The sequence below is a fragment of the Sporosarcina quadrami genome (assembly GCF_014836615.1).
Classification (GTDB): Bacteria; Bacillota; Bacilli; order Bacillales_A; family Planococcaceae; genus Sporosarcina; species Sporosarcina quadrami.
The window spans coordinates 57,672-173,014 of sequence record NZ_JACSQN010000001.1 but is presented as its reverse complement, the minus strand read 5'-3'; the positions used below and the strand labels follow the sequence as shown (position 1 = coordinate 173,014).

The 115,343-nt window shown below is 41.7% G+C and carries 113 protein-coding genes, 1 other RNA gene and 3 other annotated features (1 of these 117 only partly in view); of the genes, 8 read left to right on the top strand and 106 right to left on the bottom strand.

Features of this window, described 5'->3' with window-relative positions:
* The 11 genes from mtaB to gpr form a co-directional block, all read right to left on the bottom strand.
* Window positions 1-76, bottom strand: the start of a protein-coding gene (gene mtaB, locus H9649_RS00850) for a tRNA (N(6)-L-threonylcarbamoyladenosine(37)-C(2))-methylthiotransferase MtaB (RefSeq protein ID WP_191692756.1). It extends 1,265 nt beyond the left edge of the window; 76 of the gene's 1,341 nt are visible here — the first part of the coding sequence; the start codon lies at window positions 74-76; its stop codon lies beyond the left edge, outside the window.
* Window positions 77-92: 16 nt separating this feature from the next.
* Window positions 93-833 carry a 16S rRNA (uracil(1498)-N(3))-methyltransferase gene (locus H9649_RS00845; protein ID WP_191692755.1) on the bottom strand — a complete coding sequence of 247 codons (741 nt, stop codon included), beginning with the start codon at window positions 831-833 and terminating at the stop codon, window positions 93-95.
* 2 nt (window positions 834-835) lie between these two features.
* The gene (gene prmA, locus H9649_RS00840) at window positions 836-1,780 is read right to left on the bottom strand and encodes a 50S ribosomal protein L11 methyltransferase (protein ID WP_191692754.1); all 945 of its coding nucleotides are present in this window, start codon (window positions 1,778-1,780) and stop codon (window positions 836-838) included.
* A gap of 15 nt (window positions 1,781-1,795) precedes the next feature.
* Window positions 1,796-2,923: a molecular chaperone DnaJ gene (gene dnaJ / locus H9649_RS00835; RefSeq protein WP_191692753.1), complete on the bottom strand. Its 1,128-nt coding sequence runs from the start codon at window positions 2,921-2,923 to the stop codon at window positions 1,796-1,798.
* A gap of 280 nt (window positions 2,924-3,203) precedes the next feature.
* A complete protein-coding gene (dnaK, locus tag H9649_RS00830; protein ID WP_191692752.1) occupies window positions 3,204-5,042 on the bottom strand; it encodes a molecular chaperone DnaK in 1,839 nt (612 codons plus the stop codon).
* Between the two features lie 61 nt (window positions 5,043-5,103).
* The gene (gene grpE, locus H9649_RS00825; RefSeq protein ID WP_191692751.1) at window positions 5,104-5,721 is read right to left on the bottom strand and encodes a nucleotide exchange factor GrpE; all 618 of its coding nucleotides are present in this window, start codon (window positions 5,719-5,721) and stop codon (window positions 5,104-5,106) included.
* Entirely contained in the window at window positions 5,721-6,776 is a 1,056-nt protein-coding gene (hrcA, locus tag H9649_RS00820) for a heat-inducible transcriptional repressor HrcA (RefSeq protein ID WP_191692750.1), read from the bottom strand. Before hrcA ends, grpE begins: the two co-directional genes overlap by 1 nt.
* Window positions 6,777-6,871: 95 nt before the next feature.
* Entirely contained in the window at window positions 6,872-8,005 is a 1,134-nt protein-coding gene (gene hemW / locus H9649_RS00815) for a radical SAM family heme chaperone HemW (RefSeq protein ID WP_191692749.1), read from the bottom strand.
* Window positions 8,006-8,165: 160 nt separating this feature from the next.
* Window positions 8,166-9,989, bottom strand: a complete 1,824-nt coding sequence (lepA, locus tag H9649_RS00810) for a translation elongation factor 4 (protein ID WP_191692748.1) — start codon at window positions 9,987-9,989, stop codon at window positions 8,166-8,168.
* Between the two features lie 197 nt (window positions 9,990-10,186).
* Window positions 10,187-11,008 carry a stage II sporulation protein P gene (spoIIP, locus tag H9649_RS00805; protein WP_225229594.1) on the bottom strand — a complete coding sequence of 274 codons (822 nt, stop codon included), beginning with the start codon at window positions 11,006-11,008 and terminating at the stop codon, window positions 10,187-10,189.
* A 53-nt stretch (window positions 11,009-11,061) separates the two neighbouring features.
* Window positions 11,062-12,093, bottom strand: coding sequence for a GPR endopeptidase (gpr, locus tag H9649_RS00800; protein ID WP_191692746.1), 1,032 nt, complete (start codon window positions 12,091-12,093; stop codon window positions 11,062-11,064).
* Between the two features lie 166 nt (window positions 12,094-12,259).
* Here gpr and rpsT point away from each other — a divergent pair, with 166 nt between their 5' ends.
* Window positions 12,260-12,511: a 30S ribosomal protein S20 gene (rpsT, locus tag H9649_RS00795; RefSeq protein ID WP_191692745.1), complete on the top strand. Its 252-nt coding sequence runs from the start codon at window positions 12,260-12,262 to the stop codon at window positions 12,509-12,511.
* Window positions 12,512-12,611: 100 nt separating this feature from the next.
* Here the strand turns inward: rpsT and holA are convergent, their stop codons facing one another.
* Entirely contained in the window at window positions 12,612-13,625 is a 1,014-nt protein-coding gene (gene holA, locus H9649_RS00790) for a DNA polymerase III subunit delta (RefSeq protein ID WP_191692744.1), read from the bottom strand.
* 156 nt (window positions 13,626-13,781) lie between these two features.
* Here holA and H9649_RS00785 point away from each other — a divergent pair, with 156 nt between their 5' ends.
* Window positions 13,782-13,916: a YqzM family protein gene (locus tag H9649_RS00785; protein WP_191692743.1), complete on the top strand. Its 135-nt coding sequence runs from the start codon at window positions 13,782-13,784 to the stop codon at window positions 13,914-13,916.
* Window positions 13,917-13,948: 32 nt separating this feature from the next.
* Here the strand turns inward: H9649_RS00785 and H9649_RS00780 are convergent, their stop codons facing one another.
* The 11 genes from H9649_RS00780 to H9649_RS00730 all read right to left on the bottom strand — a co-directional run bounded on the left by H9649_RS00780 (window position 13,949) and on the right by H9649_RS00730 (window position 22,603).
* A complete protein-coding gene (locus tag H9649_RS00780) occupies window positions 13,949-16,135 on the bottom strand; it encodes a DNA internalization-related competence protein ComEC/Rec2 (protein WP_191692742.1) in 2,187 nt (728 codons plus the stop codon).
* A gap of 110 nt (window positions 16,136-16,245) precedes the next feature.
* Complete coding sequence (locus H9649_RS00775) at window positions 16,246-16,827, bottom strand: ComE operon protein 2 (RefSeq protein ID WP_191692741.1); 582 nt, start codon at window positions 16,825-16,827, stop codon at window positions 16,246-16,248.
* Between the two features lie 24 nt (window positions 16,828-16,851).
* Window positions 16,852-17,484 (bottom strand): helix-hairpin-helix domain-containing protein, encoded by a 633-nt coding sequence (locus tag H9649_RS00770; RefSeq protein WP_225229593.1) that lies wholly within the window; start codon window positions 17,482-17,484, stop codon window positions 16,852-16,854.
* Window positions 17,485-17,577: 93 nt separating this feature from the next.
* Entirely contained in the window at window positions 17,578-18,318 is a 741-nt protein-coding gene (locus H9649_RS00765) for a class I SAM-dependent DNA methyltransferase (protein ID WP_191692740.1), read from the bottom strand.
* On the bottom strand, window positions 18,315-18,659 hold the full coding sequence (gene rsfS, locus H9649_RS00760) for a ribosome silencing factor (protein ID WP_191692739.1): 345 nt from the start codon (window positions 18,657-18,659) through the stop codon (window positions 18,315-18,317). Before rsfS ends, H9649_RS00765 begins: the two co-directional genes overlap by 4 nt.
* Before the next feature lie 30 nt (window positions 18,660-18,689).
* Window positions 18,690-19,256 carry a bis(5'-nucleosyl)-tetraphosphatase (symmetrical) YqeK gene (yqeK, locus tag H9649_RS00755; RefSeq protein WP_191692738.1) on the bottom strand — a complete coding sequence of 189 codons (567 nt, stop codon included), beginning with the start codon at window positions 19,254-19,256 and terminating at the stop codon, window positions 18,690-18,692.
* Entirely contained in the window at window positions 19,231-19,815 is a 585-nt protein-coding gene (locus H9649_RS00750) for a nicotinate-nucleotide adenylyltransferase (RefSeq protein ID WP_191692737.1), read from the bottom strand. The genes yqeK and H9649_RS00750 overlap by 26 nt, the downstream gene beginning before the upstream one ends.
* Window positions 19,816-19,828: 13 nt before the next feature.
* On the bottom strand, window positions 19,829-20,116 hold the full coding sequence (yhbY, locus tag H9649_RS00745) for a ribosome assembly RNA-binding protein YhbY (RefSeq protein ID WP_191692736.1): 288 nt from the start codon (window positions 20,114-20,116) through the stop codon (window positions 19,829-19,831).
* On the bottom strand, window positions 20,117-20,947 hold the full coding sequence (gene aroE, locus H9649_RS00740; protein WP_191692735.1) for a shikimate dehydrogenase: 831 nt from the start codon (window positions 20,945-20,947) through the stop codon (window positions 20,117-20,119).
* 12 nt (window positions 20,948-20,959) lie between these two features.
* Entirely contained in the window at window positions 20,960-22,060 is a 1,101-nt protein-coding gene (yqeH, locus tag H9649_RS00735) for a ribosome biogenesis GTPase YqeH (RefSeq protein WP_191692734.1), read from the bottom strand.
* A 3-nt stretch (window positions 22,061-22,063) separates the two neighbouring features.
* Window positions 22,064-22,603 (bottom strand): YqeG family HAD IIIA-type phosphatase, encoded by a 540-nt coding sequence (locus H9649_RS00730; protein WP_191692733.1) that lies wholly within the window; start codon window positions 22,601-22,603, stop codon window positions 22,064-22,066.
* 133 nt (window positions 22,604-22,736) lie between these two features.
* On the opposite strand from H9649_RS00730, the gene sigK reads away from it, so the two are divergent.
* Window positions 22,737-23,438 carry an RNA polymerase sporulation sigma factor SigK gene (gene sigK, locus H9649_RS00725; protein ID WP_191692732.1) on the top strand — a complete coding sequence of 234 codons (702 nt, stop codon included), beginning with the start codon at window positions 22,737-22,739 and terminating at the stop codon, window positions 23,436-23,438.
* 255 nt (window positions 23,439-23,693) lie between these two features.
* On the opposite strand, the gene mtnN is transcribed toward sigK, so the two are convergent.
* The 15 genes from mtnN to cymR all read right to left on the bottom strand — a co-directional run bounded on the left by mtnN (window position 23,694) and on the right by cymR (window position 38,359).
* Entirely contained in the window at window positions 23,694-24,386 is a 693-nt protein-coding gene (gene mtnN, locus H9649_RS00720; RefSeq protein WP_191692731.1) for a 5'-methylthioadenosine/S-adenosylhomocysteine nucleosidase, read from the bottom strand.
* A 33-nt stretch (window positions 24,387-24,419) separates the two neighbouring features.
* Window positions 24,420-25,148, bottom strand: coding sequence for a YrrS family protein (locus tag H9649_RS00715; RefSeq protein WP_191692730.1), 729 nt, complete (start codon window positions 25,146-25,148; stop codon window positions 24,420-24,422).
* Between the two features lie 72 nt (window positions 25,149-25,220).
* Window positions 25,221-25,697: a transcription elongation factor GreA gene (greA, locus tag H9649_RS00710; protein ID WP_191692729.1), complete on the bottom strand. Its 477-nt coding sequence runs from the start codon at window positions 25,695-25,697 to the stop codon at window positions 25,221-25,223.
* Window positions 25,698-25,799: 102 nt separating this feature from the next.
* A complete protein-coding gene (gene udk, locus H9649_RS00705) occupies window positions 25,800-26,435 on the bottom strand; it encodes a uridine kinase (RefSeq protein WP_191692728.1) in 636 nt (211 codons plus the stop codon).
* 42 nt (window positions 26,436-26,477) lie between these two features.
* On the bottom strand, window positions 26,478-27,119 hold the full coding sequence (locus tag H9649_RS00700) for an O-methyltransferase (protein ID WP_191692727.1): 642 nt from the start codon (window positions 27,117-27,119) through the stop codon (window positions 26,478-26,480).
* Window positions 27,120-27,160: 41 nt separating this feature from the next.
* Complete coding sequence (gene mltG, locus H9649_RS00695; RefSeq protein WP_191692726.1) at window positions 27,161-28,282, bottom strand: endolytic transglycosylase MltG; 1,122 nt, start codon at window positions 28,280-28,282, stop codon at window positions 27,161-27,163.
* A gap of 132 nt (window positions 28,283-28,414) precedes the next feature.
* The gene (locus tag H9649_RS00690; protein WP_191692725.1) at window positions 28,415-28,717 is read right to left on the bottom strand and encodes a DUF1292 domain-containing protein; all 303 of its coding nucleotides are present in this window, start codon (window positions 28,715-28,717) and stop codon (window positions 28,415-28,417) included.
* Between the two features lie 11 nt (window positions 28,718-28,728).
* Window positions 28,729-29,148: a Holliday junction resolvase RuvX gene (gene ruvX / locus H9649_RS00685; protein WP_191692724.1), complete on the bottom strand. Its 420-nt coding sequence runs from the start codon at window positions 29,146-29,148 to the stop codon at window positions 28,729-28,731.
* A gap of 2 nt (window positions 29,149-29,150) precedes the next feature.
* Window positions 29,151-29,417, bottom strand: a complete 267-nt coding sequence (locus tag H9649_RS00680) for an IreB family regulatory phosphoprotein (RefSeq protein WP_191692723.1) — start codon at window positions 29,415-29,417, stop codon at window positions 29,151-29,153.
* A gap of 81 nt (window positions 29,418-29,498) precedes the next feature.
* On the bottom strand, window positions 29,499-32,132 hold the full coding sequence (alaS, locus tag H9649_RS00675) for an alanine--tRNA ligase (protein WP_191692722.1): 2,634 nt from the start codon (window positions 32,130-32,132) through the stop codon (window positions 29,499-29,501).
* Between the two features lie 326 nt (window positions 32,133-32,458).
* Complete coding sequence (gene recD2 / locus H9649_RS00670; protein ID WP_191692721.1) at window positions 32,459-34,924, bottom strand: SF1B family DNA helicase RecD2; 2,466 nt, start codon at window positions 34,922-34,924, stop codon at window positions 32,459-32,461.
* Window positions 34,925-34,952: 28 nt separating this feature from the next.
* Complete coding sequence (locus H9649_RS00665) at window positions 34,953-35,615, bottom strand: tetratricopeptide repeat protein (protein WP_191692720.1); 663 nt, start codon at window positions 35,613-35,615, stop codon at window positions 34,953-34,955.
* A gap of 12 nt (window positions 35,616-35,627) precedes the next feature.
* Window positions 35,628-36,752, bottom strand: coding sequence for a tRNA 2-thiouridine(34) synthase MnmA (mnmA, locus tag H9649_RS00660; RefSeq protein ID WP_191692719.1), 1,125 nt, complete (start codon window positions 36,750-36,752; stop codon window positions 35,628-35,630).
* A 21-nt stretch (window positions 36,753-36,773) separates the two neighbouring features.
* Window positions 36,774-37,916 (bottom strand): cysteine desulfurase family protein, encoded by a 1,143-nt coding sequence (locus H9649_RS00655; RefSeq protein WP_191692718.1) that lies wholly within the window; start codon window positions 37,914-37,916, stop codon window positions 36,774-36,776.
* 23 nt (window positions 37,917-37,939) lie between these two features.
* Window positions 37,940-38,359, bottom strand: coding sequence for a cysteine metabolism transcriptional regulator CymR (cymR, locus tag H9649_RS00650; RefSeq protein WP_191692717.1), 420 nt, complete (start codon window positions 38,357-38,359; stop codon window positions 37,940-37,942).
* A gap of 126 nt (window positions 38,360-38,485) precedes the next feature.
* On the opposite strand from cymR, the gene H9649_RS00645 reads away from it, so the two are divergent.
* Window positions 38,486-39,772: a replication-associated recombination protein A gene (locus tag H9649_RS00645; protein WP_191692716.1), complete on the top strand. Its 1,287-nt coding sequence runs from the start codon at window positions 38,486-38,488 to the stop codon at window positions 39,770-39,772.
* Between the two features lie 59 nt (window positions 39,773-39,831).
* Here H9649_RS00645 and H9649_RS00640 read toward each other — a convergent pair whose 3' ends face one another.
* From H9649_RS00640 to hisS, 5 genes are all read right to left on the bottom strand, one after another.
* The gene (locus H9649_RS00640) at window positions 39,832-40,737 is read right to left on the bottom strand and encodes a chemotaxis protein (protein ID WP_191692715.1); all 906 of its coding nucleotides are present in this window, start codon (window positions 40,735-40,737) and stop codon (window positions 39,832-39,834) included.
* A gap of 85 nt (window positions 40,738-40,822) precedes the next feature.
* Window positions 40,823-41,587: a tRNA threonylcarbamoyladenosine dehydratase gene (locus tag H9649_RS00635; protein ID WP_191692714.1), complete on the bottom strand. Its 765-nt coding sequence runs from the start codon at window positions 41,585-41,587 to the stop codon at window positions 40,823-40,825.
* A gap of 164 nt (window positions 41,588-41,751) precedes the next feature.
* A non-coding RNA gene (gene ssrS, locus H9649_RS00630) (6S RNA) lies at window positions 41,752-41,933 on the bottom strand.
* A 97-nt stretch (window positions 41,934-42,030) separates the two neighbouring features.
* Entirely contained in the window at window positions 42,031-43,788 is a 1,758-nt protein-coding gene (gene aspS / locus H9649_RS00625; RefSeq protein WP_191692964.1) for an aspartate--tRNA ligase, read from the bottom strand.
* A gap of 18 nt (window positions 43,789-43,806) precedes the next feature.
* Entirely contained in the window at window positions 43,807-45,078 is a 1,272-nt protein-coding gene (gene hisS / locus H9649_RS00620; RefSeq protein ID WP_191692713.1) for a histidine--tRNA ligase, read from the bottom strand.
* Window positions 45,079-45,148: 70 nt separating this feature from the next.
* Window positions 45,149-45,384 (bottom strand) — a binding site (T-box leader).
* Window positions 45,385-45,504: 120 nt separating this feature from the next.
* Here hisS and H9649_RS00615 point away from each other — a divergent pair.
* Complete coding sequence (locus tag H9649_RS00615) at window positions 45,505-47,040, top strand: SH3 domain-containing protein (protein ID WP_191692712.1); 1,536 nt, start codon at window positions 45,505-45,507, stop codon at window positions 47,038-47,040.
* A 43-nt stretch (window positions 47,041-47,083) separates the two neighbouring features.
* On the opposite strand, the gene dtd is transcribed toward H9649_RS00615, so the two are convergent.
* The 7 genes from dtd to H9649_RS00580 all read right to left on the bottom strand — a co-directional run bounded on the left by dtd (window position 47,084) and on the right by H9649_RS00580 (window position 56,073).
* The gene (gene dtd / locus H9649_RS00610; protein ID WP_191692711.1) at window positions 47,084-47,524 is read right to left on the bottom strand and encodes a D-aminoacyl-tRNA deacylase; all 441 of its coding nucleotides are present in this window, start codon (window positions 47,522-47,524) and stop codon (window positions 47,084-47,086) included.
* Window positions 47,525-47,541: 17 nt separating this feature from the next.
* Entirely contained in the window at window positions 47,542-49,734 is a 2,193-nt protein-coding gene (locus H9649_RS00605) for a RelA/SpoT family protein (protein ID WP_191692710.1), read from the bottom strand.
* Between the two features lie 126 nt (window positions 49,735-49,860).
* Window positions 49,861-50,373, bottom strand: a complete 513-nt coding sequence (locus H9649_RS00600; protein ID WP_191692709.1) for an adenine phosphoribosyltransferase — start codon at window positions 50,371-50,373, stop codon at window positions 49,861-49,863.
* Complete coding sequence (recJ, locus tag H9649_RS00595) at window positions 50,364-52,712, bottom strand: single-stranded-DNA-specific exonuclease RecJ (protein ID WP_191692708.1); 2,349 nt, start codon at window positions 52,710-52,712, stop codon at window positions 50,364-50,366. The genes H9649_RS00600 and recJ overlap by 10 nt, the downstream gene beginning before the upstream one ends.
* Before the next feature lie 128 nt (window positions 52,713-52,840).
* Complete coding sequence (locus H9649_RS00590; RefSeq protein WP_191692707.1) at window positions 52,841-53,164, bottom strand: LapA family protein; 324 nt, start codon at window positions 53,162-53,164, stop codon at window positions 52,841-52,843.
* An 81-nt stretch (window positions 53,165-53,245) separates the two neighbouring features.
* Window positions 53,246-55,522 (bottom strand): protein translocase subunit SecDF, encoded by a 2,277-nt coding sequence (secDF, locus tag H9649_RS00585; protein WP_191692706.1) that lies wholly within the window; start codon window positions 55,520-55,522, stop codon window positions 53,246-53,248.
* Between the two features lie 134 nt (window positions 55,523-55,656).
* Window positions 55,657-56,073 (bottom strand): post-transcriptional regulator, encoded by a 417-nt coding sequence (locus H9649_RS00580; protein ID WP_191692705.1) that lies wholly within the window; start codon window positions 56,071-56,073, stop codon window positions 55,657-55,659.
* Here H9649_RS00580 and H9649_RS00575 point away from each other — a divergent pair.
* Complete coding sequence (locus H9649_RS00575) at window positions 56,060-57,577, top strand: putative polysaccharide biosynthesis protein (protein WP_191692704.1); 1,518 nt, start codon at window positions 56,060-56,062, stop codon at window positions 57,575-57,577. The genes H9649_RS00580 and H9649_RS00575 overlap by 14 nt on opposite strands.
* Here H9649_RS00575 and H9649_RS00570 read toward each other — a convergent pair.
* From H9649_RS00570 to H9649_RS00375, 40 genes are all read right to left on the bottom strand, one after another.
* Window positions 57,571-58,212 carry a DUF421 domain-containing protein gene (locus H9649_RS00570; protein ID WP_191692703.1) on the bottom strand — a complete coding sequence of 214 codons (642 nt, stop codon included), beginning with the start codon at window positions 58,210-58,212 and terminating at the stop codon, window positions 57,571-57,573. The two genes, H9649_RS00575 and H9649_RS00570, sit on opposite strands and share 7 nt — an antisense overlap.
* Window positions 58,213-58,348: 136 nt before the next feature.
* Window positions 58,349-58,624, bottom strand: coding sequence for a preprotein translocase subunit YajC (gene yajC / locus H9649_RS00565; protein ID WP_225229592.1), 276 nt, complete (start codon window positions 58,622-58,624; stop codon window positions 58,349-58,351).
* 39 nt (window positions 58,625-58,663) lie between these two features.
* Window positions 58,664-59,803 (bottom strand): tRNA guanosine(34) transglycosylase Tgt, encoded by a 1,140-nt coding sequence (gene tgt, locus H9649_RS00560; RefSeq protein ID WP_191692702.1) that lies wholly within the window; start codon window positions 59,801-59,803, stop codon window positions 58,664-58,666.
* A 41-nt stretch (window positions 59,804-59,844) separates the two neighbouring features.
* Window positions 59,845-60,885, bottom strand: coding sequence for a tRNA preQ1(34) S-adenosylmethionine ribosyltransferase-isomerase QueA (gene queA, locus H9649_RS00555; protein WP_191692701.1), 1,041 nt, complete (start codon window positions 60,883-60,885; stop codon window positions 59,845-59,847).
* A 40-nt stretch (window positions 60,886-60,925) separates the two neighbouring features.
* Window positions 60,926-61,936, bottom strand: a complete 1,011-nt coding sequence (gene ruvB / locus H9649_RS00550; RefSeq protein WP_191692700.1) for a Holliday junction branch migration DNA helicase RuvB — start codon at window positions 61,934-61,936, stop codon at window positions 60,926-60,928.
* A 30-nt stretch (window positions 61,937-61,966) separates the two neighbouring features.
* Window positions 61,967-62,572, bottom strand: a complete 606-nt coding sequence (gene ruvA, locus H9649_RS00545) for a Holliday junction branch migration protein RuvA (protein ID WP_191692699.1) — start codon at window positions 62,570-62,572, stop codon at window positions 61,967-61,969.
* 131 nt (window positions 62,573-62,703) lie between these two features.
* Complete coding sequence (locus H9649_RS00540) at window positions 62,704-63,573, bottom strand: aminoglycoside phosphotransferase family protein (RefSeq protein WP_191692698.1); 870 nt, start codon at window positions 63,571-63,573, stop codon at window positions 62,704-62,706.
* Between the two features lie 7 nt (window positions 63,574-63,580).
* A complete protein-coding gene (locus H9649_RS00535) occupies window positions 63,581-64,666 on the bottom strand; it encodes a LysM peptidoglycan-binding domain-containing protein (RefSeq protein WP_191692697.1) in 1,086 nt (361 codons plus the stop codon).
* 154 nt (window positions 64,667-64,820) lie between these two features.
* Entirely contained in the window at window positions 64,821-65,702 is an 882-nt protein-coding gene (gene pheA / locus H9649_RS00530) for a prephenate dehydratase (protein WP_191692696.1), read from the bottom strand.
* Between the two features lie 15 nt (window positions 65,703-65,717).
* The gene (locus tag H9649_RS00525; RefSeq protein WP_191692695.1) at window positions 65,718-66,173 is read right to left on the bottom strand and encodes an ACT domain-containing protein; all 456 of its coding nucleotides are present in this window, start codon (window positions 66,171-66,173) and stop codon (window positions 65,718-65,720) included.
* 38 nt (window positions 66,174-66,211) lie between these two features.
* Entirely contained in the window at window positions 66,212-67,504 is a 1,293-nt protein-coding gene (gene obgE / locus H9649_RS00520; RefSeq protein WP_191692694.1) for a GTPase ObgE, read from the bottom strand.
* Between the two features lie 13 nt (window positions 67,505-67,517).
* A complete protein-coding gene (locus H9649_RS00515) occupies window positions 67,518-68,036 on the bottom strand; it encodes a Spo0B domain-containing protein (protein WP_191692693.1) in 519 nt (172 codons plus the stop codon).
* Between the two features lie 117 nt (window positions 68,037-68,153).
* Entirely contained in the window at window positions 68,154-68,444 is a 291-nt protein-coding gene (gene rpmA, locus H9649_RS00510) for a 50S ribosomal protein L27 (protein WP_191692692.1), read from the bottom strand.
* 12 nt (window positions 68,445-68,456) lie between these two features.
* Complete coding sequence (locus H9649_RS00505; protein WP_191692691.1) at window positions 68,457-68,783, bottom strand: ribosomal-processing cysteine protease Prp; 327 nt, start codon at window positions 68,781-68,783, stop codon at window positions 68,457-68,459.
* A gap of 6 nt (window positions 68,784-68,789) precedes the next feature.
* Window positions 68,790-69,098: a 50S ribosomal protein L21 gene (gene rplU / locus H9649_RS00500; RefSeq protein WP_191692690.1), complete on the bottom strand. Its 309-nt coding sequence runs from the start codon at window positions 69,096-69,098 to the stop codon at window positions 68,790-68,792.
* A 13-nt stretch (window positions 69,099-69,111) separates the two neighbouring features.
* Window positions 69,112-69,185 (bottom strand) — a sequence feature (ribosomal protein L21 leader region).
* A gap of 47 nt (window positions 69,186-69,232) precedes the next feature.
* Window positions 69,233-69,838 (bottom strand): metalloprotease, encoded by a 606-nt coding sequence (locus tag H9649_RS00495; RefSeq protein WP_191692689.1) that lies wholly within the window; start codon window positions 69,836-69,838, stop codon window positions 69,233-69,235.
* Window positions 69,835-70,386: a peptidoglycan DD-metalloendopeptidase family protein gene (locus H9649_RS18010; protein WP_191692688.1), complete on the bottom strand. Its 552-nt coding sequence runs from the start codon at window positions 70,384-70,386 to the stop codon at window positions 69,835-69,837. The genes H9649_RS00495 and H9649_RS18010 overlap by 4 nt, the downstream gene beginning before the upstream one ends.
* Before the next feature lie 128 nt (window positions 70,387-70,514).
* Window positions 70,515-71,312 (bottom strand): septum site-determining protein MinD, encoded by a 798-nt coding sequence (minD, locus tag H9649_RS00485; RefSeq protein ID WP_191692687.1) that lies wholly within the window; start codon window positions 71,310-71,312, stop codon window positions 70,515-70,517.
* Window position 71,313: 1 nt separating this feature from the next.
* On the bottom strand, window positions 71,314-71,985 hold the full coding sequence (gene minC / locus H9649_RS00480; protein ID WP_191692686.1) for a septum site-determining protein MinC: 672 nt from the start codon (window positions 71,983-71,985) through the stop codon (window positions 71,314-71,316).
* Between the two features lie 23 nt (window positions 71,986-72,008).
* Entirely contained in the window at window positions 72,009-72,527 is a 519-nt protein-coding gene (mreD, locus tag H9649_RS00475) for a rod shape-determining protein MreD (protein ID WP_191692685.1), read from the bottom strand.
* Window positions 72,524-73,417, bottom strand: a complete 894-nt coding sequence (gene mreC, locus H9649_RS00470) for a rod shape-determining protein MreC (RefSeq protein ID WP_191692684.1) — start codon at window positions 73,415-73,417, stop codon at window positions 72,524-72,526. The genes mreD and mreC overlap by 4 nt, the downstream gene beginning before the upstream one ends.
* Window positions 73,418-73,437: 20 nt before the next feature.
* Window positions 73,438-74,454, bottom strand: a complete 1,017-nt coding sequence (locus H9649_RS00465; protein ID WP_191692683.1) for a rod shape-determining protein — start codon at window positions 74,452-74,454, stop codon at window positions 73,438-73,440.
* A 239-nt stretch (window positions 74,455-74,693) separates the two neighbouring features.
* Window positions 74,694-75,395 (bottom strand): RadC family protein, encoded by a 702-nt coding sequence (radC, locus tag H9649_RS00460; protein ID WP_191692682.1) that lies wholly within the window; start codon window positions 75,393-75,395, stop codon window positions 74,694-74,696.
* Window positions 75,385-75,999: a Maf family protein gene (locus H9649_RS00455; RefSeq protein WP_225229591.1), complete on the bottom strand. Its 615-nt coding sequence runs from the start codon at window positions 75,997-75,999 to the stop codon at window positions 75,385-75,387. Before H9649_RS00455 ends, radC begins: the two co-directional genes overlap by 11 nt.
* Window positions 76,000-76,100: 101 nt before the next feature.
* Window positions 76,101-76,772, bottom strand: coding sequence for a hypothetical protein (locus tag H9649_RS00450; protein ID WP_191692680.1), 672 nt, complete (start codon window positions 76,770-76,772; stop codon window positions 76,101-76,103).
* Between the two features lie 89 nt (window positions 76,773-76,861).
* Window positions 76,862-77,617, bottom strand: coding sequence for a prepilin peptidase (locus H9649_RS00445; protein WP_191692679.1), 756 nt, complete (start codon window positions 77,615-77,617; stop codon window positions 76,862-76,864).
* On the bottom strand, window positions 77,617-78,297 hold the full coding sequence (locus H9649_RS00440; protein ID WP_191692678.1) for a pilus assembly protein PilO: 681 nt from the start codon (window positions 78,295-78,297) through the stop codon (window positions 77,617-77,619). Before H9649_RS00440 ends, H9649_RS00445 begins: the two co-directional genes overlap by 1 nt.
* Window positions 78,290-78,925 (bottom strand): PilN domain-containing protein, encoded by a 636-nt coding sequence (locus tag H9649_RS00435; protein ID WP_191692677.1) that lies wholly within the window; start codon window positions 78,923-78,925, stop codon window positions 78,290-78,292. Before H9649_RS00435 ends, H9649_RS00440 begins: the two co-directional genes overlap by 8 nt.
* 2 nt (window positions 78,926-78,927) lie before the next feature.
* The gene (gene pilM, locus H9649_RS00430; protein ID WP_191692676.1) at window positions 78,928-79,881 is read right to left on the bottom strand and encodes a type IV pilus biogenesis protein PilM; all 954 of its coding nucleotides are present in this window, start codon (window positions 79,879-79,881) and stop codon (window positions 78,928-78,930) included.
* Window positions 79,882-79,936: 55 nt separating this feature from the next.
* Complete coding sequence (locus H9649_RS00425; protein WP_191692675.1) at window positions 79,937-80,389, bottom strand: prepilin-type N-terminal cleavage/methylation domain-containing protein; 453 nt, start codon at window positions 80,387-80,389, stop codon at window positions 79,937-79,939.
* Window positions 80,390-80,509: 120 nt separating this feature from the next.
* A complete protein-coding gene (locus H9649_RS00420) occupies window positions 80,510-81,721 on the bottom strand; it encodes a type II secretion system F family protein (protein WP_191692674.1) in 1,212 nt (403 codons plus the stop codon).
* Between the two features lie 2 nt (window positions 81,722-81,723).
* Entirely contained in the window at window positions 81,724-82,761 is a 1,038-nt protein-coding gene (locus H9649_RS00415; RefSeq protein ID WP_191692673.1) for a type IV pilus twitching motility protein PilT, read from the bottom strand.
* 12 nt (window positions 82,762-82,773) lie between these two features.
* A complete protein-coding gene (locus H9649_RS00410; protein ID WP_191692672.1) occupies window positions 82,774-84,432 on the bottom strand; it encodes a GspE/PulE family protein in 1,659 nt (552 codons plus the stop codon).
* A gap of 18 nt (window positions 84,433-84,450) precedes the next feature.
* Entirely contained in the window at window positions 84,451-85,872 is a 1,422-nt protein-coding gene (locus tag H9649_RS00405) for a VanW family protein (protein ID WP_191692671.1), read from the bottom strand.
* A 25-nt stretch (window positions 85,873-85,897) separates the two neighbouring features.
* Complete coding sequence (locus H9649_RS00400) at window positions 85,898-87,130, bottom strand: hypothetical protein (protein ID WP_191692670.1); 1,233 nt, start codon at window positions 87,128-87,130, stop codon at window positions 85,898-85,900.
* A 20-nt stretch (window positions 87,131-87,150) separates the two neighbouring features.
* Window positions 87,151-87,615, bottom strand: coding sequence for a prepilin-type N-terminal cleavage/methylation domain-containing protein (locus tag H9649_RS00395; protein WP_191692669.1), 465 nt, complete (start codon window positions 87,613-87,615; stop codon window positions 87,151-87,153).
* 23 nt (window positions 87,616-87,638) lie between these two features.
* On the bottom strand, window positions 87,639-88,061 hold the full coding sequence (locus H9649_RS00390) for a type IV pilus modification PilV family protein (RefSeq protein WP_191692668.1): 423 nt from the start codon (window positions 88,059-88,061) through the stop codon (window positions 87,639-87,641).
* A gap of 174 nt (window positions 88,062-88,235) precedes the next feature.
* On the bottom strand, window positions 88,236-89,963 hold the full coding sequence (locus H9649_RS00385) for a GGDEF domain-containing protein (RefSeq protein ID WP_191692667.1): 1,728 nt from the start codon (window positions 89,961-89,963) through the stop codon (window positions 88,236-88,238).
* Window positions 89,964-89,979: 16 nt separating this feature from the next.
* Window positions 89,980-91,683 (bottom strand): sensor domain-containing diguanylate cyclase, encoded by a 1,704-nt coding sequence (locus H9649_RS00380; protein WP_191692666.1) that lies wholly within the window; start codon window positions 91,681-91,683, stop codon window positions 89,980-89,982.
* 84 nt (window positions 91,684-91,767) lie between these two features.
* Window positions 91,768-92,976: a bifunctional folylpolyglutamate synthase/dihydrofolate synthase gene (locus tag H9649_RS00375; RefSeq protein ID WP_191692665.1), complete on the bottom strand. Its 1,209-nt coding sequence runs from the start codon at window positions 92,974-92,976 to the stop codon at window positions 91,768-91,770.
* Between the two features lie 62 nt (window positions 92,977-93,038).
* On the opposite strand from H9649_RS00375, the gene H9649_RS00370 reads away from it, so the two are divergent.
* Window positions 93,039-93,905: an ATP-grasp domain-containing protein gene (locus H9649_RS00370; protein WP_191692664.1), complete on the top strand. Its 867-nt coding sequence runs from the start codon at window positions 93,039-93,041 to the stop codon at window positions 93,903-93,905.
* The gene (locus H9649_RS00365) at window positions 93,902-94,696 is read left to right on the top strand and encodes an ATP-grasp domain-containing protein (protein ID WP_191692663.1); all 795 of its coding nucleotides are present in this window, start codon (window positions 93,902-93,904) and stop codon (window positions 94,694-94,696) included. The genes H9649_RS00370 and H9649_RS00365 overlap by 4 nt, the downstream gene beginning before the upstream one ends.
* A gap of 219 nt (window positions 94,697-94,915) precedes the next feature.
* Here H9649_RS00365 and H9649_RS00360 read toward each other — a convergent pair whose 3' ends face one another.
* The 16 genes from H9649_RS00360 to H9649_RS00285 form a co-directional block, all read right to left on the bottom strand.
* On the bottom strand, window positions 94,916-97,561 hold the full coding sequence (locus tag H9649_RS00360; RefSeq protein ID WP_191692662.1) for a valine--tRNA ligase: 2,646 nt from the start codon (window positions 97,559-97,561) through the stop codon (window positions 94,916-94,918).
* Window positions 97,562-97,638: 77 nt separating this feature from the next.
* Window positions 97,639-97,861: a binding site (T-box leader), on the bottom strand.
* 217 nt (window positions 97,862-98,078) lie between these two features.
* A complete protein-coding gene (locus H9649_RS00355) occupies window positions 98,079-98,696 on the bottom strand; it encodes a hypothetical protein (RefSeq protein ID WP_191692661.1) in 618 nt (205 codons plus the stop codon).
* Between the two features lie 113 nt (window positions 98,697-98,809).
* Window positions 98,810-100,102 (bottom strand): glutamate-1-semialdehyde 2,1-aminomutase, encoded by a 1,293-nt coding sequence (gene hemL / locus H9649_RS00350; RefSeq protein ID WP_191692660.1) that lies wholly within the window; start codon window positions 100,100-100,102, stop codon window positions 98,810-98,812.
* Window positions 100,103-101,083, bottom strand: coding sequence for a porphobilinogen synthase (hemB, locus tag H9649_RS00345; RefSeq protein ID WP_191692659.1), 981 nt, complete (start codon window positions 101,081-101,083; stop codon window positions 100,103-100,105). It abuts the gene before it with no gap.
* Window positions 101,080-101,844, bottom strand: a complete 765-nt coding sequence (locus tag H9649_RS00340; protein WP_191692658.1) for a uroporphyrinogen-III synthase — start codon at window positions 101,842-101,844, stop codon at window positions 101,080-101,082. Before H9649_RS00340 ends, hemB begins: the two co-directional genes overlap by 4 nt.
* On the bottom strand, window positions 101,837-102,766 hold the full coding sequence (gene hemC, locus H9649_RS00335) for a hydroxymethylbilane synthase (RefSeq protein ID WP_191692657.1): 930 nt from the start codon (window positions 102,764-102,766) through the stop codon (window positions 101,837-101,839). The genes H9649_RS00340 and hemC overlap by 8 nt, the downstream gene beginning before the upstream one ends.
* Window positions 102,767-102,799: 33 nt before the next feature.
* Window positions 102,800-103,630: a cytochrome c biogenesis protein CcsA gene (gene ccsA / locus H9649_RS00330; RefSeq protein ID WP_191692656.1), complete on the bottom strand. Its 831-nt coding sequence runs from the start codon at window positions 103,628-103,630 to the stop codon at window positions 102,800-102,802.
* A gap of 74 nt (window positions 103,631-103,704) precedes the next feature.
* Window positions 103,705-105,045 carry a glutamyl-tRNA reductase gene (hemA, locus tag H9649_RS00325; protein WP_191692655.1) on the bottom strand — a complete coding sequence of 447 codons (1,341 nt, stop codon included), beginning with the start codon at window positions 105,043-105,045 and terminating at the stop codon, window positions 103,705-103,707.
* A 195-nt stretch (window positions 105,046-105,240) separates the two neighbouring features.
* Complete coding sequence (yihA, locus tag H9649_RS00320; protein ID WP_191692654.1) at window positions 105,241-105,822, bottom strand: ribosome biogenesis GTP-binding protein YihA/YsxC; 582 nt, start codon at window positions 105,820-105,822, stop codon at window positions 105,241-105,243.
* Window positions 105,819-108,143, bottom strand: a complete 2,325-nt coding sequence (gene lon / locus H9649_RS00315; protein ID WP_191692653.1) for an endopeptidase La — start codon at window positions 108,141-108,143, stop codon at window positions 105,819-105,821. The genes yihA and lon overlap by 4 nt, the downstream gene beginning before the upstream one ends.
* Window positions 108,144-108,271: 128 nt before the next feature.
* A complete protein-coding gene (gene clpX / locus H9649_RS00310) occupies window positions 108,272-109,534 on the bottom strand; it encodes an ATP-dependent protease ATP-binding subunit ClpX (RefSeq protein ID WP_191692652.1) in 1,263 nt (420 codons plus the stop codon).
* A 148-nt stretch (window positions 109,535-109,682) separates the two neighbouring features.
* On the bottom strand, window positions 109,683-110,969 hold the full coding sequence (gene tig / locus H9649_RS00305) for a trigger factor (protein ID WP_191692651.1): 1,287 nt from the start codon (window positions 110,967-110,969) through the stop codon (window positions 109,683-109,685).
* A gap of 114 nt (window positions 110,970-111,083) precedes the next feature.
* The gene (locus tag H9649_RS00300) at window positions 111,084-112,064 is read right to left on the bottom strand and encodes a tetratricopeptide repeat protein (protein ID WP_191692650.1); all 981 of its coding nucleotides are present in this window, start codon (window positions 112,062-112,064) and stop codon (window positions 111,084-111,086) included.
* 129 nt (window positions 112,065-112,193) lie between these two features.
* A complete protein-coding gene (locus H9649_RS00295; RefSeq protein WP_191692649.1) occupies window positions 112,194-112,775 on the bottom strand; it encodes a hypothetical protein in 582 nt (193 codons plus the stop codon).
* 192 nt (window positions 112,776-112,967) lie between these two features.
* Complete coding sequence (locus H9649_RS00290; RefSeq protein WP_191692648.1) at window positions 112,968-114,446, bottom strand: multicopper oxidase family protein; 1,479 nt, start codon at window positions 114,444-114,446, stop codon at window positions 112,968-112,970.
* A 156-nt stretch (window positions 114,447-114,602) separates the two neighbouring features.
* Window positions 114,603-115,313, bottom strand: coding sequence for a cytochrome c biogenesis CcdA family protein (locus H9649_RS00285; RefSeq protein ID WP_191692647.1), 711 nt, complete (start codon window positions 115,311-115,313; stop codon window positions 114,603-114,605).
* Window positions 115,314-115,343 lie beyond the last annotated feature (30 nt).

Here is a 115,343-nt window from a genome sequence, read left to right as displayed (position 1 = left end):
TGAATAATTGCCAAATCGCTTCCGTTTCGTAATGGTTCACTTTGCAGCCTAATGTATGAAATGCGACAGAAGACACTAGCTGCTCACCTCTTTCATTCAAATTGATAAGACATTGCGGACAAGACATATAAAGGAGCCGTTTCCGTCCTTAGGATACGAGGTCCCAAAGAGACGGGCAGAAAGTTTGCGGACATAAGCATATCCGCTTCTTTTCTTGATAATCCGCCTTCCGGCCCAAAAACGACTATTACTGACTGTTTATCATACACGTTTTTCAACCTATCTGCAATCTTATGCGGCACTTCACTTTTCGCATCTTCTTCATCAGCAAACAGTCGGACATCGTACGTTGAAGATGCTTCTATCAGTTGCTTGAATGACAACGGATTTTCAACTTCCGGAATGACGGATCGATGACATTGCTCCGCCGCTTCCTTTGCAATCTTCCGAAGACGCTCCACTTTTTTTCCACCTTTTTTTTCATCCCATTTGACGATAGATCTCTCAGCTTCAAATGGAATGATAGAAGACATGCCGAGTTCAGTTCCTTTTTGAACGATGAGGTCCAGCTTATCTCCTTTTGGTAGACCGCATGCAATTGAAACGTTGACAGGCATTTCATTGGCAGGAAGAGGTCCTTCCACCTTGCTGATTTCCACTCCATCAGATAATATAGTTAAAATTTCTGCAACATGTGCTTCCCCGTCAACAACGCTAATGAGTCGGTCTCCAACGGTCATTCGCATCACTTTGACGATATGCTTTCCGTCTTCACCACATATTACAGCTTGATTGTTTTCATCAAATGGACCGGCTAGGAAATAACGTTGCACGGTTACACGCCCCTTTTAGCAGCGATAATAGCAACCCAATCTTCCATTAAGACAGACTCGACAATGTCAAATCCTTTTGAAATTAGATCATCTTTAACTACATCACGTTTTTGGGCGATGATACCAGAAACGATGAACAGTCCGTCGTTAGGAAGAATCGCGTACGCATCTTGGGAAAAAGTCATAATCACTTCGGCAAGAATATTTGCGACAATAACAGATGCTGGCTCTTTAACAGAGTCCAGTAGATTACCGTGTGTAACTTCTACAATTTCCTGCACGTTATTCAGCTCAATATTCTCTTTCGCAGCAGTTACCGCAACTTCATCAAGGTCTAAAGCGTGCACACGAGATGCACCAAGAAGGGCAGCACCAATTGACAATACACCGGACCCAGTACCAACGTCGATAACTGAGTCACCTTTTTTCACATACTTCTCGAGAGCTTGAAGACAGAGTACGGTCGTCGGATGTGTTCCTGTTCCAAAAGCCATTCCAGGATCCAACTCAATAATAAGTTCATCAGAATCGACAAGTTCATAATCTTCCCATGTAGGCACGATCGTGAATCTCTCGGAAATTTTGACTGGATGGTAATATTTTTTCCATGATGTAGCCCAATCCTCTTCATCCACTTCGCTCGTGCTGACTAGATTAATCCCAACATCTAGTCCGTATTTTATGAGATTTTCGACCGATTCACTAATTTCCTTCACAGTTTCAATGAGAAAGCTATTGACTGGTAAATACGCTTTTACAATGACTCCTTCTTCAGGAAAATCTTCTTTTTTCAGTTCATAGATTTCTCCAAAGCGATCTTCATGAATACGATCTGGCTCATGTGAATCTTCTATGATAACTCCACTTGCACCTGCTTCATGCAAAATATTGGCAACCGCTTCAGTCGCCTCATGTGTGGTATGGATTGAGATTTCAGACCATTTCAACAGAACTCATCCCTTTCAGTCGCCTTTGATTGTACGCTTAATCTTATCAAAAAGTGAGCTTGAATACTCATCAGGCGAGTTGCCTTCAATCGAAGCGAACTCACGGAGCAGTTCTTTCTGTTTTTCAGTCATTTTCTTCGGTGTAATCACTTTCACTATAACATGCTGATCACCCGTCCCATGACCATGTACGTTTTTAATCCCTTTACCGCGCAGACGGAAGTTCGTCCCGGTCTGAGTGCCGGCAGGAATTTTCAATTTAACATTACCATGCACTGTTGGAACTTCCAGTTCATCACCTAAAGCCAATTGCGGGAATGTCATTGGCACTTCGAGGTAAATATCATCTTCTTCACGGATAAAGCGTTCGTGATCCTTCACTCTGAATACGATGTATAAGTCACCAGATGGTCCGCCGTTTACGCCTGCTTCCCCTTGACCCGTTACACGCAGTTGCTGCCCATTGTCCACACCTGCAGGAATAGTTACTTTGATTTTCTTGCGCTTCGTTACCCGTCCAGCACCATGGCACGTCGTACATTTTTCAGGGATGACCTTACCTGTACCCTGACATTGTGGACAAGTGCGACGATTGACCATCTGACCGAGAGGTGTATTTTGCGTAACTGAAATCTGTCCCGATCCGCCACAGTTTGAACAAGTATTGACTGGTGTCCCTTTTTTTGCTCCAGTTCCATCACACGTGTCACATTTCTCTTCACGGGGAACTTCGATTTCAGTTTCCTTCCCGAAGACTGCATCCATAAAGTCAATTGTCATCGTATATTGAAGATCGTCACCTTTTCTCGGTGCGTTCGGGTCACGACGTCTTGTATTTCCACCTCCGAAGAACGTACTGAAAATATCTTCAAAACCAAATCCGTCAGCTGACCCCCCTCCACCAAAACCGCCGAATCCTTGGTTAGGGTTTGAGTGACCATATTGGTCGTACTGCGCCCGTTTGCTGTCGTCGTTCAGGACTTCAAATGCTTCTGTAATTTCTTTGAATTTATCTTCAGCACCCGCTTCTTTGTTCAAATCGGGGTGAAACTGTTTAGACAACTTACGGTATGCTTTTCTGATTTCCTCTTTACTTGAAGTTTTCGGTATACCAAGCACTTCGTAATAATCACGTTTACTCATTATTCCACTCTCCCTGAATCATTCGCTATTACTTATTCATATGAATGGGCAGTCGGTCCCCATTTCTAATTGTGCATTAGATAAAGACTGGGAACCCACTGCCTAGTTAGTTTTGTCTTTCTTAAAACCCAGTTAGGATTGAAGCTTCGACTCATTGTAACACGCTAGGAATGAAGAGACAAAAAGGATTTGCAACAATCATCTGCAGACAGCCATTTACACAAGAAAAAGTCAAAGCCGGAATATCGGACTTTGACTTTTCCGTCAATCGATCGTTTAATTAGTTTTTCTTGTCATCATCTACTTCTTCAAAATCCGCGTCGACAACACCGTCATCTTTCGGTTGATCTCCAGCTTCAGGATTTCCTTCTTGCGCTTGAGCTTCAGCTGCAGCTTGTTCATACAATTTCATCGTCATTTGTTGCACGATTTCTTCCAAAGCATCCTTTTTTGTACGCATATCTTCAAAGTTGCCTGCTTCAATAGCAGTTTTCAACTCTTCTTTAGCTTCTTCAACTTTTTTCACTTCATCTTCAGAGACTTTGCCTTCTAGATCTTTTACTGTCTTTTCAGCCATGAACACTAGTTGGTCTGCGTCATTTTTCAAGTCAGCTTCTTCTTTTCGTTGCTTATCCGCATCCGCATTAGCTTCTGCATCTTTCACCATACGCTCGATCTCATCATCTGAAAGGCCTGAGCTGGATTGGATAACAATATTTTGTTCTTTTTGTGTTCCTAGATCTTTAGCTTTAACTGTAACAATACCGTTTTTATCGATATCGAATGTTACTTCTATCTGTGGAATTCCACGTGGAGCCGGTGGAATATCCGTCAATTGGAAACGACCAAGCGTTTTATTGTCAGTCGCCATCGGACGCTCACCTTGAAGTACGTGGATGTCTACAGCCGGCTGGTTGTCAGCAGCAGTCGAGAACACTTGTGACTTACTAGTAGGGATTGTCGTATTACGCTCAATCAATTTCGTAAATACGCTGCCCATAGTCTCGATACCTAATGATAGTGGAGTAACATCTAATAACACGACATCTTTCACATCTCCACGAAGAATCGAACCTTGAACTGCTGCACCCATTGCTACAACTTCGTCTGGATTTACGCCTTTGAACGGCTCTTTACCAGTTTCTTTTTTGATTGCTTCCTGAACAGCAGGAATACGAGTTGAACCACCAACTAAGATGACTTTATCGATTTCAGACGCAGACAAGCCCGCATCTTTCATCGCCTGGCGTGTAGGTACCATTGAACGCTCAACTAAACTAGCAGTCAACTCATCGAATTTTGCACGGCTTAATGAAATTTCCAAGTGTAATGGACCTGCTTCGCCTGCTGTAATGAATGGTAAAGAAATTTGAGTTGATGTTACACCAGAAAGGTCTTTTTTCGCTTTTTCTGCTGCATCTTTCAAACGTTGCATTGCCATTTTATCTTTTGACAAGTCAATTCCATTTTCTTTACGGAACTCTTGAACTAAATAGTCAATGACCAGATTATCAAAGTCATCTCCACCGAGCTTGTTGTCTCCTGCAGTTGCACGAACTTGGAAGACGCCATCTCCTAATTCCAAGATTGAAACGTCAAACGTTCCGCCACCCAGGTCATAAACAAGAATCGTTTCATCTTCATCAGTCTTATCCAAACCGTAAGCTAAAGCAGCTGCTGTTGGCTCGTTAATAATTCTTTCGACTTCAAGACCAGCAATTGTACCAGCATCTTTTGTAGCTTGACGTTGTGCGTCGTTGAAGTATGCAGGAACTGTAATGACTGCTTTCGTAACTTTTTCTCCAAGATACTCTTCAGCATATCCTTTCATGTATTGAAGGATCATTGCAGAAACTTCTTGAGGAGTATAATCTTTATCTTCAGCGTTAACTTTATAATCAGTACCCATATGTCTTTTAACTGACATAATAGTATTAGGATTTGTGATTGATTGACGTTTAGCGACTTCACCAACTTGGCGTTCGCCATTTTTGAATGCTACAACAGATGGCGTTGTACGGTTACCTTCCGGATTCGGGATAACTTTTGCTTCTCCACCTTCATACACTGCTACTACTGAGTTTGTTGTTCCTAAGTCAATACCGATAATTTTGCTCATTTGTTTTCCTCCTAGATAAATGGATCAATCCATAGATTAATTTAATTATGATTGGTTACACTTATTCGTTCACTTTGACCATTGACGGTCGAAGGACACGATCTTTTAGCATATACCCTTTTTGAAGTTCCTGAAGCACGATATTCGAATCCTTATCAGGATCATTATCAGTCATAACCGCCTGATGGAAGTTAGGGTCAAATTCCTTATCAAGAGCCTCTATTTCGACTAAGCCTTCACTCTTCAATGAATCCAATAGATTGCGGTAAATCATATCCATGCCTGTCAACAGCGATTTCGCATCATCCGATTTCACTTCAACCGCAAGAGCTCTTTCGAAGTTTTCAAGGACAGGTAGAAGCCCCGTTAAAATGCTTTGAGCTTTATATTTATTCATCGCTTCCTTATCAAGCGCAGCTCTTCTTTTGAAATTTTCAAAGTCCGCTAACGCGCGAAACACCTTATTTTCTTCTTCTTTAAGAGCTTCTTCCAATTCAGTGATTCTCTGATCTTTCGGATCGATATTCCCTGTTTCATTATCCATAGATTCATCTGTTGTAGATTCAGTCATTTCCTCTGACAAGTCTACGCTTTCTGACTCGCCCGCTACATTCATATCAACTGCTTCTTTTTCAGTCACATCTGATATGTTTTCTTTATTTTCGCTAACATCTGCCATTATTCTTTCCTCCTATCCAATCCAATGCCGCCTATCGTCAGTTTGCCAAGCGCGTTAGATAAATCTTCACTCAAAACATCAAGCATTGTGATGACTCTGCCATAATCCATACGTTTAGGACCGATAATCGCAATGGCTCCCGCAACGTTATCACCTGCAGCATAGTTGGCTGTGATGACGCTGTAATCTTCCATTGCATTGTTTTTATTTTCGGATCCGATTCGAACGTGAATGCCTTTTGTATCATCTTGAAAGAAAGTCATCGCAGGTACATCATTCTCCATCATTTCAAAGAACAGTTTCATCTTTTGAAAATCATTGAATTCTGGCTGTTTCATCATATTCATTTTCCCGCCGAAATACAGACGTTCTTCAGGTTTAATAGTCATTGCCCGTTGGAATGATGCAAACAAATCCCCCGCATGGTGTACATGCTGTTCAAAGACTGTTTTCGCTTCGTGGGCCAGTTTGTTCTGAAGGAAGCTTAAGGGCGTACCGACAAGACGTTCGTTTAGAATATTAACCATCTTTTCGATATCCGATGCAATCATACCTGAAGGCACGTCAAACATCCGATTTTCAACATGACCGTTATCTGTGACGATAATTGCCACTGCTTTAGTTGTATCCAAAGGTACTATGGAAAATCTTTTCACTGAATGCATTGACATGTCCGGTCCAAGAAGGACGGACGTATAATTGGTCAATTCGGATATGATCTTTGCGGAATTTCGAATCAATTCCTCCGTCTCACCTACGCGGTCTTGAAAGATGGAACGTAATTGAACACTATCTTCCAATGTCAGCTTTTCCGGTGTCAATAAATGATCGACATAAAATCGATATCCTTTTTCAGATGGCACCCTCCCAGAGGAAGTGTGCGTTTTTTCCAAATAACCTAGATCTTCCAAATCTGCCATATCATTTCTGATTGTGGCCGGACTGAAAGGCGCCTCCGCTTTCTTCGATAACTGCCTAGATCCGACAGGTTGAGCGGATTCGATGAAATCGTTAACCGTCAGTTGCAATATAAGCAATTGTCTGTTTGTCAACATAATCATCACTCCTGTTAGCACTCTTATTAAGCGAGTGCTAATACTACTCATAATTTATCAAATTGAATTGTACATGTCAACGATTTAACTCTAAATCATTTCAGGAATTCCTGAAACACTTCATTTCCTCTGAAAATCCCTTTGCGTGTTAAGCGGACACGGTCTTCTGTAAGTTCGAGTAGACCTTTCCCACTCAAGTCTTTCAACGCAGATCCATAAACCTCTGTCAATTGAAGATTGAATTTAGATTGGAAAGCTCCCATAGAGACACCTTCCATTTTTCGTAATCCTAAAAACATCTCTTCTTCCATTGATTCAGTCGGTGTGACTTCATGGATTTCCATGACAGGTCTTAAATTGACGTTTGTTTTTTCCATATATTTTTTTAGGGGACCGATATTCGCATACCGTTGCCCTTTTAAATAACCATGCGCTCCTGCTCCAATACCTGCATATTCATCATTGTCCCAATAGATGAGGTTATGAATGGATTCTCGACCAAGCACTGCAAAATTACTAATTTCGTATTGATGCTTCCCTGCTTGCGCCATTCGCTCCATGAGCATGGAAAACATTTCTGTTTCAGCGTCTTCACCAGGCAATGGTAACTTTCCTTTGTTCATAAGATTATAGAATACCGTTTTCGGTTCGACTATTAAGGAATACCCTGAGTAATGAGGCAAATCCAGCTCCAGCGCAATATCAAGCGTATCTTTCCACTGTTTAATTGTCTGATCAGGAAGTGCATAAATTAGATCGATACTTATATTATCAAAACCAATTTCACGCGCATCTTGTATTACTTTCACTGGATCGTTCGCGCCATGTGTACGACCTATTCTTTTCAATAGCTGTTCATCAAATGATTGGACACCTATGCTCAACCTTCCAACTTGTCCATTTTTCAAAACGGCCAGCTTCCCAGTCGTTAATTCATCAGGATTCGCTTCTGTCGAAAACTCGCGCAACGATTTAACATCGATGTATTGATGGACAATTTCCAACAATCGATCCAACTGCTTTTCTGATAATGCAGTTGGTGTTCCTCCACCGAAAAATACAGTTTCAACATTGTTAAATGAATGGCCTTCTTGCACCATTATAGCTAGTTCATTATCAATCGACTCAATATATTCATCAACCGGTTGGTTTTTGAAAAACACTTTATTGAAATCACAATAGTGACAAATTTGATGACAGAAAGGAATATGAATATACAACCCTCGCATTTGGTTTTTCTCTCCTTTCTTACAGCAAAATGATTGCTGCTTCGTAACATACTTTATACATCAAGATAGTTTACCCCATACACTCAAACTGTACAAATGATTGACAAGTAGGCATAGAAAAAGGAGTCCAAATTGGACCCCGATTTATAAAATGAACGTATTAGTCCTCATCCATCTTTAATACCGCCATGAAAGCTTCTTGCGGAACTTCAACAGAACCGACTTGCTTCATACGCTTTTTACCTTCTTTTTGTTTATCCAACAATTTACGTTTCCGTGAAATATCTCCACCGTAACATTTAGCAAGTACGTTCTTTCCGATAGACTTGATTGTTGAACGAGCCACGATTTTTTGTCCAATTGCAGCTTGAACTGGTACTTCAAATTGCTGACGAGGGATCAGTTTACGCAATTTCTCAACGATTGCTTTACCGCGTTCATAACTGAAATCACGATGGACGATGAAGCTCAATGCGTCAACTTGTTCGCTGTTCAACAGGATATCCATCTTCACAAGTTTCGATTCTTTATAGCCTATTAGTTCATAGTCGAGCGATGCGTATCCTTTTGTGCCTGATTTCAATTGATCGAAGAAATCATAGACGATTTCAGCGAGCGGTAGTTCATAGATGATATTGACGCGTGATGCATCCATATAATCCATTGTTTTGAAGTTACCGCGTTTGTGCTGGCATAATTCCATTACTGATCCAACATATTCGTTAGGCACCATGATGGACGCTTTAACATACGGCTCTTCCACATGATCGACTTTTTGTGCATCCGGCATCAATGAAGGGTTGTCCACTTTCAGTTGTGTACCATCAGTCAAGACTACATTATAAATAACGCTTGGCGCAGTCGTTATTAAGTCAATTTTAAATTCCCGTTCAATTCTCTCCTGGATGATTTCCATATGAAGAAGACCAAGGAATCCACAACGGTAACCGAATCCTAATGCTTGAGAAGTTTCCGCCTCATATTCAAGAGCCGAGTCATTGAGCTCCAATTTTTCAAGGGCATCTCGCAAATCGACATATTTAGATGAATCAATCGGATATAATCCACAGAAAACCATTGGATTCATACGGCGATAACCTGGTAGCGGAGCAGCTGCAGAATTCTTAACTGTCGTAATTGTATCCCCAACTCTTGTATCCCCGACAGTTTTAATGGCGGCTGATAAAAAGCCTACGTCTCCGACAGACAATTCGTCTCTTAAGGAAATAGTCGGCGTGAAAACACCTGTTTCAAGTACTTCGAATTCTTTGCCTGTTGCCATCATCCGGATTTTATCTCCCGGTCTGACAGTCCCTTCGACTATTCTGATATTGACGATTACACCTTTGTATTGATCGTAATGCGAGTCGAAGATCAATGCTTTTAGTGGTGCTTGAGGGTCACCGGATGGAGCTGGTACTTTCTCAACGATTTGTTCAAGGATGTCTTCAATTCCTATGCCTGATTTCGCTGAGGCAAGAACCGCTTCTGAGGCATCAAGACCAATAACGTCTTCAATCTCCTTTTTCACTTTTTCAGGATCTGCTGCAGGCAAGTCAATCTTATTAATGACTGGTAGAATTTCAAGGTCATTATCAAGTGCCAGATAGACGTTAGCAAGAGTTTGTGCTTCAATACCTTGGGCTGCATCCACAACGAGGATAGCCCCTTCACATGCTGCCAGGCTTCGTGAGACTTCATATGTGAAATCGACGTGTCCTGGAGTATCAATTAAATGGAAGGTGTAATCCTCGCCATTTTTTGCTGTGTAGGTCAATTGCACAGCATTCAATTTAATCGTGATGCCGCGTTCACGCTCTAAATCCATTGAATCTAATGTTTGCGATTTTAACTCACGCGAACTAACTGTTTCAGTCTTCTCCAATAACCGATCGGCCAGCGTCGACTTTCCGTGGTCAATATGGGCGATTATCGAGAAATTTCTAATATTTTTTTGGCGTGCCATTCGTTCTTCATGATTCATCTGTCAGTTCACTCCTATATAAGCTATTTGCATTATAGCAAATAACTAATAAACATGTTAGATTTTCTTACTTTCATGCTTCACTTATTACAATTTGTATGTAGGCCTTCTCAAGTCTAACAGATGAGTGCAAAATGATAAAGAATGGAATTAGCTAAAAAGCTTTGCGATGTATAATTCGCAAAGCTTCCTACTGTTCATTTCTCTTCTATTTGATCAATAATTTCCTTTATCGATTCAGCTATTACTGCAATTGTTCGACTTAACTCATCTTCGGTATTTCCAATGCCGCCTAATTCAAGAAGTATAATATTTGGATGCAGGTCTTGGTTATACTTACCATCGACTCCCGCTCCACCCTTTGGAATAACATTGCGAGTTATTCCAGGGATTCGTTTTTCCATTTCTTCTTTCAGTCGATTTGTCATCGCTTCATTCTTTTTATAATTAGGATTATCTGTTCCTACCACGAAAGCCACTTTTGCATACCTTTCAGTACCATGGACGAGTGTCGTTTTTTCAGGTCCTACAGAATCCCGGTGAATATCAATGATAAGATCATATTCCTTTTCTGAAATCCGTTTTTTCACATAAGGTCTCATATCTTGATAAGCACGAGTGTAAGGAACAGCTTTTTTAAACGTATCCGTTTCCAAACCATACAAGTCAAGTTGGGCTTTAAGTTTATCACCCATACGGATGACATTTTCTGTCTGATGATGAGAAACCGCGACCTTCCCATCAATGTTTTTTGTAATCGGTTGGTAAGCTTCTGTCGAATGGGTGAAATAAAGTAACAGATTCCCGATTTTTTGTTCCGGTTCGGCTTCAACTATCATTTCTGGCTCCTCATCCGGTACTTCCTCTTCAACGATATTGGAGGCATAGACAATGAGCGCATTTTCTTTAATGATTTTTGAGTTGGAGATCTTTGATTCTTCCGGTATGAATTGAATGATAACCGGGAAAAGGAATAGAGTGAGTATAACTACAGTCCAAATTTGCAAGTTCTTTTTCAAGTGGCATCCCCCCGTCTTCAACTATATGTTTGAAGAAACGGGCGCATGACTTATTATTTTTTTTCCATCCACGCTTTCAATGCCTTTGATAATAAATCCGCATATTGATACACCCATGAATCGATTTCTTTTGGCGAGATGAACGTATTCAAATCATGATTTGATAGCACTTCCTCGAATAATTGAATGCGTTCCTCATGTGGCCAGGATGCCCAATCACCAAAAATAGGAATAAGTTTTGTTGGATCTGCATCTTTATTATCTGATCGCAACCAAGGAGACACGGATAATCTTGACGAAGGATGACTTTCCTCTTCGATTTTAGACCCAATATAGCTAAATAATGTATTAATGGCGTCTGCTATTAGGACAGGTCCATCCACTACTGTCGGAATTCCAATAGCAATGACAGGCACTCCCAGCGTCTCCTTTGAAATTTCCTTACGGCTATTTCCGACACCTGAACCAGGATGGATGCCGGTATCAGTTATTTGGATCGTTTTGCATAATCTTGAACTGTCTCTCGCAGCCAATGCATCAACGACGATGAGAATATCCGGTTCGATTTGCTGAGTCATCGCTATGACGAAGTCTGCAGTTTCTAACCCCGTCTGAATAGTGACGCCAGGTGCATAGACGAACAAGCGACTTCCATCATCAGAATAATAGTGAGGAACGAGTTCTTTAAGCCGATCCATTGTCAGGGGACCGACAGCATCTGGTGTCACTTCACGGTTTCCGAGTCCAATAAGTAATACTTTACTTTTTTCAAAGTTAGCAATTTCACTTGTCATCTCAGACAATTTACTTATCATAACTTCAGTCATCTCTTCCATACCGTCTTGATCTGTCGGGAAAAGTGTAGGTACTGTGAGCGTCAAATAAGTGCCTGCCTTCTTCCCGATTCTTTCCTCCCCTTCTGCATTTATTTTGACGGATGTAATAATGACACGGCCAGTTCTCTTTTCTTCAAATAGTATACCTTCAGATTCTTTGAGTGTTTTCTTTTCCTGTTCAGTTCTATGCTTGACCATCTCTTCATGCTCTACAAGAAGATCTGTTCGAAAAAAATCGTGTTTTTCCAATATAATCACCTCATTTTACAGTTTGCACGATGTGTCAAGGAAATATTCTTTGCATATTTTTATTGCGTTATCGCTCTCGTTTTGCTAAAATGTTAATGTTGTATAGAGATATCCGAATGTAATTATGGAAACACTCTTGCCTTACCTGAAATTGGAGGTGAATGGAATGCCAAACATCAAAGGTGCTATCAAGCGCGTTAAACAAAGTGCCGCTGCTAATGAACAGAACTCACATGTCAAAGCTTCAATGCGTACTGCTGTACGTAAAGCTGACAATGCTCTCGTCAACAAAGAGGAGAACGCAGGTGAACTTTTGAAATCTGCAGTTAAACATTTGGACACGGCTGCTCGCAAAGGCCTAATCCACAAAAACACAGCTGCTCGTCAAAAAGCACGTCTTACAAAAAAGGCGCTATAAGTTTCTAAGGTGAAGGCGCCAATTGTTTGGCGCTCGGAACCGGACGAAAAAAGGTTGTCCATCTGTCGTTTAGTCGACAGATTGGACAACCTTTTCTTTTTCACTTCAATGGTTCCATGAAAAACAGTTCAAGTACCCGTTCTCTTTTTCCACCCGTTGATTTTAACTGATAGTCGATATGGGCAAGTTTTTTCAATATGAGTAGTAATCTTTCCGTTTTAGGTATTCGTCGATTTTCCATAATCAGTTTTACCCGGTACGGATGAACATTTAATGTTTTAGCTATTTGTTGCTGTTGATAGCCTTTTTTCCCTAATGAGGAGACATGGATCATGAGACGTATTTGGCCAGCAATAAGAGACGTCAACATTATTGGCTCTTCCCCGTTTTGAAGCAAGTCATGGTAAATTTTAATTGTTTCTTTAACGTTTCCTGTCATATAGGCTTCAGTTAATCGGAAAACGTCCATCTCCGGTAGGCGAGGTACGAGCAGTTCGATTGTATCTTTTGTAATTTCACCTTCGCCATTCATATACATCGCCATTTTCGTCAGTTCAGATGAAAGGGATAAGAGATTGTCACCATTCATATCAACTAAATATTGAGCGTTTTCAGGACTGATTTTGACGTCTTTCGTTCCTGCTTCTTGCTGAATCCATGTCAGCAAATCACGACCTGTTAGTGCAATAGCTTCCACGACAACCGCTTTTTGTTGGAGCGTTTTCGTTATTTTCTTTCGTCCATCAAGCTTTTCATAAGGCGCTATAAAAACAACAATAGCAGTTGGAGACGGGTTATCTAACCATTTTTCGAGCAACGTTAAGTTATGTATTACTTTTTCTTTAGATTTGTCGGAAGCTTTTAAAAAAGAAGCATTGTTTGCGACTATTAGTTTTTTTTCTTCAAGAAACGGCAATGTGTCGGCTTCCTCGATGACGACTTCAATTGGCGTCTCTTCCAAGTCAATTCTAATGACTGAATCCGCATCGATATCCGGTAAGCCTTTCATTAGGCGTTTAATTGTCATGTCCATTAGAAATCGCTCTGTTCCAGTCAGTAAATAGACAGGTTCGATATTGCCTTCATTAATTTTTTTCCAAATTGCGTTTACCAACTGAACCACTCCTTTTACCGTAAACTCATTATACCTCACCATTTACCTACTATGAACACTTTGTGTCGATTGTCATAAACTCGCTATAAAAGAAGGTTAGATATAGATTTTTTTCCCGTTATCATCTATACTATAGAGGAATTAGGAGGTGTAGCAATGAATGAGTTTGAACAAGACGTACAGTCTAAACGCAATGATTTAATAGATTCAGGTGTTGGTTTCGTTGTAGCTTTTGTTGCTTTTTCCGCAATTTTCGTTATTGCTACTATTGTAGACTTCGTCGCATTTTAATCGTATGTAGAGAAGGCGGATTGTCCGTCCCATCATGGGGTGGACAAATCCGCCTTTTCTATTTGTGAATGGATTATTTCGTATCCTATTTTTGAAATGATCACTGTAATTGAACCGACATCCGCTGTAGCGATTGTAGGAATTTCATATTTATTGAACGTTGACACAACTTCTTCATGAGGGTGTCCATATTTATTTTTCCTACCATATGAAAGAATCGCAAGTGCGGGTTGTAATTCACGTATAAATGCATCTGAACTTGAAGTCCTACTGCCATGATGACCTGCCTTTAAAATGACTTCGCCCCAATCAATTCCTGCATACTTTTTCAAAATTCGCTTTTCTCCATCCATTTCCAAATCTCCTGTAAATAAAAACGAAGGTCCTTCTGTCTTCATGAACAATACAAGAGAGCTATCATTTCCATTATATTTTCTTTCATCTGGAGCAATATAATGGAACTCAACAGCATTGACAGCCCAATTCATTCCTTCGTTAATCGGCACCATAGGAATATTCTTTTCTGCCGCAATACTCACAACTGCTTCCATCGTTTTCTCTTTTTCACTGTCAGCAGATATATGGATTTCTTTCACTGTCAGTTCTTCCAATATTTCATCTGCCGCTTCCATATGATCACTGTCTGCGTGAGAAATGATCATTTTATCGACAGTCGTAATTCCACGTCCTTTTAAAAACGGTATGACGATTTTTCTACCTACTTCGAATTTCTTGCTGGGAGTCCTCCAATTGTCTTCACCCCATCTGACCACTCCTCCTGTATCGACTAGATAAACGCCTCTGCGATACGGCAGCTCAATGACAATCGCATCACCTTGTCCGACATCTAGAAACGTTACTCTTACATGTCGATCCGTAAAGGGTGCGAATTGGATAAGTAAGGCAGGAATTAAGACAAGCAGAATAGCTTTAATAGGTTTTACTCGACGTTCAAGCGCAACAAAAAACAATAATGTTCCGAGTGCTGCCAACGCCGACAACAAGTAGGAGGGTCTACCAGGCACCCACATTTGGTAAGGAAATGAGGACAGGATTTCCGTGAATGTCGCAATAACACTTCGAGACGGAACGTAGACAGCGAACAGAATATGTGCAAGCCGAGGCATGCAGTACGTCAGAAGCAATAACAAGATATTGGCCGGTAAGATAATGACGGAATACAAAGGTACATACAAAAGATTTACTACAAAAGATGATAACGATAATTCATGGAAATGGTACAGTAGAATTGGATATAAAGCGAGCTGTGTGATTGTTGTCACAAGAAATGATAATCCGGTTGCAGATGAAGCGGTAGATAAAATTCTTGAAGAGAAAATTAATGAGAAAGCTGCCATGTACGACAATTGAAAGCCTGGCTGGAAAATGACAAACGGCTGGACGATAATGAAGCCGATAGCACTTAGTGCAAGCGCATCATCCGTTCTCATCCGCAACCGCCCAGAAGTAGTGAGCAATAGTAGAACCGTCACGGAGACAGCTCTCCAGACAGATGGAGCTCCACCAGCCAACAGTGCATATAAAGGCAACAAAATAATTAGCAGTGTATCCACGGTTTCTACACGTATTTTCAGACGTAGTAGGATAGACCGCAATAGAAATGTGAGCAGACCGACATGCAATCCCGATATGGCAAAGAGATGCGTAATGCCTAATGTCCTATAGTTGTTTGCCAGTTCCTCATCCATACCACTACGGTCGCCTATGAGAAGTGCTTCCGCTTCTACGATAAGGGATTCTGGAAATCGCTGTTGGATATGTTGTTTTACATCCCATCTTCTCTTAGACAAAAGCGTGGTTATGCCCGTTTTTTTATAATAATCGAGTATAGTTTCCGACTCGAATACACCTATAGCACCATTCATTTTCAAATAACGATGCATCGAAAACGAATATTCATGCGCTGGGGGATGAATTTCTTGAAAAGCCCCTTGCAATTCGAAAGTATAGGAAGGTATATGTGATTGCTGAAATAGTTTTTTCTCGAGTTCGCTATTGAACTTATAAATTGCATACACGGTTTCGCCTGACGAAACTTTCGCAAACCCCTTCATCGTACCACCGTCTATTTTGACGTTGTCCGACCATGTCAACTGAAGAACGTTCAACTCGTTTTCAGTGTCATAATAAGGTAAATGTGAAGAGAAATATATATAGGAAACTAGTACTGCACAAGAAGCAAGTAGCGGTGTCAGCACATCATGTTTTCTGCGAAGAAAAATGGGGATAAGGAGTAGGTTCAATGCTAACAGATGTACCGGTCCGTATGCTGCGAAAGACGATACGGCTACCGGTATACATATATAAATTAAACGGACTTGTGTGACGAGCTTCCGAATAGGTCCTCCACCCTTCTTTTGAAGGGAATCAGTTCTTCAGACGGCGCTCCTAATGTTTCCATCTCGGAGAGTAGTTCGTAAATCAATTCGATTTTGCTTTCCTTAGTGAAATCCACTTCCCTTTCATCAAAAGGAATGTGACTGACTTGCACACCGGATTGCTCGAATAATTTTATAGCATATTCGTCATTTTTATAATCAGTGGCGTAATTGACTTTCTTAATACCTGCCTGAATAATTGCTTTTGAACATTGCAAGCAAGGGAAATGCGTTACATACAGTGTCGCCCCACCTACAGGACTGCCATATTTAGCACACTGTAACAGTGCATTCATCTCTGCATGAATTGTACGTACACAATGATTTCCCACTACATAGCAACCTTGATCGATACAATGCTCGCCTCCTGAAATAGAGCCATTATATCCTCCCGCTATTATTCTATTATCTCTAACGATCGTTGCACCAACTGCAAGTCTCGTGCAAGTGCTTCTGACTGCCAATAGATGACATTGCGCCATGAAAAACTGATTCCATGTAATACGCTCCATATGTATGCCTCCAGCTTCATTGATTTAATCGACCGTTACAAAAGACTCCAACCTATCAAATGTCTTTTGGCCGATTCCTGAAACGTCCATTAACCTATCGGTTGACGTAAAAGAGCCATTCTCATCACGATATTGGATAATTGCGGCCGCTTTTGACGGACCAATGCCCGGTATTGTCATTAATTCTTGCATATCCGCTAGATTAATGTTCACTTTATTAACAGACTTTTGATCTTCTTCTTTTACTGGTGTCGTCAATATGCTTCCACTTAGACTAACTTCCTCGCCTTCAATAGGAACATAAATATAAAATTCGTCTACAAGCTTCATCGCATGGTTGAGCATTCGCGAATCAGCGTGAGGCAAATAACCTCCTGCAGCATGAATTGCATCGATTAGCCGGTCACCTTCCACGAGCGAATAGACACCAGGATGTGTGACGGCTCCTTGAACATCGACTACAATTGGCTCAGGTGCGGTCGGAACAGAAATAATTGTCTCTTCTTCAACTATCTCCAGTTCTTCTACTTCAATTAATGGGGATAATCCGCTTGCGACAGTCAATTGACTGTCTGCTTGTCCTCGGGGGAAGAACAATACGACGGATAGTACAGCGATTGCTGCGATAGGGGTGATGATCTTACGCCATTTGAACATTGCCAACTTGGGAAGCAGTGTTTTCACCCTTTCCGCGAGGCATTCATATGGAGTCATCACCACTATATATGATTCAACTGAAAAAAGGAAGCATCATTTGTAAACTTGATAAAATATTCTTTCACTTTCTGCAGTTGGAGGCTCATCTTCCCAATCCGCAAATATTCGTTCGACTGTAAACCCTGCTTCACGCAGCATATCTACATATTCAAATACTTGAAAGGTTCGTTGTTGGTGATTTTCATCGAAACGGCGATAAAGACCATTGTCTTCACGGATGAAAAAAGCGAGCTCAGAATAGACAGAATGCTCGGCATCGCCTTCTTCAGTCTCCCATATGTATGCAATGTGCCCATTATCAAACGTGAAAGGCCCTTCCATGAAGATCGTATCTGTTTTGAACGTTGAATGAACGTCAAAAAGTAACTTTCCACCGGATTTCAATGCTGAATGAATTCCTTTGAATGTTTGCACAACGTCTTGGCGTTCAGGTAGATAATTCAAGGAGTCGATCGCTATGACAGCAGCGTCATAGCTTCCTTCTCCTCGTATTTCCTGCATCGGTTGTTCTTTGAATTGAATTCGCAATGATAAATCGAGTGCCCGCTTTTCTGCTACCGCTAGCATTTCGGATGAAAGATCGATCGCAGTCACTTCAGCACCTTTACGTGCCAATTTCACTGACAGTAACCCTGTTCCGCAACCGACGTCCAAAATTTGCTTACCTTCAAGACTACCCGTTGCCAGTTCAATCAGCTCAACATAACTATCATACGGAATGTCCGTCATCAATTCATCATAGACAAGTGCAAAATCCGTATATGCTTCTTTCATCGCTCGTTGGCCATATTAAGTAGTGGAGCGTCTCCCCATAATCTTTCGAGGTTGTAGTATCCACGGTCGTCTTTATGGAATACATGTACTACTACATCACCTAGGTCAACTAGAACCCATCTACCGTTATCAAGACCTTCGACCCTTTTCACTTCAAAGTCATTTTTTGAAGCTTTGTCTGCCACTTCACGTGCAATGGCTTGTACTTGACGTTCGGAGTTTGCGTGACAAATGATGAATTGGTCTGCAATAAGTGAGACTCCTTCCATATTCAATACAACGATATCTTGGCCTTTTTTTTCATCTACTGCTTGATAAGCTGTTTCTAATAATGTTGGCATATTTTCACGATCCTTTTCATAGTTGTTCGTTCATTTTCTCTGTACAAGTTCATTATAACAATCGATCGAATCAGGATGAACTGCCACCCTTTTACCGATCAGATATAATATGGAATGGCTCACACAATCGTTCATCAGATCATGTATGGACTTTCCGTTCGTATCTCTTAGTTGTGCAATACCGGGGAATTCTCTTCCCGGTTCAATCAGATCTGCGATATATATAACTTTTTCCAAAGTAGACATGCCTGCTCTTCCAGTCGTATGATACCGTATTGCATTTAGTATATCTTGGTCAGCAACTCCGAACTCCTCACGGGCAATAATTCGGCCTGCCGATGCGTGCCAAAGCTCATGATGAAAGTCGAAAAGCGAAAACTCTCTACTGTCACCATCATTCTCAATAATTTCCCGCATATGCGCAGGTTCCATAAATTTTGCAATATCATGAAACAGCGCTGCCTGTTCCGCTTTTTCGGCAGACACGTTAAATTTAACCGCTAAGTTTTTCGCAGTATCCGCGACCCTCAATACATGTTCATACCGTTTTAGCGGCAATCTGTTTTTTATTTCATTTCGTAAATCCCTGACTTCCATACAGACCCTCCTGATGAATAAAGTCAGCTACCTGATCTGGCACAAGAAAACGGATAGTCCCTTCACTTTCCACCCGCTGACGAATAAACGTCGACGATAGATCAATCGCTGGTACGTTAACCATTGTAACCGGTAAAGAAGTTCTCCCATCCGTCCCAGGTCTCGCAACACCGACAAACGACACGAGTTCCAACAACTCTTCAATATTATACCAATTAGGAAGCATATCGATCATATCGCCGCCAATAATGAAGAAAAAGACGTTTTCGGGCTCATGTTCCGTCAATCGTTTCATTGTATCATACGTATAAGATACACCACCATGATCGACTTCGAATGAAGAGGCTTTAAGGCCAGGAATGTGTGCAACAGATAGCGATACCATATGCATTCGCTGTTCTGGCGAAGCATCCGCCGGATTCATTTTATGCGGAGGGATCGCGGTTGGCATTAAACGCACTTCGTCTAGTCCTAGGGCATGCCTCACTTCATTCGCAATGATGAGATGACCAACATGTGGAGGATTGAAAGTGCCACCGAGAAGGCCTATTTTTTTCATTCTAATTCACCTCTTAAGGTAGAACGATCTGTTTTTTCTCTTGTGATTCCTTGTAAACAACAAGTATCTTACCGATGATCTGTACGACTTCAATACCTGCATCTTGAAAGCTTGCAGCAATATCATTTTTATCTTCTTCACAATTCTGAAGGATACTTACTTTAATCAATTCACGTGCCTCTAGTGCTACTTCAATCTGTTTAATGATTTCTTCTGTCAAACCACCTTTACCAATTTGAAAAATTGGTGATAGGTGATGCGCTTTACTTCTAAGATAACTTTTCTGTTTGCCTGTTAACATTTAATTTCCTCCAAGTTTTGTTGAGATTGACCGAATCATTTTTTCAGTATCCGGATAAATTCCTGTCCATAATTCAAATGCAAGTGCTCCTTGATGCACAAACATTCCAATACCATTCATCGTCAGACCGCCCGACTCTTTTGCAGCCTTTAAAAACTCAGTTTGCAACGGGTTATAGATAATATCTGCCACAATAGAGCCATCTGACAACAAAGCCGGAGACAAAGGCATACCACTTTGTGCATGATTCATACCGACAGTCGTTGTTTGAACGATTAAGTTGAACTTACTTATTTCCGCTTCTGCCTGTCCAATAGGTATTGTCCGACTTCCTTCAATATCTTCAGACAGACGATGCGCTTTTTCAATCGTGCGATTTGTAAACGTCAACGGTCCGTAGCATGCCTCTTTAAGTGCGTAAGCAATTCCACTCGCTGCGCCACCCGCCCCAATGACAAGAACGGCGCTGTCACTTTTCCGCTTGCCAAACATTTCCTCTAATGACTGCACAAAGCCGCGTCCATCCGTATTCATGCCGAACAGTGTTCCATCATCAAGTACTTTTACGGTATTGACTGCATTCATCTTCTTTGCAGAATCGTTGATCTTATCGAGAAAAGGAATAATGGCTGATTTATGTGGCACCGTTACATTCCACCCACTGCAACCTAGACTTTTTAAGCTTTTAACAGCACTTTCAAGGTTTTCAGGAGTGACATGTACTGGTATATATGAAGCATCGATATTATTTTCACTGAACCACGCATCATGCATGGCGGGTGACATCGATTGTCTGATTGGATCGCCGATGACAGCATACCATTTTTTCATCGTGATGCCTCCTTATATGAGTGATGGTCTGAGAACGACATCCACCCCACGTGGTGCGTGTACCGCAACGACAACGCCTGGGTGCTGGACGGTTATCCAACCAAGTCCAGATATAACAAGGTCCGTCTTAGGCTTTTTAACTGAGAATTCATGCCTAACGAGCGGAGGCATCTTGTCCAACGATTCTCCACTTGGCGGAGATAACATCTCTCCAAGGTGATTGGCATATAAAGAGTCTGCATTTTCAAGTTTTGTACGATGGATCTGCAATTCATTCGATACATGAATTGTGAAAGAAGAACGATCACCAGCTATAAAGTCGAATCTAGCAAGTCCGCCAATGAACAGCGTCTGCTCCGCATTCAATTGGAACACTTTCGGTTTCAATTCCTTTTTAGGTGTAATCGCTTTTAAATCGGTTGTATCCAAGTGATGCGCAATCTGATGGTTATTAATGATTCCTGGTGTATCGTAGATCGCTTTACCGTCATCAAGTGGAATTTCAACTAGGTCAAGTGTCGTGCCAGGGAAATGTGAAGTAGTAATGACTTCACCTACGCCTGTTGCACTTTTAATAATACGGTTAATGAACGTCGATTTTCCCACATTCGTGCATCCGACCACATAGACATCTTTTCCTTTTCTATACTCATCAATGGCATTGAGCGCTTCTTCCATGCCTTGGCCTTTATACGCAGAAATGAGTAATACGTCAATCGGTTTCAAACCGAGTTTAGCCGCTTCTGCCTTCATCCAATTAATGAGTCTGTTACGGTTGATCGATTTAGGCAAAATGTCAGATTTGTTACCAATTAGAAGGATGTCCTTCTGTCCGACGAAACGTTGCAAGCCATTTATCCAACTGCCGTTAAAGTCGAAAATATCCACAACTTTTATAACAAGACCTTCCTTATCGCCAATACCATTTAAGATGGCAAGGAAATCATCTCCTGATAAAGAAACCGGTTGTAATTCGTTGTAGTTCCTCAATCGGAAACAGCGACGGCAAATAACTTCTTCTTTTTCCAAGGATGCTGCAGGTGCATATCCTTCTTTTTTCGGATCTTCTGTTTGTATATCAATACCGCAACCAATGCATTTAAGTTGTTCCAAGTCTTATTCCTCCCATTTAATCATTCCTGAGCGCTTCAGTTTGCCCATGATTCTTCTTTCCATCATCCGGTTGAATTTAGTGAAAAACCCATCCGAACTTGCTACAGGGACGACGAGTATCGTATATACTCCGAATCTATTCCCTCCGAGCACATCTGTCATTAGCTGATCTCCAACCATGACGACTTCCTCTTTTTTCAAGTCCATCATGGACAGTGCTTTTTTAAAAGACTTCCGTAAAGGCTTTCGAGCATCAAAAATAAATGGCGTGCCAATCGGATCACAAAACGCTTTCACACGTAATTCGTTATTATTTGAAAGGATTGTCACTTGCAATCCTTCTTCGTTCATTAATCTAATCCACTCAATGATTTCAGGAGTTGCTTCCGGTCGGTCCCATTCAACAAGTGTATTGTCCAAGTCCGTAATAATTCCTTTAATACCTTTTTCTTTTAAAGTTTCCGGTAAAATGTGAAAAATGTCTTTCACATACTCATCGGGCATAAATTTTTTATACAAATCATCCACTCCGTTATATCTCATTTTCTAAAATGATTATACCATATAGACCGTTCGACGTATTCATAAGTGTTAATGAAAACCTGCTCCAAGAACGTAGAATTAATACAAGCCACCATGGCATATGCTGTCATATAACGACACAGGAGGTGGACCGATGAGCGGGTTTGTTATGACACTCGTCCAACTGTGGGTCGAAATCCCCGCGATGGTTGGTTACATCAGGGGGCAGGCATTTCGACGTCCGTTGTCACAAGCGGAAGAAGCAGATTGCCTGCAACGATTGGCAGAAGGTGATGAAAGTGCTAGAGATGAACTCATTGAACGAAACATGCGACTCGTCGCTCACGTCGTAAAAAAATTCCATCCAAAACACGAACAACTGGACGATTATATTTCTATCGGCACAATCGGACTCATGAAAGCTGTGAACAGCTTTACATTAGACCGTAAGACTAAACTAGCCACTTATGCAGCTCGCTGTATAGAAAATGAAATTCTCATGTACTTGCGAACACAGAAAAAAGTCCAAAAAGACGTTTCGTTATTTGATCCTATCGGAACAGATAAAGACGGACAGTCATTGCAAATCGCTGATCTCTTGCAGACGGATGAAGAAGCCCCTATTGAGACTGTACAGCAGAAAGAGCAGAAAGAGAGGCTATACCGTCATTTAGGAAAACTCGATGGAAGAGAACTAGAGATCATCCAACGTCGCTATGGATTGCTAGACGATAAACCAATGACCCAAAAGGAGATAGCAGAACAACTTAACATTTCAAGAAGTTACGTCTCCCGCATAGAAAAAAGAGCTATCGTAAAGTTATATCAGTTATTCAAACACGAATACAACGAATGAAGACAAAGTATGCTATTTACGTTTTCCAAACAATGAAAAGGCGTTTCCATTCACAGATAACGAACCTGTGAAAGGAGACGCCTTTAGTTGCCTATTTTACTTTTCAAGACGGAAACCTCAGTCAGCGCTTACCTCGCGCATAATGACTACCGCAATAACCGTAGTTGCAAAGAACACACCAGCCATTAAATAGAACATGTTTGACATCCTCCTTCAAATCAATATGTACATTACAGCAATTATATCATATTCTCTTTACAATTTCGAGATGACTTGCATCACAATTTCAGAAGAATGTTTAGCAGCAATTGGCAGGAATTCATCAAAGCTAATTGAAGAGTCCTTACCAGCAATATCAGACAACGCTCGAATAACAACAAATGGCGTTCCGAACTGGTGGCACACTTGGGCAACGGCAGCAGCTTCCATTTCAGCAGCAATCATTGTAGGAAACAGTTTTCTTACATCCGCCACGCGATCGCGGTCACTCATGAACACATCACCTGAAGCAATTAAGCCAGTTGCATGTGGGTGTTGTCCGATTTCTTCAACCGCAATCTTTGCTATCGCTATCAGTTTTTCATCAGAACGGAACGTTTCAGGCATTCCCGGAACTTGTCCAGGTACATAGCCAAACGCAGTGACATCTACATCATGATGCGTCACTTCATCAGAAATGACGACTGTTCCGATTTCTAGCGCTTCACCAAAACCACCTGCGGACCCTGTATTCAAAATGATATCCGGCTTAAATTGTTGGATGACTAACGTTGTTGCGATTGCAGCATTTACTTTACCGATTCCACTTTTCGCTAATACGACTTCGCGGCCATCAATGTCACCTTCGATGAACTCACACCCACCGATCGTTGACACAATCGGTGTTCCAATCATTCCACGCAGAATTTCCACTTCTTGTTCCATTGCTCCAATGACCGCAATTTTCATATCCAATACCCTCCATATGAGCAGTCGATCCGCTCAATATTCAAAGTCCAATGTTGTTAACTTATCCATCTTAACAGGCTGCCATCCTTGTCCATCTACCCATTCAAGAAAAACCCTGAATTTTTCAGACTTGTCTTTTGTTGAAACGATGCCGATAGATTTTTGGGGACTTCCACCGTTTTTTATTTTCCAATAGATCAATTCATCTTTTTCAAAACCTGTTGCATAGGCAAGGGCTTTTTGTTTTTCAACCCAATCAATGGACTCTCCATCATATTTGGATTCATGAACACCTGTCTGTTCTGTCCCTATAGGCTTCCACGAAGTATTTATAACGGACTCCTGTATGAAATCATCTTCGCTCGGAACAATTGTCACCGTTCCAGAACTCTCTTCCTCCCCTTCACTTGAAGTAGAAGAGTCAGACTCAGTGTCTCCGTCATTACTATCGTCAGCAGACAGACCAGCGTTTTGATCAGTTGATGATTCCGTCTCTTCGTCATCAGGTTCAACAATTTCAATACTCTCGTCATCTACTGAATCTGATTCTTGACTATCTGTAGGATTACTTGTAGATTCCTCAACATTCTCATCAGTCGCCAAGTCATTTCCTTTGTCATCTTTTGGACCAATGATGATAAACGCACCGACGACAATGATTAGTAGTACAACGAGACCGATCAACACGTTCAATAACTGATTGCTTTTACTCGTACTGCGTTTTCGGTTAATGCGGGAAAAGTTCGGATCATTGTTATTCATCTCGCTGTCCCCCTTTTTTATACTTTACATTCAAGAAGAAAGACCGCCCTGTTAATAGGCGGCCGTTCAATTTTACTTGATTTCAACAATTACGACGGACATTTCTCCACCAGGAGTCATAATCTTAACTTCATCGTCTTTGCTGCGACCGATTAATGCTCTTGCGATTGGAGAATCATTTGATATCAATCCTTCGATCGGATTCGCTTCTGCAGAACCTACAATCGTATATGTTTCTTCATCACCATTTGGTAATTCCTTGAATGTAACCGTTTTCCCAAGTTGCACTTCGTGAGTGTTATCTTCGTCTTCAGTGATGATGACCGAATTACGGATCATCGATTCTAGCGAAGAGATTTTCCCTTCGACAAACGCCTGATCCTCTTTCGCTGAATCATACTCGGAGTTCTCAGATAGGTCCCCATAGCTTCGGGCAACTTTAATACGTTCGACTACTTCTTTACGCTTAACCGTTTTCAGGAATTCAAGCTCTTCTTCTAACTTCTTCTTTCCAGAAACCGTCATTGGATATTTTTTTTCTGATACCATCACACAACACTCCTCATATTTCCTGTTCATAAAAACACTATGCCGCCCCTTTGACAAGTATGCGACATAGGTTCGTTTATATTGAATTCTGACTACATCATATTACAAATTCGTTCCATATTCAAGAATTGTTTTTATTTTCGTTACCATTAGGTCAATTGCCACTTCGTTATGACCGCCTTCGGGAATGATTATATCGGCATAACGCTTTGTCGGTTCAATGAATTGATTGTGCATCGGTCGAACTACCGATAAATACTGATCAATCACTGAATCAATCGTTCTTCCACGTTCATTAATGTCTCTCATGAGACGTCTAATGATTCTTAAATCTGCATCAGTGTCGACGAACAGCTTGATATCCATCAAGTTTCTCATTCGTTCGTCTTCTAACACTAATATGCCTTCAAGGATTATGACGTCTTGTGGCTCAATACGGATTTTTTCGTCCGAACGTGTATGAAGCGCATAATCATAAACGGGCTTATCAATTGACTCGCGTTTTAATAGCATTTCGATATGTTCAATCAGATGATCTGTGTCAAATGCTAACGGATGATCGTAATTCGTTCTCAATCGCTCTTCAAAATCTAAGTGAGATTGGTCTTTATAATAAAAATCTTGTTCGATCACTACTACTGAATGCTCTTTAAAGACATTGTAAATCCGGTTTGTCACGCTTGTCTTTCCGGAACCTGAACCACCGGCAATCCCTATGACAAGAGGTTTATTGCTCATTATTCATGTCCTCCCTCATATCAAATAACCTGAGATATCCATTCACTTATGACGTTTTACAGCGATCAGAATTCCGTCACCTACAGGCAATAAAGATGAGTCATAGTCAGGATGCTCCATGACCCATGCGGTAAATGCTCGCAGATTCCTGATCATCGTGCGATTTCGTCTAGGAATTTCTTCGTCAGCCATCAGTACAGCACCATGCATAAACATATTATCGCAGTAGATGATTCCACCTGGCGCAACATGATTGCTATACTTCTCAAAAAATCGTTTATATTGCCCTTTTGCAGCATCGATGAATAATGCATCAAAATGTATAGGAGGAAGGATTTCACTTGCCAGTTCAAGGGCGTCCCCTTCAATAATGGTTATACGATCGTTTAATCCTCCACGGCGTATGAATTCCACCGCTGTAGTAAAGCGATCAGCATCCCGCTCAATTGTTACAACAGAAGCCTTATCCAAAGCTTGAATCATACGGATAGCAGAATACCCTATTGCGCTTCCAATTTCAAGAATTTGCTTCGGCTGTTGAATACGCAACAACCCGAGAAACGTGTCCATTCCGCTTCTATCCATTATCGGCACATGGTTTAAAGCGGCATATCGTTCCATTTCTTCAACAAGAGAATTAGCTGGTTCTGAAAAACCAGCTATATAGTCTTCGTACATTTTCATATACTAGCCACTTCCTATCAATTACAGCTAATTAAGCACAATCAATTCGGTCTGTATTTATTACGATTATTCAAATGCTCATCATATGTTTTCGCAAAATGATTGTTACCTTCATAATCTGCCAAGAAATACAGATAATCCGTCGTAGAAGGATCAATGACTGCTTCTATAGATGAACGACCGGCGTTTGCAATCGGACCTGGTGGAAGTCCTGTATTTACATATGTGTTATATGGATCCTCAATTTCAAGATCAGAAAACAGGACTCGGTCTTTGTGCTCGCCAAGCGCATATAGCACAGTCGGATCAGTCTGCAAAGCCATATCAATTTTCAATCGGTTGTAAAATACACTCGCTATTGTTTCGCGATCCGTTTTAGCAGTTGCTTCTCTTTCAAGAAGACTAGCAAATGTTAGCAGCCAATGAACGGATTTATTATTATTCTCAAGATAGGAGAAATACGGTGTTAAATTAGAAGACGTTGCGTCAAGCATTGTTGTAACAACCGTCTCTACTGTTGGCTTCTCTTCAAAAAACGGGTACGTTGCTGGGAAGAGATATCCTTCAAGAGGGTATTTCACATCTTCATTAAGTATTTCTTCCGACAATATTTTCGGATATTTAATCATCATAGCTTCAATTGTCTGTTCGCTATTCACATAATCCAAGAATTCTTTTTCTTTAATGCCGATCCGTTTTTCAACGACTTTTGCAATTTGATCGAGTGTCAGCCCTTCTGGCACTGTCATAGTAAATACAGGTGTTCTGTATACTTTTCCTGTTTTAAGACTTTCAATCAATTCATCCAACGTCATTGCTTTCGTCAAGCCGTAAGAGCCCGCTTGAAATTGGGACTGATTATTGAACTTCGCATAATATTTAAAGATTCTTGCATCTTTAATAATTCCCTTGTCTTCAAGCACTTTCGATATAGATGTCAATCCTGAACCGATAGGGATTTCAATTTCAATAATCTCTTCTGATTTGGGGTCGACTGGTTGAAGCGATTCGCTTATGTACTTATAAATTGCTCGACCACCTAAAAGGCTAGCGATGAGGATTATTAAGACGATAACAAAAACGATTCGTCTGACAATCTTCACTTCTTTTTTCTTTTCAATCATCTTTTCGAACATGACATCTTTTTTAGAGCCTTTGTCCATTTAGCGCTACCTCATTTCAAACGATTTCTTTGTTTCATCGTTTTGAACGTAAACATGTATTTGCGATTCAATAGTTCTTAACAGTGAAAAAACGGAATGGCCTTGCACCATTCCGTCACGTGCATTTATAAATTATTCTTCGTCGTCTTCTTCGTCCTCTTCAGCAAGGAACGTGTTAAGCATTTCTTCGATCATATCCCATTCTTCGTCTGTTTCGATCGGCAATAATTCGCCATCTTCGTTATCTTCAGAAGGGATGAATGCTGAAGCATGAATTTCTACTTCTTCGTCGTCGCTAACTTCTTCGTCACCTAAAATATGATAAAGTACATAAGATTTTCCGAAGTCTTCTGAATCGAATGTGAAAATCACTTCACATACATGTTCTTGTCCGTGCTCGTCTACTACTGTCATTGTCTCTTGTCCGTGTTCCATCTCAAATCACCTCATCTGTTTTTTGAATCAAGATACCCTTGGAGTATCATGACTGCCGCCATCTTATCGATGACTGTCTTTCTTTTTTTTCTGCTGACGTCCGCTTCAATCAGCATGCGTTCCGCTGCCATCGTCGTCAGGCGCTCATCCCATAATACAACAGGATGTCCAAACGTCTCTTTTAACAGTTCCGCATACTGTTCAGAAGCTTCTCCTCGTGGTCCTATAGAGTTATTCATGTTCTTTGGATAACCGACGACGAATGAAGTTACTTCATATTCAGCAACTAGCTCTTGAATTCTCTCCATGCCAAAATCGCAGGAGCTTTCGTCGATTTTGACCGTTTCGATGCCTTGGGCTGTCCACCCAAGTGCATCGCTGATCGCAATTCCGACCGTTTTGGATCCTACATCTAATCCCATTGTCCTCAATTCTACTTACCTCTGTTCTCACGGATATAAAACTTAACCAGTTCCTCTAGAATCTCATCCCTCTCCAACTTACGGATAAGGTTACGGGCTTCATAATGACGAGGAATGTATGCCGGATCGCCCGAAAGGAGGTAACCGACAATCTGATTAATCGGGTTATAGCCCTTGTCTTCGAGTGCTGAATGGACATGTAGCATAACCTGTTTTACTTCTTGCTCCATGGATTCTTCAGGAAAGTTGAATTTCATCGTCTTGTCGTATGAATTCATAGTCGACACCCCGCTTTCCAATCGTCCGTTCGCAAACCGGATACCTTTCCCACTTACTTTATACCCGAGTTGCATTTCCGCTTAAACGGATTTGACATAATCATACACGGATTGAAGTGCTTCATCAAGTTTTGAAGCATCTTTCGCTCCAGCCATTGCCATATCAGGACGTCCTCCACCCTTGCCTCCGCAAAGAGACGCTACGTGATTGACGATTTTACCAGCATGGAAGTTCCCGTTTTTCAAATCTTCGGTCACACCAGTCGCAAGCATTACTTTCCCATCAGCTTCAGCTCCAAGAACGATGACACCTTTTACGAGTTTCTGCTTCAACTCATCAATCATCTGTCGTAGCGCGTTATTATCTTTTACATCGACCCTTGCAGACAGAACGGTTACATCGTCAATTTGTTGAGAGGAGGCAAGTATATCTGTCAGTTGACTATTACCCAATTTTGCAGATAGTGAGTCATTTTCGCGTTGCATTTCTTTCATTTCCGTCAATGTTGCGTTCACTTTTGTCACAATGTCTTTCGTGTTCGCTTTCAACAAAGCAGCAGCTTCGGATAGAAGCATTTCTTCTTCTTTGAATGATTGGTAAGCTTGTTTGCCCGTTAACGCTTCAATTCTTCGCGTACCTGCTCCGATGCCGCCTTCAGATTCAATCTTAAATAGCCCGATCGAAGACGTTGCAGCGACGTGACAACCACCACACAATTCCAATGAGAAGTCTCCTACTGTAACAACGCGTACAATATCACCATATTTTTCTCCAAACAGCGCCATTGCACCCATTTCTTTCGCTTCACTAATTGGCTTCTGCTCAATTTTTACTACAATATCTTCCCAGATCTTCTCGTTTACAATCGCTTCGATTTGTTCAAGTTCATTTTTTGTCACTTGTCCGAAGTGAGAGAAGTCAAAACGTAATCTGTCTGGTCCGACATATGAACCTGCCTGATTGACGTGTTCCCCAAGAACCATTTTCAATGCTTTGTGAAGTAGATGTGTTGCTGTATGATTTTTGATTGTTAGATTTCTCGCTTGCGCGTCAACTTCTGCAATGACAAACGTGCCGTTCGTCACTTCTCCTGTCTTGACGAAACCAGTGTGTAAATGTTGGCCGTTTGGAGCCTTTTTAACATCCTTCACTTCGATAATAAATGTATCGCTTGACAACGTACCTTTATCCGCAATTTGTCCTCCGCTTTCAGCATAAAACGGCGTGTGATCGAGGATGAATTGAATCTCTTCGCCTTCAGAAACGCGTTCCACCAATTCACCGCCATGTACTAATGCGACAATTTTCGACTCCATTTTCAATTGATCATATCCAACGAATTCGCTCTTTTCATGAATACTGCCAAGCACTTCAGATTGTACATGCATGGAATCGACATCTTGACGAGCAGCTCTTGCACGTTTCCGCTGGTTATCCATTTCCACGTCAAACCCAGGTCGATCAACAGTCACACCAGCCTCTTCAGCGAACTCCTCCGTCAATTCAAATGGGAATCCGTATGTGTCGTACAATCTGAAAGCATCAGCTCCAGACACTTCTGGATGACCGGAAGTTTTCGCCTTGTCGATTATTGTGTTAAGTATTGTTAATCCTTCGTTTAATGTTTCGTGAAAACGTTCTTCTTCATTTTTCACGACTTTCATAATGAACGATTCCTTTTCCTTCACTTCAGGATAGAAGTCTTTCATAATATCGCCGACAACTGGTACTAAACCATACATGAATGGTTTATGGATACCGATCTGCTTCGCGAACCTCACAGCTCTTCTTAACAATCTTCGTAATACATAGCCACGACCTTCGTTCGATGGCAATGCACCGTCTCCGATAGCAAATGCCACCGTCCGGATATGATCGGCAATGACTTTGAATGCTGTATCTTTCATATGATCTTTTCCGTATTTTTCACCTGAGACATTTTCAACTGCATGAATGATTGGCATGAAAAGATCAGTGTCGAAATTTGTCGGTACATTTTGAATGACACTTGCCATCCTTTCAAGCCCCATACCCGTATCTATATTTTTCTTAGGAAGCGGTGTATACGTATTGTCAGGATTATGGTTGAATTCAGAGAACACTAAGTTCCAGATTTCCAAATAACGTTCATTTTCTCCACCTGGATAAAGTTCAGGATCCGTAAAATCGTCCCCGTATGAAGGACCTCTATCATAAAAGATCTCTGAGTTCGGTCCACTCGGGCCTTCTCCGATGTCCCAGAAGTTACCTTCAAGACGGATGATGCGTTCTTCCGGCATTTCAATCTTGTCTCTCCAAATGGCATACGCTTCATCGTCTTCTGGATGAACTGTTACTGAAAGAAGTTCCGGATCAAAACCGATCCATTTTTCATTCGTCAGAAAATCCCAAGCACGCACGATTGCTTCTTCTTTAAAATAATCGCCAATCGAAAAATTGCCGAGCATTTCAAAGAACGTATGATGTCGAGCCGTTTTACCGACATTTTCGATATCATTTGTTCGTATGGATTTTTGCGCATTGACAATTCTTGGATTTGTCGGCACTACTCTACCGTCAAAATATTTTTTCAACGTAGCGACCCCGCTGTTTATCCATAGAAGAGATGCATCATCTATTGGGACAAGAGGTGCGCTTGCCTCGATGTCATGGCCATATTCTTTAAAGTAATCTAAAAACATCTTACGAATCTCTGCCGCTGTTAACTGTTTCATTTTAAATTCCTCCTATTTGATTTAGTATTTTGACTGATTTTCGTTAATGCTTGATCCTGCATGAAAACAAAAAAGTCCCCGCCCCTGTACAAGGGACGAAGACGATTCGTGGTACCACCCAAATTTACCGGTCAGACCGGTATCTCAAGAAGCCTTAACGTGGCGAACGGCAAGGATCAGTTGCACTCGGGAGTAGCTTTCGGACGACTAACCAAGGGATTCCTTGCAGCCTAGGGAATCCTTTCTTAACTCGGTCAAAAGCCTACTTTCTCCGTCAACGAATTTTATTATGTTACTTTGGATTATAGGTAAAAGCAGCCCGACTGTCAATCCATCGGTTCAGAAAAATCATTTGGTGTAACTCCTTGCATGCCGATCATCGGGTCTATTCCTAGAATCGTATCCATAGTCAACCGGTATTCAGCAATGATTGTCGGTTCTTCACCTGTTTCAGTCGCTTCATTTTCGGCATCCATTACAGTAGCATCTTTACTAGTATTTGCGACAGCTGCCATGTCGCTAATGATTTCTTTGCACAACCGCTCTTTAAGCGTCGTTTGACGTTCTAATTCATCTTTTCGGTTAATGCCTATTTTGAACTCTTCAGGTTCTCCACAAAGAATGAGAAAGTCTTTGGCGCGTGTAATCCCTGTATATAGAAGGTTTCTGCGGAGCATTTTTCGATAACCGCGTACGATCGGCATGACGACGATAGGAAATTCGCTACCTTGTGATTTATGAATAGAGCAGCAATAAGCGAGTGTGATCTGATTCAGATCATTCCGTTCGTATTCCACTTCAATGCCATCATAAGAAACGATTAGCAGCTCTTTTTTGTCTATTGTCTCTTTTGCTTTTATGATCGAAATGACTTCCCCCATATCTCCATTGAACACATTACTCTCAGGTTGATTGACAAGTTGTAGCACTTTATCGCCAATCCGATAGACCACATCTCCAAAGGCCACTTCTTTGCGATCGGGCCCAGGAGGGTTAGCCATCTGCTGAATCATTTTGTTTAAACCATCAATACCTGCCGGCCCTTTGTACATCGGTGCCAACACTTGAATGTTTTTAATCGAATGACCTTTCGATAGTGCATTTTTCAAAATTTGCTGGACCGCTTCAAGAATCTGATCTCCATGTGCTTTTATGAAAGAACGATCAGCTGTTTTCTTAGTGATATCACCAATCATTGTAGAGTTTTTAATCATATGGGCCATTTCAATAATCGTGGAGCCTTCACTTTGTCTATAGATTTCCGTCAGTTCCACAACCGGGATTTTGCCTGAGTTCATCATATCTTTGAGTACTTGTCCAGGCCCGACTGGTGGCAACTGATCTTGGTCACCTACAAAAAGGATTTGCATGTCATTGTCGAGCGCCTTCAGCAACTGATGTGCAAGCCAAGTATCGACCATGGACATCTCATCGATGATGATCAGTCTGCCTTCCACTTCTTTGCCGGTTGCATCATCTTTCTCCTGGCCATTAAATCCTAGAAGCCTATGAATTGTCATAGCAGGTAACCCTGTCGATTCAGACATCCTTTTGGCAGCTCTGCCAGTAGGTGCAGCAAGAACAATCGGAAACGTTTCTTCTTTTTGTGCATATACTTTCGGATCCAATGAAAGACCATGTAATTCAGCGTACACTTCTACTAGTCCTCGTATAACTGTCGTCTTTCCTGTACCCGGTCCTCCTGTCAAAATCATGACGGGGGAATGAAGCGCCTTTTCAATTGCAGCAACTTGGGTTTCAGCATAACCGACTCCTAGTCGCTCCTCCGCTTCCCCAATCGCCTTTCGAATTTCGGATACAGGGAAAGTATTGGACAGATCATTTTCCAAAATGTGCTCAAGCTTGCTAGCTATACCTATTTCAGAAAAGTAGAGGGAAGGAATATACAGTTTACGTCCTTCACCTGCAATCTTCCCTTCTTCCACCAATTCAAGTACAGCACGCGATATATCCTGAAACGGCACTTCCTCTTTTTGACTAGCTTCGAGCAGACTTTTTATCTCTGGCAATATAAGTTCAGCTTCCAAATAGACATGTCCTGATGACTGTACGGCTTGGTTTAATATATGTAAGATTGCAGCTTTAACTCTAGAGGGATGCTTGCCTGTAATACCGAGTTGCCGACCAAGTTCATCAGCCCGTTGGAAACCGATACCTTCCACGTCTTCTATTAGACGGAATGGATTTTCTCTTAAAAGATCCAATACTTCCTCTCGATACGTCTGATAGATTCGCATAGAAAGCTGTGGACCGAAACCCCAATCGTTTAGTTGGACCATGCTTCGCTCCAGTCCTAAGTTTTCCTGAAGGACCGAAACGAGAACATCTTTCTTTTCTTCCGATAATCGGGGCACATGATCGAGGACTGAACGGTCTTCCAAAATCTTTTTAATTGCATCTTTCCCTAATTTCTTGACGATAGTATCTGCTGTTTTACGGCCAATCCCAGGGAACAGGTCGCCGGACAAGTAGTGGACAATCCCCGTTTCCGTTTCAGGCATTTCTTTTGTAAATGTGTGCACGTCAAATTGCTTGCCATATGTTGCATGATTGACAAGTTTTCCGGTTAGTCGATAGTCCTCTTCATTTGTAAGCGGCGGGAAGCTTCCTTTTATAACGATTTCCTTGTCTTCATATCCGCTATTAGTTTTGGATATCTTCATTTTAACGATTGAAAACAGGTTATCGGGATTGTGGAAGATCGTTACGACAGGTCTTCCGACGATAAAAACAGCTCCATCCACCGCTACTTGTCCATTATCCTGTATCATTCTGTCCACCGCCTAGCTATTATGCTTGTCAGGACTGATCGCCTAACTTAATCATATCGAAAATATATCGCGCTTGCGTATGTTCTGGTTCAATTGTGAATGCTCTTTCCAAATGATGTAGCGCATCATCTTTCCTATCTGTCGAGACTGCATACAGAACTCCCATATTATAATGCGCATCAGCATGCTCTTGATCATTTTGCAAAATAAAAGTGAACTCCTGGTCAGCTTCTTTGAATAATTCCATTTCAGCAAGAAGAATGCCATATGCCAAACGGATTTCAAGATCTTCTGGAGCAAGTTCAGCAGCACGTTGCATATACGGCAAAGCTAGTTTTGCACTTCCAGATTGTTTGAGACTTTTTGCGAGCATAAAATAAGCATCCGCTTCGTCTAAACCTGTACGAATAGCTTTTTCATAGAGTTTTGCCGCTTCTTCGTACCGCTCATTGGAAAAGTACAGATTTGCTAAACCATAAAAAGCCGAGCCTGCTTTTTCATCCAATGTAATCGCTTTTTGGAAAAACCGTTCTGCTCGTTCAGTATCACCAGCAGACGCAAACACATTTCCAAGATTAATATAGCCGACAGGGTTTTCGGGTTCTTCCTCAGCCGCCTTCATAAATGCTTCTATCGCTTTTTCAAAATTACCTTCTTGAAGGGCTTTAATGCCGATTTCATTGTGTTCCATATAATTCCCCTCTCATCCTACATATTCTAGTTGCACGCCATTTTTAATGACTTTGTCAATCGTTCCGCCACCCAGACATTCTTCACCGTCATAAAAGACGACTGCCTGCCCTGGTGTAATTGCTCTTACGGGTTGTGCGAACGTTACGTCTGCTGTTCCATCTTCATTCAACTTCACATGTACGTTCGTATCGGGTTGACGATAGCGGAATTTCGCAGTGCATTCAAACTCTGTTGGCAACCTCCTTGCTGTTGCAAAGCTCAGATCAATAGCTGTTAGGCTATCCGAATACAACGCATCATGGTGAAAGCCTTGACCAACTAGAAGGTGATTATCTTTCAAATCTTTTCCGATTACAAACCAAGGGTCGCCAGCACCGCCGATCCCAAGGCCGTGACGTTGTCCGATTGTATAATACATAAGACCATCATGTTTGCCAACCGTCTGTCCATCCATCGTTTTCATATGACCGGGTTGTGCAGGTAAGTACTGCCCAAGAAACTCTTTGAAGTTCCTTTCTCCGATAAAACAAATACCTGTAGAGTCTTTCTTCTTAGCTGTTGACAAGCCTGCCTCTTCAGCCATTTTACGGACTTCTGATTTGTCCAGTCCACCGATAGGGAACATAACTTTCTGCAACTGATCTTGTGTCAATTGATTCAAGAAGTACGTTTGATCCTTATTTTCATCTTTACCTCTGAGCATCGCTACGCCGTCATCCGTTTCAACGACTTGCGCATAATGACCTGTCGCGAGGAAATCCGCTCCAAGACTCATCGCATGGTCAAGGAATGCTTTAAACTTAATTTCCTTGTTACACATAACATCAGGATTCGGTGTTCTGCCTGCCTTGTATTCTTCAAGGAAGTACGTAAACACTTTATCCCAATATTGCTGTTCAAAATTGACCGCATAATACGGAATGCCGATATCATTACAAACACTAATTACGTCTTCATAATCTTCAGTTGCCGTACAGACACCGAACTCGTCCGTATCATCCCAGTTTTTCATAAAAATACCGATGACATCATATCCCTGCTCTTTTAAAAGTAGGGCGGCGACGGACGAATCGACTCCTCCTGACATGCCGACAACGACACGTGTTTCTGCAATTGATTTAGTGGAAGTTCTCATTATAATTCATCCTTTATCTTTTCATTTCACAAGTCGTTGAATAATTTCAGTTGTCATTAAAGCTGCATTTCGCACTTTGTCTACATCTAATCCGAGACCGAAACTGAAACGCACGGAATTCCTTAGTTTGGTAGAACTACTTCCGAACATCGCTGCCAATACATGAGACGGCTCAAGGGAACCAGCAGTACATGCTGAACCACTCGATACCGCAATGCCTGCCATATCCAAATTGACGAGCAATGACTCAATGTCTGTTCCAGCAAAACTGATATTCATTACATGTGGTAGCTTCTCGGTATGATTTGCATTCACTTCGTATTGAATGTGTTGCGCATCAAATACAGATGTCATGATTTCCTTGTAGCGATTATACTTCTTACGGTTGGCTTCCATCTCACGTTGAGCGATTTCGACCGCTTGCGCAAATCCCGCAATTGCAGGTACATTTTCCGTGCCCGCACGGCGTTTGCGTTCCTGTTCACCGCCAAACGAAAGAGGTGCCGTCTGCAGGCCTTTTCGTTGGTATAGAAAACCAACACCTTTAGGACCGTTAAGTTTATGAGCGGACGCGCTCAACAAATCGACTTGAAGTTCATCCACATGAAGTTCGACGATACCGAAGGCTTGAACAGCATCGGTATGGAAAATCGCTTGGTGATCTTTAAGCAAAGCACCAATTTCCTTTATCGGTTGGACGGTTCCTACTTCGTTGTTGCCGTACATAATCGTTACAAGTATCGTCTGATCTGTCAGTGCTTCAGCTACTTGTGTTTTTGTTACACAGCCGTTCTCATCCACTGGAAGGTACGTAATTTCAAATCCCCTTTTCTCAAGCTCTTTACAGGAATGTAAAACGGCGTGGTGTTCAATTGCAGTTGTAATAATGTGATTGCCTTTTTCTCGCATACTAGTTGCAGTTCCAAAAACTGCGATGTTATCAGCTTCCGTACCCCCTGATGTAAAAATGATCTCAGTCTGATCCGCATTTAGTGCTGCAGATATCGTTTTTCGGGCATCATCAACCAACTTCCTTGATGCTCTACCATACGCATGTATGCTTGATGGATTTCCAAATTCGGAATCCATCACTTTTTTATAAATGTTGCTTACTTCAGGGTGAATAGGCGTTGTCGCTGCATGATCCAAATATATTGTTTCCATCGTTAAACTCCTAACTGAATCGTTCATATATAAAACATGTATCCATCTGATGTCAAGGATTCATCGGATCTGATCAAGTCGTCTATAGTAGTAGTATCCAAGACATTTCGAATTGCATTCCCAATTCGATTCCATAATTCCTGTTGCGGGATGCCCCCTTCAGTAATACCATCAACTACTTGAATGGGTCCTTCAAGTAATCGGATAACTTCCCCAGCGGTAATTTCAGCTGGTGGTCGGGACAATTTGTATCCTCCGTATGCACCTCGTACACTTGTGACAATACCGCTGTTTCGCAATGCTGGAATAAGTTGTTCTAAATACGCTTCTGATAGACCGTTCTCATCAGCAATTTTTCGTAATGCTAATGGGCCTTCCCCAAAATTCTTACCTAGTTCGACGATTACCGTCAGGCCATAACGCCCTTTAGTTGAAATTCTCATTACTAACCAGCGTCCTTTTCATTAAGTACAAAATATTATAGCATAACTGTAGTCTAGCTTCCTTCAAATGACTTCCAACCAATCATTGTGTATAATGGTGGAACAGATGTGCGGGGAGTGATCAGTTTGCATAACGAACCTTTAGCTTTTAGGATGAGACCAAAACATATAGATGAAATCGCTGGACAACAACATATTATCGGTAAAGATACTGCATTATACAGAATGATTACAAAAGGGCACGTCCCGTCCATGTTGCTATATGGAGAACCTGGTATCGGAAAAACTTCACTTGCTTATGCTATTGCAGGTACAAGTGATTTGCCTTTCATTGCACTTAATGCAACTGTATCGGGTAAGAAAGATGTAGAAGAAGTTGTTGCAGAGAGCAGGATAACAGGAAAAGTGATTCTGTTCCTCGATGAGATTCACCGATTCAACAAACTGCAACAGGACACATTGCTTCCTCATGTTGAGAAAGGATCGATCGTTCTCATTGGCGCGACGACCGAAAACCCCTATCATGATGTCAATCCTGCGATTAGGTCGCGATGCGGTGAAATTTTGCAGTTAAAAAGACTTGATCGAGAAGATCTTATCAAACTGCTCAACCGCGCTATTCTTGATAAAGAGAGGGGCCTCGGGAAAAAAGCTATTCAAATTTCTGAAGAACAGATTGATAAAATAGCATCCGGCGTGAATGGTGATGCTCGAAAAGCACTCACTTTACTCGAGTCCATTGTATCGGCAAGTGATGAAGAAGATGATACTGTCATTATCGAAGATTGGCTAATTGATAACTTAATAGGAAGAATAGGACTTGTTGGCGATAATAAAGGATCACATCATTATAATTTACTTTCTGCACTTCAAAAGTCAGTTCGTGGTAGTGATGTTAATGCATCAATATTCTATTTGGCAAACCTACTTGAGACAGGTGATCTCGTTGCGGTCAATCGCAGACTACTCGTCATGGCTTACGAAGATATCGGTCTTGCTGCACCTGAAGTCGGTCCGCATGTGCTTGCAGCAACTGATGCAGCAATTCGACTTGGAATGCCAGAAGCAAGAATCCCTTTGGCCAATGCAGTCATTGAGATGTGTCTTGCGTCAAAGTCCAACTCCGCCTATAAAGCAATTGATGCAGCAATTGGAGCTATTAATGCAGGTAAAACAGGAGATATCCCGCTCCATTTAAGGGATACTCACTACGCAGGTTCTGCTGACCTTGGACATGTAGGGTACCAATATCCACATGCGACACCTATTGGGTCATTCGGTGGGTGGGTCAATCAGCAATACTTGCCTGATAAAATCAAGGATATGGAGTTTTTTGAACCCGTCCTCGCAGGCGAAGAGAAGAAGCTAGCCGGTATATACGAACGGCTGAAAGAATTCCGTAAAAAGAAGTAATAGAGTAAAACAGCACTTTCCTTCATTTTTTGTTCAAATGAAGGAAAGTGCTGTTTTATTTAGAGAATATATTTATCCATCTTTAATACAAGTTCTGCAATTTCAGGTTTGCTTACTTGATCGTCCGCGCCGACACTCATACCTTTATGCTTCAATTCATCTGTTATTAATGAAGAGAAGATGATAACTGGCAACATGGATAAATCCTTGTTTTCACGGATCCGTCTTGTAAAATGATGGCCATCCATTTGTGGCATTTCGATATCCGTGATGACCAATTGGACATTGTCAGACACCTTTCCGCCTTGTACTACGAGATTTTCCAAATAATCGAGCGCATCTTTACCATTTTCATAAAACTCTAAGTTAGCATATCCGGCTTCTGTCAGCGTATCATTCAATAATTTACGCAATAGCGGAGAATCTTCAGCGATCAAAACCCGTTTATCAGATCTTTCACGGACACCGAGTTTCTTAACTTCTTCTATTCTAATTCCACTGTCCGGATTGATTTCTAGAACAATTTTTTCAAAATCAAGTAACAAAAGCATGTCCTTCTCACGTTTAATAACGCCGATTACTTGTGATGATTCATCCGAATACAGTTCAGAAGGCTTTTCAATCTGATTCCATGATACACGGTGAATTTGTGATACTTCATGCACATGGAATACGACTTGCTGTTTATTAAAAGCTGCAACAATATATTTCCCTTCAGTTTTGCCTAGCGTTTTAGGCAGCCCCATCACTTTCTCCATATCGATAACCGGCAATACTTCTCCACGCAACTGAATAATCCCCTCAATGGATGGGTGTGCATGAGGAATTATTGTAATTGGTGTCGGTAAAATAATTTCTTTTACTTTAATGACGTTGATACCATATCGGTTCTCGCCCATTTCAAATTCTACAATTTCAAGTTCATTTGTACCGCTTTCAAGTAAAATACCGCCTTGATTGTGCATGATTTCATTTCCTTTCCGGAATCCTTAGTGCTCTCTCTATATATATCGTCATTTTTTAAAGGGTATCCATTGGTTTTGGGAAGTTTTATTTATCATTCACTCTTTCAATTGGCAAGTCTTTTACGATATCGTTCATGACCCAGCTAGCGCAAACGAGTCCTGCTACTGAAGGGACGAATGCATTGGATGCTGGCGGCATTTTCGCTTTACGGATGAGTGCATCAGGATTGCCTACTGAATCGACGACATCCTCTTTGATAACGATTGGACTTTCATCAGAAAAGACGACAGGTACTCCTTTTGAAATGCCTTCTTTTCTCAATCTGAGGCGGATGACCTTTGCGATGGGATCAGTATGTGTTTTTGAGATGTCAGCAATTTGAAATCGGGTCGGGTCGAGCTTGTTTGCCGCTCCCATACTTGAGATAATTTTAACACCGCGATTAAGACATTCTTTAATGAGATGTATTTTGTAGCTAATCGTGTCTGAAGCATCAATGACATAGTCAGGTTTGTGACTGAAAAACGTATCGCTTGTTTCGTCGGTATAAAACATGTGGAGTTCGATGACTTCACATTGTTCGTTGACGTCTTTTATACGTTCTTTCATCACTTCGACTTTAGAGCGACCGATTGTTGAAAGTGTTGCGACGAGTTGACGGTTGACGTTTGTAATGTCTACTGTATCTTTGTCGACAAGGATGATTTTACCGATGCCGCTGCGTGCGCATGCTTCTGCAGCAAATGAGCCGACTCCTCCTACGCCGAGTATTGCTACGGTTTTGTTACGCATGCGTTCAAGTCCTTCTTTGCCGATTGCGAGTTCATTTCGTGAGAATTGGTGTAACATATTATTTCCGCCTTTCTTAAGTTGAATAGTGATTTATTATAAGAACAATGTTTTACGTTGCGAGCAGAAGAATTCCTGGGCGAGTGTTTCTATCCATAAAAATAAAACCCCTCAGCGGTTAAGCTGGAGGGGTATGTGAAGTGTTACTATCGTTTGAAAGTAGAACGAATCCCGACTGTGCCGTCCTTTTGGTATCGTTTTGAACCCGCACTCAGCAGGTGGGTGCCCTATCTGTTCGTTTTGAAGTCCCCCGAGAGGGCTTTTCATCCGGAGCAGAATAGAAGCTCCCTACGACAATAATGTTGGGTCAAAAATGACTAGCAAAAAACGTACACTTCAGGATTCGTATTACTAGTATCCTATCACATAATTTTATACGAATCAATCATTTAACATTTACAAATTTCAGCAAGTTTCAAAACAATGCTTGTTGTCCTATCAACTTACTTCGGACTAACAGCTATTCCAAGCTCTTTTAATTGTGCATCATCTACTGTACTTGGTGCTTCTGTAAGTAAGCAGCTTGCGCTTGCCGTTTTCGGGAAAGCGATTGTATCGCGTAAATTTGTTGAACCTGACAATAACATTACAATTCGGTCGAGGCCGAATGCAATTCCGCCGTGCGGAGGTGTGCCGTATTCGAAAGCGTCTAATAGGAAGCCGAACTGTTCACGCGCTTCTTCTTCTGTGAAGCCGAGTGCTTTGAACATCTTCTCCTGAATGTCACGTTTATAAATTCGAAGTGATCCACCACCAAGTTCATAGCCATTTAAGACAAGGTCGTACGCTTGTGCTTTAACAGCACTAGGATCAGATTCCAATTGTTCAACGTTTGCTGGCATTGTGAACGGATGATGTGCTGCGTAATAACGTCCGTCTTCTTCGTCGTATTCGAACAATGGCCAATCTGTTACCCAGAGGAAGTTGAATTTCGATTCATCGATCATGCCAAGTTGTTTTCCGAGCTTCAAACGCATTGCCCCTAAAGCATCAGCAACTACCGATTTCTTATCTGCGACGAAGAGAAGCAAGTCTCCTGCTTTCGCTCCAAGTGCATTAATCAACGCATCAGCTGCTTCTCCTTCGAAAAACTTCGCAATTGGACCTTTTACTCCTTCAGCATCGACTTTCAGCCAAGCAAGGCCTTTTGCTCCGTAACGAGCTGCATATTCCCCAAGCGCGTCAATGTCTTTGCGGGAGAAATTATCAGCTGAACCTTCGACGTTAATCGCTTTTACTTGTCCACCTGATTCAATGGCACCCGCAAAGACTTTGAATGAGCTGTCTTTCACTAATTCTGAAACGTCTTGCAGTTCCATACCAAATCGAGTGTCTGGTTTATCTGAACCGAAACGGCCCATCGCTTCGTCGTATGGAAGACGCTTGAATGGAGTTTCAATTTCAATTCCTTTAACGTTTTTCATCACTTTTTTCATAAGTCGTTCGTTTAACTCAATAATTTCTTCAATGGACATGAAACTCATTTCCATATCAATTTGAGTAAATTCCGGCTGGCGGTCTGCACGCAGATCTTCATCGCGGAAACAGCGAGCGATTTGATAGTAACGGTCAAAACCGGAAACCATCAGCATTTGCTTAAATAATTGTGGCGACTGCGGTAATGCATAAAACTCTCCGTCATGAACACGGCTTGGTACGAGATAATCTCTCGCTCCTTCAGGTGTAGATTTTGTCAAAATTGGTGTTTCCACTTCGAGGAATCCTTCATCATCAAGGAAATTACGAACTGTTTTAGTAATATCAGAACGCATTTTGAATACTCTTGCCAGTTGTGGACGACGAAGATCCAAGTAGCGGTATTTAAGTCGTAATTCTTCATTCACGTCCGTTTCTTCTTCAATCATAAATGGAGGTGTTTTTGCTTCATTAATTATTTCTACTGAGTCAATATGCACTTCAATTGAACCGGTTGCCAATTTATCGTTTTTCTGATTGTCTTGGCGCTCGATGACCTTACCACGGACTTCAATAACATATTCACTTCTAATTTTCTCAGCAGTTTCAAGTGCCTCTTTTGAAAGGTCAGGGTTGAATACAATTTGTACAATTCCTGAACGATCCCGTAAGTCTACGAAGATTAAACCGCCTAAATCTCTTCTTTTTTGTACCCACCCTTTTAATGTGACTGACTTCCCTATCGTTTCCGCTGTCAATTCTCCGCAATAATCTGTCCGTTGCATAGTATTCATCAACCTTCCTTATTTCAACTTTTCGTGTAATGCCGTTACTATAGTGGAGTCTGCCACTTTTTCTTGTGATCCGTCAGCCATATTTTTCAGTTGCACGACTCCATCAGCTACTTCATCTTCACCGATAACAATAACCGTTTTCGCCTTGAAGCGATCTGCAGATTTCATTTGGGCTTTCATTTTACGATCCATGTAATCCATATCAGCACGGATTCCTGCATTACGTAATTCATTCAACAATTTAAAACCTTTACGGTGAGCATCTTCTTCCAATGTGACAATGTATACATCAAGATCAGCATCTTTCGTAAACGATTTACCTTCAGCTTCCATCGCTAGAAGAAGACGTTCAATGCTTAAAGCATAGCCGACTCCTGGCGACGCCGGCCCTCCAATTTCTTCTGCAACGCCGTTGTATCTACCGCCGCCGCACAAAGTTGTAATTGCGCCGAAGCCGCTAGACGTGCTCATAATTTCAAAAGCAGTATGATTATAGTAGTCAAGACCACGTACGAGATTAGGATCCAGTTCATATGGAATTCCAATTGCATCCAAATGCCCTTTCACTTTTTCGAAATAAGCGGCTGATTCTTCATTCAAAAAATCGGCAAGTGACGGAGCAGATTGCATTAATGGATGTTCGCGGTCCACTTTACAGTCAAGAATACGAAGTGGATTCTTTTCCAGGCGAGCTTGGCAATCTCCGCAAAGTTCATCAATACTTGGTTTAAAGTGCGCAATAAGTGCTTCTCTATGAGCAATTCGTGATTCTTTATCGCCTAGTGAATTGAGAACGAGCTTGTAATCTGTCAACCCGACTCGCTTATACAGTTCCATCGCAAGTGAAATGACTTCTGCGTCTATCGCTGGATCTGCACTGCCGATTGCTTCCACACCGAACTGGACAAACTGTCGATATCTTCCTGCCTGTTGACGTTCATAACGGAACATTGGTCCTTGATAATAAACTTTGACGGGTTGATCGGCATAACCAAACATTTTGTTCTCTACATAAGAACGTACGACAGGCGCAGTCCCTTCAGGACGCAATGTCATTGAACGATTTCCACGATCGGTAAATGTGTACATCTCTTTTGTGACAATATCGGTAGTATCGCCAACAGTTCTTTGAAACAACTCCGTCTGTTCAAAAATCGGTGTCCGAATCTCTTTGTAGCGATACTTATCACAAACGTCACGTATGACGGATTCAACACGTTGCCATTTCCAAGTTTCCGAGGGCAATATATCCTGTGTTCCTCTAGGCACTTTAAAATTCATTTAAATACCCCTTCCTTTTTCTGATTGATCTGATTGACAAAAAACAAAAAAGCCCCCATCCCTTGTTTGCACAAGGGACGAGAGCTAGTATCAGCTTCCGCGGTTCCACCCAAATTGGTACTTTAAAAGCGTACCCACTCGTATCCGGTTAACGGCCGGTTCCGTCCATACCTACTGAATAGAATTGTTCAGCATGGAGCCTCGTTGGTGTTATTCACTATATCCGTCTGTAGGATGAATTTCAGCCAAGTTCATCCCTCTCTTATCAGTCTGCAATACAGCTACTTTCCACTTCATCAGCACATTGTATAAAGTTTAATTAACCATAATCTTAATCATTCAACGTGAAAGTGTCAACCTTTTTCATATTGATGTGGTTTTTTCCAGTGAAAGCTTTTACAATGTTAAGTAAGGGAGAGTGATAGTTTGTCTAGGAGTTGTAAATGGTTTTTAGCTTTCATCCTTTTATTTTCAATAATTATCGACTTACCAGCTGTTTCAGCAAATGGGGAAACGGTCACGATTAACACAAACTCTTTGAATATCAGGTCTGGCCCAGGTCTTACTTTTCCTGTTACTGGCTCACTGAAAATGGGAGCTCGCGTAACAGTCGTTTCTACTCAAGGGGATTGGTTAGAAATACAAATGAGTTCTGGTTCTGGATGGATTGCATCATGGCTTGTGAAAAGTGATGACGCAGTAAAAGCTGCAAATGGGACCGCAGTTTCAAAAGTGAATGCCCTTAACATCCGAACGGAACCTTCTTTAAATGCCGCGGTCATCGGAAAGATGAATGCTGGAGATAATGCCATCATCACTAGCCGTAAGGGAGAATGGGCTTCCATTTCAAGAAACGGAACAGATGGTTGGGTACATACAGCGTATATTACAGAAGTGAACGCTAAAGAGACCGGAAAGAACGAGAAAGTTCATCATACTGTCTCAGCAACTCCAGAAAAATTCGTTGTTGCGGTTGATGTCTTGAACGTTAGAAAAGAACCTGGACTCGATACGAAAGTATTGACGCAAATCCATAAAAATGAATCATATCCAATTGAAGCAGTTGAAGGGAATTGGGTCCTCATTACGCTAGATAAGGACAAGTCCGGGTGGGTATATACATTCCACGGCACAATGGATGCAAGTGTTGAAACGTCAAATACGCCGGCATCAGCGAAAAAAGTAACAGTGCTGACGAACGGGACAAATATCCGTGCTTCCGCTTCAACATCATCACACATAATCACGAGAGCGAATGCCGGTGAAAAATTGGATGTGTTGAGCGAAGACGGCGAATGGTTCAAAGTTTCATTGCAGACAGGTGAAGAGGCTTTTGTTGCCAAGTGGGTTGTATCGACTGGCAATGTTGCAATAGCCGATACAACTAAAGAAATGCAAAAAGCACCTCGTACAAGAGGGACTTTAAAAGGTTTGACAATTGTCGTCGATGCCGGTCACGGTGGGCATGACAGAGGCACTACGGGCATACAAGGTACAGACGAGAAACTGTTAACATTAATGACCGCTGAATTGTTGGCAACAAAATTGACAGCAGCAGGCGCGAATGTCGTTATGACGCGGGATTCGGATACGTACGTTTCGTTGCGCAAGCGGGCTTCCATTAGTCAGCAAGCTAATGCTGATGCATTTATCAGTTTGCATTACGACGCTAACCCTGACTCATCAATAACAGGGTTCACTACGTATTACACGCACAGCAACCAAAAAGCACTAGCAACACACGTCAATGAAGGACTCGGATCTTCCGTTGCGCTACGAGACCGCGGGGCACAGCCTGCAAACTTCCTCGTGTTGAGGGAAAACCGCTCGAATTCGATTTTGATCGAACTTGGCTTCCTCTCAAATCCAACAGAAGAACGGATGCTTACGACAGAGTTATTCCGCGAACAAGCAACACATGGCATTTACCAAGGCCTTCTTGATTATTTCGATGCAAATTAAAAATAGACGAAAAACCGCAGACCCTATACCGGGTACTGCGGTTTTATTTGGATTCGATAATTATTGTTACTGGACCGTCATTTGTTAACTGAACATCCATCATCGCTCCGAAAATTCCGGTCTCAACATGAAGTCCTTCATTACGCAAGCTATCGTTGAAGTAGTCCCATAAAGGGCCAGCCTGTTCAGGGCGAGCAGCGTCGATAAAACTTGGGCGGCGGCCTTTTCTGACATCCCCATACAATGTAAATTGCGATACGGATAAAATCGCACCGCCTACTTCATCAATCGACTTATTCATCTTGCCATCTTCATCTTCCCACAAACGTAGACCCGCCACTTTCTTGGCAATATAATCGGCATCTTTCTCGGTGTCTTCATGCGTGACACCAACAAGAAGGACGTAACCTTTCTCGATGGACCCAGTCACCTCTCCCGCCACTTCCACCGAAGCACGACCAGATCTTTGCAAAATGACTTTCATCCCAAACACCTCTTCACTTAATGAATAATCCGTTGGACGGAGTAGATATCTCGTATTTGTTTAATCCGTTCGACAATACGTGTCAAATGCGCAATATCCGTAATTTTAATCGTCATATTAATTTTCGCCATTTTATCTTTATCCGCTTTTCCGCTAACCGCGACCATCGGGGTTTTCGTATCAGCGACGACCATCATCACTTCATTCAACAAGCCTTGTCGGTCAAAAGCAGAAATCTCGATATCGACTTGGAAATCTTTACTCTTGTTCATTTCATCCACTGCCCATTCAACTTCAATGAGTCGATCATTGTCTTCAGCATGTATATTCGGACAATCTGCCCGGTGAACGGAAACACCGCGCCCTTTTGTAATGAATCCGACAATATCATCTCCTGGTATCGGGTTACAACATTTTGAAAGACGGATCAGAAGGTTTTCCAATCCTTTAACGATGACACCTGATTCTGTCGTTTTAACAGGTTGTGGTGTCTTCATATCTGAAACGATTTTATCAATCGTATCTTGTTGTTCACGTTCTTTACGCAATTTCTCAGCAAGGCGGTTGACGACTTGCTGTGCGGTAATCCCGTTTGACCCGACCGCAGCATACATGTCCTCTTCCGACGTAAAGCTGAACTTGTCAATCACTCGTTGTATATTGTCGTTCGTAAGTACGGTCTTTTGATCATATTCCTGGAGACGTATTTCCTTTTCCACCATTTCGACGCCTTTGTCGATATTCTCTTCCCGTAATTGCTTTTTAAAATAATGGCGGATCTTATTTCTCGCCTGAGAAGTGTTGGCGATTTTCAACCAGTCACGGCTCGGTCCGAATGATTGTTTCGACGTAAGGATTTCAACGATGTCGCCGGTAAATAACTCTGTATCAAGCGGCACCATTTTACCGTTAACTTTCGCTCCAATCGTACGGTTTCCGACTTCAGAGTGAACGCGGTATGCAAAGTCAATCGGCACGGAACCTTGAGGAATTTCAATGACATCCCCATCAGGCGTGAAGACATATACCATATCCGAGAACAGATCGAATTTCAGTGATTCCATGAATTCTTCTGCATTGGATGATTCATTTTGGAATTCGAGGATTTCACGGAACCATTTCAGTTTGGAATCGATATTATCCGGTTTCTCTGAAACAGTTTTCCCCTCTTTGTACGCCCAATGCGCTGCAACCCCGTATTCAGCGATTCGGTGCATTTCCTCTGTACGGATTTGCACTTCTAATGGATCTCCGGCAGGACCTACGACAGTCGTATGAATCGACTGATACAGATTTTGTTTGGGCATAGCTATATAGTCTTTGAATCTCCCCGGCATCGGCTTCCAAAGTGTATGAATAATTCCGAGAACAGCGTAGCAATCTTTGATACTCTTCACAACAATACGGATGGCAAGAAGGTCATAGATTTCGTTAAACTCCTTGTGTTGAAGCACCATTTTACGATAAATTGAATATAAATGTTTTGGACGGCCGTTAATATCTGCCTCCAAGCCCATTTCATTTATTTCACTCCGAATGAGATCCATGACGTTCGACAAATACTTTTCACGCTCATCACGCTTGCGTTTCATCATGTTCACTATTCGGTAATATTGTTGCGGGTTCAAATAACGCAGCGCAGTATCCTCTAACTCCCACTTAATCGTGGAAATCCCTAACCGATGTGCAAGCGGGGAGAAAATATCCAAAGTTTCAGCTGAGACCCGTTTCTGCTTCTCTTCTGACACATGTTTCAATGTCCGCATATTATGCAGTCGGTCTGCGAGCTTAATAAGGATGACTCGGATATCCCTCGCCATCGCAATGAACATTTTACGGTGGTTCTCTGCCTGTTTTTCTTCGTTCGATTTAAACTTCAGTTTTTCCAGTTTGGTTACACCATCAACAAGCATGGCGACTTCTTCACCGAAATCACGGATAATATCATTTCTGCACACATTCGTATCTTCCACTACATCGTGAAGGAAGCCTGCTGCAACTGTCGACGGATCCATCTGTAATTCTGCCAAGATACCAGCGACTTGGACAGGATGCAGTATATAAGGTTCTCCAGAACTTCTAAATTGACCTTCATGTGCTTTCTTTGCCGCAACGTAAGCCTTCTTGACGAACGCGACATGCTGTTCATTCATGTAGGATCCAATCAATTCAAATAGTTCTTCAACCGTCATGTCCCGATTTTTCGCCATTTAATTACTCCTTTCGACCTTTTCCGCAAAAAAATTAAAGATAATTCTATTGTATGTATAAGTAGTATGTAATGTAAAGCCCTTATAACAAAAAGATCCTCCGCAACATGGCGAAGGACCTCAATATCAATAGGTCATTAGAGATTGAACTTTATAGCCTTCCAACTTTTCCCGTCCGTTCAAATAGGAAAGTTCGATTAAAAATGCACATCCTGCTACCACTCCGCCCAATTTCTCAACGAGCTCGACAGTTGCTCCAACCGTACCACCAGTGGCAAGTAGGTCATCAACAATTAACACACGTTGCCCTGGCTTAATGGCATCGTTATGTATAGTTAAAGAGTCTTTTCCATACTCAAGATCATATTCCACTGAAATCGTTTCCCTTGGCAGTTTACCTGGTTTACGGACTGGTGCGAATCCAACTTCTAGCGCATAAGCAACAGGACAACCGATGATGAATCCTCGCGCTTCAGGTCCTACAATAATATCTGTTCCTACTTCTTTTGCGAACTCTACGATTTTGTCTGTCGCATATTTATAAGCTTCGCCATTATCCATTATTGTCGTAATATCTTTGAAGCTAATGCCTTTTTTAGGATAATCCGGTACGATTGTTACAAAACTTTTCAAATCCATAATTGTTCCTCCCTGATGACCGTTTCGTCACAAACATCATCAAACCATTTTTTTAGTTCCATATAGGAAGCGTAGACAAGCGTTTTTTCCAATTCAATCTGACGCCCTCTATTCTGATAAGCAGCAGACTCGGATAACTGTTTCTTGTCAGCATCTTCAATGACAATTGCAAGTCCATCCTCTATCTTAACAAATCCAAGCTCAGAAAACACCTTTGTCATGAAATATATCGTGTCGATTTTCCAACCTTTATGTTTTGATAACTGTTGAACTTGATTTCGAAGGTCAAATGAACCTCTTTTTTTCAAAAAACTATAATACCACCCAAAATGCTCACGGCTCGGTACACCTTCAAAGTACTTAGATTCAGGGACATAGAAATGAGCATATATACGTTTAGGGTTCACTGAAGCTATTAGTTCTTTCAATTGTTGTTCCTTTTCAGGTACATCTAACAGGACTATATAATCTGTATCCGTTATGTCAGCATGACCAACATGATGAATTAGGACTCCATCAAGTACTGTACTGAAATGGTCAATTGTAGATTGTTGGAAAGCGACATACACCGTTCCGTTTTCAGGTAACAGCTGTGTCCATCTGCCCGGTTCACGAATACCTCGTAAATCGAACAATTGTCGCTGATTGGACAGTAAATCCTCTAATAACATCTGTGGCTTTTTCCTACCGTTCCATTCATTCACTTGTAAATCGCCTGTAATGGATAACTTTGCGCCTGGACTGATTGCATCTGCTAGTTCGCCATCACCAAAACCGATTACATCCAAACTGTCAGTTCCATCGGACAATTCCATTTTCAAATGATTTTTAGCTGCACCGATTTTCCGAATGGATGTCGGTGTAAGATTTTCAATCATAAATACAGGCTTTTCAAAAGACATGCCAAAAGGTCGGAGTTGTTCCATGCTTTCCAGGACGTCAACATCGATTTCACCGATTGTCAATGGTACGTCAATCCGGAGTTGTGGAATGAGCATCTCTGTTGTCAATACTTCTTTTGCTTGCGCATTCAGTCTGGATCTCAACGCAACTACATCATTTACAGAAAGAGACATTCCTGCCGCCATTTCATGACCACCAAAATGCGATAGAATGTCTGCATTTTTCGACAGCTCTTTGAACAGATCGAAGCCCGCAATACTTCTGCCAGACCCTTTCGCAATCCCTGTTTCGTTATCTACGCACAGAACGATTGACGGACGGTAATACTTTTCTGTCAATCTTGAAGAAACGATACCAACTACACCTGGATTCCATCCCTCTCCTCCTATGACGAGGACTTCAGGAATGCTATCTCCGTACATATCGATTACGGCTTGTTCAACCTCTTCTGCAATCGTCGAAACGATTGCTTGTCGTTCCTTGTTCAATGAATCAAGACGCTCAGCAAGCGCAATAGCTTCTGCTTGTCCTTCAGCCTTTAAAAGATACACTGCATCATCTGCACTGCCGAGACGTCCAGGAGCGTTTAGCCGTGGTCCGATCATGAAACCAAGTGATTCCTCAGTCAGGCTCTGTTGTTCCGTACTACTCACTCTCACCAGTGCTTGAATGCCGGGTCTTTTCGACTTTCGCATTCGTTTAATACCTTCTTTGACGATGAATCTGTTTTCATCTTTTAACGGAACTAAATCCGCAACTGTTCCAATTGCTGCTATTTCATAAAGATCCTCTGGCACTTCTCCAAGTAATGCGCTTGCTAATTTGAATGCTACCCCTACACCCGCCAATTCACCGAAAGGATAAGTGCCTTCAGGATGTCTCGGATGAATGATGGAAAAAGCATCGGGAAGTACTGGACCGATTTCATGATGGTCAGTGATGATGACATCCATACTGACAGAATTGGCATATGCAACCGCTTCCAACCCTGAAATCCCATTATCGACTGTAATGAGTAAACCTGTTCCTGCTTCATGCAATTTCTGGAACAATTCTACATTAGGACCATAACCGTGCTCAAAACGATTAGGAATTGCAAAATCCACATTTGCTCCCAGCATCTCAAGAGCGGTCGTCAGCACCGTAACACTCGTCACTCCATCTGCATCGTAATCGCCATATACGGTAATTTTTTCATTCGCTTCGATTGCTTGCCGTATTCGCTCAACACTTTTTTTCATATCGAATAGTAAAAACGGATTGTGTAAACTGTCATTACTCATATGTAAAAATGATTTTACAGCTTCCACATCTGTGTACCCTCTGGAAACTAGTATTTTTGCATGGACTGATGGTAATTCGAGTGCGCTCATTAATAACTTGACTGATTCTTCATCAGGGCGGTCAATCGTCCATCGTTTTTTTGATTGAATCAAAATAAATCACTTCCTCTACAGTTCATTATATCGGATATGTCATGTCACTTAAAGGAAAGAAAATCTAATGTGAATTTCCTCAAACAAAAACATCCTTTACAAAAAGGATGTCAACTGTCGCTATCGACCTATTTCATTTCATCATGCGGTGATTTAGCAGAATCCCTAAGTGCCACAATTTCGTTTTGCTGATCAGCAATCGTTAATTCCTTTGCGGTCATTTCTTTTTTCAATTCATTGATGGAGCGGTTTATCTTGACTGTTTTGAAAATCGCCATGAATCCGCTAATTGCAGCACCAAGTAAAGCTGTGAAAAGAATGATGAGGATTAACGGCAGCTGTGCTGTTCCGAATAGATAATTCACTTTAACGGCTTCAACATTTAATACTGCAAAGAACGCGATTAATATCGCAAAAATGATACTAAGTATAATTGCCCATTGCTGTTTCATTAGTCGCTCCCCTTTCTAAACATAAAAAAACAGAGTATACACAAAGTATACCCTGTTCATATAATCATTGAAACGTGTGTCTTAAACGACGGGCTCGTCTGAACCCCATTGCTTTTTCTCTTTTTCTATTTTCAATCCGCCTGACTTCTTCATTTCTCTCTTCTTCAAATCAAACCAGATTTGTGCTGAGATGAAGATTGACGAATACGTACCTGCGATTAAACCGATTAAAAGTGCGATTGAGAATGGACGAATTGCTTCCGCTCCAAGCGCGATCAATGCAACGACTACTAAGATAACTGTCAACACTGTGTTAACAGAACGTCCTAACGTCTGTCGCAACGATTTGTTGACGATTTCCGCTAGCTCGTTCTCATCATCAATTTTGCCAACCTTACGCATGTTTTCACGAATACGGTCAAAGGTGACAATTGTATCGTTAATCGAATAACCGACTATGGTCAATACAGCAGCGATGAAGGTAATATCTACTTCAAGTCTCGTTATACTAAATACTGCGACCATGAAAAATGCATCATGGATCAAACCAATAATTGAAGAAACACCCATTCGCCATTCAAATCGGAATGCGACATAAATGATAATGCCTAGTGCGGCAATTATCAATGCCTTAAATGCGTTTTTAGCCAATTCTTTACCGACTGTATTTGAAACTGTCGATACGTTCGGATCAGATCCGAACTTAGCTGTCAGTTCTTTCTTGATCGTATTGACTGTTTCCTGTTTGAACTCCTCTTTGTAACGGACAACTCCAATGTTGTTCGTGTCACCGGAAATGACGATATCAGATGATGGTTGGCCGAGTTCTTCCAATGCCGCTGAAACTTCTTCAGTCGTTATTGTTTTATCAGCTAAAATTTCAACACGCGTACCACCTGAGAAGTCAATGCCAAGGTTTAACTTGAATATCCCGAGCACAATAATTCCTGAAATGATTAAAACAATGGATATTGCATAGAATTTCTTCCGTGAATGTACAAAGTCGAATCGATCGAACTTCGTTGTCAAATCAAATGTGTCTTTGTTTTCTTCAGGAGCATGAACCCGTTTCTTAGAAATCCCGAACAATCCTGTTTTCCCGTCAAGGAAACCACTATAGACGAGAAGACCAAGCAACAGACGTGATCCCCAAACAGCAGTCAAGAAGCTGACAAGGATACTGATGATAAGCATCGTCGCAAACCCTTTGACAGAGCTTGTCCCGAAGATGAACAAAACAACTGCTGCAAGTAATGTCGTAATGTTCGCATCAAGAATTGCAGTAAACGCCGATTTTGCTCCAACAGTGAACGACGTCTTCACCGATTTACCAATACGCAGCTCTTCTTTAATACGCTCATACGTCAAGATGTTGGCATCGACCGCCATACCGACCCCGAGCATAAGTGCTGCAATACCTGGCAGCGTCAATACACCATTAATGCGTGTAAAGACGAGCAAAATGAGATAAATATAAACTGACAATGTAATAACAGCAACAAATCCAGGAACACGGTAATAAATAAGCATGAATAGAAGAATTAGTGAAATACCGACGATTCCAGCTAGAACTGTCTTATCTAATGCTTGTGCACCGAATTGTGCCCCTACAGAAGTAGAGTAAATTTCTTCAAGATGAACAGGAAGTGCTCCAGCATTTAAAATTCCTGCTAAGTTTTTTGTTTCATCAACAGTGAAGCTACCTGAAATTTCAACGTTTGATGAATTAATTGTACGTTGTACGGAAGGAGCAGATATGAACTTCTGCTTATCAGCAGGCTTCATCCGCTCTTCACGGTATGAGTCGACGCCTTCTTCAAAGTCCATCCAGATGACCATAACGTTCTCTGGCATTTTTGAAATTTCCGATGTAACTTTACCAAACTTGTCCGGGTCTTTCATTTCTAGTGTGACGACAGGATTGCCGTTTTCACCGAAATTCGCTTTCGCTTTACCTTCTTTAAGATCGTTTCCATCTAACATCAGATTATCATCTGCGTCTCGGAACGTCAGATTCGCTTGCGTGGACAAAAGTTCACGAGCAGACTCCTGATCTTCGACACCTGCCAATTGAACACGAATTCGGTTGTTCGATTCAACCGTAATATTCGGTTCACTAACACCGAGTACGTCAACACGGTTACGCAAAGCGCCAGCCGTATCACTTACAACACTTTCTGTGATGTTTTTATTTTCATCACCTTTAAGTGGCAGTACTTCATACAGAACTTCAAATCCACCTTGCAAATCGAGTCCGAGTCTTACGTCTTTTATGATTGGATTGGATGTAACGCCTACTAATGAACCCAACATGACGAGTAATAGTAAAAATGCTACAATCCGGCTTCTTTTCTTCATCAATTAGTTCCCCCTCTGTACGGCGAGCGGCATGTGTTTGCTATGTACAGTTTTTAAAAATACAACACTCCAATTATGAGACAGAGAATTCCATCTGTCAAATCGTTCGGTGCTCGGTAACTCATACATTCTCTTTAACTCTTAGGAGACAGCAACAATTGCAATTCATCACTGTTCAAATCAGAGAACCAATCTGAGCCTCTTTGTTCTTCTATTTGCGTATATGTCATGAATTCTGGAGCTGTTATTCTAAGTACATCATTGACGATTTCATGAATACGCATTGTGGAAATATTTTTCTTTCGCCATTTCTTTTTAACACAGTAATCCCAAATCTCTGCGTTCATCACTGTAGGATAGCCATACAAAACGAGTTCATCGCGCTTGCTCTGGATTGCCGGCAATGCTTGATAATATAATTGTTCGAATTGGATCTTCACCTTCTCCATTCCTTTCACGTTCAGTCGTAAACAGATAAAGCTATGCATAGGTTTAGTGTATACGAAATGATCGGAATTGAGAAGGAGTTGTTTAGAAATGTCCACTTTCATTCGTGGAACCGCCATATTAATGATTGCCGTTTTCATGACCAAGCTATTAGGGTTTGTTTACCGCATACAATTCATGCGTGTCGCAGGAGAAGAGGCAGTCGGTATTTATATGACCGCTTTCCCAGCATTTATCTTCTTTCTCTCACTCGTCCAGCTCGGTGTTCCGATAGCTGTAGCAAAAGTGATAGCGGAATTAAAAGCTAGGGGCGAATCTGCCAAGCTTCCTGCTGTCATGAAGACGGCAACGGTCATTACAATATTGACCGCAATAGTATTCTTACCTTTGTCTATCCTTTTCGTTCCATTCCTATCAGAGACATTGCTTGGGAATGCAGCGACATCAACCGCATTATACGTAGGTATTGCCATCATTCCAATTGCGGCGGTAGGCGGATTGATACGTGGATATTTTCAAGGTATCGTCAGAATTGAAGAAACAGCGTGGTCACAAATCATTGAACAGCTATTCCGTATCATTTTAATCACTATACTATTACCTATTGTTTTAGTACCTGATAACAGTGCAATGAACGCGGCATATGCAATGGGAATAACATTGCTTGCAGAAATGTTATCTGCTGCGTATCTATACTACAAGTATTATCAACATAAACGTTCAGATCGCAAGCCTGGCGATACAAAAGAGCGATACCCAATGGAGCCGATATTATCAATAGCCCTTCCTTCTTCGGGTAGTCGCTTGTTCGGCACTTTCACATGGTTTCTTGAGCCCATAATCTTTTTGCGCGCGCTATCATTGGCAGGAGTTGGAGCAGTTGCTGCTACATCGCTTTACGGTGTCATCTCAGGCGTTCTTATTCCGTTACTGTTATTCCCGTCCTTCATACCATACGCGCTCTCAGTCGTCCTTGTACCAGCTGTGAGCGGGGCTGCAGCGACTAGCAACAAAAAGAAATTACAAGAACGCATCCAATTGGCATTGCGGCTCTCCGCACTGACTGGAGCTTTTGCGGCTGCCGTTTTTTATATCCATGGACAAGATTTAGCGGAAAAACTGTTCAAAATCACCGATGGCGGATCGTATATGTCATTACTTGCTCCCATATTTTTCTTTTACTATATCCAAAGTCCCCTGTACTCCATATTACAGGCGACAGGAGATGCAAAAGCCGGAATGATGAATTCAGTCTATGGAGGAATCGCCAAATTAGGCGTCATGTTCATCTTAGCGTCACAAGCTGGATTACAAGTTACAGGTGCAGTACTCGCCATTGGATTCGGGGTACTCGTCACTTCTTTCCTCCATATCGCAACTTTACGGAAGAATAAAGCGGCTGGCGCCGGTTTTACAATGTTTGCGCTACCGTACGTATCCTTTATTATGACAGCAGTCATCCGACCGATTTTCATACCGATCGGACAGTTCGGATTAGTGACAGAATGTCTAATTACATCATTGTTCCTCCTGATTATTTTAATTCTTTTCGGTCAAGTGAAGAAAAATGACGTTCTCATGTTAAAGCGTCTTGTGAAAACTTATTGAAAATCCTGTTTTAGTTGAAAATGGAGTTCACCTTGCTCGTAGCAGCAATAAAAAACCTGTTGAACATCATTGACACCTAGCTCTTTCAAGCCAGTTACAAGCCAATCTTCTGACTTTCCAATAAGTTTCACATGCCTCGACAGGATGACTCCATCTGAAATAAGCGCCAATACAGGTGGTGTCTCATTTGACGTGAAAACGGATAAATTTCCTGATGGCTCTAAATATGCATGTGTAACTTCTAGTATGGAGCCAATTTGTTTTTCCCTTAACTGTTGAAACAGATCATCGAGATTATACCGCTGTTTACGCATCTCTTCCTCTTGTATAATACCATTTAGAATGATGGCTGTCGGATCACCATCTACAAGATCTCTGAACTTTTTACTTTTTAAAGAAAGTAGAGAAGTCAGAAGTTGGATGCCAAGAAGCAAGAGAAGTGGCACTATAGAGTGACTCAGTTTTTTATCTGGAGAATCCAAAGCAAAGGCTACGACTTCAGCCATAATAACAAAAATGACAACATCGATTACGCTCAACTCCCCCACTTCGCGTTTCCCCATCACGCGTAGTATTAAAACAATGAGCGCGTACATGAATACTGTTCTAAGACTAATAATTAGTAAATCGGACATGGCCATCCACCCTTTCTTCTGAAAGGATGCCTTATCCAGAACAGGAATATACACAAAAAAGAGGCGGCTTACAGGGAATAACCTGTAAGACCACCTCTTCAAACGTTTTCAGGCAATTTACCTTATACGCTAATTATCAGATTGCGCTTGCATCTACTACACGGCCGACAGCTTGTCTGTCGAACTGCAAAGTCGTTCCATCCGCAACTTTCAAGAACACGGAGGACTCGTCCACTGCATCAATTGTACCGTGGATACCACCGATCGTAATGACTTTATCGCCACGTTTTAAGCTCTCTTGCATCGTCTTCGTCTGCTTTTGTCTCTTTTGTGCAGGTCTGATCAATAAGAACCACATAATCGCGAACATCGCAACAATCGGAAGTAATGTACCTAACATATCACCATTCATTTAATTTCCCCCCTCTTCTCCTATTTTATTATACAAGATTTAAAAGTTTTTTGCATTTGGTTTGTTGAAACCGTACTGTTCAAAAAACTCTTCACGGAAATCGCCTAGGCGATCATGGCGAATCGCATCTCTCACTTGCTCCATCAAATTCAAGAGGAAATGGAGATTATGATAGGACGTCAGACGGATACCAAAAGTTTCGTTGGCACGGATTAAATGTCTGATATAGGCTCTACTATAGTTTTTGCACGTATAACAATCGCAATTGGGATCGAGCGGACCGAAGTCACGTTCGTATTTCGCATTTTTTACGACGAGACGTCCTTCACTCGTCATCAAAGTACCGTTACGCGCAATTCTTGTCGGCAAAACACAGTCGAACATGTCCACTCCACGGATCGCACCATCGATAAGAGAATCCGGTGATCCAACACCCATTAAATAGCGAGGCTTGTCACTCGGTAACAATGGTGTCGTCTGCTCCAATACACGATTCATAATATCTTTCGGTTCCCCTACAGATAATCCACCGATAGCGTATCCTGGAAAATCCAGTGAAACTAAATCTTTCGCGCTCTGCTTACGCAGCTCCTCGAATTCACCGCCTTGCACAATTCCGAACAGACCTTGATCATCAGGACGGGCATGCGCTGCCAAACATCTTTCAGCCCACCTTGAAGTCCGTTCAACACTTGCCTTCATATAATCATATGTCGCAGGGAAAGGAGGACATTCATCGAAAGCCATCATAATATCCGAGCCGAGGTCATTTTGAATATGCATTGCCTTTTCAGGACTAAGGAACAGTTTACTGCCGTTAAGATGGTGACGGAAATGAACACCCTCTTCTTCGATTTTCCTAAACTCACTTAGTGAAAATACTTGAAAACCACCTGAATCTGTCAAAATGGGACGGTCCCAGTTCATGAATTTATGAAGCCCGCCCGCTTCCTTAATAATGTCATTCCCCGGTCTTAGCCATAGATGATACGTATTACTGAGGATGATGCCTGCCCCCATTTGCTTCAACTCTTCAGGGGATTGTGTTTTGACAGTTGCCTGAGTTCCTACAGGCATGAAAGCCGGTGTTTCAAAAGAACCGTGCGGTGTGTGGACGATGCCTAAACGTGCTCCAGTCTGTTTACATGTTTTAATATGTTCGTACGTAATTGCTGCCATTGTTGAAATTCCTTTCGTTGGGGGACTGTTCTAGAGCCCCTTTACTTTTTTGATGGTTTAATGAACATCGCATCACCGAAACTGAAGAAACGGTAATTTTCTTTAACCGCTTCATTGTAAGCAGCAAGTACATGTTCGCGCGTTGCTAATGCCGAAATAAGCATGATTAATGTAGACTTCGGCAAATGGAAATTCGTCAACATCCCGTCAAGTATGCTGAATTCATAACCCGGATAGATGAAGATCGATGTCCAGCCGCTTGAAGCGACTATTTTGCCATCGTTCAGCGTAGCGATCGTTTCAAGCGTACGGGCAGAAGTTGTTCCGATGGCAATAATATTACCGCCGTTCGCTTTCGTTTCATTTATCGCATTTGCAGTGCTTTCACTGACTTGATAATATTCTGCGTGCATCGTATGGTTTTCAATTGTATCGACACTCACTGGACGAAATGTACCAAGACCCACATGCAAAGTGATGAATTCAATTCCAACACCTTTGTCTTTAATCGCTTGGAGGATTTCTTCTGTAAAGTGAAGTCCAGCAGTCGGTGCTGCTGCGGAGCCTCTTTCTTTTGCAAAGACCGTCTGATAACGTGATTGATCATCTAATGACTCTGTTATATAAGGAGGCAGCGGCATTTGACCTAGTGCGTCCAGTATTTCATAAAAGATGCCAGCATAGCTGAATTTAAATTTCCGTCCGCCTTGCTCCATGATGTCTATGCATTCTGCTGTTAAACGGCCGTCACCAAATGTGACAATCGTGCCGATTTTAACGCGCTTCGCTGGCTTGACGAGTGTTTCCCATTCGTCTGATCCAGTTTCTTTTAATAGCAACACTTCAATAGAGGCGCCTGTGTCTTCTTTAACACCAATTAAACGGGCAGGAAGGACCCGTGTATCGTTAAGAACGATCATGTCACCTGCATTCAGTTCGTCGATGATTTGACGGAACTGACGGTGTTGTACTTCTCCTGTTTCTTTGTTTAGTACCATGAGCCTGCTTGCTGTTCTGTCAACCAAAGGGGTTTGGGCGATCAAACGGTCAGGCAATTCAAAATCGAAATCATTAACATCCATTAGTTCTGTATACTCCTTTTATTGTAAAGTGACCACTTTTTCAGTATTCATTACCTTCTGGCATAGCATAGCCGAAATGGGTATATGCGAGTCCGGTTGCGACTCTTCCTCGCGGGGTTCGCTGGATGAAGCCGATCTGCAAGAGATACGGTTCGTAAACATCTTCAATCGTGATCGATTCTTCACCAATGCTTGCTGCGATCGTATCGATTCCGACTGGACCGCCCCTGAAGCGCTCTATCATGCTTCTAAGTAGCTTATGATCGATATGATCTAAACCATGTGAATCGACTTGCAACATTTCGAGTGCTTCTTTTGCAATCGCCATTGTAATATTGCCGTCGCCTCTCACTTGTGCGTAATCCCTGACTCTTCTAAGAAGACGATTGGCAATACGAGGGGTTCCTCTCGACCGTCTGGCGATTTCAACAGCAGCACTGTCATCGATTGCAACGTCAAAGAGGCTTGCGCTACGTATGACAATCTCTTTGAGTGGGCCTTCTTCGTAGTACTCAAGACGCAACGGAACACCGAAACGGTCACGTAAAGGCGCAGATAGTGAGCCTGCCCTTGTCGTAGCCCCAATCAATGTAAAAGGCGGAAGGTCAAGACGAATCGACTTTGCGGAAGGTCCTTTACCAACGACTATATCGAGACAGAAGTCTTCCATTGCAGGATAAAGCACTTCCTCAATGGAACGGTTCAATCGATGGATTTCATCAATGAACAACACATCTCCAGGCTCTAGTGACGAGACGACTGCGGCGAGATCACCTGGACGCTCGATTGCCGGACCACTTGTCATTTTGACATTGACACCCATTTCATTAGCAATGACAGATGCTAATGTCGTTTTTCCAAGACCTGGCGGACCGTACAAAAGGACATGATCCAAACTTTCACATCTACCTTTAGCCGCTTGTATGAAAATGCTTAAATTATCTTTGACTTTTTCTTGTCCTATGTATTGGTGTAACGTTTGAGGACGTAGAGACTGTTCAAAGTTATCATCATAATTAGTTTGCTCACTTGAAATGACGCGATCCATCATCGACCATTCCTCCTTTCCTACTCGTTTTCATCACTTTTGCTTTAACAGTAAACTTAGCGCAAGTTTCATATAACCTTCTGTATCAAGTTCTTCTTTCTGCATATCAGACCGGACTTTTGTTAATTCACGTTGTGAATAACCAAGTGCCTGCAATGCAAGTACTGCTTCTTCCAAAGAATCATTCTCTGCCATCGATAAAAGAGTAGATTCCGTATCGGGCATGTCGATTTCTGTGAACAAATCATGGAGTTTGCCTTTTAAATCTAAAATCATCTGGCGCGCTGTCTTCTTGCCGACACCCGGAAATTTCACAAGAAAAGCCTCATCTTCTCTTTCAATTGCACCAATTACTTGTGAAGGGATGCCGCTCGCTAAAATAGCTAATGCTCCTTTTGGACCGATACCTGAAACGGTAATGAGCTTTTTGAATAGTTCACGTTGCTCAAGTGATTTAAAACCGAGAAGCCATTGCATATCTTCACGCACATGTAAGTACGTAAAAATTTGTTGTAGATCCTCCGTTTGATGAAAAGCATAGGGATTCGGCGTCATAATTTGCCATCCGATGCCGCCTTGTTCAAGCGTTATGTATTCTGGTGTCACCCGTGTGACTATGCCTTTAATATAATCGTACACGTCATTCTCCCCCTAGTATAGGAACTATTATAGCATACGAACGCGTTTTCTACCTAAAGAAGATCATGTGACCGTTCATTAAAATGGACGTAAAAATAAGCCGCTATTAGGCGGCTTCTCTTACTATTTATCTACTTCATAATCCGCTCTACATCATACCATAACTTTGGCCATGAAGAGAGAGCTGTATCAGTGAACGGAATAAGTTTTCTAGCTAAACGTTCCTGATTATCTTCTGGTAATGAGAGAAGATGCAACCACTCCCTCAAAACCTCATTCGGATAAAGGATCATCGCTTTTGAAGCATCATCCAAATGATTCAAAACGGTCTGTTCTGCTAATAAAAAATCCAAATGATAACCGATATTCGGCAAGACACGATGTACCCAAAGAGCTAATTCTACACCAGGAGGCCCTGTACAAGCGAGATCAAAATCAATGAATCGGATAAGTCCATTGTAATCACGCAAAATATTATGGTGGACGACATCTCCATGCAAAAGCGTGTAGCCCGTTTGCTTTCTTTTCGTCTTCCTCAATACAGTTAACGCAAGTTGACTGTACGACACGATTTCATCGACAATCTGTTTGCCGAGATGCATTTCCAAGGCCGTACGATTGTCGATGAAACGGTCCAATCGATCTTTCCATTTATCTAACAGCTGATATCTATGCAAATAAGGAGACGCATCCCAATCAATTTGTTCACTTGAATTATGAAGTGCTCGCAAAGCGAGAAGCGAATCTGTGCGGTCAATTCTTTTTCTAAAATTCACAGGACGCGTTCCATCAAACCAAGGTTGCATAATCAGTAAAGGATCATCCGTTTCTAATACAGGAACAATATTCGGAAATTGAATAGCATGAAGCTGCCTATGAATATAATCTACTTTGACGGCAGTGGAACGAGATTTGTACCTTTTCAATGAATAGGCCGCATCCCCTTCCACTAACTTCCATACATTCTCTTTTACTTTCCGTATATTTTTTTCAATGGCCATAAGCCAATCAACACGTTCCGCAATCGTTATTATCTGGTTGGCTATAATATGGATATGGCTGCTGATGCATTGGCATCTGTTGCATTGGCCATTGTTGCGGTTGCATCGGCATTGGCATCATCATTTGTGGATAATATCCATGATGGTGACATCCGTGATGATAGACTGGCTGGCACGGTTGACAGTGGTAATACTGCTGTTGCGGATGCATCATCCCATAAGGGTGTTGCTGTCCTGGCGCTATCATCTGAGGCATGTAGCCTTGTTCAGGCGGACAATGAACCATATGGTGCGAAGATTCCATTTGAGGCATATGCGGCACATGAGACGACTCCATCATCTCCCAACCGCTCGTTGGATAAGATGGCGGTGTGCCCGTTCCCATTCCGGGATAAATCGGTGATTCTTCCCAATCGTATTCTTGACTCGACTCCATCATGTCAATCGCCGGCGGTTTTGTTCCCATCTGTGCAGGCGGTGTTGGCTGCATCGGCATGGATGGCAATTCAGGTGTTGGTAATGGCAACGGTGGTGTCATCTCTTGATGGTGTACCATCGGGTAGCAGTCTGCGTCAAAAATCGGCATCCATCCACAAGGAATCGGCATCGGCATGACCGGCGGATAAAACTGCGGCATCGCCATCGGTGGCAGCTGCGGTGCAGGTGGTGTCGGCGCTTGTTCAGCAGGTGGCTTTTGCTCAGGTTGTTGTGGCTTCATGACAGGTGGTGTCGGTTTTGGCGGCATAGGTGGTTTCGGTTGCGGCTTTACTGTTTCTCCTTGCGGCGGTAAAGGAATAGGCTGCATAGGCTTCGTCGGTTTTGTCTGCACACCAGTTTCAGGCTTTTTTTGTGTTGGTGGCTTGGACGGCTTTACAGGTTGTGTTTCTTTACCTTGCTGTGGTTTCTTGTCAGGAACTTTCATCGAAGGCATATGTTCTTTTTTCTTCGCTGGTAAAAAGATTTTCATGCCTGGCACAATATAATCCGGATTTGCCAAATGGGCGTTCACTCTTTTCAAATCTTCAAATGAGATACCGTATTGCCTAGCAATCTTCCACAAGGTATCCCCTTTTACAACAATATGGACATCCACTAAAAAAATCCCCCTTCCATCATTTCATCGTATGAACGAACGCCCGATTTGGTGACGTTATTAAAAGTAGGCGCCCTCTCTCTTAGTATGTATATTGTGGAGTAGGGAAGAATATTCATTTATTTATTGCAAAAAACCTTCCAACTAAAATGAATTAGCGGGAAGGTTTTTGTTCGTACGTGTAATAAGTGCCAAAGGAGCGTACGTTGCAGTTGAGAGCAGCGAGTTCTTCTAAGGCTCCTCTCATCATAGGGTGGTCTTCGTTTTCGAGGACGTCGATGATGAAGAAGTAGTTGCCGAGTCCTGTTTTTAGCGGACGGGATTCGATTTTACTCAAATTCAGTTTGCGCCATGCAAATACTGAAAGAATTTGATGGAGCACTCCTGAACGATCGTCTTCAGGTAATTTCACCATGAAAGTCGTTTTAGGGTTATCGGCATGACCCTTCGCTTCCAAGTAGCCTTTTCGCATTGACAACACAACGAAACGCGTATGATTGAAATGAAAATCGTGGATATTTTCTTCTGCGATATGTAGTCCATACTTTTTTGCTGCAAGCCGATTGCCAATAGCTGCAATGCGCAAGTCCGGATTTTCAGATACGTATTTGGCAGCCGCGGCCGTTGAAGTCGTCTGGATGAGTGGCGTGCGGCGATAATGATATTGCAAGTATTTATGACATTGTGCTAGTGCATGTGGATGAGATTGAACAGAATCCAATTTGTCCAATGCATCTTTCTGCTTTTCATTCACCATCAAATGCTGTTCAATTGGTGTAGAAATTTCCGCGTTGATGAACAGATCGCTTCCATGGAACAAATAATCGATTGTCATCGGCACGGAACCTTCTAATGCATTTTCAAGCGGCACAATGGCATAGACCACTCGCCCTGTCGCTACAGCTTCTATACAGTCGGGTATTGTCGGTTGAGGCATGAGTCCGGCATTTCCGAAGAGATAAGTTGCTGCTACATGGGTGAATGAAGCTTCAGGTCCCAAGTAGGCAACCGTAGGTGAATATTTTAAATCTGTCACTTCAGCTACCTCCTATCAAAGTGCGCCTGAACTAATTAGATGGACGGAATCGATGAAATTCGGAGATTTCAACTTTTGCATGAATTCCTCCATCGAAATTAGCATTTCGGTCACATCAAGTGATAATGTAATATTTGCACGACCTTGGACAGGAATTGTCTGATGGATCGTTAATACATTGCATTTCGCTTCGGATATGAGACGGAGCAATGTTGCGAGTGAGCCTTTGCGGTCTTCAAGCTGTATGAAAATCGTCAATACACGCTCACGTGCAATCGATTCAAAAGGGAAGACGGTATCTTTGTATTTGTAGTAAGCGCTACGGGAGAGCCCAACCCGTTTAGTCGCTTCCTGTATCGTCTTCTCTTCTCCGCTCGCAAGCATCCTCTTCGCTTCAAGCATTTTCTGCATGGATTCCGTAAGCACATCTTCTCGTACAAGATAATACTGCCCTTCCCCCAACGGCTTCATTGAATGCCTCCTAGCTACAATTCATTCTCGACTCGAAATTATTCTATGAATTCGAATTCGAAGTCAAGGATTCGTACAGTGTCTCCGTCTTGTGCACCGCGTTCACGAAGAGCGTCATCGATTCCCATTCCGCGCATCTGACGTGCGAATTTACGGACGGATTGATCGAAGTTAAAGTCGGTCATCTTGAAGAGACGCTCAATCGTATAACCGGAAACAATGAACGCACCATCATCATCACGGCTAATGTTGAAGTCTTCAGGGTCTGCTTCGTGCTTATAAAGTACAGAACGGTTTTCATCTTCTTCCTCAATTTCATGCATCGGGAATTCAGGCGTTGTTTCAAGTAATTCTGCAACTGAAAACAGCAACTGATCGAGTCCTTCACGAGTAAGTGCAGATATCGGGAAGATGAGCGCATTGTCATCATTCAATTTCTTTTTGAATGCCTCTAAGTTCTCTTCAGCATCAGGCATGTCCATTTTGTTAGCAACAATAATTTGCGGACGTTCCATTAAACGGAGATTATACTTTTCCAGTTCTTCATTAATCGTCACAAAATCTTCATACGGATCGCGTCCTTCTACACCGGACATGTCAACAACGTGAATAATAACACGTGTTCTTTCGATATGACGCAAAAACTGATGACCAAGACCAATTCCTTCATGCGCTCCTTCGATTAACCCTGGTAAGTCGGCTAAAACGAACGTATTCCCACCGTCAAGCTCAACCATTCCTAGATTCGGAACAAGTGTCGTGAAGTGGTAATCCGCAATTTTAGGTTTTGCTGCTGAAACGACAGATAGCAAAGTGGATTTTCCGACACTCGGAAAACCGACGAGCCCTGCGTCAGCAAGTACTTTTAGTTCGAGAACGATTTCTCTTTCAACACCTGGTTCTCCCTTTTCCGAAAGTTCCGGTGCTGGGTTTTGTGGTGTTGCGAAACGCGAGTTCCCACGTCCACCACGTCCACCACGAGCGATAACTGCTGTTTGTCCATCTTCGACAAGGTCAGCGATAATGTCACCCGTTTCCACGTCTTTCACTATTGTGCCAGGTGGAACTTTGACGACCATATCTTTTGCACCTTTACCGTGCATATTTTTCGTTGCACCATGCTCACCTCTTGGCGCTTTGAAATGACGTTGGTAACGGAAATCCATTAATGTTCTAAGACCTTCATCCACGATGAAGACGACATCCGCACCCTTTCCACCATCCCCGCCTGAAGGACCGCCATATGCAATATACTTTTCTCTGCGGAATGCGACCATTCCATCGCCGCCGTTACCGCCTTTAACATAAACTTTTACGTGATCGACAAACATTGTTTATTGCCTCCTATTGTCCACTTATTGTGAACGTCCATTGCTCATCTTGCATAATAGTGCTTACTTCAAATCCGTGATCGACATCGTCAATTACAGGATTTCCAGCAAGCAGTCCTTGTATTTTCAATTGAATCGACCATCGTTCTTCAGTCGCTTCAACGACTGTAGAAATTGTATAGTCTTCCATCGGATCCAGCACTTTCTCAATTTCCTGAATCAGTGTTTCAAGATAAGAAGAAACCGCTTTGTCGTCTGCTAACCGCTCACCACTTACAGTCGTACAAGTAAGTGTTTTAGAAAAAGATGGATGTTGCCATTCGAATGTACTGAGCCATACTTCTGTTTCAGGCATCCGTAAATTTTCAAGCCTGGAGAGATGTCGGATACGCTCAGTCGTTTCCAATAAACTGTTTTTCGCATCAGCTGGCTTTCCAAGATCCATATACAGCAGCATTAATTGCAATTCATTTAAAAAATCGTGCCGTGCAAACTTCAATGCTTTGCCAATCGTCAGCTTTTCAGACTCCATACTTTCACCGCCAATGGTTTCATACTATACAGTATAACATTCTGTACTGGTCTTTCGTCAAAAAATAAAAAAAGGACTGCACGGTAAAATGCAGTCCTTCCAAAAATACGTTTAAGCTTAAGCTTCTTGAGCTTCAGGGTATACGCTAACTTTTTTCTTGTCGCGACCAAAACGTTCAAAACGAACGACGCCGTCAACTTTTGCGAAAAGAGTATCGTCACCGCCGCGGCCAACGTTTTCACCTGGGTGAATTTTTGTTCCGCGTTGGCGATAAAGGATAGAGCCGCCTGAAACGAATTGTCCATCAGCGCGCTTTGCGCCAAGACGTTTCGAATGAGAGTCACGACCGTTCTTTGTAGAACCTACCCCTTTTTTCGATGCGAAAAACTGGAGATCCAAACGTAACATAAGTGCCACCTCCTATCGGTTATAGATAAGTTTTATATGTTGCCCGTAATCTTGTTCAATCGTCTGTAATGAAACAATCATTGCCTTCACGATTAACTGGATTTCACTGTCTTTTTCCGTTTCCGGAAAAGCCACTTTCAAATAACCTCCATCTGACCCTTGTTGGATTTCAGGTGTTATATCAGTGAGTGCAATAATTGCATTAACAGCTCCAAAAGAGACTGCTGATGCACCTGCACAGACTAGATCTTTTCCATGTTCTGCGTAATCGGCATGGCCTTTCATCTCAAAAGAGCTAATACGGCCTGTTGGTTGTTCATTAATAATGATTTTGATCATGCCGGCTTACAGGTTGATGCCTTCGATGACAACTTTTGTGTATGGCTGACGATGACCTTGCTTTTTGTGGTAGTTCTTTTTCGGCTTGTATTTGAAAACAGTGATTTTCTTGCCACGGCCATGCTTAACGATTTTACCCGTTACAGAAGCACCTTCCACGAATGGAACGCCGACTTTCACGTCTTCTCCACCAACGAATAGAACTTTGTCAAATGTTACAGTTTCTTCAGCTTCACCAAGAACTTTCTCGATGTAAACCTCTTGACCTGCTTCAACTTTGATTTGTTTCCCACCAGTTTCAATGATTGCGTACATACTTGCACCTCCTCTATAGACTCAGACTCGCCTTCATAGGTGATCCATACGGATGCTTGTACCCAATCAGTGCGGTTGTAGCACGGGTGCTACAAACAATAACATTAAAATATTACCATGCACAGCGTTTCACGTCAACTGTTTTCTTTCAACTGTTCAAATGCTTTTTCGTATTTCCTGAACTTGAAAGTTGTAATGTTTTGTATAAGAAGGAATAAAGCCAATGCTATGAAAAGCAACGTGCTCGGTATCCAATCTATCATCACAATAATAGCAACCGTTAAAAACACGATTGAAAAGATGAGATATGAAGTACGCACCTCAAATTTATTCTTTTCCGTTTCGATAAATGCACAAAGTGCTTGTCCGCCGTCAAGCGGTATAATAGGCAACAAATTCACTAGCAGAATGACGATTTGAATCTTCACGAGTTGTTCGTTGCCGGGAAAATTGAGGACTATGGAACAGAGAAGAACGATGAAAGTTGCGGCTGGACCACCTAATGCGACAAAGATCTTTTGTTTTTTTGCGTATTGAAACTTGCCAGGTATATGCAATTCTCCCCCATAGGGCATGATTGTACACATACGCACTTTCATTCCGCTCAAATAAGCAGCAAGGATATGCCCCGCTTCATGGAGCAGTAAGGAGAGGAAAACAAGTGCGTAAAATGACAACCCTCCTGTCAACATAAGTGCCAGGAAAAATGGTGCCAAAACTGGATGGAGACGAAGCTTCATTGTTTAGTATCCGAAAAATACGTCGCCAATACCGACGCTTCAAGGACAATTCCTTCTCGTTTCACTTTCAGATAGATCGCCTCTTCATTCATTAAAGCGAGCGTGTCCCCTTTTTTCACAGTCGAATAGGGCAATTTCTTAAATGAACCGACAAACCCATATGTCACTTCATCTCCATCATCATAGAGCACAGTTACCGTCTTACCCGATTGTCTTGTAGATCCTGTAAAAACGACGAGTCCATCCCCTTGAGCAGTGATTGGCATTGCGTTCATATAAGAGACTATTACTCCATCTTTGTAAGGCTGCATCGACTCATACAAAGCAAACGGTATATCTTCTTCAGAACTTGCGGATACAGCAATTGTATCTTCGTTTGAGTCACCAATAATTGAGGAGACCCACTTCTTCATGACGATAAAATCTTTTCCAGTTGTCACGTATTGAGTGATTGGTTTTGATACGACTCCCATTTCCTCCATCTTTGCATACGTGAACACACCGATTGCCATTAAGACGGCAATGATCCATTTTGTTTTCCATTTCACCCCGCCACACCACCTTTTTCACAGTATATGACGAGTGTACTATGAATATTATGGGCAAACGCTTGAATACGTACCAAAGTTTACGCATTAAAAAATCCCTGACGAAGACGTCAGAGACTACTTTTCATTTATTTTGTAAATAGTGTTTTCAACTTACCGAAGAATCCTGATTTTCCTTCATTAAGGGACATTAAAGGAACGGATTCACCGAGAATTCTCCGAGCGATGTTACGGTAACCGATGGCAGCCGGGTTGGACGGATCCATAACGACAGGCTCCCCTTTGTTTGAAGAAGAGATAACACTTTCATCGTCAAGTACGATACCAAGCAAATCGATGGATAAATGCGTTGTAATGTCATTCACATCAAGTGCATCACCACTGTTCACGAGACGGGTTTTAATACGGTTAATAATGAGTTTCGGCGGTTCAATATCTTCCTGCTCAAGCAAGCCGATAATCCGATCCGCATCCCGTACAGCTGAAATCTCGGGCGTCGTTACGACAATTGCACGATCCGCACCTGCTACCGCGTTTTTAAAGCCCTGTTCAATTCCGGCAGGACAATCTATGAGAATATAATCATAGTCACGCTTCAGCTCAGTGATGAGTTCTTTCATCTCTTCCGGCTGCACAGCGTTTTTATCAGTTGTCTGTGCTGCTGGAAGTAGAAACAAGCGATCTTCAAAACGTTTGTCTTTCACTAATGCCTGATGGACTTTACATCGTCCTGAAATGACATCGACCAAATCGTAAATGATTCGGTTTTCAAGACCCAAAATGACATCGAGATTTCGTAGACCAATATCCGTATCCACAAGACATACTTTTTTTCCTTGCAGAGCCAATGCAGTACCAAGATTTGCTGAGGTAGTCGTTTTGCCGACTCCTCCTTTTCCAGACGTTATGACAATTGCTTCTCCCACACTAGCTCCCTCCTTTAAATGTTGACAGATTAGGCCGGAGAATCCGAAGCTCCTGCAGTCGGTCGATGGCGATGAACCCGTTCGGATGGATATATGCACATTCCATTTCAGGTTGTTCTGACAGTATCGTCAGTTCATCTGTCATCGTTTCCAACTTGTCCGCTATCATCAGATGCGTAGCTTCAAGCCACGAAGCAGCAATTACAGCTTCTTCATTACCTGTAGCACCCGCATGTGCGATCCCTTTCAATCTTCCTAATACGTAAATACTGCCAGCTGCGACAACCCGTCCATTCGGATTGACATCACCAATTACGACAAGATCTCCTTCAGCTTCCACAACTTGTCCAGAGCGGACAATACCGATAAACGTTTCAGATTGGTTCTCTAACACTTTTCGGTTGCTCTCTTCGATGGAAATGACTTCACTTTGAATTCTTGCTACTCGTAAATGGGGTGATTCATGTACAATATTCATTATTTCTTTTAGTTCTTCTTCATTACAATAGCGATTACCAGTGTGAATCCTCACTTCGGCTAGCCCTTCCAGACTATTTTCACTGACTTTATTGCGGAGTTCTGCAATCATGTCCGAGTAAGCGCATTTGTCGTCCAGTCGGAGGACAAGACCTTCTTTTGTCCCTTTTATCGTAACATAGTGCTGTTTCGTCATTTGCGTCCCTCACAGTTTCTTGTTTATATACCGGCTAATTGCTCGCCGCTCTTATCAAAAAGTTGCTTGAACAGGTAACCGAACATCCCGACGAAAATTGAATTGGCAATTAGCGTTGGCAGCAACCGGCTCGAAAGAAAATCGTCGAACCCAATAGTCGTCAAAGAAATCAGACTCGCAAAAAGATAGGAGAATATTTCCACCAATGCAATCATGACAATCGATAAAGCCATAACTGTCAAAATGTGCCGGTGGACCTGACGGATAATAAATGCGGTAAGATAGCAGATTACCGGATATAAAAATGTATATACTCCAATAATATCAATGTGATACATATCATACAAGAGGCCAAAGACGATTCCGTAGATGATTGCTTGTTTTCGACTGTAATAAACAGTGATGAAAATCAAAAAGACAATAACAAGACGAGGTACGAGCGTATACTCATTTTGCCCGATTGTCACTGGCGAGAATAAGCTGAAAACAGGTTCCAGGTAAAATAGGACGACGGCAATAAGAGGGATTATGAATCTACTCACGATTCATCCTCCCCTTCATCGCTGGACGAATCTTTGCCATCCGTCCCGTCATTCGTTTTGGATAATCTATTTGCAACCATTACATGATCAAGCATTGAGAAATTCGCAGCTGGCCGTATATATGCTAGCTTCGTTAATCCGAAATCGTCCGTAGACACTTTCGTCACTTCTCCAATTAAAAGTCCTTTCGGGAAAATGCCCCCTAGACCTGACGATTCGACTTTTTGGCCTTCCTTAATATCAAAGTTCGAATCGATCCGTTTCATAATCAATTCGTCACGCTCAGCGTCATACCCTTCAATTAAACCGAATACCGGTTTCTCCCCAGGTATAACAGCCGCGACTCTGAAGTTCGGATTTTCAGTAGTCAGAAGTTCAACGGTCGATTTGAACTTCGCTTCGAGCACCACTTTTCCAATCAGTCCATTCGCAGTAATGACAGCCATATTCATACGTACGCCGTGTTCGGTTCCTTTATCAATGATCACTTTTTCTTCCCATTGATCAGGATTCCGGGATATGACAGTTGCTTGAATCGGCTCGTAGTCACGCAAACTTTCTTGCTTGCCGATAATATCTCTGAGCTTTTTGTTGTCAGCTTTTATATCGACAAGTTCTGATTGGGTGGATGCGTATTCTTGCAATCTCGCTTTCAAATGCTTGTTTTCTTCGTATGTATTCAAAATTCCATCGATTTTGGACAACGTGCCTGTAAGGAAATGCGTCGGTTTGGAAAACAGTGTCTGTCCAAATCCGACTACATCTTTTACAAGCTGTTCTGGAAGGGTGGCATTTTGCCTGTCCCGAAGAGAGAAGGAAATCAATGCCACAAGCACGATTACGCCTACAAGCAATAAAATCAATCGTTTATTCGAAAAAAAACGTGGCATTGCCAAAATCCTCCCTCAGATTACCGAACTTGCATCTTTTTAATGACTTCAAAATTATCAAGTGCTTTCCCAGTACCGATCGCTACACAATCCAATGGATCTTCAGCGATGAACACAGGCATATTTGTTTCATCAGAAATTACTTTATCAAGATTTGCAAGCAATGCACCACCGCCTGTCAGGACGATTCCACGCTCCATAACGTCAGCAGACAATTCAGGAGGAGTTGCTTCCAATGTCTTTTTAACACCTTCAATAATCTGAAGAATGGATTCGCGTAGTGCTTCCACGATTTCGTCAGATGAAATTTCAAGTGTTTTCGGCAGACCCGTCAACAAGTCACGACCGCGGATTTCCATCTTTTCTGCTTTGTTCATAACTCTTGCAGATCCAATTTCAATTTTGATCGCTTCTGCAGTACGTTCACCGATCGTCAAATTATACACTTTACGGATATAGCTAATGATTGCGCCATCCATTGAATCGCCACCAATACGGATCGATTCACTTGTAACGATACCTCCAAGAGAAATGACCGCAACTTCAGTCGTTCCTCCACCTATATCGACGACCATACTACCAGTAGGTTCCCAAACAGGTAAGTTTGCACCGATCGCAGCCGCAAATGGCTCTTCAATCGTATATGCATCTTTCGCGCCAGCTTGTTTAGCAGCATCTGTAACAGCACGCTGTTCGACAGAAGTGATACCAAAAGGAACACAAATCATAACGTTCGGCTTTTTCCAAGAGCTACCCGCAGCCTTTGTCGCTTCACGCATATAATGTTCGATCATTGCAGTTGTAATTTCAAAGTCCGCAATGACGCCGTCTTTCATCGGACGCGTCGCCACGATGGATCCAGGCGTACGACCAATCATATTTTTAGCAGCTGAACCAACAGCTACGATTTCATTTGTAATTATATTTTTCGCTACAACGGAAGGTTCCCGTAGGACGATCCCTTTTCCTTTAATAAACACTAATGTATTTGCTGTGCCGAGATCGATCCCGACATCTCTTGATCCTAATCCAAACAAATTTGTTCTTCCTTTCTATTCGACCGTCCAAAAATGGTCTTCTTCAAATCATAAACCATATTATAACGGATAGAAGGACAAATTCACAGTGTCAATAGCTACACTGACAATTTTGTTGCTATAGCCATTCTCCCTATACGTCTCTTATACTAGTAGCCGAATCCCATTAACTATAGGGATTCGGCTGTTTTATTCTATATGGCAAGGCAAAAGCAATCGACCAAAATAGGAGGTATTTGCTAATTCATATATCCTTTTTCCTTAAGACTTATGAATTTATGATCCCCGATAATGATATGGTCGAGCAAATCGATGCCGATAATCGAACCAGCTTCAACGAGACGCTTCGTCACTTCAATATCTTCAGGAGATGGCGCGGGATTTCCGGAGGGGTGATTGTGCGCGACGATTATAGAGGCAGCAGACCGTTTGACGGCTTCACGGTAGATTTCGCGCGGATGTACAATCGATGAATTCAAGCTGCCGATGAAGACGGTATGCTTATGTAACACTTCGTTTTTCACATTTAAAAACATGACTACAAAATGTTCTTGCAAAAGCGAAGTCATATCTGTCATTAAATAAGCTGCAGCGTCTTCAGGTGAGCGGATGACGTATTTCCCTTCGGAGTGTTTGCGGTATACCCGCTTTCCTAATTCAGCTGCAGCAAGTATTTGCACCGCCTTCGCTCGACCGATACCTTTCACAGACGTAATCTCTTCCACTGTCGCATCTTTCAAATCCTGTATTTTATCGAATGACTTTATGACACGGTTTGCAAGCATGAGAACAGACTCATTCTTCGTTCCTGTGCGCAACAGTATAGCAATTAGTTCCTGATTCGATAAACTCTCTGCACCTTGCAAAATGAGTCGTTCACGGGGTCTGTCCGATACGTGCACATCGCGGATCATCATTTGCCCTTTCACCTCAACTGTCATCGGCAAGTTCACCACCGATCAGTTCAATGAACCCTTCGTCACGCATGACCTCAACGAGCTTTGACAGTGGTAAACCGACGACATTTAAGTAATCGCCATCGATTTTCTCCACTAATAACGCTCCAGCCGTTTGAATGCCGTATCCTCCAGCCTTGTCCATCGGATCTCCCGAATTGACATACGCTTTTATCAACTGCTTATCCAGCGGCTTGAATGTCACTCTCGTTTCTTCGGAAAAGACGACCGTCCGACCACGATACTGCAAACAGACACCCGTATAAACAGAATGCGTATTACCTGCAAATGTCTCCAGGAAATTTACCGCTTCTTCTGGCGTAGCTGGTTTCGGATAAACTTCACCGTTATAGACAACTATTGTGTCCGCTGCGATAACAAGTGATTCCTGCGCAGTTTTAGACACGGCATCCCCTTTGCGCTCAGCTAACAGTTGAACATATCCCTGAAAATCACTATCCGTAAAATTAACGTGTTCATCCACATTACTTGGATTAATTTCAAATTGAATGCCAAGTGATTCTAGCAGTTCTTTCCTTCTCGGCGAACCGGAAGCTAAAATAATTGGAATATATGAAGCGAATTTCAATTGACTACCTCCTTCTTTTCTTATCAATATCATACGTCAGAAGATAGCAGTTGAAAATTTTCTCGTTAGGCAAAAAATTTCAGATTGACGACAAACAGCACTTAAAATCCAATTTTGACACATCCGTCTTTATTCGTATAATGCGATAGAAGTTTCAATCGGACAATCGTCAAATCAGACGTAAACGCCGTCACAGCAATGATATGCTTCCGGAATTCAGCTGCCTTCGCGTCTTCCGAATCACCTGCTCCTTCAACGGTCAAAGTTTTAATTTGCGATAGCGCTGTTTCAGTAAGTGTTTTTCTCAATTTACCTGCCCCTACAGCCGAGCACGCTGATGTATCCGCATTAAAAGGCTTGCGGAAAGTCCCTTCTGCCTCACTCACTTCAAATTCACTTCCATCTAGCCCGACAGCACTCCAAACATAAAACTGCCCTTGCGATTCAATGACGGACGCTTTTGAAAGATTAGGATCTTCCGCTATGAACAGTGCAGCGGATTCCGCAGAAGAAAAGACACCATGTTGTTTCGCAAACAGTTTCAAAGGCGGTTCCGTTCCTATAGCAACATCAGGGCCAGAAGTCGGCGTTGTTTCACCTGGTTTTTCTACAGGCTTAGTAACGACTTCATTGTCAGCCGCCTGCTGTTTACTCTTACTACTCGTCCCAACAATGATGAATCCAACAATCGCAACAGCCGCAATGCCAATAATGACACCATGAATCATTGCAGCGAGAACTGTCACTTTCGAATACTTTTTCTTGAAATTCAAAGTAGTCCACCCCATTTTTAGTAACCGTACCAAACGGGACATGAAAAAGGACAAGACCTTTGTCGTCTTGTCCTAAAATATTTATCGACTTAAATGAACAAATGCTGGTACCAGTCGACAAAGTCCGCCCCATAGAAGTACGCGATAATGGCAGCGAGTGCGATCGACGGTCCGAACGGTACAGGTGTCTTCCTCCCTTTGCCGGTTTTCTTCAATATATAAATACCGGCAATCGAGCCGATGACCGACGCAAGAAACAGCGTCAACAATGTATTAGCCGTACCGAGGACAAGACCGATGACAAAGAATAATTTAATGTCTCCGCCACCCATGCCACCTTTCGACACAACCGCAATTAGAAACAGCACACCGAACCCGACGACTGCCCCAAGCAGGCTATCCCACCACGGAGAGAGGGGTATGACGAGACGCAATACTAAAAGCGTGATTGCAAACGGCAATAGCACTTTGTCAGGGATTAGCATGTAGGCAATATCTGAAACAGTAATGATAACGAGCATGGAAATGAAGAGAATGGCGATCAGTAATTCCAAGCTGAAACCTAGTTGGTAATAAGCAAACGCGAAAAGTGTTCCAGTCAGGAATTCCATAATCGGATAGACTGGACTGATTTTCGTTCCGCAAGTACGGCATTTTCCCTTGAGGAAGATGTATGAAAAGACCGGAATGAGATCTTTCGAACCGAGTTTGCGGTCACAGTTCGTGCAATGTGACGGTGGTGAAACGATGGATTCCTTTTTAGGCACTCGTAAACCGACAACGTTGAAGAACGAGCCGAAAATGATGCCGTAGAGGAAGAATAGGACTAACCAGACGATTTCCATTATTCCTCACCCGACCCGTTACTTTGATTGAATGGCGTAGGATCTGATTTATTCGCTGAAGGCGGTGCGTCCACTTTCGGTGCATCATCTAGTAGTCCCGGTAGATCATTGCGGTAGAACGCATGGAACGTTACAGTCAGTTCCTGCATGTCACCTTCATCATCAGTAGTGCGAATTTCTTCAGGTGCCGTAAATTCAATTTCATTAATCACGAATATCCGTTCCATCGACTCGATTTCTTCTATGAAACGGTCAACATTAGCGTAATCAGTTGCAAGCAAATGAACTTCAGCAATAATCGCTTGCACATTTTGCACATCTTCAGGCGGTGTTTCGATCAGCGCTTCTTCAAAGGAAAAATTCACTTCTTGCACATATGTATCAGACTTCACTTCAGCTTCCTGCACTTGAAGAAGAATGAGATCTTCCAGTGGGACGACAGGCAATTGTTGCTGCAAGATTCTAGAATTAGTCGTCTGATTAGGTACCTGTTGCGCCTGCTGACGTTGCAAAGCGAACAATATATCCCGTTCATTCGATAATGATTGCAATGCCCGTTCATTCATATCTTTAGCGGGTGCATAAATTTTAAAATACGAATACAGCGCGAGCGACAACAAGAAGATGACGGATAATACAACGAGCGCAACATCTTTTTGTCGTTTTGACAGATTACTCATCGGCATCATCCTCCTCTTGTTGAACGTCAACTTCAACTTCAACATCTACGTTGTCTTCAATTTCCACGACAGCGTTTCTTTCATCGAGGAACTCCACTTGATAGACGGCTTCAAAACGAGGAAGGACTTGCTCCCCTTGTTCATCATCCAACTGTTCAGCAACAATAGACTCAATCGTTGCGGCAGTTACGAAAGGCGAAGATTTCATTCGCGTCAAATAATGGGCAGCATCTTTTTTCTCATCGAACTGCACAGTCACTTGAGCCGAATGTGGTGCCGCAAATTCAAACGAAACAAAGAACCCGCGATTAGGTAATAAAGCGATCAGTTCCTGCAATAATGGAAGCGTCTCATAACGATACGATTGCGCCCATTCTACAGTTGCTTCCAATTGTTGCAACTCACTAGATGTCGTCGTCGGTTGCAGCTCTTCACGAAGGGCTTCTTGGCTTACATGTAATGAAGCAACCTGCGTTTCCAAATGAACGGTCTTCTTCGTCAAGTGATTGGAATACAGAAAAAGAACTGCCCAAAAAAGAATAGCCACACTTAAAATAGCGAGTGCAGCGATAAGAAGCGTCGACCGCTCCCTCTCCTTTTCGGGCAGTAAGTTAATATCTACTAACATCGTCACACCTCTTTCAATGCCAATCCAATCGTCCGGTTAAAACGTGCAGACAAAATATCGCCATCCGGAAGTCGCAGAGGTTCTTTCAGCAAGCGATCTGCATGGATGGAAAACCGTGTGCGAACCATATTCAATAAATCATCCATCAGCTCATACTCGCCATTGACGAGGACATGCGTAATCGATGCTGCACCATTATGTAAGTTATAGCGATAAAAGTTCATCAATTTTTCAAGTTCCAAAGCAATCGACGTCGGTGAAACGGAATGTGGATCGAGTGCGCCATCCGCAACAATTGAAATATCCGCAGACTGATCTAAATCGACCGGACGCATGAATAACGGGTAATGCTCGTGGAAAATGGAAACCGTCATGACGCCGCCTCTCAAATCGGCAAGCAGAACATGCTCTTGACCAGAGAACTCATACATCTTATGCGCCAGACGATAAAGCGCCAATGGCCCAATATCTGCAACTGTCGGATCTAATTTCACCGTTTTCAGCACATCTTCATATTGATCGAGAATGCTTTCTTTAGATGCAATGAGAATCGCTTCATTTGCTTCATTATTGAATGTACAAGGAACGACATCAAAAACCGGATCATCGAACGGCAGATAGATGGTCGAACCGATTTCAATGAAGAAATGCCCTTTCAACTCATCAGGCCGCACGTCTTGCGGGTAAGCAACCTTCCGGATTAACACATATGTATCAGGCGCAAGAAATTGGACATCGCGTTTGGCGATGCCCCATTCCTTTACTGCGCCCTCTAAAATCATGACTAAGTTTTCGGAGTCAATGATCTTTCCTTCGACGATTGTGTTTGGAGGAAGTATGATTGCTTCCGCACGTTCAATTTGGAGAGGGTCAGATGATTTCAACCGGACATAACGGACGGCGTCTTGTTCAATTGTAAGAGTGGCCGGCTGTTTGCGGCGGTTGAATAGTTGCATATTATTGACTCCTTCTTTTTAAAAGCTTCTAGAAGAATAAATGTTTGTTCACTAATTAAGGAGTGGGAGTGGGAGTGCCAGTGACAGTTTTAGAATTGCCGCTTTTATTTATTGATTCTATTGTTGCATTTGTAAAGCTAACAGCTTCTTCAGCTTTATCGCCATATTTTGCAGTTGCAGTAATACTTGTTTTTTTATCTTCTTTTGCTTTTGTCACTAAACCATTTTCCGTTTGCAATTTACCCAAATCTGTCATATAGCCATCTTTTTTCAAATCAGTAAGTGAAACATTATCTTTTGTATCATTTTCAACAAAGTATAATTCTGCTGCAGCTATTGCATTTAAAGCGTCTGCTTTAGTTGCTTTAATTCTTTGGTTTTCTATTAAACTCCCAATAGACGGCACTGCAATCGCAGCAATAATTCCTAAAATAACAATTACCGCTAATAGCTCGACTAATGTCAAACCCTTTTCATTCTTCAATCTTTTCTGTAGCCACTTTTTCATATAAATTCCTCCTCATTGTATCGTACTTATTCTTACAAGTTAAGCATACCAAACTACTAATCAAAATGAAACTATCAACCTATAATTCTATTAAATTATTTTGCTTTTCGACAGTTTTCGTTACAAATTGTCTATTTCGGAGAATAAGCTAAACATCGGCAATAGGATAGAAAGTACTATAGTACCTACCAAGCCAGCTAATAAGATGATCATGATTGGCTCTATCAATGCTTTTAATCGATCTGTCGAAGCTTCCACTTCTTTCTCGTAGAAGTCCGCCACTTTCCCGAGCATTGCATCGAGCGATCCTGTTTGCTCCCCGATTGCAATCATGTGGGGGATTAATGGCGGGAAAGCCCAATGATTCATCATTGGTTCTGTGAGCGAGCCACCACGTTCCAGTGATCGTCTTGATTCACCGACGACTCTGGAAACGACTTCGTTTTCCACAATCTTCTCAGTCATTGATAGCGCCTGCAAAATCGGAACTGAGCTTGCGAATAACGAGCTAAGTGTCCTTGTGAGCGTAGCTAAAGCTGATTTCTTCATCATGTCACCGAAAATCGGAAGGCGTAACAGCAATGAATCAAGAATGTATTTTCCTTCTTTATTCGTGTACATCATCCAGAAGCCGATAACTACTGCAGCAATCGCCAAGATTATTACGTACCAGTATGCAACCATGAATTCACTTGCTTTTAAGACGAATTGTGTCAGTAACGGTAATTCTCCGCCTATGCTTGCAAATAAGTCGACGAACATCGGGACGACGAATGATAGTAAGAATATGACTACTCCAATGGCGACAACTCCAACGACAAGGGGGTATGACATTGCCGAAATTACTTTTTGTCGTGTTAAATGCGCCTTCTCATAATGGTCTGCGAGCCGATCGAGTGAATCATCCACCGTACCGGACATTTCCCCCGCTTTGATCATGTTGATAACGAGCGGTTCGAATGCTTTCGGATGCTTCATTAATGCTTCAGACAACGCACCGCCTCCGCGCAAGTCATCCCCGATCGAGATGAGGATTTTTTGGAAAGGTTTCGACTCTACTTGTAAAGACAATATTTTAATAGACTCTACTATTGTCACGCCTGCACGCAACAACGTAGAAAACTGACGTAAAAACATGATGAAATGCGCGCGTTTTATCGGCTTGCCGAGATGGATCTCTTTTGTCAGCACCGTTTCAGCTTGTTCGTTCAAGTCTGTCACTCGTATGCCCTGTTTTTTCAGTTTCAACGCTGCTTCGCGTTTATTTCCAGCAACTATGACGCCCGTTCGCACTGATTTCGCATCGCGGCCGCTATATTTAAATCGAGCCATCGTCAATCATCACCTTCGAGGTATGGCATGGCAGTTTCATACGAAATCATTCCCTGGTCAAGCAATTGTTTCACTGAGGATTCCATCATATGCATACCCATCGCCCGATTCGTCTGGATGACGTTCGGAATTTGGTGCACTTTTTCAGACCGAATGAGATTGGATATGGCAGGATTGTTAATCATCAGTTCTGTTGCGACACGGCGGCCTTGATTGTTCGAGGTTTTGAACAACCGCTGTGATAGGACCGCTGTTAGGACACCCGCCAATTGAACACGTATTTGCGCTTGTTGCCCATGAGGGAACACGTCGATAATACGGTCGATTGTTGAAGCCGCACTCCATGTATGCAATGTAGCGAGCACTAAATGTCCCGTTTCAGCCGCAGTGATCGCCGTCGAAATCGTTTCAAGGTCACGCATTTCCCCGACGAGTATGACGTCAGGATCTTGACGCAACGAAGCACGCAGCCCATCCGCAAATGACTGTGTATCGAATCCGACTTCCCGCTGATCGATGATCGATGAACGATGCGCATGGACATACTCAATCGGGTCTTCCAACGTAATAATATGTTTGCGCATCGTATCGTTCATATACCCGATCATCGATGCAAGAGTCGTAGATTTACCAGAACCCGTAGGACCTGTCACTAAAATTAATCCTTGTGGTGTTTGCGATAGTTGTTTCAATATTTCCGGCACTTGCAAATCATCTATGGAAGGGACATTTGTCGGGATTGTTCTGAATGCCAACGAAACTGACCCCCGCTGTTGGAATGCATTTACCCTGAAACGTGCAATCCCTTTTAATTCATAGGAATAGTCAATCTGCCCCTTAGAAAGAAAATCTGTAAATAACTTCGTCGGAATCGTCAGTTTAGCCGTTTCCTTTGTATAGTCATCATCCAATGCTTGTTCTCCAAAGCGTTTCAAGTCTCCATGAATACGGAATACCGGTGGAACACCTACCGTCAGATGGATATCGGAAGCATTCAGTTCAACTGCTTTACTGAGGATAAAATCAATATGTTCATTCATAAAACCATGCCCCTATTCAATGAGTGCAACTCTGAGCACTTCTTCAGTTGTCGTAATTCCGCGTTTCACTTTCTCCAGTCCATCGTCAATTAAGAAAATCGTTCCGTTACGTGTTGCTATTTCGCGGAGTTTAGCGGGCGTGCTGTGATTATTGATTGCTTCCCGCATTTCATCATTGATGATCAGTACTTCATGAATTGCAACCCTGCCTCTGTAACCTGTCATGTTGCATGAAGCACATCCTGGACCGCGTACGATCGTATCGATTTCCATATGACGCTTTGCGAAAATCTCTTTTTCACGATTGGAAGCAGGCATCGGCTTTCCACAGTCCCGGCAGACGCGGCGGATTAATCGCTGTGCGATGACCGCATTAAGTGATGCTGTCACGAGAAACGGTTCAACTCCCATATCAATGAGGCGTGTAATGGAAGCAACAGCATCATTCGTATGGATCGTGCTCAGGACGAGGTGACCTGTCAATGAAGCACGTATTGCAATTTCAACTGTCTCCCTGTCACGAATTTCCCCTACCATGACGATGTCAGGATCCTGACGCAAAATTGAACGAAGACCATTTGCAAATGTTAATCCGACTGCCGGGTTCACTTGAATCTGATTGACCCCTTCGAGCTGATACTCGACAGGGTCTTCAACAGTAATAATATTGACCGCTTCTTGATTCAATTTATTCAAAGCAGCATAGAGTGTCGATGATTTACCTGAACCCGTCGGACCTGAAATTAAGACAATTCCGTTTGGCCGCTCAATCTCTAAGAGGAATTTCTGTAAGTTCGCTTCACTAAAGCCGAGCTTTGCTAAGTCGTTTAATGAACTACTTAAATCCAATATACGCATGACGATCTTTTCTCCGAACACCGTCGGCAAGCTGGACACACGTAAGTCTATAGGTCTGAAATCGATATTCACTTTAATACGCCCGTCCTGCGGCATACGGCTTTCGGTTATATCTAACCCAGACATGATCTTAATACGCGCAGTTAGCATTGCCTGCATATGCTTCGGCAAATAACGTTCGGTTTTCAGTAAACCATCTACACGGAAGCGAATGACGACTTGATGTTCTTGCGGATCGATATGGATATCACTCGCTTTTTGAGTGATTGCAGAAGATAAAACTTGATTAACAAGACGGACGATCGGTGAATCGAGATCAGTCAGTTCATCTGCTTGATCTTGTTTATCTTCAGGTTGCTCAACTGAAAATTCTTCAAGGAAATCGTCATCATAATACTTGGAAATCGTCTTCAAGATATCATCTTTTGAAGCGATAGCTGTTTCAATATGGAAACCTGTCGACAATCGCAAATCATCAACAGACAGATAGTCCATCGGATCGGACATTGCGACAAACAGCCTGTCCCCTTCTGCTTTCAGTGGAACAATGGAGTTCCGTTTCGCAAACTCTTTCGGTACGATATTAAAGAGTTTAGGGTCAAACGGATATCTATACAAATTGACGTGAGGAATCCCAAGTTGAAACTCCAGTACTTCAATAAGCTGCTGCTCCGTAATATATCCCCGTTGAAGAAGGGAGTCACCAAGCTTCTGATCTCTCGGCTTCTCTTCCAATGCAGTGCTAAGTTGAGCCTCTGTGATTAAACCCGATTCAACGAGTAAATCCCCTAATCTTTTTCGTGTAGTCGCCATTTGCACCCGCCCTTTTTATCACTTACCTGTAATCGGAAGTCCACTCTTGTCGTATTCAAGCTTTCCGCTCTTATCGGCGGAATTGTTAGTTGAAGAAGAAGGTCCATTGTTGTTTCCGCTTCCGGTATTATTGTCAGTATCAGTGTTACCTTGATTTTCACTATTGTTTTGATTCTCTCCAGTGGTTTGATCCTGATTATTATGATCAGTGAGAGTTCCTGTATTTTGATTATCGTTAGTTTGTTCACTGGAATTCGTCTCACTAGAATTATCTGCAGATCCTGACTTCTCTTCTTTTTCTAATGGATGTAACTCTACTTTTGACAAAGGTGCGTAAAAATCTTTTGCGATTCTGATCGAGTCTATCAATTGTCCGTCATGTTTAATAGTTCTATTGACGACAGCACTAATGCCTTCCTTGCCTTCTTTTTTAACGGTAACTTGTCCTTTTGAAACAAAAGCACTGTATTGAACAACAGTCCTTGGTTGAAAAGTTTCCACTTCATTTATGTCCGGCTCATATTCATAGTATAGAGGAATCCCTTCAATCCAGAATTGGATCTCTCCTCCGCTTGAGTCAGTGCGTAAAGTGAACGACGATTTGTTCGGATTTGTAAATCTGAAATCAAGATTAGCAGGGATATCCAAAGTCGCTTCAAATCCTGGTTGAATAGTAGATGATAGAACCGCACTAATATTTCGTTCGTCAATCGTAAAATTTGTTTGCAAGATTGCGCTGTAAACGAGTGAAGCTAGAATTGTGCTTTCTTCATCAGATAAAACACCTATTTCAGTTGAATTTAACAGTTCTGCGAGCGACACCGATTCAAACGCACCGACTGATTTGCCGTCAAGTGCTTTTAGGCCATTTAGGAATGCAGTTGAAATGCCATCCATTGAATAGATCGATGATGCTATTTTTTCAACAGGTATTGCATTCGAATTTAAATAATCTGTTACATGAATATTTCGTGGCATAATTCCAGTTTCAAGCTCTTCTTCCGTTCCCGCTGCAATCGCGTCAATCGATTCATCCGATAATGTCAGGAAAGGTAATTCCTGACGCAGGACGGTTGTTAGCCCTTCACGAGATACGTGGACGATGATTGGATTATCTTCACCTGATTGAGCTGATGCGATTGTTGCGTCAATGTCGAATGAGAAAACTTCAGTTGGAACTTCGAAGTGGTGATCTTGGTAGTGATAGTTCACTTCGATGTTGGATTGTAATTCTGTGAAATCGCTAGCTAGTTTTGACTTGGCGTTTTTGGATTTAGTGTTTGATATGTTGAATGGTCCTACGTATGTGTGATCGTTGAATTTCTTTGAGCCGATTGTGAAGAAATCGGCTGCGGATACTCCTGAAGAGATTAGGAGAGAGGCCAACAACAAAATTGATGAAAATGTTGCAGTAATTACTATTTTTAAATTATTATTCAACTCAATAACCCCTTATTTTTTTGGTTTAATATCGAGTATCGATTTCTTTCAAACCCCATATTACTGAATTCCCTTCTGATGAGCAGACAGTTAATAACTCTTCAAAACTATTTACCCATTTAACATATTTCACTTTAGATGGTTCATCAGAAAACTCAACATGACTATCTCGAATCATATATAATTCTCCATTTATATCAACATCATCTTTGGCCGTTAAGTTACCACCCACACATACCTTCGAATTCGATTTTATTTCGAAATCATCTTTCACAGTTAGATTACCCACTACAAACAAGTTCGATTTATTCTTTAATTCAAGTTCATCGTCAACATTTAAATCTCCACCAACATAGAAGTTACTCTTTATCATTTTCACTCCATCATAAGCATCCACTTTTCCTTTTACGTATAAACTGCTATCATTTTTCAAATCTATCTCATCATGAGATGTCATTGACTCACCTACATAAACATGAGATTTATTAAGATCAAAATCATCTCTGATAGTTAAAGATTTATCAACTTTTAAATAAGAGTCATTCTTCATTTCTAGTTCATCAACGTCAGCATTTCCTTTAATAAGTATACTTGTACCTTTCTTTAAATCTACATCATCAGCTTCAATAATGTCAGATGCAAAATAGCATTTTTTTCCTGAGTTTTTCGAGAGTTTGTTATTACATAAATAATTACCTGTCGGTGGGAATGTTTTTTCAAAGATAATTGTATTGGATTGTCCAGGTTTTTTTTTATCCTCTGGTATATAAGGGGGAATAAAAAAAGTGAATGTATAGTCTATTGAACTTTCTTTACTTTTCGAGTTGTTAAATCCAGTTACTTTTCCTTCAATAATTAATTCTCCTTTATTTTTTCCAACCGTCACTCTTTCGTTCGAACCCTGAAATAAATAAGAATTAACTTCTCGTTCTTTTTCACTTTTCCCCAACGCTTTAATGAAATCATTTCTCATAACATTAATAACTTCTTCCCTTGCCTCCTCGTATTTATTTTCTTTTGCAGTTGAAATCTTTTTATACATTTCTTCTTTTTTTTCAAAGAATGCGTTCATGTAAATGGTTTTAAAGTAATCAACACCCATTTCAGCAGTAGCAACTACTAAATGATTCTGATCCACTTCATTTTCTTGTTTAGCATTAGTTATTGAGATGCGCATAAAAACGGCTGATATAATCGTTATGAATACAATTAGAAATAAAACAATTAATAATGCATATCCCTTGTCGTTCTTTATCATTTTCAGTTCACCTCTCAAATCTAACTATCCTCGTACCTAAATATTAGAGATTTTATATCCACTTTAAGTGAAGGATTACTATTTAACGAAACAGTTACAGTTAATGGATATTTAGCGTTATATAGACTTTCTGATTCATCATTCACATTTCTTTTAGTATAAATTTTCCCACTCTCGCTTAGTTTAATAGCAAAAGGATAACTGTTGTATATAGATATATTTTTATTGTTTATGCAATCTTTAATTATCCATTCTTCATCGACTTCGTTTTCTATAATTTCATAGCATGAATATTGCCTATGTATACGTTGTATATCTGTAATGATGTAATTTGCCTCTTGTTGCATTTGTGTTTTCTTCGATTCGGCAATATTATATTTCATACTTATCATTATAGTAGTGGATATTAACACAATAATTAAAGATGATAAGAGAAGAGTCACCAACACTTCTACTAAGGTCATACCTCTTTCTTTCCACAACATTTAATCATCCCTACTTTCAGTGTTTAACCTTCCACATATCCAAAAGTCTCGCTTATGATTATCTTTTCTTTATTAGGGTTTTTTATTTTAATATGTATTTGAAATAGCGTAATTTGACCAGCACTAGTATTATCTGGTTTGAGATCAGGATTCATTATGTAATCTATTTCAACTATGTACCCCTCCACATTAGGTTTAATTATTGTGCAAATATCACTTTTTTCTTTACTACATATTGATGGTAGTCCGTTTTCTTTAGCGGAATCCAATTCTTTCCTCGCCAAATTCATCGTCTCCAACTTACTATAAGTCTTCTCATTAAACTTAGTCATCTGCGGAAAAATCGTCATAAACCCTACAAACACAATTCCCAAAATAACAAGGGCAGCTAAGATTTCCACGAGCATTAAGCCTCGTTCATTCGATAATATTGCTCTTCGCTTCATGGTTTCGCCACCTTCCGACAAAATTGAATTCATTAATGTAATGTATTGCATTGTTTACTATTACAAATCTATCATTCTTGTTACTAACAGCATACAAAACTTATTGAAACTTATCAACTAGGGAATAAAGATAGTAATATTTTCACACAAAAAAGACCGTTTCGACAACGGTCTTTAGATTTCAACATTTATGTCATTTTCTATTCCGTACATTCCAATACGATTTCTACCTGCTCGTTTGCCGCCGATGTAAAGTGCTCTATCGGCGTTACGCATTAAGTTTTTTGTGTCGTTGGCGTCTTCAGGTAATGAGGCTACGCCCGCACTTATCGTAATATGCACTTCGACTTCTTCCCTGGCGGTTGAGAGATCTCTAATGATTTTAAAAAGAGAATCGTCAATTTCTTGACGGATTGTTTCTGCCAATTGATAGGCATTCTCTTTGTCTGCATTCGGTAAGAGCAGCACGAATTCTTCCCCACCATAGCGCGCCAATGTCATATCTGCCTGAATGTATTTGCGTAGCAAATTTGCAAATGCACGAAGGATATCATTACCGCTCTGATGGCCGTACGTATCGTTAATAGATTTAAAGTGATCGATGTCTAGTATGATGGCTGACAATGAATGAATTTCACTTGTGTGATACCTGATCATTTCTTCATCCAATTTACGTTCTAAATATCTGTAATTGTTTAATCCGGTTAAGCCGCAACGTTCACTTTTTTCCACAGTCTTTTCATAGTACTTCGCTTTATCAATGGAAGCTGTTACATAGCCTGTAAGCAACTCCGCCATTTTCTCATGTAAATCCGTAAACACATATTTCTTGCTCGATGTTAGCAACAAGAATCCTTCTGTTTTCAAGCCTCTTTTTAGTGGAGCCGTCATGACCGATTGGATGTTTTCCGAAAAGCCATATCTCTCTAGCTTGTCTATGCTTTTTCTGTTCGGATATATTTTTACTTCATTATAGTCAATACCATCACTATCTTTTATCTTATCGGAGCAAGAGAACAATTTCGCTTCTTTTAAATTATGCCCGCTTTCGACTATTCGTAACATCATCAGTTTGTCTCCATGCAAGTCTACAATATAAGCATTTTCGTATGGTATGACTGTTTGCAACTGCGAAAGGAATGTATCGAGCACGTCGGATACGAGTAAATTGCCCGCCAGTTTATGGCCGATCTCAGAACTTGATGTGAGAACTTCATTCAAACCTTCTGATTTAATATAGTTTTTCGCGATAAGTAACAGCAATATGCATGGAATTCCAATTAACAGTAACGACTTGCTGTGTAAAGTTTCGCTTAAGAAGCAGAGTGCAATTGCAAACGGCAATAATAAAAGGGTTAACACATAATCTTTTACAGCTGAGTCAAAAAACTTGATGACTTTATGTCCGATGACTTTGAAGTTTAAATACAGTAGGACATTATTCACAATTGCATAGGTGGATGCGTAGATGAAGCCCAATATAGTTAGTTTCACTACAGATTGTTCCATGAGTGAACCGCCTAATGCATAGTAAATTGATCCGCTAATTAAGGAAACCAGCAGAAAAATCATTGAATTTGTAGTAAATCTCATTAATTTGGATGTTGAGGATTTATCCGAAAATAATACTATGAATATACCGATTTGAACAAAAATCATTTCTATTAATAATCCATAATGAAAAAACACATAAAAAAGAACCCAGCGCTCCAATGTAATGGATACACTATCCATCCTTAATGGCAACATCATCAAAATGACGAGGATGATCAGGTGTATGGTCGTATCATAATAGTTCAGTTCACCAATCGGAAAATTCCGGTAGCCAATGTATATAGAAGTTGGGAAAAGCAAAAACCATAAACTTAAGAACACTCTCTTTTGCATCGAATTATAGAGCATTGCCATTCCCCTTCCATTATCTTATATACTCAGCAACCCGATCTCTTCCAGCTTGTTTCGCACCGTTATATAGGGCACGATCCGCATTACGTAAAAGTGTCATTGCTTCGTCAGTGTCGTCCGGTGAAGTGGAAACTCCTATACTTGCGGTAATGTACACGTTTACATGTTTCTTATCTTTGTTAAGATCAGGCATTATTTCAAATGCAGTGTCTTTCATTTTCTTCCGAATTGATTCACCGAAAGCGACCGCTTCTTTCTTTGTAAAGTTGGGCAGAACGAACATGAACTCTTCCCCGCCGTACCGTCCTACTATAGTTTCAGGAGGGAGTTCAGATTGTAGCAACTTAGCGAAACTTACTAATATATCATTACCACATTCGTGACCATATGTGTCATTCACTTTTTTGAAATGATCAATGTCTATCATGACAACTGATAATGATTCAATTATCTTTTGATTAAGCCTTGTCATATTTCCTTTCAAGTTTTCTTCCAAATATTTATAGTTATATAATTTGGTCAATGCACACCGTTCGCTTTTCGTTACAGCTTCCTGCATGTATATCGCTTTATCTAATGAGACGAGGAAGTAAGAACTTAGCAAGTCCACTAGTTTAAGCTGGTATTCTTTAAAGACATTTGCTTTCCTTGCTCCTAAAAACAATACATATTCCACTGCTTCATCGTGCGCAATCGGCACACAAAGAATACTTTCCAATTCCTTCGTATTGAGATACATGGAAATATCTTTCCATTCTTTTTTCGTTGCATATAAGGTTGGTTTCTTCGTGGCGAAAACGTTTCCTACTATTCCACTCCCACGTAGTAACGGGGAAATGGTATTGTCGACAATTCGGTTATCTTCTATTGAACGAATTGGTTCTAGCCAATCGTCATGGCTTTTAAATAAATAAAGTAAATCCGCATTAAACAACCCATTCACTTCTTCAAGAAATTTATCACGAATTTCATTTTCGTCAGTTAAGCTCGTCAAATCACTACCAATTTTTCCTGCAAGCGCTAGTTCTGTGTTTACTTGTTCAGATTTATCGTATTGTCGAATAAGTAACGCGATAACTAGGTATGTACCGCCTATCAAGAAGAATGCCGCATTGCCGATGATGTCGAGCAGGAAGTACAAAGTAAGCGCCATAGGCAACAACAAAATGACATTCCAATATTCAAAGAGGACCGCCTTTGCAGAAAGATAGGTAGAAGCGCCTTCTGCTTTGTAAATGGTTTTCACAAGAGAAATATTGACGAGAGCATATACAATCCGATAGATTGCTAGGCTAAAAAGAGCAAGCCAGAAATTAGACGTACCAATTTCTCCACCAACAACGATGAAGCTGAACGCTGCGGCAAAAGAAGCAATAAGCATCATCGAAGAGTTGATGAAATATCTTTTCAACAGAGGAATTGAACTTCTCTTCACTGTTAGTACAACGATAAGGGCTAGTTGGCTTATAACAATTTCAGCAAAAAGTCCATACTGAAGAAACACTGCCATCGTTATCCACATTGTCCATGTAACTGTTTTACCGTTAAATTTAATAAGAAGGGATGCCGTTAACAATGCTAAAATCGTATATAAAATGAAGCTATCCATCTCTAAGGAAGCAGGAAAGTAATTTAGTCCAAAGTAAAGTAAACCAGGAGGTACAATGAATAGCCATAACAAGAAATAAAAAAGTAAATTATATTTTTGGAAAGCCATTCCTTCCCTCCTTTACATTCTCAAAAGACGTAATTTCGAAAAAAATGATAAGTAACTAGTAAGTATATTCGATTATAAGTATTGTTAGTTCAAAAGTCCAGATATAAGGTACAAAGAACCCGCGACTATTTTCTTTGAGTTTACTTCCCTATTTAGTAGTATAGTATCATCATACGAATTTGTCATCTTTTTTCTATTATACTGACAACTTTTGTACAAATCGATTGCTTTTGCTGCTTGCGGGTGCGGAAATGAAACGAATGTAAATGAATTGGCAACTGGAATTAATTCGTCTAACGTAGCTTGAATGTCTTTCGTATTAAGCATACCAATGACAAAATCTACTTTTTCACCAGGGAATTCTGTCCGAATTGTTTCGGCTAACATTTTTGCTGCTGCTGGATTGTGCGCGCCGTCTACGTAGACGCCTTGCGAGATTTCTTGAAACCGATATGGGAGTGATGCTTCTGAAATCCCTTTTATGATATATTCATGTCCCAAAGAAATTCCAGATTTTATTAATGCCTCGATAGCGATAGCTGCATTCATAGCTTGATGAGGGCCTTTCATTCTCCGCGTTGGTATTTCGAGTTGTAGTTCACTTGAAGAAAAGATATTACTACGCATCCAAAAGTCCTCCCCGTATTGCAATAACTCACAGTTTAAGTCAAGTGCTTTTGACCTAACTACTGCATTTGCTTCTTCAGGCAACTGACCAACGACCACAGGCACGCCTTTTTTAATAATCCCCGCTTTGTGCCTAGCAATTTTGCCCAAGTCGTCTCCAAGAAAACCTACATGATCCAAAGCAATTGATGGGATGACTGAAACTATTGGAGTTACAACATTCGTACTGTCTAGCAGACCGCCCATCCCGCATTCCAAAAGGACATAATCAGGACTGATACGCTCAAAAGTTACGAATGCCGCCACTGTCAGCAATTCGAAATCTGTCAACATACCACTTAATCCAGCTTTGCTCATCTGTTCAAACGAGTTGTTCAGTTCATCTGACGTGATTGGCAGACCGTTTGGACGTATTTGGTCATGAACATCGACGATAGCTGGTGAAGAAAAGACGCCCGTCGTATACCCATGTTCTTTTAATACATTTTCCATGAATGCAATTGTCGAACCCTTGCCGTTTGTACCAGCTACATGAATAATACGCAACTCTTGTTCTGGATTTCCAAGTTTACGCAAAGCAGCTTGTATGCTTGTCAATCCAGGTTTTATTTCATCGTCACTTTGTATGTTAAAACGTTCTTTGTACTCATCAAATTTAGGAATCAATTGTCTCTCTCCTTATGATAGAATCAACTTATAGTAAGTATATCATGGGCGGAGGAAACGAATTGAAAAAGTGTTGGGTCATTTACAATGGAAGTTTGACGAGTGACAAATTCCGAGATCAGGCAGAGTTATTAGCTGAAGCGGCTAGAAATGCAGGTGTGCAAGCAACAATATTGAAAAACTATGAAGTGATGATGAGCAGTCATGAACTGATGGAATTCCGTCCTGATTTCGTTGTTTTTCTGGACAAGGACATTTTGCTTGCGACCTATTTAAAAAATGCTGGAATTCCTGTCTTTAATGATCCTGAAGTGATTGAGACATGTGACAATAAAGCGAAACAATACATACAGCTTGCGAAAAATGAAATTCCGATGCCGATAACGATCATTGCACCGAAAGTGTATCCGAATTTCACGATTAAAGACACTGGTTATTATGAACAAGTTCTTGAAAGACTCAGATTGCCGATGATCATAAAAGAAGGTCACGGTTCGTTCGGTATGAAGGTATATTTGATTAAAACAGAAGAAGCATTTTTTGCGAAAGTTGATGAACTGCGCGGCGTCGATTTTGTATTTCAGGAATTTATTGCGACGAGCAGAGGCCGAGATATCCGCGTGAATATTGTCGGCGGTGAGATAATTGCTGCGATGTACAGATATAGCGAAACGGATTTTCGTGCAAATATTACAAATGGTGGAGTTGCATCGGTTGTCGAATTGACTGATGCGCAACGTACTTTGGCAATTCGGGCTGCAGAAGCTGTTGGCGCAGAATTCGCAGGTGTCGATCTGTTATTCGGCAATGATGAAACGCCGCTTGTCTGCGAAGTGAATGCGGCTGCGCATATCAGGAATATTTATAATGTGACAGGCATCAATGTCGCAGATCGGATGATTAGCTATATCCTTGGAAAATTGGCATGAAGGGGCATCTTTATTATTCACGTGTAGAAGCAAAACGAAATCGGGGATTTATCGATGATTTGCTTGTACATGCTGCCAAGCAATCGATTTCTCTTACATTACTTGTAGATGAAGAAACACCTGATGAGGATGCAGATTTTATTTTATTCAGGGATCGGAATTCGGAGTTATCTGCTTCGTGGGAAGCAGCGGGTCATCGTCTCATTAACCGCTCGGAAGTGAACAGGATAGCGAATGATAAGTTGCGCACGTTTGAAATGGCTAGTTTACTTGGAGTATCAGCAGTACCGACACGGATTGTTACGAATGTTGATGCGTTGACCGGTTATCCGCTCGTTTTGAAGACTGTCGATGGACATGGTGGAGATGAAGTATTTTTATGTAAGTGCGCAGAAGAGGCAGCTACTGTTCTTTGTTCTTTTGAAGGACGGCGAGTTATAAGCCAGCCTTACATTGAGTCCGATTCAACGGATGTGCGGGTGTTCATGTTGGGTACGGATGTACTTGGTGCTGTTAAACGTAGTGGAGTCGACTCTTTCAAATCGAATTTTACATTAGGCGGGTCTGTAGAGAAATTTGAGTTGTCTGCTTGGCAAGTGAAGGAAGTGACGACGATTGCTAAAGCGTTGAAAAGTGATTATGTAGGCATCGATTTCTTGCTGTTGGCTGACGGTTCATGGGTGCTCAATGAAATCGAGGATCCTGTTGGTGCGCGATCATTGTATGCTACGCATGATTTTTCGGTTGCTGAGAAGTTGTTGAGGTATGTGAAGCGATTAATGGAGTTATGAGGGATTTTGGCGATTTATGAGGTTTTATTGCGAGTTATGAGCTTTCATTTCGAGTTATGAGCTTTTTTTCAATTATATGAGGTTATTTTCGGAGTTATGAGCTTTTTTTGCACTGTTATGGACTTTTACTCGAAGTTATGGACTTTTAGCGGCTATTATGGACTTTTTGAGTTAAAATAATCCCCTGTCTGCGCATTATTTGCAGACAGGGGATTTTGATTAGATTTCTTTTAATTCTTCAATACGGCGTTCGACTGCCGCTTTTTTCTCGAGGTAATCTTTTTCTTTTGCTTTTTCTTCTTCGACTACTGCTTCAGGTGCTTTGGACATGAAGCGTTCGTTGGACAGTTTGCCTTGGACGCGCTTCACTTCGCCTTCCCATTTCGCAAGTTCTTTCTGTAGGCGTTCGATTTCTTCGTCAAGATTGAGCAAGCCTTCGAGTGGCAAGAATAATTCTGCGCCAGTGATGACGGCTGACATTGATTTGCCTGGCGTTGAAATGCCGACACCAATTTCGAGTGTTTCCGGGTTACAGAAACGTTCGATGTAGTTTTTATTTGCTTCAAGTACTGCGACTGTAGCTTCGTCTTTCGCAGCGATGAATAATGGAACTTTCTTGCTCATTGGCGTGTTCACTTCAGCACGGATGTTACGCACTGCGTGTATGAGGTCAACGAGAAGTTTCATATTTGACGCTTGCGCTTTGTCTGTCAATGATTCATCCGCAACCGGCCAAGCAGCTACAGTGATGGACTCGCCTTCGTGCGGCAAGTTCTGCCAGATTTCTTCTGTGATGAATGGCATTAACGGATGCAAGAGGCGCATCGTGTTGTCGAGGACATACGCTAGAACAGAACGCGTCGTCTTTTTCGCAACTTCGTCTTCACCGTATAACGGCAGTTTCGCCATTTCGATATACCAGTCACAGAAATCATCCCAGATGAAGTTATAGAGCGCGCGGCCGACTTCACCGAATTCATATCTGTCTGCAAGTTTCGTCACTTGCTCGATTGTTTCATTCAGACGTGTAAGAATCCATGCATCTGCTACGGATTTCTCGCCTGTCAGATCGATTTCATCATAGGTCATGCCATCCATGTTCATTAAAGCGAAGCGGGAGGCATTCCAGATTTTATTCGCAAAGTTCCAGATCGCTTCGACTTTTTCCGTAGAATAACGAAGGTCTTGGCCAGGAGATGATCCAGTTGCAAGGAAGTAACGCAATGCGTCTGCACCATACTGATCGATGACATCCATCGGATCGACACCGTTGCCGAGCGACTTGGACATTTTACGTCCATCTTCTGCACGTACTAATCCATGGATCAATACATCGTCGAAAGGACGTTCACCCGTGAACTCGAGTCCTTGGAAAATCATGCGTGAAACCCAGAAGAAGATAATATCATATCCTGTTACAAGGGTTGCAGTCGGATAATACTTTTTAAACTCTTCATTATTAAGATTCGGCCAGCCCATTGTTGAAAATGGCCATAATGCAGATGAGAACCACGTGTCGAGAACGTCTTCTTCCTGGTTCCAGTTTTCAGCGTCTGCAGGCGCGTCGTGACCGACATACACTTCGCCTGTCTCTTTATGGTACCATGCTGGAATTCGATGTCCCCACCAAAGCTGACGGGAAATACACCAGTCGTGGAGGTTTTCCATCCAGTTCAAATAGGTCTTTTCGAAACGTTCAGGTACGAAATTCACTTTTTCTTCGCTGTACTGGAGTTTAATCGCTTCTTCAGCAAGAGGTCCCATTTTAACGAACCATTGCGTAGATAAATACGGTTCAACAACTGCACCACTTCGTTCTGAGTGACCGACAGAGTGCATATGCTCTTCGATTTTGAACAATACGCCCATGTCCTGCAAATCTTTGACAATCGCTTTACGGCATTCGAAGCGGTCCATGCCTTCGTATTTGTCTGCAAGCTTATTCATCGATCCGTCTTCATTCATGACAAGGACACGTGGAAGTTCGTGACGGTTACCGATTTCAAAGTCATTCGGGTCATGAGCTGGTGTGATCTTAACCGCACCGCTTCCAAATTCCATATCGACATAATCATCAGCGACAATCGGAATCTCGCGACCGACGATTGGTAACTTCACTGTTTTCCCGATGAGATGCTTGTATCGTTCATCTTCAGGATGGACAGCGACAGCAGTATCTCCGAGCATTGTTTCAGGGCGAGTTGTCGCAATTTCGATACTATCCGTTCCGTCAGCGAGTGGATAGCGCATATGATAGAATGCACCCTGTACATCTTTGTGAATGACTTCGATGTCGGACAACGCCGTTTTGGTTGCAGGATCCCAGTTGATGATATATTCGCCACGGTAAATCAAATCTTTTTCATAGAGCTTAACGAATACTTCATTAACCGCTTTTGACAGACCTGCGTCTAGTGTGAACCGTTCTCTTGAATAATCGAGCGCAAGTCCGAGTTTGCCCCATTGTGCGCGAATATGTCCTGCGTACTCATCTTTCCATCTCCACGTTTCTTCAAGGAACTTTTCACGACCAAGGTCATAGCGTGTTTTGCCTTCGCTGCGCAATTTCTCTTCGACTTTCGCTTGTGTCGCGATGCCTGCATGGTCCATCCCTGGTAACCATAATGCATCGTATCCTTGCATGCGCTTCATTCGGATTAAAATATCTTGTAATGTTGTATCCCATGCATGACCTAAGTGAAGTTTACCTGTGACGTTCGGTGGTGGAATAACGATTGTATATGGTTCTTTTCCGCTTTCAGGTTGCGCTTCGAAAAACTTTCCTTTTAACCACCATTCATAACGGCCAGCTTCAATTGTTTGCGGCTCATATTTTGTTGGCATTGACATGTTTTCAGTTGACATATGAACTCCTCCTTTTGTCGTACACGTGCATTCATCTGCAAAATAAAGAATTTTGGACACAAAAAAACTCCACCGCCAAAAAGGACGAAGGAGTTATCCGTGGTACCACCTTTATTCGCGCAAACAGAAAAAGCGTCTGCGCCTCAATAACAAATAACGGTTTCAAACCGGCTCCCGCTACTCAATTTCACGAGAACTGCTCCCGGATGACTTTCTGCAACACATTTATAGGCTCTTCCAGCAATGAAGCCCTCTCTTGGATAAATGGATATTGCATACTCTCCCGATCAATGCATCGTTATACAATTACCAATATTGTAGCTGACCGGAGGAGCTTGCGTCAAGTACAATACGAAAGGAAGATTACATGAGACGTGGTTACAACCCCTACTTACTACCGCCTTGGTTGCGCAAATGTAGGTTTTACTGCAAAGGAATCATTATTCCGATTGCCGTTTTTCAGCTTATCAGGCTTTTAATTGTGCCGACTACAGGGGATTTCCTATTACTTTGCGCGCTAGTTGGCCTCGCTTTCCTCTTGTATAAGAACATCATTTGAACGGAAAGTTGTCGTCGTCCACTCGTCAGGCAATGTCGCAATATATGGCAGCACTTCGTCATGGCCACTCCATGAACTGCTGTCGTGTACGGCGACTTCCGCGTCCATTTGGACAAGCTTCTTCGGCTCTTGCGCCACTTCAAGCTCAGGTTCTTCGACTGCGACTGCTACCGCTTCCGGTTTGTCAGCATACGTACATGTGACATTCCATTTCACCGCAAGTGCGCCATTGTCATCCGTTCTGACTGATACATCCGTCGCCTCGAGCGTAAGGGGCGCATTGACTTCAGGTGGCAAATCGATATAGAGCGGAACGGCGTACTCGAAATATCCGGAGTTCCCTTCCAATTCGACATCATCTACATAAACGGCCTCATCCGCAAACTCCGTAGCCCTTTCCCCTTCTGTAAAGCCGACTTGCGCGGCGACGTGGTAAATGCCCGTCAACCGAACTGAGTCTTCCGTCCGACTTTCTGAAAAGCCTGCGTTCACTTTTACTGCACCGCCCTCTTCAGGCACACCTATTTCTTCAGGAAAATAAAAGAGTTCTTCCATTGTCCACTGTAATGTTTTCAAAATGCTTTCCCTCCTTTGTACATTCACTTGCCATTATATGCGAGCGGGCAAAAAGTAGAATTAAACGCATTATAAAAACGCCCTTCCGAAATCATTTCCGGAAGGACGCTTACTTATTTCGCCAATTGAGCAAAAACGTTATGGAAAGCTTGTACCGTTTTTTCAATATGCTCTTCTGTATGTGATGTTGAGAGGAACATTCCTTCGAATTGGGAAGGAGGCAAAAAGATGCCTTCTTCCGCCATTAGACGGAAGTATTCTGCAAAAAGTTGAAGGTCCGATGATTTAGCTTTGTCGTAATCGGACACTTTTTCATTTGTGAAGAAGAAGCCGATCATTGAACCTGCACGGTTCACAGTATGTGGAATGCCGTACTTTGTCGCAGCTTCACGGAATCCTTGTTCCAACTGGTCACCAAGTTTCATAAAATGCTTGTATGAATCAGGCGTCAGCTTTTTCAGAGTCTCGATTCCTGCAGTCATTGCAAGCGGATTACCTGAAAGTGTACCTGCTTGATAAACCGTTCCAGCCGGCGCGATGCGTTCCATAATTTCGCGTTTACCGCCATAAGCACCGACCGGCAAACCGCCACCGATCACTTTACCTAGGCACGTAAGATCAGGTGTTACACCGAAGTACCCTTGTGCACATGTGTAATCGACACGGAATCCTGTCATTACTTCGTCAAAGATGAGCAATGTGCCGTTTTTCTCCGTTAATTCACGCAATGTTTCTAGAAAACCGGGTTCAGGTGGTACAACGCCCATGTTACCTGCGACAGGTTCAACGATGACTCCAGCTAAATCGTCACCATATTGTTCAAAGGCGAGCTTTACACCTTCTAAGTCGTTGTATGGCACAGTTATCGTGTTCTTCGCAACGCCTTCAGGAACACCTGGACTATCAGGTAAACCTAGTGTAGCAACTCCAGAACCTGCTTTAATGAGCAATGAATCGCCGTGACCATGATAACAGCCTTCGAACTTCAAGATTTTATTGCGTCCAGTAAAACCGCGCGCCAATCGCAATGCACTCATTGTCGCTTCCGTACCTGAAGAAACCATCCGGACAACTTCAATAGACGGTACACGGTCGATGACGATTTGCGCCAACTCGTTTTCAAGCAATGTCGGAGCACCGAAACTTGTTCCAGTTTCAGCCACTTTTTTAATCGCTTCTACAACGTCGGGATCCGTATGCCCTAAAATGAGAGGTCCCCAAGATAAAACATAGTCGATGTATTCATTACCATCGATATCTTTAATAATCGGTCCTTTTCCACTTTCCATGAAAATCGGATCCATATTGACTGACTTGAATGCACGTACAGGAGAATTTACGCCTCCTGGCATTAATTTCACTGCTTCTTTGAACGCTTGTTTTGATTTCTCATAACTTCTACCCATTCATTTCTCCTCCAGCCAACGCACAGCGTCTTTTGCATGGTATGTCATGATGAGGTCTGCGCCTGCGCGTTTCATACTTGTTAATGTTTCGAGTACAATTTGCTTTTCATTGATCCAACCGTTTTGAGCGGCTGCTTTCACCATTGAATATTCACCACTTACATTATAAGCGACGATAGGCAACAATACATTGTTTTTCACGTCACGCATAATGTCCAAGTAAGATAATGCCGGCTTGACGATAAGGAAATCCGCACCTTCTACTACATCAGATTCCGCCTCGCGAAGCGCTTCCATTCGATTTGCCGGATCCATCTGGTAGGTCTTACGGTCTCCAAATTGGGGAGCCGAATCAGCAGCGTCACGGAAAGGTCCGTAATAAGCAGAAGCATATTTAACAGCGTAAGACATAATCGGGATATGTTCAAAGCCTGCAGCGTCAAGGCCTTGACGGATCGAAATGACAAAACCGTCCATCATGTTCGATGGAGCGATAATATCCGCACCTGCCTTCGCTTGGCTTACTGCCGTTTTCACTAACAACTCTAGAGATGGGTCATTCAAGACATTTTCCCCATGAACAACACCGCAATGCCCATGATCCGTATATTCGCAAAGACACGTATCTGCAATGACAACAAGTTCAGGATACTCTTTTTTGATCAACTTCGTTGCGAGCTGTACGATTCCTTCATCATCATAAGCACCTGTTCCGACAGCATCTTTCTCTTTTGGAATACCAAATAGCAGTACGGATGGAATCCCAAGTGATACGACTTCTTCCACTTCTTCAAGCAGCTTGTCAAGCGATAATTGGAATATACCCGGCATTGAACTAATTTCATTTTTAACGTTTTCACCTTCGATGACAAAGATCGGATAGATGAAGTCCTCTTTTTGTAAAACGGTTTCCCTTACCATCGAGCGCAATGTGTTGGAATTACGCAGACGGCGATTACGTCGAAATTGATAGTTGCTCATTGGATCTCTTCCTTTCGCCTCGCCAATGCATCGACAAGGTCCTTTAAAGTATATGTCTGTGGTGTTACGTCGACTGCGGCACCCGCTTCTAGTAACGCTTTAGCAGTAACATGTCCGATTGCTCCGATCGTATAACCTTCCCAACCGACTATCGGTACTGCGCCTTCTTCAAAAACATGGACAGCTGACGGACTTGCAAACAACAATGTGCATGATTTCCGTTTCTTCAACAATTCAACAATCGAAATAATTGAATCGGGTTTAGCTACTGTTTCGTATACTGTCCATTCTTCAACACGAAAAGGCAATTCTTCTCGTATGATACTTCCTGCAAGTGTTCCTCTTAGAAACAGTACATTCAACATGCATGATCCCTCTGGTTTAAACTGTTCCACAAATACATCCGCGCTGAAGATAGTCGGTATGAATTCCACTTGGAAACCTATTTTCTCAAGAGCTCCCGCTGTCTGTGTGCCGACTGCCGCAATTTTAGATGAAATGGCTTCTGCTGTCACACCATACCTCTCCATTTTCGAATGAAATGAACGAACTGCACTCTGACTCGTGAAAATTAGCCAGTCGTAACGGTTGCATTGTTGAAGTTGGCTTTCATCGGACACGTCTTCAATTTCCCCTACTTGAATAAGTGGAAAGGAAAACGGCTCGCCCCCGTACTGTTTAACGAGGTCGAATACATCGACAGATTTAAGCGTTCCTGTGAAGATGACTGTTTCACTTTGTAACGGTTGTTCTTCAGGCATCCATCTCTGCCTTCACTTTCTCAATTACTTCAGCAGCTCCTTCAGCTCGTAACACTTTAGCAACTGCTTTACCAACTTCTATAGGGTCTTTTCCTGATACGGTTTTCTTGAATACTTGCTGTGCATCAGGTGTTGCAATATACCCTGTGAATGTTATTTCATCGCCTACAGTAGTTGCAAAACCTGCAATCGGTACTTGGCATGAGCCATCCATCTCGGAAAGGAATGTACGCTCTGCGTCAACTTCACGCCACGTCTTATCGTCGGACATTTTTTTAAGCTCAGTCAATAGTTCAACGTCATCAGTACGACATTCAATCGCTAGAGCGCCTTGTCCTACAGCAGGAATGCAATCTTCGATAGACATGTATTCCGTCACGATATCTTCGCTCCAACCCATTCGTTTTAAACCTGCAGCCGCTAGTAAGATGGCATCATATTCACCGTCTTGCATCTTTTTTAGTCTTGTATCAATATTTCCACGAATCCATTTAATTTCAAGATCTGGACGTAACAACAGTAGTTGTGAACTGCGACGCAAACTTGATGTACCGACAACAGCGCCTACAGGAAGATCCATGAATTTAACACCGTCATTTGCAATATACGCATCACGCGCATCGACGCGGGGCGGAATGCAACCGATTGATAAGCCTTCGGGTAATACTGCAGGCATATCTTTCATGCTATGTACTGCAAAATCGATTTCTTTGTTGAATAAAGCTTGCTGGATCTCTTTGACGAATAGTCCTTTTCCGCCCACTTTAGACAGCATGACGTCGACGATCTGGTCACCTTTCGTGACGATTTCCTTCACTTCAAATTCAAAAGGAGCTCCTGCTGCTTTCATTTGATCGATGAACCAATTGGTTTGTGTCAATGCAAGCTTACTTCTTCTTGAACCTACGATGATTTTTCTCAATATGATCTTCCTTTCTTAATACGAATGTGTTCGTTATATCCAGAAATGGAATTGCGATAATTTACTTCCGAGGAAGAAGTTTATGATGACAAAAAGAAAAGCGATGATGTTCGCCCAAGCAAAATCGTTCGCTGTCAGTTTACCTCTTCTTTGTAAAAACAATACTAAACTATAAATGATGATTAAAAAGAAAGAACCGATAATTTTCACATCAGTGAACATCCACTCATCGAGAGCGACCATTGCCCATTGCGTTCCAAGGACAAGACTGATGAATAAAACTGGAATTCCTGTATAGATAGATGCTTTCATCCCAATGAGTGAAAGTTGCAGTGAAGGTAGTCGGCCAAATTGTTGTGACCATTTTTTTCTTTTTAATAAACTATAAACGAGCAAGTAAAGAATTGCGAAAACGGCTGCCATTGAAAATGCCGCATAGGAAAATATCGCAAACGTAATATGAATGAACAATAATTCCGAAATAAGCGATTCTCCAATTGGTGAATGCGCGATTTGATAAGGAGCAAATGTATAGATTGTCATGAAGACGAAGCCGATGACGTTTAAAAAGAACACCGCAAATCCGACTTTCGTGAACAATTGAAGAATCATAGACAGCGTAATGAGCAGCCACGTGTAGAAATAGATCCCTTCGTAAAGTGAAAGGATCGGCAATCTCTGTGTTTCCATCAATTGCGCGACGATTGAGCCGCTCTGCATCATATAAACGACCATTAAAATCCAGAATGCACTACGGTGAGCAATCTTGTTTTTATTTAAATAATCGATAAAATAAAATACAATGCTCACCGCATAAAGGACGACAATCACTTCGTGAAATCTCGCCAATGTAATTTCAGCCATGATGCATCCTCTGCCTTTCACATGAAGAATATGCACATTGAAAAGATATTTTCTTTAAGCCTGGCCATTGTAGCTTAATAAGACAGATCCGACTGCGAATACGTTGTAGAAGTCTGCGGAGTTTCTGTTATCGGTTTCACCTTGCTAATTGGCTCTTCTAAACCGAAAATGGTTTTGAACAATGCCAATTTCTCGCTTGCCTGATCGTCCATCGCAAGCTCTTTCGCCTGCAAAATCGGATCTTTCAGCAACTGGTTCACAATCGATTTTGTATGTTTGTTCAACAGCTTCTTTTCACGAGCAGTAAGATTTGGCATCTTATTTTCGATACTTTCCATCGTTTCACTTTGAATAAGGGACGCTTTTTCGCGTAATGCGGAAATGAGCGGAACGACACCAAGCGTCGCAATCCATTCCTTGAACAAAACGATTTCCTCTTCAATCATCAAACCGATTTCATCCGCAGCTCGCTTTCTTTCCGCTAAATTCGCTTCGACAATACCTTGTAAGTCATCGATATCATATAAGAACACGTTCGGCAAATCACCGATACGAGGATCAAGATCACGTGGAACCGCGATATCGACCATGAATATAGGCTTGCCCTTACGAAGCTTTTCAACAAATTGCATCATTTCTAAGTCAATGACAAAGTCCGTTGCGCCTGTTGAGCTAATTAAAATGTCCGCCTCAAGCAATGAGCATTGCAGTTCTTGCATCGGTTTCGCAATGCCTCCGAACTGAGCAGCCATCTCTTCTGCTTTAGAAAGCGTCCGATTAATAACAGTCACTTTTTTTGCCCCGCTGCCATGCAAGTTTTTAATCGCTAATTCGCCCATTTTCCCGGCTCCAAGTATAGCTATATGTTTATGGTTCAATGAACCGAAGATTTTCTTACCAAGTTCAACTGCTGCATAGGAAACGGATACCGCATTTTCTGCGATTGCTGTTTCAGAATGCGCACGTTTCGCGAGTGTAATGGCTTTTTTGAATAGTTCATTGAAAACCGTTCCGGTTGTACCGATTTCTTGTGCTTTTAGGAAGCTGTCACGTACCTGACCTAGTATTTGTGTTTCGCCAAGCACCATTGAATCGATCCCGGCTGCAACTTTCATAAGATGTTCAATTGCACCGTCATTTTCGTAGATAAGTAAGTGAGGAGACAGATCCTCTAGATCCATTTTGAACCAGTCGGCTAAAAAGCGTTTGACGTAGTAGCGTCCTGTATGGATTTGGTCTGCCACTGCGTATATTTCAGTACGATTACATGTTGATATGATAATGTTCTCCAATATGCTTTTCTCTTTTTGGAGTTGTTGCATGGCTATTGGCAAGTCATTTTCCACAAAAGAGAGTTTTTCTCTAATTTCTACTGGAGCCGTCCGGTAGTTTACACCTACCACGATTGTATGCATTGGGTGTTCACACCTCTCCCGTTCTTTTAACAATGTAATTATAACATAATTGTTTGTGTTATTCGGTATTTATTGTGACTAACTATTGAACCATCAAGGGTTTGTTGGATGTTTTTGGAATTATTATAAAGTATATTATCCAAACAAAATCCGGAAGAGCGTTTGCTTCATCCGGATTCGTGTAGGAACATTTTATCACATTCTGCTTTCGATTTCTCTCCAGGCTTCTTCCATTCCCATTCCTTTTTCTGAAGAGAAGAGGATGATTGGGTCTCCTGCTCTTAGGTGCAATGTGTCTTTGACGATTTTTTTATGTTTTTCCCATTTGCCTTTAGGGATTTTATCGGCTTTTGTAGCGATGATGATTGTCGGAATGTCATAATCTCCAAGGAAGTCGTACATAATACAGTCGTCTACGCTTGGTGGGTGACGGAGGTCGACGATTTGGATAACCGCTCGCAATTGTTCGCGATCTGTTAAATACATCTCGATCATCCCGCCCCATTTTCCTCGTTCTGATTTGGAGACTTTAGCGTAGCCGTAACCAGGTACGTCTACGAAAAACAGTTGTTCTTCGATTTTATAGAAGTTCAATGTTTGGGTTTTACCTGGCTTTGAAGATGTTCTTGCTAGGCTTTTACGGCCGATCATTTTATTGATGAATGACGATTTCCCTACATTTGAACGTCCTGCTAGTGCAAATTCCGGAAATCCGTTATCTGGGTATTGTTCAGGTCTTACTGCGCTCATGATCATTTCTACATTGTTTACTTTCATTCGGGAGCCTCCTCTAATGCGATTGCTAATACTTCTTCAGCATCCGAAACAAGCTTGAATGTCAGCTCACTACGTACACTTTCAGGTATATCTTCTATATCTCTTTCGTTCGCTTTTGGTAAGATGATTGTTGTCAGTCCAGCGCGATGTGCACTTAGGGACTTTTCTTTCACGCCGCCAATCGGAAGTACTCTACCGCGTAGCGTAATTTCCCCCGTCATGCCGATTTCGCGCTTAATAGGGCGTTGTGTCAATGAAGAGACGAGCGCAGTTGCGATCGTCACTCCAGCGGAAGGTCCATCTTTCGGTACAGCACCTTCAGGGACGTGTATATGGATGTCGTTCGATTCATAAAAGTGAGGATCGATATTGAACTGTACCGCTTTAGAACGCACATACGATAAAGCTGTTTGGGCAGACTCTTTCATGACATCTCCCAGTTTACCGGTCAAAATGAGTTTGCCCTTGCCTGGAGAGAGTGATACTTCGATTTGTAACGTATCCCCACCGACAGTTGTATAGGCGAGTCCTGTTGCCACGCCAATCTGATTCTTTTCTTCAGCTTGCCCATAACTATGTTTACGTTTGCCTAACAAGACTTCTAACGTTTTCGCACTCACTGTAATGCTCTTTTTTTCGCCTGTTACGATTTGCTTGGCAGCTCTTCTACAAATCCTCGCAATTTCACGCTCTAATCCACGTACACCCGCTTCACGTGTATAGTATCTCACTATATTCATAATCGCTTCGTCGTTGAAACGAACTTGGGATTTTGTTAATCCGTGTTCTTTCAATTGTTTCGGGATAAGATGGTTTTTAGCGATTGCACGCTTTTCCATTTCCGTATAACCGGGAATTGAAATGATTTCCATCCGATCTCGCAAGGGTCCAGGGATCGCGCCGAGATCATTGGATGTTGCAATGAACAAAACATCCGATAAGTCATAAGGCTCTTCGATGTAATGATCGCTGAACGAGTGGTTTTGTTCAGGATCGAGTACTTCAAGCATCGCTGATGATGGGTCGCCTCTGAAATCATTGGACATCTTATCGATTTCATCCAATAAGAATACAGGGTTTATCTTCCCCGCTTTCTTCATCGCTTGAATAATCCGACCAGGCATCGCGCCGACGTATGTCCTACGATGACCACGTATTTCAGATTCATCACGCACGCCGCCAAGTGAGATTCTGACGAATTTACGGCCTAATGATTCTGCAATAGACCTCGCCAGCGACGTTTTTCCTACGCCAGGTGGTCCATCCAAACAAAGAATTGGACCGCGAAGTGAATTCGTCATTTGACGTACAGCTAAGTATTCAAGAATACGCTCTTTAACAGTTTCCAAACCCTCGTGATCACGATTAAGGATTTCCTCAGATCGGGTGATATCGAGCTGATCCTTTGATGCATCCGACCACGGAAGGGATACTAGCCAGTCAATATAGTTCCGGATTACTCCGCTTTCCGCAGATGCAGAGTGTGCTTTCTCATAACGATCAAGCTCCCTATATGCCGCTTCTTTTACATTTGGCGGCATACCGGATTCCTCGATTTTTTCAGTCAACTCGACGACTTCTATGTTCTTACCGTCTTTGTCTCCTAGCTCCTTTTGAATCGCCTTCATTTGCTCGCGTAAATAAAATTCTTTTTGCGTCCGTTCCATCGCTTCTTTCACACGCAAATTGATTTTGCGTTCAAGTTCGAGAATTGCTTGCTCATCATGTAGTTTATTAATAAGAAATTCCAGACGCTCTTTAATATTTATCATTTCAAGGATTTCTTGTTTCGCTGCTAGTTTTAATGGCAAATGCGATGCAATTGTATCCGCCAACCTGCCAGGTTCCTCGATAGTCGAAATGGAATCGAATGTTTCCTGTGATACTTTCGCTGAATAACCCATGTATTTTTCGAAATAGGAAAGCAGTGTCCGCATTAAAGCGATGCTATCCATATCTGCTTCATCATCTTCAACAAATGCTTTAACATCTACAACAGGATAGAGGTCAGCTTCTTCATAATTGGACCACAATCCTCTGCTAATTCCTTCGATAGCCAAACGATATGTACCATTGTTTAACTTTGTTAGTGATTTAACATGTGCCAACAAACCAATTTCGTATAAATCTTCCGCTTCAGGATGTTCCACGCTAGTATCCTTTTGTGAAGCTAGCATGATGAGATTGCCATTTGCTATTGCATGCTCAATTGCGAAGATCGATCGTTCTCGTCCAACATCTATATGTAAGGCCATTTTAGGATAAACAAGAATACCGCGCAATGGCAATAAGGGTACGTTCAATTTCTTATGTTTTGACATGCTGAAGTCACCTCCAAAAGTTCGTATGTTATGTATGTGCTAAATAGTAAATCTTATAAGGTGGAAAAAGCCGACAACCGACGAGCGATTAAATCGCATCACCGGAGTCAGCTTCATTCCTCCAATTCTCAAGCCGTCTTCTCTGGATCGAGATTGAATTCAGTGCCGTCTTCCTTATAAAGAATCGGACTGGATTTTTTCAGCACGGAATCTTTTGTAATGACGCACTCAGTAACTTCATCGAGTGAAGGAAGTTCGTACATAATATCCAACATAATGTTTTCAATGATGGATCGCAATCCACGTGCCCCAGTTTTACGGACGATCGCTTCTTTAGCAATTTCAATAAGTGCTTCTTCTTCAAAACGAAGTGCCACACCATCTAGCTCGACCATCTTTTGGTACTGCTTGACGATTGCGTTTTTCGGAACTGTTAAAATCTGTAACAACGTATCTTCACTAAGTTGCTCCAAAGTCGCAATTACTGGAAGACGTCCGATGAATTCAGGGATTAAACCGAAACGCTGTAAATCTTCAGGAATGAGTTTTGAAAGTAAAGATGTTTCTTCTTCAGCTTTCTCGATTTCAGTACCGAAACCAATCACTTTCTGACCTGTACGGCGTTTAATGATCTCTTCCATGCCATCGAATGCACCACCAACGATGAACAAAATGTTCGTTGTGTCGATTTGAAGGAATTCCTGGTGAGGATGTTTACGTCCGCCTTGAGGTGGAACGCTTGCGACTGTACCTTCAAGAATCTTAAGCAATGCTTGTTGTACACCTTCACCGGATACATCACGAGTGATTGATGCATTTTCAGATTTACGTGCTACTTTATCAATTTCATCAATATAAATAATGCCTTTTTCAGCGCGCTCAATATCAAAATCAGCCGCCTGGATAAGTTTCAAAAGAATGTTCTCGACGTCTTCTCCGACATAACCTGCTTCTGTCAATGAAGTTGCATCAGCAATTGCGAAAGGAACGTCTAGAATACGCGCCAACGTTTGAGCCAAAAGTGTTTTACCGCTACCAGTAGGACCGATAAGAACAATATTCGACTTCGCAATTTCAACATCATCGACTTTACTGTTTGTATTGATACGCTTGTAGTGGTTGTAAACAGCTACTGCTAATGACTTTTTAGCTCTGTCTTGACCAATAATATATTCATCGAGGATGCCTTGGATTTCGCGTGGTTTCGGAACGTCCTTCAGTTCGAAGTTCTCTTCAAGCCCAACTTCCTCCTCAACGATTTCCGCACATAATTCAACACATTCATCACAAATATAAACACCTTGACCAGCGACAAGCTTTCTCACCTGATCTTGTGTTTTCCCACAGAAAGAACAACTTAAATTATCTTTTTCATCATTGAATTTAAACATCAAGCTCACCCCTATCAAGTCCCAATATTACAAGATTACTCCGTTATAATCAACTAATTAGAACTTAGCATCTTTTTTGAAAGGCTTATTTTCCCCTATTAAAAACAAGGTACGGATAAGCCGTACCTTGTATTATACATACTATTACTTATTCAGCAATTTTTGCGTTCTCAACAAGGAATTCTACCGTCTTGTTGAAGCGCAAGTCATTTTCAAGAACTTTCGTTCCGCCCAATGTCTGTTTAATCTGCTCGATTTCCATGCCGAATTGCTCGGACATTTTTTCAAGTTCGGTGTTAATATCCGCTTCTTCAACTTTAATATCTTCAGCAGCGCCGATTGCTTCAAGTGTCAAGGAAACACGCACACGGTTAGTAGCGTCGTCTTTCATTTGGTCACGTAACGTTTTTTCGTCTTGACCTGAGAATTGGAAGTATAGATCCAAGTTCATGCCTTGCATTTGAAGACGTTGGCCAAACTCTTCCATCATACGGTCGACTTCAGCATCGATCATCACTTCTGGGATGTCTACTTCAGCGTTTCTTGCAGCAGCTTCTACTAAGTCGTCGCGAAGTGCTGTTTCAGAAGCTGATTTCTTCTCTTCAAGCGTTTTTTCCTTCAACTTTGTACGAAGTGCTTCAAGGCTTTCGACTTCTTCGTCGATTTCTTTAGCTAATTCATCATCTAGTTCAGGAATTTCTTTTGACTTGATTTCGTTAATTTTCACTTTGAATACTGCTGGCTTACCAGCAAGTTCAGCTGCATGGTATTCTTCTGGGAAAGTAAGTTCTACGTCTTTCTCTTCGCCAGTTTTAAGACCTATAACTTGTTCTTCGAATCCAGGGATGAATGAACCTGAACCCACTTCAAGGTCGTATCCTTCAGCTTTTCCGCCTTCAAATGCTTCACCATCAGTGAATCCTTCAAAGTCGAGGTTAACAGTGTCGCCGTTTTCAACAGCGCCGTCTTCTTTAATGACCATTTCAGCCAATGAAGCTTGACGCTCTTTCAACTGCTCATCGATCTCCTCATCTGTCACTTCAGTTTCCTGACGTGTCACTTCAAGACCTTTGTATTCGCCTAGTTTCACTTCTGGCTTCAACGTAAGATGCGCTTTGAATACTAACGCCTTACCTTGTTCCATTTCGTCGATTTCGATATCTGGTTGAGCAATCGGTTCAACACCAGACTCATCAAGCGCGTTGCTATAAGCTTCAGGTAGGATGATATCAAGTGCATCATTGTAAAGAGCTTCTACTCCATACATTTTTTCGAACATCTTGCGTGGCATCTTTCCTTTACGGAATCCTGGTGCCTGAACTTTCTTTACTACTTTTTTGAATGCTTCATCAATTGCAGCGTTCACTTTCTCTGCTGGCACTTCGATTGTAAGTGTCCCTTTATTACCTTCTTGTTTTTCCCAATTAACTGACATTATAAAAACCCTCCGAATCATTTATGACAAGTATATTTTCTCATGTAAAATACGTCATTTACAACCATTATAGTATATCACAGTCTTACGATCTTTCAACAGATTTCCTACTTCTCAATAATCTGTGTGCTCGTCAACGGAACGAATGATCGAATTTAAAGCATTTTCCATCATCGGTTCTCCTGAAAACATGCTTTCTATATGATGCATATAAGCATCCGAAATCTCTTCGACGGAGTAGCCTTCCCATTTAAACGGGTATGCTATGACATCATACCGTTGTATCGCGTCAATCGCCATCTGCAATCTGCTTGGATCTTTCTCGTATAGGTCGGTTACCCGTTCTATTACGGCAGCCGTTACAGATCCGTTACCTGGCAATTCAAGCTCAGAAGGGATGAAATCCTTCTCAACTCCGAACTTTCTAACGGTAACTTCTTCTCTATATCCTGCACCACAAAGTATGACAAGTGCATATGTAATTACAATAGAAGAGACTTCCTCGTCTCCTGCAATCGCAACAAGAAAATCTAGTATCTCTTTTTCTAAAGAACCTTGTTCATATGTAGCAAGTAACGCATGTTGTTTCTCAGTAGTCCACGTTTTAAATTCTTCTATAGAGATAACGGAGTGACTAGTAACTTCCTCTACAACCGAATCAATATACATATTGGAAAGTCTTGCATTCAAATCACGTAAATAATGAAACTTCTTCGTCATTTCAGGAGTGACCACTTCTTCATCAAGCAAAGCTTCGATTGTCATTTCGACCTCTTCGTAATGTTGCAATTGAATACTGATCGCCAAGTATAACTCCATTGCATCCAGATAATCTGTGGCTCCGCTATGAAGTAATTTTGTAGCGACTTCTTTCGCTTTATCGAAATCTTTTGTTTCATATAATGCGACTGCGTACGGTGCCAGTATTCGCATATTTTCGGAGTCGAAATGATAAGCCTGACCGAATGCCTCAACCGCTTTTTCATAATCAACATCCTCGATCGCATCTAATCCGCTTTCGATCAATCCATCTAAAGCACCTGGGAACACAACGACATTATCTTTCTTTAACAGTCTCCCGTACCTATGCCGCACACGACTCACCTCTTTCATTCGTTTCACTATACCATATAGGTTTTTCCAATAGGAAATGATTTATGCAGTTGTTTAGTAATAATGTAATGGAAGTTTCGTTTACCTTCTCGTTTACAATAAAAACAACATTTATTTGTTCCCTTGTTCATTATGATGTTCTTTTTGTATTTTGTTTGTCGGTATAGCTTTAAATGTGTCGGCTGCCGAATGTCCGCCAAGTAAAAGAATACTAGTTAAAATCAGTATCCCTACCGGTTTAATAAACCAGAGCCCTCCGGAGGCTATTGAGCTTTTGGACGTTTTAAAGATCAATATAAAATAGATCGTGCAAATTGAGAAGAATAAAAAAAGTTGTATCAGAATGACGGAATCCTCAACACGAGTCATCTCCCCCAACATAGCGCCCATCATTCCGGCCATCATTCCAGCCATTACCCCTTCTAATACTGATATCATTCCAAACCACATCCCGCATAGTGCCCCGGCAATCACACCGACGAGTATTGAATAGATTGTAGATAGAAATAAATCTCCTTTAAAAGTGGCTCCAAATAGTATTCCAGCAGTTATTCCTATATTCATTGCAAAAAACATGGTAATAGTCATGCCTTGCATCTTTTTTAAAGCTTTTCCATACGTCGTGTTCAATAGGATGACTATGCAAATCAGTAAACCAATGATTCCCAAGATAAACATTTGATAAATACCCAATGACTATACTCCCTTCTATTTCAATAGATGAAAATTCGCAAACATCTATACCTTATAAGGGTATGTCGGGAGATTATTTAACATGTGTGATTCCAAATGGGTCGATGGTCGTTTTATATATTTTTTTGAAGATATATTGTTCACACTAAAAACAGCAATAACACAAAAACGAGGATGCTAGTAACTACTCTGTTATTCCACTTTTATCTGCCCCATCATGCCGTTATCTTCATGCTCAAGAATGTGACAATGGAACATATACACACCTTTATTTTTAAATTGTACTGCTATTTTGACTTTCTCGTCTGGTTTAACGGAAATGCTATCTTTCCAACCTCGTTCATTCTCGGGCGGTGCATTACCATCCCTAGAAATAATCTTAAATTGTGTTCCGTGGATATGGAATGGATGAATCATTCCCCCCATCATGTCGGGCTTGTTATAGATTTCCCAAATTTCCGTAACTCCTTGCTGCTGAGTAAAATCGATTCGATTAGGATCAAATTTCTTTCCGTTTATCGTAACCATGTCCATCATTCCAAAAAGCTCGACTTTCTTTGAAACTGGTAATGACATTTCTTCTTCTGTTAATGAAAAATCATTCATTTGTGTTGGAATCCCACTCTCTACTCCACGGTCATTTGAAATTTCAAATGGTAAAAGAACTGAATCCTCTTCGTCGATTAGCGCTACGTCATCTATTGTACTTAGATGCGCAAAATCAATAATAATTTCAGCTCTTTCGGAAGGTGTCAATGTTAGCTCCTTTAAGGGAACGGGTTTATTTAAGAGACCACCATCTGTAGCAACTTGGACAAACGAATCCCCACTATTCAATTTAAATGTAAAGTTTCTTGCGTTAGAACCGTTAAGTAAACGAAGACGCACTTTTTCTTTATTCACTGTTAACTTAGGATTTACAGTACCATTTATCAATAATGTATCACCGATCGTGCCGTCTTCATTCATCGTAGCTTTGTAATCTAATTGCTTTTCGCTAGTAAAATTTCGATCTTGAAATATCACAGGAATATCATTTTCCCCATATATATTTGGCAATGTGTGATTTCTTGAATTTGCATCTTCTATATAAAGTAATCCTGCAAGACCATTATAAACTTGTTCAGACGTTTTCCCTTCAGGGTGTGGATGAAACCATAAAGTAGACGCTTCTTGAGTCACTTTAAATTCGATAATTTTCTCTTCTCCAGGTTTCACAGTAGAGTGAGGACCCCCATCTGCATCTCCCGCTATTTCAAGTCCATGCCAATGAAATGTAGTTTCTTCATCCAACTCGTTTATCGTTCTAATTTTAACTTTATCCCCCTTTTCTAAACGGAGCATCGGCCCTAAAAAAGCACCATTATAGCCTAGAGTATTAGTCTCGATGCCATTAAAAATCTCGGTTTTCCCTTTTTGAGCTTTTACCGTATAAGTAACCCCTTCCTCAGTATCCCGAGGTAATTCAAGAGGGATTTTCAATTCATTTTCACCTGTTGAATGAGTTAATTTTAAAGCCTCATCGTGACTCATGTGACCTTCCATCATGCCCGACATGTTGGGATCTTTTAAACCATGGTCCATCATTTCATGTGATTGTGAACTATTACTGCAGCCACTAATTACTACTAAAACAATTGCTATCCCAACAAACTTCAATTTTATTTGCATTCATTATTTCTCCTTCCTATTCTTAAATTTCTACTGTAGTGTAACAAAAACATATGAAATAATTATGCATGACTGGATATTTTTTAGCATGAAGAAATTAAAAAAGCCCACAGCGATGTGGGCAATACTTCTAAATCCAAATTTCAACTAATCAAATCAAAAGCCCATGAAATCTCCAAAAAACGGACTTAACCAAATGATAATATAGGTCATGCCATCGAAGAATAACAACACTCCTATAGCTATCATAATAATTCCGCCAACTTTTGTAATTACGCGATTGTGTTTTTTAATCCAAGAAAGTCGCGTAATAAAGAGCGATAAAATGAAAAACGGAATTGCGAAGCCAAGTACATACGCCCCCATATACCAAACACCTAGTCCTGGATTTTGTGAAGCCATCATGAACACTGCACCAGTAATTGGTCCTGTACATGGCGTCCACCCAGCAGCAAATGCGAGTCCGATAAGAAATGTCCCTAAATAACCAGTAGGTCGATTTTTAAATTGTAATCGCTTTTCTTGCATCAAAACTTTCGGGGTGAAAACACCAAGTATCATCAAACCGAAGACTACAATGAAAATTGAACCCACCTGGCGCAATACGTCTTGATAGTGAAAAAAGTATTTCCCGAGGAATGAGGAGCTGTATCCAAGAAAAATGAAAATGATTGAAAAACCAACTAAGAATAGAATAGTGTGTATAATACCACTTTTTCTTAATCGTTTGTTATGTGATTTAAGTTCATCGATCGACATACCAGTTATATAAGATATAAAGGCTGGATATAAAGGAAGAGCACAAGGAGAAACGAAATTTAATAGTCCAGCACCAAAAGCTAGAAATAAGTTCAAATCAGCAAACAACTAGTATTACCTCTCTTCACATTTAGTTAA

Bases quoted from the DNA above. Each gene is read 5' to 3' on its own strand.
- dnaJ (WP_191692753.1), bottom strand. From the start codon at position 2,923: ATGAGTAAACGTGATTATTACGAAGTGCTTGGTATACCGAAAACTTCA.
- dnaK (WP_191692752.1), bottom strand. From the start codon at position 5,042: ATGAGCAAAATTATCGGTATTGACTTAGGAACAACAAACTCAGTAGTA.
- grpE (WP_191692751.1), bottom strand. From the start codon at position 5,721: ATGGCAGATGTTAGCGAAAATAAAGAAAACATATCAGATGTGACTGAA.
- hrcA (WP_191692750.1), bottom strand. From the start codon at position 6,776: ATGTTGACAAACAGACAATTGCTTATATTGCAACTGACGGTTAACGAT.
- hemW (WP_191692749.1), bottom strand. From the start codon at position 8,005: ATGCGAGGGTTGTATATTCATATTCCTTTCTGTCATCAAATTTGTCAC.
- lepA (WP_191692748.1), bottom strand. From the start codon at position 9,989: ATGAATCATGAAGAACGAATGGCACGCCAAAAAAATATTAGAAATTTC.
- rpsT (WP_191692745.1), top strand. From the start codon at position 12,260: ATGCCAAACATCAAAGGTGCTATCAAGCGCGTTAAACAAAGTGCCGCT.
- H9649_RS00785 (WP_191692743.1), top strand. From the start codon at position 13,782: ATGAATGAGTTTGAACAAGACGTACAGTCTAAACGCAATGATTTAATA.
- H9649_RS00775 (WP_191692741.1), bottom strand. From the start codon at position 16,827: ATGGAGCGTATTACATGGAATCAGTTTTTCATGGCGCAATGTCATCTA.
- H9649_RS00770 (WP_225229593.1), bottom strand. From the start codon at position 17,484: ATGTTCAAATGGCGTAAGATCATCACCCCTATCGCAGCAATCGCTGTA.
- H9649_RS00765 (WP_191692740.1), bottom strand. From the start codon at position 18,318: ATGAAAGAAGCATATACGGATTTTGCACTTGTCTATGATGAATTGATG.
- rsfS (WP_191692739.1), bottom strand. From the start codon at position 18,659: ATGCCAACATTATTAGAAACAGCTTATCAAGCAGTAGATGAAAAAAAA.
- yqeK (WP_191692738.1), bottom strand. From the start codon at position 19,256: ATGGAAGTCAGGGATTTACGAAATGAAATAAAAAACAGATTGCCGCTA.
- H9649_RS00750 (WP_191692737.1), bottom strand. From the start codon at position 19,815: ATGAAAAAAATAGGCCTTCTCGGTGGCACTTTCAATCCTCCACATGTT.
- yhbY (WP_191692736.1), bottom strand. From the start codon at position 20,116: ATGTTAACAGGCAAACAGAAAAGTTATCTTAGAAGTAAAGCGCATCAC.
- aroE (WP_191692735.1), bottom strand. From the start codon at position 20,947: ATGAAAAAATGGTATGCTGTCATCGGCGATCCAATCAGACAATCGATG.
- H9649_RS00730 (WP_191692733.1), bottom strand. From the start codon at position 22,603: ATGAGATATAACGGAGTGGATGATTTGTATAAAAAATTTATGCCCGAT.
- sigK (WP_191692732.1), top strand. From the start codon at position 22,737: ATGAGCGGGTTTGTTATGACACTCGTCCAACTGTGGGTCGAAATCCCC.
- mtnN (WP_191692731.1), bottom strand. From the start codon at position 24,386: ATGAAAATTGCGGTCATTGGAGCAATGGAACAAGAAGTGGAAATTCTG.
- H9649_RS00715 (WP_191692730.1), bottom strand. From the start codon at position 25,148: ATGAATAACAATGATCCGAACTTTTCCCGCATTAACCGAAAACGCAGT.
- greA (WP_191692729.1), bottom strand. From the start codon at position 25,697: ATGGTATCAGAAAAAAAATATCCAATGACGGTTTCTGGAAAGAAGAAG.
- udk (WP_191692728.1), bottom strand. From the start codon at position 26,435: ATGAGCAATAAACCTCTTGTCATAGGGATTGCCGGTGGTTCAGGTTCC.
- H9649_RS00700 (WP_191692727.1), bottom strand. From the start codon at position 27,119: ATGAAAATGTACGAAGACTATATAGCTGGTTTTTCAGAACCAGCTAAT.
- mltG (WP_191692726.1), bottom strand. From the start codon at position 28,282: ATGGACAAAGGCTCTAAAAAAGATGTCATGTTCGAAAAGATGATTGAA.
- H9649_RS00690 (WP_191692725.1), bottom strand. From the start codon at position 28,717: ATGGAACACGGACAAGAGACAATGACAGTAGTAGACGAGCACGGACAA.
- H9649_RS00680 (WP_191692723.1), bottom strand. From the start codon at position 29,417: ATGAATTCATACGACAAGACGATGAAATTCAACTTTCCTGAAGAATCC.
- alaS (WP_191692722.1), bottom strand. From the start codon at position 32,132: ATGAAACAGTTAACAGCGGCAGAGATTCGTAAGATGTTTTTAGATTAC.
- recD2 (WP_191692721.1), bottom strand. From the start codon at position 34,924: ATGATACAGGATAATGGACAAGTAGCGGTGGATGGAGCTGTTTTTATC.
- H9649_RS00665 (WP_191692720.1), bottom strand. From the start codon at position 35,615: ATGGAACACAATGAAATCGGCATTAAAGCCCTTCAAGAAGGTAATTTT.
- mnmA (WP_191692719.1), bottom strand. From the start codon at position 36,752: ATGAGAACTTCCACTAAATCAATTGCAGAAACACGTGTCGTTGTCGGC.
- H9649_RS00655 (WP_191692718.1), bottom strand. From the start codon at position 37,916: ATGGAAACAATATATTTGGATCATGCAGCGACAACGCCTATTCACCCT.
- cymR (WP_191692717.1), bottom strand. From the start codon at position 38,359: ATGAGAATTTCAACTAAAGGGCGTTATGGCCTGACGGTAATCGTCGAA.
- H9649_RS00640 (WP_191692715.1), bottom strand. From the start codon at position 40,737: ATGCACAATCAAGGCGGTATTTTACTTGAAAGCGGTACAAATGAACTT.
- H9649_RS00635 (WP_191692714.1), bottom strand. From the start codon at position 41,587: ATGTTACACCAATTCTCACGAAATGAACTCGCAATCGGCAAAGAAGGA.
- aspS (WP_191692964.1), bottom strand. From the start codon at position 43,788: ATGCAACGGACAGATTATTGCGGAGAATTGACAGCGGAAACGATAGGG.
- hisS (WP_191692713.1), bottom strand. From the start codon at position 45,078: ATGAATTTTAAAGTGCCTAGAGGAACACAGGATATATTGCCCTCGGAA.
- dtd (WP_191692711.1), bottom strand. From the start codon at position 47,524: ATGAAAGTCATTTTGCAAAGATCTGGTCGTGCTTCGGTGGAAGTGGCG.
- H9649_RS00605 (WP_191692710.1), bottom strand. From the start codon at position 49,734: ATGGCGAAAAATCGGGACATGACGGTTGAAGAACTATTTGAATTGATT.
- H9649_RS00600 (WP_191692709.1), bottom strand. From the start codon at position 50,373: ATGGATTTGAAAAGTTTTGTAACAATCGTACCGGATTATCCTAAAAAA.
- H9649_RS00590 (WP_191692707.1), bottom strand. From the start codon at position 53,164: ATGAAACAGCAATGGGCAATTATACTTAGTATCATTTTTGCGATATTA.
- secDF (WP_191692706.1), bottom strand. From the start codon at position 55,522: ATGAAGAAAAGAAGCCGGATTGTAGCATTTTTACTATTACTCGTCATG.
- H9649_RS00575 (WP_191692704.1), top strand. From the start codon at position 56,060: ATGTCCACTTTCATTCGTGGAACCGCCATATTAATGATTGCCGTTTTC.
- H9649_RS00580 (WP_191692705.1), bottom strand. From the start codon at position 56,073: ATGAAAGTGGACATTTCTAAACAACTCCTTCTCAATTCCGATCATTTC.
- H9649_RS00570 (WP_191692703.1), bottom strand. From the start codon at position 58,212: ATGTCCGATTTACTAATTATTAGTCTTAGAACAGTATTCATGTACGCG.
- yajC (WP_225229592.1), bottom strand. From the start codon at position 58,624: ATGAATGGTGATATGTTAGGTACATTACTTCCGATTGTTGCGATGTTC.
- tgt (WP_191692702.1), bottom strand. From the start codon at position 59,803: ATGGCAGCAATTACGTACGAACATATTAAAACATGTAAACAGACTGGA.
- queA (WP_191692701.1), bottom strand. From the start codon at position 60,885: ATGGATGTTAATGATTTCGATTTTGAATTGCCTGACCGTTTGATCGCC.
- ruvB (WP_191692700.1), bottom strand. From the start codon at position 61,936: ATGATGGATCGCGTCATTTCAAGTGAGCAAACTAATTATGATGATAAC.
- H9649_RS00540 (WP_191692698.1), bottom strand. From the start codon at position 63,573: ATGGCCATTGAAAAAAATATACGGAAAGTAAAAGAGAATGTATGGAAG.
- H9649_RS00525 (WP_191692695.1), bottom strand. From the start codon at position 66,173: ATGAAGCCGTTGGGGGAAGGGCAGTATTATCTTGTACGAGAAGATGTG.
- obgE (WP_191692694.1), bottom strand. From the start codon at position 67,504: ATGTTTGTCGATCACGTAAAAGTTTATGTTAAAGGCGGTAACGGCGGC.
- H9649_RS00515 (WP_191692693.1), bottom strand. From the start codon at position 68,036: ATGGAGTCTGAAAAGCTGACGATTGGCAAAGCATTGAAGTTTGCACGG.
- rpmA (WP_191692692.1), bottom strand. From the start codon at position 68,444: ATGTTACGTTTGGATCTCCAGTTTTTCGCATCGAAAAAAGGGGTAGGT.
- H9649_RS00505 (WP_191692691.1), bottom strand. From the start codon at position 68,783: ATGATCAAAATCATTATTAATGAACAACCAACAGGCCGTATTAGCTCT.
- rplU (WP_191692690.1), bottom strand. From the start codon at position 69,098: ATGTACGCAATCATTGAAACTGGTGGGAAACAAATCAAAGTTGAAGCA.
- H9649_RS00495 (WP_191692689.1), bottom strand. From the start codon at position 69,838: ATGAAGCTTCGTCTCCATCCAGTTTTGGCACCATTTTTCCTGGCACTT.
- minC (WP_191692686.1), bottom strand. From the start codon at position 71,985: ATGACGAAACAGCACTATGTTACGATAAAAGGGACAAAAGAAGGTCTT.
- mreC (WP_191692684.1), bottom strand. From the start codon at position 73,417: ATGCCACGTTTTTTTTCGAATAAACGATTGATTTTATTGCTTGTAGGC.
- radC (WP_191692682.1), bottom strand. From the start codon at position 75,395: ATGACAGTTGAGGTGAAAGGGCAAATGATGATCCGCGATGTGCACGTA.
- H9649_RS00445 (WP_191692679.1), bottom strand. From the start codon at position 77,617: ATGGAAATCGTCTGGTTAGTCCTATTCTTCCTCTACGGCATCATTTTC.
- H9649_RS00440 (WP_191692678.1), bottom strand. From the start codon at position 78,297: ATGAGTAATCTGTCAAAACGACAAAAAGATGTTGCGCTCGTTGTATTA.
- H9649_RS00435 (WP_191692677.1), bottom strand. From the start codon at position 78,925: ATGTTAGTAGATATTAACTTACTGCCCGAAAAGGAGAGGGAGCGGTCG.
- pilM (WP_191692676.1), bottom strand. From the start codon at position 79,881: ATGCAACTATTCAACCGCCGCAAACAGCCGGCCACTCTTACAATTGAA.
- H9649_RS00425 (WP_191692675.1), bottom strand. From the start codon at position 80,389: ATGAAAAAGTGGCTACAGAAAAGATTGAAGAATGAAAAGGGTTTGACA.
- H9649_RS00420 (WP_191692674.1), bottom strand. From the start codon at position 81,721: ATGGCTCGATTTAAATATAGCGGCCGCGATGCGAAATCAGTGCGAACG.
- H9649_RS00415 (WP_191692673.1), bottom strand. From the start codon at position 82,761: ATGAATGAACATATTGATTTTATCCTCAGTAAAGCAGTTGAACTGAAT.
- H9649_RS00410 (WP_191692672.1), bottom strand. From the start codon at position 84,432: ATGGCGACTACACGAAAAAGATTAGGGGATTTACTCGTTGAATCGGGT.
- H9649_RS00400 (WP_191692670.1), bottom strand. From the start codon at position 87,130: ATGATAAAGAACGACAAGGGATATGCATTATTAATTGTTTTATTTCTA.
- H9649_RS00395 (WP_191692669.1), bottom strand. From the start codon at position 87,615: ATGTTGTGGAAAGAAAGAGGTATGACCTTAGTAGAAGTGTTGGTGACT.
- H9649_RS00390 (WP_191692668.1), bottom strand. From the start codon at position 88,061: ATGAAGCGAAGAGCAATATTATCGAATGAACGAGGCTTAATGCTCGTG.
- H9649_RS00385 (WP_191692667.1), bottom strand. From the start codon at position 89,963: ATGCTCTATAATTCGATGCAAAAGAGAGTGTTCTTAAGTTTATGGTTT.
- H9649_RS00380 (WP_191692666.1), bottom strand. From the start codon at position 91,683: ATGGCTTTCCAAAAATATAATTTACTTTTTTATTTCTTGTTATGGCTA.
- H9649_RS00365 (WP_191692663.1), top strand. From the start codon at position 93,902: ATGAAGGGGCATCTTTATTATTCACGTGTAGAAGCAAAACGAAATCGG.
- H9649_RS00360 (WP_191692662.1), bottom strand. From the start codon at position 97,561: ATGTCAACTGAAAACATGTCAATGCCAACAAAATATGAGCCGCAAACA.
- hemL (WP_191692660.1), bottom strand. From the start codon at position 100,102: ATGGGTAGAAGTTATGAGAAATCAAAACAAGCGTTCAAAGAAGCAGTG.
- hemB (WP_191692659.1), bottom strand. From the start codon at position 101,083: ATGAGCAACTATCAATTTCGACGTAATCGCCGTCTGCGTAATTCCAAC.
- H9649_RS00340 (WP_191692658.1), bottom strand. From the start codon at position 101,844: ATGCCTGAAGAACAACCGTTACAAAGTGAAACAGTCATCTTCACAGGA.
- ccsA (WP_191692656.1), bottom strand. From the start codon at position 103,630: ATGGCTGAAATTACATTGGCGAGATTTCACGAAGTGATTGTCGTCCTT.
- hemA (WP_191692655.1), bottom strand. From the start codon at position 105,045: ATGCATACAATCGTGGTAGGTGTAAACTACCGGACGGCTCCAGTAGAA.
- yihA (WP_191692654.1), bottom strand. From the start codon at position 105,822: ATGAAAGTAAACAATGTAGAAATGATCATGAGCGCAGTAAGACCTGAA.
- lon (WP_191692653.1), bottom strand. From the start codon at position 108,143: ATGTCAAAACATAAGAAATTGAACGTACCCTTATTGCCATTGCGCGGT.
- clpX (WP_191692652.1), bottom strand. From the start codon at position 109,534: ATGTTTAAATTCAATGATGAAAAAGATAATTTAAGTTGTTCTTTCTGT.
- tig (WP_191692651.1), bottom strand. From the start codon at position 110,969: ATGTCAGTTAATTGGGAAAAACAAGAAGGTAATAAAGGGACACTTACA.
- H9649_RS00290 (WP_191692648.1), bottom strand. From the start codon at position 114,446: ATGCAAATAAAATTGAAGTTTGTTGGGATAGCAATTGTTTTAGTAGTA.